The 113857-nt window shown below is 72.2% G+C and carries 109 protein-coding genes and 1 pseudogene (1 of these 110 cut by a window edge); 52 read left to right on the forward strand and 58 right to left on the reverse strand.

Annotated elements, in window-relative coordinates; all coding sequences use genetic code 11:
* Window positions 1–360, forward strand: partial view of an LLM class F420-dependent oxidoreductase gene (locus BN6_RS07820; RefSeq protein ID WP_041316302.1) — the 3' portion only. The gene continues 576 nt to the left of window position 1, outside the view; 360 of the gene's 936 nt are visible here — the last part of the coding sequence; the start codon falls outside the window, past its left edge; it ends in the stop codon at window positions 358–360.
* 59 nt (window positions 361–419) lie between these two features.
* Here BN6_RS07820 and BN6_RS07825 read toward each other — a convergent pair whose 3' ends face one another.
* The 7 genes from BN6_RS07825 to lpdA all read right to left on the reverse strand — a co-directional run bounded on the left by BN6_RS07825 (window position 420) and on the right by lpdA (window position 7798).
* Window positions 420–905 (reverse strand): ArsR/SmtB family transcription factor, encoded by a 486-nt coding sequence (locus tag BN6_RS07825; RefSeq protein ID WP_015099029.1) that lies wholly within the window; start codon window positions 903–905, stop codon window positions 420–422.
* Window position 906: 1 nt separating this feature from the next.
* Entirely contained in the window at window positions 907–1938 is a 1032-nt protein-coding gene (locus tag BN6_RS07830; protein WP_015099030.1) for a serine hydrolase, read from the reverse strand.
* Between the two features lie 62 nt (window positions 1939–2000).
* Window positions 2001–2744, reverse strand: a complete 744-nt coding sequence (gene lipB / locus BN6_RS07835; protein WP_015099031.1) for a lipoyl(octanoyl) transferase LipB — start codon at window positions 2742–2744, stop codon at window positions 2001–2003.
* Window positions 2741–3382, reverse strand: a complete 642-nt coding sequence (locus BN6_RS07840) for a phosphatase PAP2 family protein (RefSeq protein WP_015099032.1) — start codon at window positions 3380–3382, stop codon at window positions 2741–2743. Before BN6_RS07840 ends, lipB begins: the two co-directional genes overlap by 4 nt.
* Window positions 3379–4263: a TIGR01777 family oxidoreductase gene (locus BN6_RS07845; RefSeq protein ID WP_041312246.1), complete on the reverse strand. Its 885-nt coding sequence runs from the start codon at window positions 4261–4263 to the stop codon at window positions 3379–3381. The genes BN6_RS07840 and BN6_RS07845 overlap by 4 nt, the downstream gene beginning before the upstream one ends.
* A gap of 280 nt (window positions 4264–4543) precedes the next feature.
* Window positions 4544–6373 (reverse strand): 2-oxoglutarate dehydrogenase, E2 component, dihydrolipoamide succinyltransferase, encoded by a 1830-nt coding sequence (gene sucB / locus BN6_RS07850; RefSeq protein ID WP_015099034.1) that lies wholly within the window; start codon window positions 6371–6373, stop codon window positions 4544–4546.
* A gap of 54 nt (window positions 6374–6427) precedes the next feature.
* Window positions 6428–7798 carry a dihydrolipoyl dehydrogenase gene (gene lpdA, locus BN6_RS07855; RefSeq protein ID WP_015099035.1) on the reverse strand — a complete coding sequence of 457 codons (1371 nt, stop codon included), beginning with the start codon at window positions 7796–7798 and terminating at the stop codon, window positions 6428–6430.
* Between the two features lie 175 nt (window positions 7799–7973).
* On the opposite strand from lpdA, the gene BN6_RS07860 reads away from it, so the two are divergent.
* Complete coding sequence (locus tag BN6_RS07860; protein ID WP_015099036.1) at window positions 7974–8294, forward strand: hypothetical protein; 321 nt, start codon at window positions 7974–7976, stop codon at window positions 8292–8294.
* 326 nt (window positions 8295–8620) lie between these two features.
* Here the strand turns inward: BN6_RS07860 and BN6_RS07865 are convergent, their stop codons facing one another.
* A complete protein-coding gene (locus BN6_RS07865) occupies window positions 8621–10117 on the reverse strand; it encodes a leucyl aminopeptidase (protein ID WP_015099037.1) in 1497 nt (498 codons plus the stop codon).
* Between the two features lie 197 nt (window positions 10118–10314).
* On the opposite strand from BN6_RS07865, the gene BN6_RS07870 reads away from it, so the two are divergent.
* Together BN6_RS07870 and BN6_RS07875 are read left to right on the forward strand one after the other, a co-directional pair.
* Window positions 10315–11565: an APC family permease gene (locus BN6_RS07870; protein ID WP_015099038.1), complete on the forward strand. Its 1251-nt coding sequence runs from the start codon at window positions 10315–10317 to the stop codon at window positions 11563–11565.
* A 116-nt stretch (window positions 11566–11681) separates the two neighbouring features.
* Complete coding sequence (locus BN6_RS07875) at window positions 11682–12782, forward strand: branched-chain amino acid aminotransferase (protein ID WP_015099039.1); 1101 nt, start codon at window positions 11682–11684, stop codon at window positions 12780–12782.
* A gap of 130 nt (window positions 12783–12912) precedes the next feature.
* On the opposite strand, the gene cobS is transcribed toward BN6_RS07875, so the two are convergent.
* From cobS to cobU, 3 genes are read right to left on the reverse strand one after another with little or no spacing between them, the layout of a single operon-like run.
* Window positions 12913–13626 carry an adenosylcobinamide-GDP ribazoletransferase gene (cobS, locus tag BN6_RS07880; protein WP_015099040.1) on the reverse strand — a complete coding sequence of 238 codons (714 nt, stop codon included), beginning with the start codon at window positions 13624–13626 and terminating at the stop codon, window positions 12913–12915.
* Window positions 13627–13675: 49 nt separating this feature from the next.
* Window positions 13676–14713 (reverse strand): nicotinate-nucleotide--dimethylbenzimidazole phosphoribosyltransferase, encoded by a 1038-nt coding sequence (cobT, locus tag BN6_RS07885; RefSeq protein WP_015099041.1) that lies wholly within the window; start codon window positions 14711–14713, stop codon window positions 13676–13678.
* Window positions 14710–15267: a bifunctional adenosylcobinamide kinase/adenosylcobinamide-phosphate guanylyltransferase gene (gene cobU / locus BN6_RS07890; RefSeq protein ID WP_015099042.1), complete on the reverse strand. Its 558-nt coding sequence runs from the start codon at window positions 15265–15267 to the stop codon at window positions 14710–14712. Before cobU ends, cobT begins: the two co-directional genes overlap by 4 nt.
* A 139-nt stretch (window positions 15268–15406) precedes the next feature.
* Between cobU and BN6_RS07895 the strand changes: the two genes are divergently transcribed.
* Window positions 15407–15607 (forward strand): hypothetical protein, encoded by a 201-nt coding sequence (locus BN6_RS07895; protein WP_015099043.1) that lies wholly within the window; start codon window positions 15407–15409, stop codon window positions 15605–15607.
* Window positions 15608–15713: 106 nt separating this feature from the next.
* On the opposite strand, the gene BN6_RS07900 is transcribed toward BN6_RS07895, so the two are convergent.
* The 4 genes from BN6_RS07900 to BN6_RS07915 all read right to left on the reverse strand — a co-directional run bounded on the left by BN6_RS07900 (window position 15714) and on the right by BN6_RS07915 (window position 18853).
* Window positions 15714–16700 (reverse strand): aldo/keto reductase family protein, encoded by a 987-nt coding sequence (locus tag BN6_RS07900; RefSeq protein WP_015099044.1) that lies wholly within the window; start codon window positions 16698–16700, stop codon window positions 15714–15716.
* A 28-nt stretch (window positions 16701–16728) separates the two neighbouring features.
* Entirely contained in the window at window positions 16729–17142 is a 414-nt protein-coding gene (locus tag BN6_RS07905) for an Imm1 family immunity protein (RefSeq protein WP_015099045.1), read from the reverse strand.
* A complete protein-coding gene (locus BN6_RS07910; RefSeq protein ID WP_015099046.1) occupies window positions 17130–17876 on the reverse strand; it encodes a DddA-like double-stranded DNA deaminase toxin in 747 nt (248 codons plus the stop codon). Before BN6_RS07910 ends, BN6_RS07905 begins: the two co-directional genes overlap by 13 nt.
* A 347-nt stretch (window positions 17877–18223) precedes the next feature.
* A complete protein-coding gene (locus tag BN6_RS07915; RefSeq protein ID WP_015099047.1) occupies window positions 18224–18853 on the reverse strand; it encodes a DUF3043 domain-containing protein in 630 nt (209 codons plus the stop codon).
* A 51-nt stretch (window positions 18854–18904) separates the two neighbouring features.
* Here BN6_RS07915 and BN6_RS07920 point away from each other — a divergent pair, with 51 nt between their 5' ends.
* Together BN6_RS07920 and BN6_RS07925 are read left to right on the forward strand one after the other, a co-directional pair.
* Window positions 18905–19927 (forward strand): glycerate kinase family protein, encoded by a 1023-nt coding sequence (locus tag BN6_RS07920; protein WP_015099048.1) that lies wholly within the window; start codon window positions 18905–18907, stop codon window positions 19925–19927.
* Between the two features lie 90 nt (window positions 19928–20017).
* Window positions 20018–20398, forward strand: a complete 381-nt coding sequence (locus BN6_RS07925; protein WP_041312252.1) for a HesB/IscA family protein — start codon at window positions 20018–20020, stop codon at window positions 20396–20398.
* 135 nt (window positions 20399–20533) lie between these two features.
* Here BN6_RS07925 and BN6_RS46520 read toward each other — a convergent pair whose 3' ends face one another.
* Window positions 20534–20704, reverse strand: coding sequence for a hypothetical protein (locus BN6_RS46520; RefSeq protein ID WP_015099050.1), 171 nt, complete (start codon window positions 20702–20704; stop codon window positions 20534–20536).
* A 77-nt stretch (window positions 20705–20781) separates the two neighbouring features.
* Window positions 20782–21966, reverse strand: a complete 1185-nt coding sequence (locus BN6_RS07930; protein WP_148302769.1) for an MFS transporter — start codon at window positions 21964–21966, stop codon at window positions 20782–20784.
* 104 nt (window positions 21967–22070) lie between these two features.
* Between BN6_RS07930 and BN6_RS07935 the strand changes: the two genes are divergently transcribed.
* Complete coding sequence (locus BN6_RS07935) at window positions 22071–22508, forward strand: MerR family transcriptional regulator (protein ID WP_015099052.1); 438 nt, start codon at window positions 22071–22073, stop codon at window positions 22506–22508.
* Between the two features lie 40 nt (window positions 22509–22548).
* Here the strand turns inward: BN6_RS07935 and asnB are convergent, their stop codons facing one another.
* Window positions 22549–24477, reverse strand: a complete 1929-nt coding sequence (gene asnB / locus BN6_RS07940; protein ID WP_015099053.1) for an asparagine synthase (glutamine-hydrolyzing) — start codon at window positions 24475–24477, stop codon at window positions 22549–22551.
* 192 nt (window positions 24478–24669) lie between these two features.
* Between asnB and ctaC the strand changes: the two genes are divergently transcribed.
* Window positions 24670–25623, forward strand: a complete 954-nt coding sequence (ctaC, locus tag BN6_RS07945) for an aa3-type cytochrome oxidase subunit II (RefSeq protein WP_015099054.1) — start codon at window positions 24670–24672, stop codon at window positions 25621–25623.
* A 12-nt stretch (window positions 25624–25635) separates the two neighbouring features.
* The gene (locus BN6_RS07950) at window positions 25636–26052 is read left to right on the forward strand and encodes a cytochrome c oxidase subunit 4 (protein WP_015099055.1); all 417 of its coding nucleotides are present in this window, start codon (window positions 25636–25638) and stop codon (window positions 26050–26052) included.
* 86 nt (window positions 26053–26138) lie between these two features.
* Here the strand turns inward: BN6_RS07950 and BN6_RS07955 are convergent, their stop codons facing one another.
* The 5 genes from BN6_RS07955 to BN6_RS07975 all read right to left on the reverse strand — a co-directional run bounded on the left by BN6_RS07955 (window position 26139) and on the right by BN6_RS07975 (window position 29326).
* Window positions 26139–26813, reverse strand: a complete 675-nt coding sequence (locus BN6_RS07955; RefSeq protein ID WP_015099056.1) for a lysophospholipid acyltransferase family protein — start codon at window positions 26811–26813, stop codon at window positions 26139–26141.
* An 88-nt stretch (window positions 26814–26901) separates the two neighbouring features.
* Window positions 26902–27396 carry an NUDIX hydrolase gene (locus BN6_RS07960; protein WP_015099057.1) on the reverse strand — a complete coding sequence of 165 codons (495 nt, stop codon included), beginning with the start codon at window positions 27394–27396 and terminating at the stop codon, window positions 26902–26904.
* A gap of 4 nt (window positions 27397–27400) precedes the next feature.
* Entirely contained in the window at window positions 27401–28456 is a 1056-nt protein-coding gene (gene trpD, locus BN6_RS07965; protein ID WP_015099058.1) for an anthranilate phosphoribosyltransferase, read from the reverse strand.
* 5 nt (window positions 28457–28461) lie between these two features.
* A complete protein-coding gene (locus BN6_RS07970) occupies window positions 28462–28872 on the reverse strand; it encodes a hypothetical protein (RefSeq protein ID WP_015099059.1) in 411 nt (136 codons plus the stop codon).
* A 55-nt stretch (window positions 28873–28927) separates the two neighbouring features.
* Window positions 28928–29326 (reverse strand): hypothetical protein, encoded by a 399-nt coding sequence (locus BN6_RS07975; protein ID WP_015099060.1) that lies wholly within the window; start codon window positions 29324–29326, stop codon window positions 28928–28930.
* Window positions 29327–29409: 83 nt separating this feature from the next.
* On the opposite strand from BN6_RS07975, the gene ctaE reads away from it, so the two are divergent.
* From ctaE to qcrB, 4 genes are read left to right on the forward strand one after another with little or no spacing between them, the layout of a single operon-like run.
* Window positions 29410–30018 carry an aa3-type cytochrome oxidase subunit III gene (gene ctaE, locus BN6_RS07980; protein WP_015099061.1) on the forward strand — a complete coding sequence of 203 codons (609 nt, stop codon included), beginning with the start codon at window positions 29410–29412 and terminating at the stop codon, window positions 30016–30018.
* A 47-nt stretch (window positions 30019–30065) separates the two neighbouring features.
* Window positions 30066–30875: a cytochrome bc1 complex diheme cytochrome c subunit gene (gene qcrC / locus BN6_RS07985; protein WP_015099062.1), complete on the forward strand. Its 810-nt coding sequence runs from the start codon at window positions 30066–30068 to the stop codon at window positions 30873–30875.
* Window positions 30872–31996 carry a cytochrome bc1 complex Rieske iron-sulfur subunit gene (qcrA, locus tag BN6_RS07990; protein ID WP_015099063.1) on the forward strand — a complete coding sequence of 375 codons (1125 nt, stop codon included), beginning with the start codon at window positions 30872–30874 and terminating at the stop codon, window positions 31994–31996. The genes qcrC and qcrA overlap by 4 nt, the downstream gene beginning before the upstream one ends.
* Complete coding sequence (gene qcrB, locus BN6_RS07995) at window positions 31993–33663, forward strand: cytochrome bc1 complex cytochrome b subunit (protein WP_015099064.1); 1671 nt, start codon at window positions 31993–31995, stop codon at window positions 33661–33663. Before qcrA ends, qcrB begins: the two co-directional genes overlap by 4 nt.
* A 71-nt stretch (window positions 33664–33734) precedes the next feature.
* On the opposite strand, the gene BN6_RS08000 is transcribed toward qcrB, so the two are convergent.
* Both BN6_RS08000 and BN6_RS08005 read right to left on the reverse strand, forming a co-directional pair.
* Window positions 33735–34019 (reverse strand): Lrp/AsnC family transcriptional regulator, encoded by a 285-nt coding sequence (locus BN6_RS08000; protein WP_015099065.1) that lies wholly within the window; start codon window positions 34017–34019, stop codon window positions 33735–33737.
* A gap of 35 nt (window positions 34020–34054) precedes the next feature.
* Window positions 34055–35770, reverse strand: coding sequence for a DEDD exonuclease domain-containing protein (locus tag BN6_RS08005; RefSeq protein ID WP_015099066.1), 1716 nt, complete (start codon window positions 35768–35770; stop codon window positions 34055–34057).
* 88 nt (window positions 35771–35858) lie between these two features.
* Here BN6_RS08005 and BN6_RS08010 point away from each other — a divergent pair, with 88 nt between their 5' ends.
* The 4 genes from BN6_RS08010 (at window position 35859) to BN6_RS08025 (ending at window position 41026) form a co-directional block, all read left to right on the forward strand.
* Entirely contained in the window at window positions 35859–37217 is a 1359-nt protein-coding gene (locus BN6_RS08010; protein WP_162164599.1) for an NYN domain-containing protein, read from the forward strand.
* A gap of 304 nt (window positions 37218–37521) precedes the next feature.
* Window positions 37522–38550 (forward strand): C40 family peptidase, encoded by a 1029-nt coding sequence (locus tag BN6_RS08015; protein ID WP_015099068.1) that lies wholly within the window; start codon window positions 37522–37524, stop codon window positions 38548–38550.
* Between the two features lie 68 nt (window positions 38551–38618).
* Window positions 38619–39890, forward strand: coding sequence for a hypothetical protein (locus BN6_RS08020; protein WP_015099069.1), 1272 nt, complete (start codon window positions 38619–38621; stop codon window positions 39888–39890).
* A gap of 5 nt (window positions 39891–39895) precedes the next feature.
* On the forward strand, window positions 39896–41026 hold the full coding sequence (locus BN6_RS08025; RefSeq protein WP_015099070.1) for a glycosyltransferase family 4 protein: 1131 nt from the start codon (window positions 39896–39898) through the stop codon (window positions 41024–41026).
* Window positions 41027–41068: 42 nt separating this feature from the next.
* On the opposite strand, the gene BN6_RS08030 is transcribed toward BN6_RS08025, so the two are convergent.
* Together BN6_RS08030 and BN6_RS08035 are read right to left on the reverse strand one after the other, a co-directional pair.
* On the reverse strand, window positions 41069–44095 hold the full coding sequence (locus BN6_RS08030) for an AfsR/SARP family transcriptional regulator (RefSeq protein ID WP_015099071.1): 3027 nt from the start codon (window positions 44093–44095) through the stop codon (window positions 41069–41071).
* A 219-nt stretch (window positions 44096–44314) separates the two neighbouring features.
* Complete coding sequence (locus tag BN6_RS08035; RefSeq protein WP_015099072.1) at window positions 44315–46123, reverse strand: AMP-dependent synthetase/ligase; 1809 nt, start codon at window positions 46121–46123, stop codon at window positions 44315–44317.
* Between the two features lie 112 nt (window positions 46124–46235).
* On the opposite strand from BN6_RS08035, the gene BN6_RS08040 reads away from it, so the two are divergent.
* The 6 genes from BN6_RS08040 to BN6_RS08065 are packed head-to-tail and all read left to right on the forward strand — an operon-like array spanning window position 46236 to window position 50376.
* Entirely contained in the window at window positions 46236–46616 is a 381-nt protein-coding gene (locus BN6_RS08040) for a polyketide cyclase / dehydrase and lipid transport (protein WP_148302770.1), read from the forward strand.
* A 10-nt stretch (window positions 46617–46626) separates the two neighbouring features.
* Entirely contained in the window at window positions 46627–47415 is a 789-nt protein-coding gene (locus BN6_RS08045) for a metallophosphoesterase family protein (protein ID WP_015099074.1), read from the forward strand.
* Window positions 47416–47442: 27 nt separating this feature from the next.
* Entirely contained in the window at window positions 47443–47880 is a 438-nt protein-coding gene (locus BN6_RS08050) for an SRPBCC family protein (protein ID WP_015099075.1), read from the forward strand.
* Window positions 47877–49067 (forward strand): ArsA family ATPase, encoded by a 1191-nt coding sequence (locus BN6_RS08055; RefSeq protein WP_015099076.1) that lies wholly within the window; start codon window positions 47877–47879, stop codon window positions 49065–49067. Before BN6_RS08050 ends, BN6_RS08055 begins: the two co-directional genes overlap by 4 nt.
* 5 nt (window positions 49068–49072) lie before the next feature.
* Window positions 49073–49411, forward strand: coding sequence for a hypothetical protein (locus BN6_RS08060; protein WP_015099077.1), 339 nt, complete (start codon window positions 49073–49075; stop codon window positions 49409–49411).
* Complete coding sequence (locus BN6_RS08065) at window positions 49405–50376, forward strand: ROK family protein (RefSeq protein ID WP_015099078.1); 972 nt, start codon at window positions 49405–49407, stop codon at window positions 50374–50376. The genes BN6_RS08060 and BN6_RS08065 overlap by 7 nt, the downstream gene beginning before the upstream one ends.
* A gap of 203 nt (window positions 50377–50579) precedes the next feature.
* On the opposite strand, the gene BN6_RS08070 is transcribed toward BN6_RS08065, so the two are convergent.
* Window positions 50580–51083 carry a hypothetical protein gene (locus BN6_RS08070; RefSeq protein ID WP_015099079.1) on the reverse strand — a complete coding sequence of 168 codons (504 nt, stop codon included), beginning with the start codon at window positions 51081–51083 and terminating at the stop codon, window positions 50580–50582.
* Between the two features lie 201 nt (window positions 51084–51284).
* On the opposite strand from BN6_RS08070, the gene BN6_RS08075 reads away from it, so the two are divergent.
* From BN6_RS08075 to BN6_RS08090, 4 genes are all read left to right on the forward strand, one after another.
* Window positions 51285–52058 carry a lysophospholipid acyltransferase family protein gene (locus BN6_RS08075; protein ID WP_041312262.1) on the forward strand — a complete coding sequence of 258 codons (774 nt, stop codon included), beginning with the start codon at window positions 51285–51287 and terminating at the stop codon, window positions 52056–52058.
* 22 nt (window positions 52059–52080) lie between these two features.
* A complete protein-coding gene (locus tag BN6_RS08080; RefSeq protein WP_041316321.1) occupies window positions 52081–52593 on the forward strand; it encodes a polyadenylate-specific 3'-exoribonuclease AS in 513 nt (170 codons plus the stop codon).
* Window positions 52594–52672: 79 nt separating this feature from the next.
* Window positions 52673–53698: a 6-phosphofructokinase gene (locus BN6_RS08085; RefSeq protein ID WP_041312264.1), complete on the forward strand. Its 1026-nt coding sequence runs from the start codon at window positions 52673–52675 to the stop codon at window positions 53696–53698.
* A gap of 451 nt (window positions 53699–54149) precedes the next feature.
* Window positions 54150–55538, forward strand: coding sequence for a class II 3-deoxy-7-phosphoheptulonate synthase (locus BN6_RS08090; protein WP_015099083.1), 1389 nt, complete (start codon window positions 54150–54152; stop codon window positions 55536–55538).
* Between the two features lie 288 nt (window positions 55539–55826).
* Here BN6_RS08090 and BN6_RS48430 read toward each other — a convergent pair.
* Both BN6_RS48430 and BN6_RS08095 read right to left on the reverse strand, forming a co-directional pair.
* Window positions 55827–55994, reverse strand: a pseudogene (locus BN6_RS48430) (type I restriction endonuclease subunit M); the annotation flags it as partial.
* A gap of 96 nt (window positions 55995–56090) precedes the next feature.
* Entirely contained in the window at window positions 56091–58136 is a 2046-nt protein-coding gene (locus tag BN6_RS08095; protein WP_041312267.1) for a Stk1 family PASTA domain-containing Ser/Thr kinase, read from the reverse strand.
* Between the two features lie 185 nt (window positions 58137–58321).
* Between BN6_RS08095 and BN6_RS08100 the strand changes: the two genes are divergently transcribed.
* Window positions 58322–58687 carry an Rv2175c family DNA-binding protein gene (locus tag BN6_RS08100; protein ID WP_197540245.1) on the forward strand — a complete coding sequence of 122 codons (366 nt, stop codon included), beginning with the start codon at window positions 58322–58324 and terminating at the stop codon, window positions 58685–58687.
* Window positions 58688–58707: 20 nt separating this feature from the next.
* Here the strand turns inward: BN6_RS08100 and BN6_RS08105 are convergent, their stop codons facing one another.
* From BN6_RS08105 to BN6_RS08120, 4 genes are all read right to left on the reverse strand, one after another.
* Window positions 58708–59640, reverse strand: coding sequence for a phytoene/squalene synthase family protein (locus BN6_RS08105; RefSeq protein WP_015099086.1), 933 nt, complete (start codon window positions 59638–59640; stop codon window positions 58708–58710).
* Window positions 59637–61055, reverse strand: coding sequence for a polyprenol phosphomannose-dependent alpha 1,6 mannosyltransferase MptB (gene mptB / locus BN6_RS08110; protein ID WP_231905134.1), 1419 nt, complete (start codon window positions 61053–61055; stop codon window positions 59637–59639). The genes BN6_RS08105 and mptB overlap by 4 nt, the downstream gene beginning before the upstream one ends.
* A gap of 413 nt (window positions 61056–61468) precedes the next feature.
* On the reverse strand, window positions 61469–62962 hold the full coding sequence (gene crtI, locus BN6_RS08115; protein ID WP_015099088.1) for a phytoene desaturase family protein: 1494 nt from the start codon (window positions 62960–62962) through the stop codon (window positions 61469–61471).
* Window positions 62963–62964: 2 nt separating this feature from the next.
* Window positions 62965–64032 carry a polyprenyl synthetase family protein gene (locus BN6_RS08120; protein ID WP_015099089.1) on the reverse strand — a complete coding sequence of 356 codons (1068 nt, stop codon included), beginning with the start codon at window positions 64030–64032 and terminating at the stop codon, window positions 62965–62967.
* 105 nt (window positions 64033–64137) lie between these two features.
* Here BN6_RS08120 and BN6_RS08125 point away from each other — a divergent pair, with 105 nt between their 5' ends.
* Entirely contained in the window at window positions 64138–65022 is an 885-nt protein-coding gene (locus BN6_RS08125; RefSeq protein WP_015099090.1) for a methylenetetrahydrofolate reductase, read from the forward strand.
* A gap of 58 nt (window positions 65023–65080) precedes the next feature.
* Here BN6_RS08125 and BN6_RS08130 read toward each other — a convergent pair whose 3' ends face one another.
* Window positions 65081–65515, reverse strand: coding sequence for a carboxymuconolactone decarboxylase family protein (locus tag BN6_RS08130; RefSeq protein WP_015099091.1), 435 nt, complete (start codon window positions 65513–65515; stop codon window positions 65081–65083).
* 78 nt (window positions 65516–65593) lie between these two features.
* Window positions 65594–66244: an LppM family (lipo)protein gene (locus BN6_RS08135; RefSeq protein ID WP_015099092.1), complete on the reverse strand. Its 651-nt coding sequence runs from the start codon at window positions 66242–66244 to the stop codon at window positions 65594–65596.
* 105 nt (window positions 66245–66349) lie between these two features.
* Between BN6_RS08135 and BN6_RS08140 the strand changes: the two genes are divergently transcribed.
* Together BN6_RS08140 and BN6_RS08145 are read left to right on the forward strand one after the other, a co-directional pair.
* Window positions 66350–68029 (forward strand): DUF885 domain-containing protein, encoded by a 1680-nt coding sequence (locus BN6_RS08140; protein WP_015099093.1) that lies wholly within the window; start codon window positions 66350–66352, stop codon window positions 68027–68029.
* A gap of 99 nt (window positions 68030–68128) precedes the next feature.
* Window positions 68129–68758, forward strand: a complete 630-nt coding sequence (locus BN6_RS08145; protein ID WP_015099094.1) for a CHAP domain-containing protein — start codon at window positions 68129–68131, stop codon at window positions 68756–68758.
* A gap of 343 nt (window positions 68759–69101) precedes the next feature.
* Here BN6_RS08145 and BN6_RS08150 read toward each other — a convergent pair whose 3' ends face one another.
* Together BN6_RS08150 and BN6_RS08155 are read right to left on the reverse strand one after the other, a co-directional pair.
* A complete protein-coding gene (locus BN6_RS08150; RefSeq protein WP_015099095.1) occupies window positions 69102–69662 on the reverse strand; it encodes a GNAT family N-acetyltransferase in 561 nt (186 codons plus the stop codon).
* Window positions 69659–70159 carry a YbaK/EbsC family protein gene (locus BN6_RS08155; RefSeq protein ID WP_041312273.1) on the reverse strand — a complete coding sequence of 167 codons (501 nt, stop codon included), beginning with the start codon at window positions 70157–70159 and terminating at the stop codon, window positions 69659–69661. The genes BN6_RS08150 and BN6_RS08155 overlap by 4 nt, the downstream gene beginning before the upstream one ends.
* Before the next feature lie 181 nt (window positions 70160–70340).
* Between BN6_RS08155 and BN6_RS08160 the strand changes: the two genes are divergently transcribed.
* Together BN6_RS08160 and BN6_RS08165 are read left to right on the forward strand one after the other, a co-directional pair.
* On the forward strand, window positions 70341–70766 hold the full coding sequence (locus BN6_RS08160) for an SAV_6107 family HEPN domain-containing protein (RefSeq protein ID WP_015099097.1): 426 nt from the start codon (window positions 70341–70343) through the stop codon (window positions 70764–70766).
* Window positions 70763–71524, forward strand: a complete 762-nt coding sequence (locus BN6_RS08165; RefSeq protein ID WP_015099098.1) for a maleylpyruvate isomerase family mycothiol-dependent enzyme — start codon at window positions 70763–70765, stop codon at window positions 71522–71524. The genes BN6_RS08160 and BN6_RS08165 overlap by 4 nt, the downstream gene beginning before the upstream one ends.
* On the opposite strand, the gene BN6_RS08170 is transcribed toward BN6_RS08165, so the two are convergent.
* Window positions 71525–73102 carry an alkaline phosphatase D family protein gene (locus BN6_RS08170; RefSeq protein WP_015099099.1) on the reverse strand — a complete coding sequence of 526 codons (1578 nt, stop codon included), beginning with the start codon at window positions 73100–73102 and terminating at the stop codon, window positions 71525–71527.
* 24 nt (window positions 73103–73126) lie between these two features.
* On the opposite strand from BN6_RS08170, the gene BN6_RS08175 reads away from it, so the two are divergent.
* The gene (locus tag BN6_RS08175) at window positions 73127–73837 is read left to right on the forward strand and encodes a VOC family protein (protein WP_015099100.1); all 711 of its coding nucleotides are present in this window, start codon (window positions 73127–73129) and stop codon (window positions 73835–73837) included.
* Between the two features lie 94 nt (window positions 73838–73931).
* On the forward strand, window positions 73932–74399 hold the full coding sequence (locus BN6_RS46525) for a hypothetical protein (protein WP_015099101.1): 468 nt from the start codon (window positions 73932–73934) through the stop codon (window positions 74397–74399).
* Between the two features lie 88 nt (window positions 74400–74487).
* Here the strand turns inward: BN6_RS46525 and BN6_RS08185 are convergent, their stop codons facing one another.
* Together BN6_RS08185 and BN6_RS08190 are read right to left on the reverse strand one after the other, a co-directional pair.
* Window positions 74488–74973, reverse strand: coding sequence for a hypothetical protein (locus BN6_RS08185; protein ID WP_148302773.1), 486 nt, complete (start codon window positions 74971–74973; stop codon window positions 74488–74490).
* A 198-nt stretch (window positions 74974–75171) separates the two neighbouring features.
* The gene (locus BN6_RS08190; RefSeq protein WP_231905136.1) at window positions 75172–76233 is read right to left on the reverse strand and encodes a helix-turn-helix transcriptional regulator; all 1062 of its coding nucleotides are present in this window, start codon (window positions 76231–76233) and stop codon (window positions 75172–75174) included.
* Between the two features lie 147 nt (window positions 76234–76380).
* Between BN6_RS08190 and BN6_RS08195 the strand changes: the two genes are divergently transcribed.
* Window positions 76381–77019 carry a GntR family transcriptional regulator gene (locus BN6_RS08195; RefSeq protein WP_015099104.1) on the forward strand — a complete coding sequence of 213 codons (639 nt, stop codon included), beginning with the start codon at window positions 76381–76383 and terminating at the stop codon, window positions 77017–77019.
* A 2-nt stretch (window positions 77020–77021) separates the two neighbouring features.
* Window positions 77022–78017 (forward strand): 1-aminocyclopropane-1-carboxylate deaminase, encoded by a 996-nt coding sequence (locus BN6_RS08200; RefSeq protein ID WP_015099105.1) that lies wholly within the window; start codon window positions 77022–77024, stop codon window positions 78015–78017.
* 313 nt (window positions 78018–78330) lie between these two features.
* Here the strand turns inward: BN6_RS08200 and BN6_RS08205 are convergent, their stop codons facing one another.
* Window positions 78331–82890: an ATP-dependent helicase gene (locus BN6_RS08205; protein WP_015099106.1), complete on the reverse strand. Its 4560-nt coding sequence runs from the start codon at window positions 82888–82890 to the stop codon at window positions 78331–78333.
* Between the two features lie 256 nt (window positions 82891–83146).
* Between BN6_RS08205 and BN6_RS08210 the strand changes: the two genes are divergently transcribed.
* Window positions 83147–85090, forward strand: coding sequence for an Hsp70 family protein (locus BN6_RS08210; RefSeq protein WP_015099107.1), 1944 nt, complete (start codon window positions 83147–83149; stop codon window positions 85088–85090).
* Between the two features lie 49 nt (window positions 85091–85139).
* Window positions 85140–86381, forward strand: a complete 1242-nt coding sequence (locus tag BN6_RS08215) for an MFS transporter (RefSeq protein WP_231905138.1) — start codon at window positions 85140–85142, stop codon at window positions 86379–86381.
* A 120-nt stretch (window positions 86382–86501) separates the two neighbouring features.
* Here the strand turns inward: BN6_RS08215 and BN6_RS08220 are convergent, their stop codons facing one another.
* Entirely contained in the window at window positions 86502–87341 is an 840-nt protein-coding gene (locus BN6_RS08220) for a LysR family transcriptional regulator (RefSeq protein ID WP_015099110.1), read from the reverse strand.
* Between the two features lie 70 nt (window positions 87342–87411).
* Between BN6_RS08220 and BN6_RS08225 the strand changes: the two genes are divergently transcribed.
* The 5 genes from BN6_RS08225 to BN6_RS08245 all read left to right on the forward strand — a co-directional run bounded on the left by BN6_RS08225 (window position 87412) and on the right by BN6_RS08245 (window position 91503).
* Window positions 87412–87873: a cupin domain-containing protein gene (locus BN6_RS08225; RefSeq protein WP_015099111.1), complete on the forward strand. Its 462-nt coding sequence runs from the start codon at window positions 87412–87414 to the stop codon at window positions 87871–87873.
* Between the two features lie 10 nt (window positions 87874–87883).
* Window positions 87884–88078 (forward strand): DUF3046 domain-containing protein, encoded by a 195-nt coding sequence (locus tag BN6_RS08230; protein ID WP_015099112.1) that lies wholly within the window; start codon window positions 87884–87886, stop codon window positions 88076–88078.
* Window positions 88079–88250: 172 nt separating this feature from the next.
* Window positions 88251–89291: a recombinase RecA gene (gene recA, locus BN6_RS08235; protein WP_015099113.1), complete on the forward strand. Its 1041-nt coding sequence runs from the start codon at window positions 88251–88253 to the stop codon at window positions 89289–89291.
* A gap of 1016 nt (window positions 89292–90307) precedes the next feature.
* A complete protein-coding gene (locus BN6_RS08240) occupies window positions 90308–90808 on the forward strand; it encodes a regulatory protein RecX (protein WP_041312283.1) in 501 nt (166 codons plus the stop codon).
* Window positions 90809–90861: 53 nt separating this feature from the next.
* Window positions 90862–91503 (forward strand): HAD family hydrolase, encoded by a 642-nt coding sequence (locus tag BN6_RS08245; protein ID WP_231905140.1) that lies wholly within the window; start codon window positions 90862–90864, stop codon window positions 91501–91503.
* 54 nt (window positions 91504–91557) lie between these two features.
* On the opposite strand, the gene eda is transcribed toward BN6_RS08245, so the two are convergent.
* Together eda and edd are read right to left on the reverse strand one after the other, a co-directional pair.
* Complete coding sequence (gene eda, locus BN6_RS08250) at window positions 91558–92178, reverse strand: bifunctional 4-hydroxy-2-oxoglutarate aldolase/2-dehydro-3-deoxy-phosphogluconate aldolase (RefSeq protein ID WP_015099116.1); 621 nt, start codon at window positions 92176–92178, stop codon at window positions 91558–91560.
* The gene (gene edd / locus BN6_RS08255; protein WP_015099117.1) at window positions 92175–94040 is read right to left on the reverse strand and encodes a phosphogluconate dehydratase; all 1866 of its coding nucleotides are present in this window, start codon (window positions 94038–94040) and stop codon (window positions 92175–92177) included. The genes eda and edd overlap by 4 nt, the downstream gene beginning before the upstream one ends.
* Before the next feature lie 221 nt (window positions 94041–94261).
* Between edd and BN6_RS08260 the strand changes: the two genes are divergently transcribed.
* The 4 genes from BN6_RS08260 (at window position 94262) to BN6_RS08275 (ending at window position 98190) form a co-directional block, all read left to right on the forward strand.
* Complete coding sequence (locus BN6_RS08260) at window positions 94262–94552, forward strand: hypothetical protein (RefSeq protein WP_015099118.1); 291 nt, start codon at window positions 94262–94264, stop codon at window positions 94550–94552.
* A 177-nt stretch (window positions 94553–94729) separates the two neighbouring features.
* A complete protein-coding gene (locus tag BN6_RS08265) occupies window positions 94730–95491 on the forward strand; it encodes a hypothetical protein (protein ID WP_015099119.1) in 762 nt (253 codons plus the stop codon).
* Window positions 95492–95501: 10 nt separating this feature from the next.
* The gene (locus BN6_RS08270; RefSeq protein ID WP_015099120.1) at window positions 95502–97439 is read left to right on the forward strand and encodes a fumarate reductase/succinate dehydrogenase flavoprotein subunit; all 1938 of its coding nucleotides are present in this window, start codon (window positions 95502–95504) and stop codon (window positions 97437–97439) included.
* A 1-nt stretch (window position 97440) separates the two neighbouring features.
* Complete coding sequence (locus BN6_RS08275) at window positions 97441–98190, forward strand: succinate dehydrogenase/fumarate reductase iron-sulfur subunit (RefSeq protein ID WP_015099121.1); 750 nt, start codon at window positions 97441–97443, stop codon at window positions 98188–98190.
* A gap of 110 nt (window positions 98191–98300) precedes the next feature.
* On the opposite strand, the gene BN6_RS49485 is transcribed toward BN6_RS08275, so the two are convergent.
* From BN6_RS49485 to BN6_RS41675, 7 genes are all read right to left on the reverse strand, one after another.
* The gene (locus BN6_RS49485; RefSeq protein WP_269454326.1) at window positions 98301–98426 is read right to left on the reverse strand and encodes a hypothetical protein; all 126 of its coding nucleotides are present in this window, start codon (window positions 98424–98426) and stop codon (window positions 98301–98303) included.
* Window positions 98427–98614: 188 nt separating this feature from the next.
* The gene (locus BN6_RS08280; RefSeq protein WP_015099123.1) at window positions 98615–98824 is read right to left on the reverse strand and encodes a hypothetical protein; all 210 of its coding nucleotides are present in this window, start codon (window positions 98822–98824) and stop codon (window positions 98615–98617) included.
* Window positions 98825–99403: 579 nt separating this feature from the next.
* Complete coding sequence (locus tag BN6_RS08285; RefSeq protein ID WP_231905142.1) at window positions 99404–99832, reverse strand: cytotoxic translational repressor of toxin-antitoxin stability system; 429 nt, start codon at window positions 99830–99832, stop codon at window positions 99404–99406.
* Window positions 99829–100245, reverse strand: a complete 417-nt coding sequence (locus BN6_RS08290; protein ID WP_041312286.1) for a prevent-host-death protein — start codon at window positions 100243–100245, stop codon at window positions 99829–99831. The genes BN6_RS08285 and BN6_RS08290 overlap by 4 nt, the downstream gene beginning before the upstream one ends.
* 176 nt (window positions 100246–100421) lie before the next feature.
* On the reverse strand, window positions 100422–103244 hold the full coding sequence (locus BN6_RS08295; RefSeq protein WP_041312289.1) for a vitamin B12-dependent ribonucleotide reductase: 2823 nt from the start codon (window positions 103242–103244) through the stop codon (window positions 100422–100424).
* Between the two features lie 235 nt (window positions 103245–103479).
* Window positions 103480–103932 carry a transcriptional regulator NrdR gene (gene nrdR, locus BN6_RS08300; protein ID WP_015099128.1) on the reverse strand — a complete coding sequence of 151 codons (453 nt, stop codon included), beginning with the start codon at window positions 103930–103932 and terminating at the stop codon, window positions 103480–103482.
* A gap of 805 nt (window positions 103933–104737) precedes the next feature.
* Entirely contained in the window at window positions 104738–105241 is a 504-nt protein-coding gene (locus tag BN6_RS41675; protein WP_015099129.1) for a LysM peptidoglycan-binding domain-containing protein, read from the reverse strand.
* 218 nt (window positions 105242–105459) lie between these two features.
* Here BN6_RS41675 and lexA point away from each other — a divergent pair, with 218 nt between their 5' ends.
* Window positions 105460–106161, forward strand: coding sequence for a transcriptional repressor LexA (gene lexA, locus BN6_RS08310; RefSeq protein ID WP_015099130.1), 702 nt, complete (start codon window positions 105460–105462; stop codon window positions 106159–106161).
* Here lexA and BN6_RS08315 read toward each other — a convergent pair.
* From BN6_RS08315 to BN6_RS08325, 3 genes are read right to left on the reverse strand one after another with little or no spacing between them, the layout of a single operon-like run.
* The gene (locus BN6_RS08315) at window positions 106158–107177 is read right to left on the reverse strand and encodes an esterase-like activity of phytase family protein (RefSeq protein WP_015099131.1); all 1020 of its coding nucleotides are present in this window, start codon (window positions 107175–107177) and stop codon (window positions 106158–106160) included. The two genes, lexA and BN6_RS08315, sit on opposite strands and share 4 nt — an antisense overlap.
* A gap of 4 nt (window positions 107178–107181) precedes the next feature.
* Window positions 107182–108627: a GTPase HflX gene (hflX, locus tag BN6_RS08320; RefSeq protein WP_015099132.1), complete on the reverse strand. Its 1446-nt coding sequence runs from the start codon at window positions 108625–108627 to the stop codon at window positions 107182–107184.
* A gap of 42 nt (window positions 108628–108669) precedes the next feature.
* Window positions 108670–109155 carry an ArsR/SmtB family transcription factor gene (locus tag BN6_RS08325; RefSeq protein WP_015099133.1) on the reverse strand — a complete coding sequence of 162 codons (486 nt, stop codon included), beginning with the start codon at window positions 109153–109155 and terminating at the stop codon, window positions 108670–108672.
* Between the two features lie 55 nt (window positions 109156–109210).
* On the opposite strand from BN6_RS08325, the gene BN6_RS08330 reads away from it, so the two are divergent.
* Complete coding sequence (locus BN6_RS08330) at window positions 109211–110461, forward strand: MFS transporter (protein WP_015099134.1); 1251 nt, start codon at window positions 109211–109213, stop codon at window positions 110459–110461.
* An 11-nt stretch (window positions 110462–110472) separates the two neighbouring features.
* The gene (locus BN6_RS08335) at window positions 110473–111327 is read left to right on the forward strand and encodes an SMP-30/gluconolactonase/LRE family protein (protein WP_015099135.1); all 855 of its coding nucleotides are present in this window, start codon (window positions 110473–110475) and stop codon (window positions 111325–111327) included.
* Here the strand turns inward: BN6_RS08335 and dapF are convergent.
* Genes dapF through BN6_RS08350 form a run of 3 tightly spaced genes read right to left on the reverse strand, consistent with a single transcriptional unit; the run spans window position 111324 to window position 113722 of the window.
* A complete protein-coding gene (gene dapF / locus BN6_RS08340; RefSeq protein ID WP_015099136.1) occupies window positions 111324–112124 on the reverse strand; it encodes a diaminopimelate epimerase in 801 nt (266 codons plus the stop codon). The two genes, BN6_RS08335 and dapF, sit on opposite strands and share 4 nt — an antisense overlap.
* Window positions 112125–112134: 10 nt before the next feature.
* On the reverse strand, window positions 112135–113037 hold the full coding sequence (miaA, locus tag BN6_RS08345) for a tRNA (adenosine(37)-N6)-dimethylallyltransferase MiaA (protein WP_015099137.1): 903 nt from the start codon (window positions 113035–113037) through the stop codon (window positions 112135–112137).
* 4 nt (window positions 113038–113041) lie between these two features.
* Window positions 113042–113722, reverse strand: coding sequence for a class III extradiol ring-cleavage dioxygenase family protein (locus tag BN6_RS08350; RefSeq protein WP_015099138.1), 681 nt, complete (start codon window positions 113720–113722; stop codon window positions 113042–113044).
* Between the last annotated feature and the right edge of the window lie 135 nt (window positions 113723–113857).

Genomic DNA, 113857 nt, shown 5'->3' on the forward strand with positions numbered 1-113857 from the left:
ACCGAGTTCAACCTGCCGTTCGTGGACACCGCGTTCGCGGCCGAGCAGTTCGAGCGGGTCGACGCGGCCTGCCGGGAGATCGGCCGCGACCCGGCCACGATGACCCGGTCTGCCGGTCTGGTGCTGTGCGTGGGCCGGGACGACGCCGAGGTGGCCCGCCGGGCCGCGGCGATCGGCCGCGAGGTGGCCGAGCTCAAGGAGAACGGCCTGGCCGGCACGCCCGCCGAGGTCGTCGAGCGGTTGGGCACGTGGCACGCGGAGACCGGCATCAGCCGGGTGTACCTGCAGGTGCTGGACCTGGCCGACCTCGACCACCTGGAGCTGGTGGCGGCCGAGGTCGCGCCTCAGGTCCGGGTGTGATCCGGAGCCGGCCACAGGGCTGATCCGGAGGCCGGCCAGGGAGCTGGTCGGGGGACGGGTCAGGTGCCGAGCTGGCCCGCCACGTCGGACGCGGCGGCGAGCAGGACGAGCACGGGGATGGTGGCGGCGCTGCGCAGCCGGTAGCTCCCGCGCTTGTCCTGCTCGACCACGCCGGAGCCGGTGAGCGCCTTGAGGTGGTGGTAGAGCTGACCGGTCGAGCCGAGCCGGGCGGCCTCCTGGAGCGCCGCCGCCGGCTGCGGCCCCTGCGCCAGCAGGGACCGCACGATGTCCACCCGCACCGGGTGCGCCAACGCGGCCAGCACCTCGATCCGCGGCCGGTCGGCCAGGGCCAGCGCGCGCTCCGGCGTGACGTCGACCTGCCACGTCACCCGCCCGCCGCCCAGCGACACCCGCCCGCCGTAGCCGACCGCGCCGCCGCCGTCCTCGGTCTCGGGCAGCACCACGGTCTCGCGCTCGTCGCCCTCCAGGGCGGCCACGCGCTGCTCCAGCTCGGCAAGTCGCTGCACCAGGTCCACCGTGGTCATCCTACGAGAGGCTCACCTGGAATACCCCCAGCGCAGCGGGGTCCAGCAGGGCGTCGAGCACGAGGTCCACGAGTTCCGCCGCCCGCGCGTACCGGGCTTCGTCCACCTCCTCGACCAGCAGGGCCGCCGCGGCGACCCGACCGTCGTACCACCGGACGCGGCACCCGACGGTGAGCACGCCGGGCAGCGAACCACCCCGCACCGCGATCCCGGCCACGCCCGCCGGCGCGGTCCGGCCGCCTTCCCGGTGTCCCTGGTGTTCAAGGTGCTCCAGCGCGCGGGGGAACCGGTCCAGCGCGCGGTGCAGCCGGTGCAGGCCGGCGGCGGTGCCGCGCCACGTGGTGCGCGCGAACGGCCGTTGTCCCCCGTAGGTCCGGGGCACGTCCGGCAGCCGCCCGATCACCTCCAGTTGCAGGCGCGGGTCGGTCAGGTACCGCCGCACGTCGACCTCGCGGCCCAACACCTCCCGCAGCCGGTGGCCGAGCAGCGACGGGATCGGCGCGTCCGGCCACCCCGCCCGGATCGCGGCCGTGCGCAGGGTCGGCTCGCCCAGCCGGTGCCGCAGGTGGTCGGCCGCCGCGTCGTCGCCGTACCGGGCCGCGACCGCCGCCAGGTCGTCCAGGGCGACGGTGGCGTTGGGGTCGTCGGCGGTGACACCGTTGGAGGACTTCAGGTTCAGCGCCGCCAGCGCGCGCTGGTGCGCGCCGCCGTCGGAGGCGAGGCAGTACCGCTCCCAGTCGCCGAGGCGGACGCGTTCGCCCGGGTCGGCCGTGCCCCGCCGCACCGCGAGGTCGTAGCCGGCCAGGTGCACGGCGTGCACCGCCGACGCCAGCGGTTGCGGTTCGTGGGGCCGGTGGGCCAGCCGGCCGCCCCTGCCGTCGTCGAACACCGCGGCGACGTGACCGCGGTTCGCGCGTAACCACCCCAGCCAGTCGTCGGGGCCGGGGTCGGCCGCCGCGGGCAGGGCGGGCAGCAGCAGGGTGCCGCCCGCCACACCACAGGCGGAGAGCAGGTGCCGTCGAGTCAGGAGCACGACGAGATCTCCCCTCTGGTAGTCCGTAATTCCGGAATACTAGAGGGGGCGATTCGGGCTTGTCAGGGGGTTCGCACCGCGAACGTGACGCCGGCGGCGACCGGTTGTTCACGGATGAGCGTGCGCTCGGTCAACGGCAGGTCGCCGTTGAGCGCGTCGATCACCGCCTGGCGGGCCAGCGGGCGCACCTCGTCCACCGTGACGTCGCGGTCCAGCTCGCCGGACAGCGACGCGACGCCCGCGTCCCGGATGCCGCACGGGATGATCGCGCCGAACCCGGCCAGGTCCGCGTTGCAGTTGATCTCGAAGCCGTGCATGGTCACGCCGCGCTGCACCCGGATGCCGATCGCCGCGATCTTGCGCTCCACGCCCCGGTCGTCCGCCGCGATCCACACGCCGCTGCGGCCCTCGACCCGGCCGGTGCGCACGCCGAGCTGGTCGCACACGTGGATCAGCGCCTGCTCCAGGCGGCGCACGTACTGCACCACGTCCATCGGCTCGGCCAGCCCGATGATCGGGTAGCCGACCAGCTGGCCGGGGCCGTGCCAGGTGATCTTGCCGCCGCGGTCGACGTCGATCACCGGGATGTCGCCGCCGCGCGGGCGCTCCTCGTCCTCGGTGCGCCGACCGCAGGTGTAGACCTCGGGGTGCTCCAGCAGCAGCATCGTGTCGCCGATGTCGCCGTCCGCGCGGGCGTCGTTCAGCTCGCGCTGCAGGTCCCACGCGGCCAGGTAGTCGATGGTGCCCAGCTCGCGCACGTCGATCGGATCCGTCGAGGTGCGGCAGGAGAGTTCGGGACTGCTCACGGCTCGACCCTACGCCTGCCGGCGGGGCCCGCGGGGCGAGGGCCGCCGGGCCAGGGCAGCAGCCGGAGCACCAGGGCCGCGAGCAGCCCGACGCCCGTCGTGGCCAGCGCCGCGCCCACCGTGTCGGTGAACCAGTGCATCGTCAGCGCCACCCGGCTGGCCGCCGTGAGGACCACTGCGACGACCGCCAGCAGCACGGCTTTGCGCAGGTGGCGGCGGGCGAGGTGGGCGCACAGCACGACCCCGGTGAACGCCACCGCGGTCACCGCCGTCACGTGCCCGCTCGGGTAGGACGGCAGGTCGAACACGACCGGCCGCACCCGGTCGTACCCGAACCGGAGCAGGATCGTGCACCACGCGACGCCGAGCAAGACCGCGGCCTTGAACACCAGCAGCTCGCGGGCGAGGATCGCGCGCAACCCCAGCGACACCACCGTGATCACGGCCATGCCGGGGCTGAGCAGGAAGCTGACCACGTCCGCCGCCTGCACGAACAACGGCCCCAGCTCACGGGCCCGGTCGCGCAGCGCGACGTCCGGTCCCGCCGGGCCGCCGCGCACCGCGATCCCGAGCGCGACCGACGCCAGCACCAGGGCCACGCCGATCGCGCAGAGCACCGCGCGCGGGCTGCCGGTCATCCGGCGACGGCCGCCGCCACCGCCGCGCCCAACGCCGGGTGCAGGAAGTGGAAGCCGTGGCGCTCCAACGCCTTCGGCACCGCGCGCTGGCCCGCCAGGACGCCCTCCTCGGCGATCCCGCCGAGCACCGCCTTGAGCGCGAACCCGGGCACCACCCACGGCGTCGGCCGGCGCAGCGCGTGACCGACCGTGCGGGTGAACTCGGCGTTGGTCACCGGGCTCGGCGCGGTCAGGTTCACCGGGCCCTCGACGGTGTCGTGCTCCAGCACGAACTGGATCGCCGAGATCGCGTCGTCCAGCGAGATCCACGGCATGTACTGCCGGCCGTCGCCGAGCCGCCCGCCCAGGAAGAACTGGAACAGCGGTTTGACCTTGCCGAACAGCCCGCCGGCCGGGCTGATCACCAGGCCGGTGCGCAGCCGCACCACCCGCCGGGACGCCGCCGCCCCGGTGGCCGCCTCCCACTGCCGGCACATGTCGGCCAGGAACCCGGTGCCCGACGGCGTGGACTCGTCCACCACCTCGTCGCCGGTGTCGCCGTAGTAGCCGACCGCGCTCGCGTTCACCAGGGTCGGCACGCCGTGCTCGACCACCGCCGCCGCCAGCACCTCGGTGGGCACGGTTCGGGAGTCCAGCAGCACCTGCTTGCGGGCGTGGTCCCAGCGCTTGTCCGCCACCCCGGCGCCGCACAGGTTGACCACCGCGTCCGCGCCGTCGAGCGCGCCGGGGTCGAGGTGCCCGGCGGGCGGATCCCAGCCGCGCTCGTCGGGCGCGGTGGGGCGGCGGCGGACCAGCCGGACGACCTCGTGCTCCGCGCCGCGCAACGCGGCTACCAGACTGGTGCCGATGAAACCGGACGAACCCGCGACGACTACCCGCATGGGGATGATCGTCTCGCAGTGACCGGCCTGGTGCACAGTGGCCCCGGTGTAGCGCCCACCACTGCGGCCGGCGGCGTCCCTCGGCTGGTTCGCAACCGTGACGCGGACCGGCCGGTGCGGGGGCTTGAGGCGGGCGGAGCGTGGGCGTGGAACGGCCGGAGCTTGGGCGTGCGACGGGCGGAGTCAGGGCGTGCGACGGGGGAGCGTGGGCGTGGAATGGCCGAAGCCGCCCCTGGAGGTGGTCCCGGGGCGGCTTCGGCTTCGGCTTCGGTGGCGGGGGCTAGAGGCCGAGGTCGGCCTCGAACGAGCCCTCTTCGAGGCGGTTCTTGACCGTGGTGAGGAAGCGGCCCGCGTCCGCGCCGTCCACCAGGCGGTGGTCGTAGGTGAGGGCCAGGTAGGCCATCGAGCGGATCGCGATGGTGTCGTCACCGTTCTCGTCGGTGATCACCACCGCGCGCTTCTTGACCACGCCGACACCCAGGATGCCGACCTGCGGCTGCTGGATGATCGGGGTGTCGAACAGCGCGCCGTTGCTGCCCAGGTTGGTCAGCGAGAACGTGCCGCCGGTCAGCTCGTCCGGGGTCAGCTTGTTGCTGCGCGCCCGTGCGGCGAGGTCGCCGATCTTGTGCGACAGTCCGGCCAGGTTGAGGTCGCCCGCGTTCGCGATCACGGCGTTGAGCAGGCCGCGCTCGGTGTCGATCGCGATACCCAGGTGCTCGGCACCGTGGTACACGACCTCCTTCTTCTCCTCGTCGATCGACGCGTTGAGCACCGGGTGCTGCTTGAGCGCTTCGACGGCGGCCTTCGCGAAGAACGGCAGGAACGTGAGCTTGGTGCCCTCGCGCTGCTCGAACGCCGCCTTGGCGCGGTTGCGCAGCCGGGCGATCTTGGTGACGTCCACCTCGAACACCTGGGTGAGCTGCGCCGACACCTGGAGCGACTCGCGGGTCCGCTGCGCCACGATCTGCCGCAGGCGGGGCAGCTTCTGCACGGTGCCGCGCTTGCCGCTGGTGTCCGCGGGCGCGGTCGCGACCCGCTGCGCCGGGGCCGAGGGTGCCGCGGCGGCCGGCGCGGGAGCCGGGGCCTTGGCGGCCTCGACGGCGGCCAGCACGTCCTGCTTGCGGATCCGACCGCCGACGCCGGTGCCCTTGAGGGACCCCAGGTCGATGCCGTTCTCCGAGGCCAGCTTGCGGACCAGCGGCGTCACGTACGGCGCGCCGTTGGCGTCGTCCGACGCGGCGGGCTCGGCCTGGGCGGGCTCGGACTTCGCGGGCTCGGACTTCGCGGGCTCGGACTTGGCCGGCTGGGCCTGCGTCGGCTGCGGCTGGGTCTGCGCGGGCTGGGCCGGGGCCTGCTGCGCGGGCTTGGGGGCCTCCTCGGCGGGCGCGGACTGGGCCGGTGCCTGCTCGGCGGGCTTCGGGTCCTGCTGCGCGTGCTTCGGGGCGGCCGGCGCGGGGGAGCCCGAGCCGACGACCGCGAGCTGGCCGCCGACCTCGACGGTCTCGTCCTCGCCCGCGGTGATCTCCAGCAGGGTGCCGGCGACCGGCGACGGGATCTCGGTGTCGACCTTGTCGGTGGACACCTCCAGCAGCGGCTCGTCGACCTCGACCGGGTCGCCGACCTGCTTGAGCCAGCGGGTCACGGTGCCCTCGGTGACGCTCTCGCCGAGCGCCGGCATGGTCACCGGGGTGCCTTCGGCGGCACCGGACTCCTGCTGCCCGGACTGCTGGGGCGCGGATTCCTGCTGCCCCGACTGCTGGGGTGCGGACTGCTGGGCGGGTGCCTGCTCCTGCGCCGGGGCCTGCTCGGCCGGGGCCTCGGGCTCCGGGGCGGCCTGCGGCTCGGGTGCGGACTCCTGGGCCGGGGCCGCGTCGCCGTCGCCGATGACGGCGAGCTCCGCGCCGACCTCGACGGTCTCGTCCTCCTGGGCGACGATCTTCTGGAGCACACCCGCCGCCGGCGACGGGATCTCGGTGTCGACCTTGTCGGTGGACACCTCCAGCAACGGCTCGTCGACCTCGACGCGGTCACCCTCCTGCTTCAACCAGCGGGTGACCGTGCCCTCGGTGACGCTTTCGCCGAGTGCGGGCATTTGGACGGAGAAGGCCATCGTTCGCTGACTCCTCGTGCGTGGGTCGGGGATCGGCTGACTGGGGTGCGACGGTCAGCCGTGCACGTGCAGCGGCTTGCCGGCCAGGGCGAGGAAGGCCTCGCCGAGGGCTTCTGTCTGGGTCGGGTGGGCGTGGATCAGCGGAGCCACGTCCTCGGGGTAGGCCTCCCAGCTGTAGATCAGCTGGGCTTCACCGATCAGCTCGCCGACCCGCTCGCCGACCATGGTGACGCCGACCACCGGGCCGTCCGGCGCCTTGACCAGCTTGACGCCGCCGGCGGTCTTGAGGATCTGCGACTTGCCGTTGCCCGCGAGGTCGTAGACGAACGTCTCCACCGAACCGTACTTCTCCTTGGCCGCTGCCTCGGTCAGACCCACCGAGGCGACCTCGGGCTTGCAGTAGGTCACCCGCGGGATGCCGGCCTCGTCGATGACCTTCGGGTTCTGCCCGGCGATCTCCTCCGCGACGAAGATCCCCTGCTGGAAGCCGCGGTGCGCGAGCTGGAGGCCGGGCACGATGTCGCCGACGGCGTACACGTCGGGCAGGTTCGTGCGCAGCCGCTCGTCGGTGATGACGAAGCCGCGCTCGATCGTGACGCCGGCTTCCTCGTAGCCGTGGCCTGCGGTGTTCGGGCCGCGGCCGACGGCGACCAGCAGCACGTCGGCGTCGAGCACGTCGCCGGACTCCAGCTTCACCGACACGGTCGTGTCGGTCTGGGTCGCGCCGGTGAACCTGACGCCGGTCTTGAACTTGATGCCGCGCCGGCGGAACGCGCGTTCGAGCTGCTTGGAGGCGTACTCGTCCTCGGCGGGGACCAGGCGGGGCAGCGCCTCCACGATGGTCACGTCCGCGCCGAACGAGGCCCACACGCTGGCGAACTCCACGCCGATCACGCCGCCGCCGAGCACGACGACCTTCTCCGGCACGTAGTCCAGGTTCAGCGCCTGGTCGCTGGTGATGATCCGGCCGCCGATCTCCAGGCCGGGCAGGCTGCGCGCGTAGGAACCGGTGGCCAGCACGACGTTCTTGCCGGTGTACCGGTCGCCGCCCACCTCGACGGTGTTCGGGCCGACGAACGTGCCCGCGCCCTCCACGAGGGTGACCTTGTTCGCCTTCGCCAGGCCCTGAAGCCCCTTGTACAGGCGGCTGACCACACCGTCCTTGTAGGAGTTCACGCCGGCCATGTCGATGCCCTCCAGGGAGGACTTCACGCCGAACTGGTCGCCTTCGCGGGCGTTGTCCGCGACCTCCGCCGCGTGCAGCAGCGCCTTGGTCGGGATGCAGCCCCGGTGCAGGCAGGTGCCGCCCAGCTTGTCCTTCTCGACCAGGACGACGGACAGGCCGAGCTCGGCCGCGCGGAACGCGCAGGCGTAGCCGCCCGAGCCGCCACCGAGGATCACAAGGTCGGCGGAGGTGTCGGTCACGGGATCTCCCTGGAGGGCTTGTTGCCTTACATCGCGCGGGTGCGCGCGGGTGATTGCCATCTTGTCACTACTTCGCGGAGGACGGCGACGCGGTGTCCTCTTGGGAGGATTTGCCCACACCTTCACACGGACGCCGGCACCATGGTCCGCAGGAGTCCCGTCAGGAGGTGGCCCGGTGGGCCTGTTCGACCGTTTTCGCAGGAAGCAGCGCCCCGGCGTGCTGCGGTCGTCCACGTCCTCGGACACCGGGCACCTGGAGCAGTGGGCGGCCGAGCGGCGCGGGGTCGAGGCGTACGTCGAGCCCAAGACCACCGTGACGGAAACCACGGTAGTGCTGGTCGCGCACGACGGCGAGTGGACGCGGCGGCGCATCGACGGTGCCGACGGCGCGAAGAAGCTGGCGAAGAAGCTGGGCATCCCGATCTACGACGCGGGCATCGTGGGCTACCCGAAGCGGATGCGCGAGTACTCGCGGCGCAAGAACCAGAACGGCTGAGTCGGCCCGGCAGGTCGGACCGGAGTGCGTCGACGATTTTGTGCGGGTCGGCCGGCCACGTGGTTGACAAGCCCAGAAAAACGTCGTAGTGGCACGCGCCGCGGTGTCGGAGAAGTTCGTTGTGCGCGGCCGGCAGGGTCGGCTCGGAAAAGGCCGAAGCGGTGACCGGGAACGTTTCGGTGTAGATGCCGACGGCTGTTCGGGCGGCTTCCACGAGGTTTTCCCGGACGCCGGCCCCCTGCCGGCAGGGGGCCGGCGTGACGCAGAAGAGGGAAAGCACGAAGGGGCCCGCGGCGGGGGCCCCTTCGTGGTGGGAAAAAGGTGTATCAGCCGTTCGCGGCGATGTCCGCGAGGACGGCGGCGAGCGTGCGGACCGGAACGCCGGTGCCGCCCTTGGTGGTGTACCCGTGGGGCGCGCCGTTGTGGAACGACGGGCCCGCGATGTCGACGTGCGCCCACGGCACACCGTCGGCGACGAACTCGCGCAGGAAGATCCCGGCCACGAGCATCCCGCCGAACCGGTGCCCGGCGACGTTGGCCAGGTCCGCGACGCGGGAGTCGATGTCGCCGCGCAGCTCGTCCGGCAGCGGCATGGCCCAGGCGTTCTCGCCGACCGCACGGCCCAGCGCGGCCACCCGGTCGCGGAACTCGTCGGAGCCCATCACGCCGGCCGTCCGCTTGCCCAGCGACACGACCTGCGCGCCGGTCAGGGTGGAGGTCTCGATCAGGTAGTCCGGCCCGTCCTCGCACGCCCGCGCGATCGCGTCGGACAGCACCAGGCGGCCCTCGGCGTCGGTGTTGAGCACCTCGACGGTCTTGCCGCCGTACATGGTGAGCACGTCACCGGGGCGGTAGGCGGTGCCGGACGGCATGTTCTCCGCCAGCGGGGCCCACGCGGTGACCTCCAGCGGGTACTTGAGCTTCGCCGCCAGCACGACGGTCGCCACGACCGCCGCCGCGCCGCTCATGTCCGAGGTCATCTCGTCCATGCCCGCCGCGGGCTTGATGGAGATGCCGCCGGTGTCGAAGGTGATGCCCTTGCCGACCAGGGCGACCTTCTTGCCCGCCTTCGGGCCGCGGTAGGTCACCCGGACCAGGCGCGGCGGGCGCGACGAGCCGAGACCGACGCCGAGGATGCCGCCGAAGCCCTGCTTGCGCAGCGCCTTCTCGTCGAGGACCTCGACCTCCAGCCCGTCGATGCCCTGGGCCAGCGCGGTGGCCCGCTCGGCGAAGGACGCCGGGTACAGGTCGTTGGGCGGGGTGTTGATCAGGTCGCGGGTCGCGGCGACGGCCTCCGCGATCGCGGTGGACGCCTTCACGGTCGCGCGGTGCGCCTTGACCGTGCCCGTGGCGGGGGCGACCAGGTCGACGCGGACCACCGGGGCTTCACCGGCCGACGACTTGTAGGCGGTGAACTGGTACGCGCCGAGCAGCGTGCCCTCGACGGCCGCACCGAGGTGCAGCGCGGACAGCGTTGACGTGGCGCGCTTCTTGCCGGTGAGGGCACGGGCGGCGGCACCGGACGCGCGGCGCACCTGCTCCTCGCTCACGTCGTCACCGGTCGGCTTGCCCAGGCCCACGGCGATCACCAGGGGCGCGGCGAGCTTGCCGAACGTGGGGACGGCGACGACTTCTTCGGCCTTGCCGGTCGCGCCCAGGGTGGTGAGGACGTCCAGCAATCCGCCGTCGAACGCGGCGTTCACCGCCTCGGCGGCACCCGCGAGGGCGGGGCCGTCGGGTCCCTGGATGGTGCCCACCACCACCGCGTCCACGGCTGTGGTGCTCAGGTCACTGTCGGTGATGGCCAGTTTGGGCGCGGTCACTGCGGCTCCTTGACGGGGGTCCTCCCGGCACTTCCTGGTCGTGCGGCGGGAACGGGGGTGGATCGTGACGAATGCTAAAGGTCTTGTTCACAGCCGGGGCCGCCGCACCTTCCATAGCGGGGAGTAACAATTAACACGATCGTGGGTCAACTGGCCGGGCGTTAGTTGGCGCTCGGGCTCTGTGGGACCGTGTAGCGGTGACAGTCACGCCCCGTGCCGGGGCCGTGGTGCTCGCTCTCGGCGCGACCCTGGGTGCCGGAATCCTCGTCGGATTCGCCCCCGCCGCCGCCGTCGCGGGTCCCTGGTTCCTCCTCGCGCTCGTGCTCGCCGCGCTGACCGCGCTGTGCTGTGCCTACTCCACCGCCGACCAGCACCGGGCCTACCCGGACGCGGCCGGCGGCTACGCCTACATCCGCAACCAGCTCGGGCCGTGGCCGGGGCGGATCGGCGCGAGCGCTCACCTGATCGGGCGGGCCGGGCTGGCGGCGGCGGTGGCCGGGGCGTTCGGCGCGTACGCGTTCCCCTCCGATCGGGTGCTCGCGGGGCTGGGCGTGCTGGTGGTGACGGCGGTGGTCGGCAGGTACCTGGCCGGGTACGTCGCCTGGGCCGCCGTGCTGGTGGTGCTCGCCGTGCTGGCGGTCGTGGTGCTGGTGTGCTTCTCGGTGACGCCGGCGGTGAGCCCGGTCGGGGCGGCCGAGTCGGCTGGAGCGGTCGGGGCGGCTGGAGCGGTCGGGGCGGCTGGAGCGGTCGGGTCGCCCGGGTTCGACGGGATCATGGGCGCGGCCGGGCTGATGTTCGCCGCGTTCACCGGGTTCGAGCGGATCACCGCGCCGGGGCGGGGCGACCGGGTGTTCCCGGCATCGGTGTTGAAGGTGGCCGTGCCGGTGCTGGTCGGCGTGGTGTTCGTGGTCGTGGCGGGTGTCGGCGCGGCGGTCCTCCACCAGCTCGGGGCGGCGCGGGTGGCGTTGTCGCCGGCTCCGCTGCGGGACGCGTTGGTGGCGGCGGACGGGCGGGCGCTGGTGCCGGTGCTCGCGGTGGGGGCGGCGGTCGCGGCGGTGTCGGTGCTGGTGTTCGTGCTGGCCGGCGCGCGGCGCACGCTGGTGGGGTTGGTGGAGAACGGAGACCTGCCGAACATCCGCGCCCGGTGGCCGTTGGAGGTCGTCGCGGTCGGGTTGGCCCTGGTGGCGTTCCTGGCGTTGCCGACGTCCACGGCGTTCGCGGTCGGAGCGTGCGGCACGGCCTTCTATTACGGGTTCACGAACGCGTCGGCGCGAGTCCTGCTCCAAGAAGACCGGACGTGGCCGATGCGCACGGCGTGCCTGGGTTTGGGGCTGTCGGTGCTGTTGGCGATGAGCGCGCCGGCCGACGCGTTGGTGATCACCGGGGTCGGCTTGGTGGTCGGCACCGGGTTGTTGGGGTTGGGGCGGATTCGTCACTCGGTCGGGTGAGTGCCGGGAAGGGCGAACAGTGAGGTGGCCTCGTACGTGAGTGGCCACGGGAAGTCGGACGTCCGAGCGTCGGGACAGCGATTTTCCGAAGTCGCACCGGGAGCTAGTGTGCTGTCATGACGACCGCGTTGCCTTTCACCCGGACCCCCAACACCCAGCCGGCCACCCCGGAGCGGGTCGCGGAGGTACTCGCCAAGCCGGGCTTCGGGCAGCACTTCACCGACCACATGGTGACGATCCGCTGGAACCGCGAACAGGGCTGGCACGACGCCGCAGTCGAGCCCTACCACTCGCTGGAGCTGGACCCGGCGGCAATGGTGCTGCACTACGGCCAGGCCATCTTCGAAGGGCTCAAGGCGTACCGCCGGCCCGACGGATCGATCGCGTCCTTCCGCCCGGAGGCGAACGCCGAGCGCTTCCGCGCCTCCGCGCGTCGGATCGCCATGCCGGAGCTGCCGGACGAGCTGTTCCTCGACTCGGTCCGCGAGCTGCTCGCCGTGGACGGCCGGTGGGTGCCCTCGGCCGCCGAGGAGTCGCTGTACCTGCGGCCGTTCATGTACTCGTCGGAGAAGGGCCTCGGTGTGCGGCCCGCGTCCGAGTACGTCTACGTGCTCATCGCCTCGCCCGCCGGGTCGTACTTCGCGGGCGGCCTCAAGCCGGTGACGGTGTGGCTGTCCGCCGAGTACGTGCGCGCGTCGCCGGGCGGCACCGGCGCGGCCAAGTTCGCGGGCAACTACGCGGCGTCGCTGGTGGCCCAGGCCCAGGCCGCCGAGCAGGGCTGCGACCAGGTCGTGTGGCTCGACGCGGTGGAACGGCGGTGGGTCGAGGAGATGGGCGGGATGAACCTGTTCTTCGTCCTCGGCTCCGGTGCCGACGCGCGGGTCGTCACGCCCGAGCTGTCCGGCGCGCTGCTGCCCGGCATCACCCGGGACTCGCTGCTGCGGCTCGCCGCCGACTTCGGCTACGGGGTCGAGGAGCGGCGGATCTCCACCGAGGAGTGGGAGAAGAAGGCCGAGTCCGGCGAGCTGACCGAGGTCTTCGCCTGCGGCACGGCGGCGGTGATCACGCCGGTCGGGCACGTCAAGCACGCGGGCGGTGAGTTCAGCGTGTCGGGCGGGGCCACCGGTGAGGTGACGCTGAAGCTGCGGGAGCGGCTGACGGGGATCCAGCAGGGGCTGGTCGAGGACCCGCACGGGTGGATGACCCCGCTGGGCTGAGCTGGTCGACGGGCGTCGGGCGGGCCTGGGGATTCGGGCTCGCCCGGGTTCGGGTTTGGCTGGATTCGGGCTTGGTTGGGTTCGGGTTTGGCTGGGGTTTGGGTTTGGCTGGAGAGCCGAGCGAGGCAGGTCAAGCGAGGGAGCAGACGGCGAGCACGGTGAGGCTCGCCGTTTCGCATGCCGCGCCGAGAACGTCGCCGGTGATGCCGCCGAACCTGCGGCGGGTGTGCCGGACCAGCAGGAGGACGAGCGCGCCGGCGAGCACGACGGCTGCCGGGCCGTGCCACGGGTGCACGAAGTAGCCCGCTGCGGTGAGCACCAGCCACCACGTGATGGCGACTGCCCTCGACTGGGTGCCGGCCACCAGCGCGCCCAGCCCTTCGGGGCGTGCGGCGGGGACGCCTTGCAGGCAGCAGAGGACGAACGCGGCTCGGCCTGTGGTGAGGGCGAGTACCACCGCGGTCCACGAGACCGCGGGCAGAGCTGCCGCTTGACCGCCCAGGACGACGATCAGAGCGACCACCGCGAACGGGCCCGCGCCGCCCTGTCGCATGACTTCCAGAGCGCGTTCCGGAGGGCCGTAGCAGCCCAGGCCGTCGGCGGTGTCGGCCAGGCCGTCGAGGTGCATGCCGCGGGTCGCCAGCGCCAACCCGCCGACCACGAGGAAGCCGGCCAGCAGCGGTGGGGCGTTGGTGTGGGACAACCCGTAGAGCGCCGCAGCCGTGAACAGGCCCAGCAGCGTGCCGACGAGCGGTGCGGAAGTGATGGCGCGCCTGGCCGACCGCGCGTCCACGGTGGAGACGTGGACGGGGAGCACGGTCAGCCAGGACAGGGCCAGGCGCATCAGGCGGTCCCGGAAGGGTGTGGGGGTGAGGGGAGGGCGATGGTGGGTATCAGGCGGGTCCGGAGACGCCTGCGCCGTCGAAGGTCGCCATCTCGGCGAGCACCTTCGTCGCCATCGCGACCAGCGGGAACGCGGCGACCGCGCCGGACCCCTCGCCCAGGCGCAGGTCGAAGTCGAGCAGCGGCTCCAGGCTGAGGTGGTTGAGCGCCAAGGCGTGCGCGGGCTCGGCGGACTTGTGCCCGGCCACCCACCACTCGCGGGCACCGGGGGCCAGTTCCTCGGCGACGATCGCCGCGGCACCCACGACGACGCCGTCCAGGATCACCGGGGTGCGGCGGACGGCGGCCTGCGCGAGGAAGCCCGCCATCGCGGCGATGTCCGCGCCGGAGGAGGTGGCGAGCAGCTGCACGGGGTCGCTGATCACCGGGCGGGCCCGGCGCAGCGCGTCCCGGATGGCGGCGGTCTTGCGCATCCAGCCCCGGTCGTCCACGCCCGTGCCGCGGCCGACGACGGCCACCGGCTCGGACCCGGTGAGGGCGGCGATCAGCACGGCCGACGGGGTGGTGTTGCCGATCCCCATGTCGCCCGCGATCAGGACGTCCGCGCCGCCGTCGACCTCGTCGTCGACCAGCTTGCGGCCGAGTTCGATCGCCTGCTCGGCCTCCGCGCGGGTCAGCGCGTCCTCGCGGTCGATGGAACCCGAGCCGCGGCGGACCTTGGAGTCGCCGACGGAGGTGTCGGAGTCGACCGACACGTCGACCACCCGGACGGTCGCGCCGGCGACCGTGGCCAGCACGTTCACCGCCGCGCCGCCGGCCAGGAAGTTCGCCACCATCTGGCCGGTGACCTCGCTGGGGTACGCGGACACGCCGTGCTGGGCCACGCCGTGGTCGCCGGCGAAGACGATCACCCGGGGCCGGGTGAACGGGCGCGGCGGGCACACGCCCTGGCACGCGGCCACCCAGACGCCCAGCTCCTCCAGCTTGCCCAGCGACCCGGCGGGCTTGGTCAGCACCCCGTGCCGGGCCACGGCCTCGCGGCGGGCGTCCTCGTTCGGCGGCTCCACGGGCGGGAACTCGATGGTCACCGACTACCTCCGGCTTCGCGCAGTCGCAGTGGGATTCCGGCGACGACCAGCAGCACCTCGTCGCAGACCTCGGCCAGCCGCGCGTTGAGCGAACCGAGGTGATCGCGGAAGAGCCTGCCAGAATGCGTGCTCGGCACAACGCCCAGCCCGACTTCCGCCGACACCAGGATCAGCCGGGCCCGGGTCTGGGACACCGCGTCGACCAGCGCGCCGCACTGCCGCTCCACCTCGCCGATGCCGTGGCCCTCCCACGCGCCGGCGTCGTCCAGCGCGCCGGCCAGCCACGTGGCCACGTCGTCCACCAGGATCGGCGGGTCGCTCTCGGCGGTGGCGGTGAGCAGGGCGGTCAGGTCGTTCGGGGCGGGGGCCTCGACGGTGTGCCAGGTCGTGGGCCGGCGCGCCACGTGCTGGGCGATGCGCAGCTCCCAGTCCGCGTCGTCGGGGTAGCGGCGGGCGGTGGCCACGTACGTGACGACCTCGTCCGAGACCAGGCCCTCGGCGTGGGCCGACTTGCCTGATCGCGCGCCGCCCAGAACCAGTGTCCGACGCGTCACACCGCACTCCATCCGGGTTGGGAAGACATAGCCTGACCAGGCAACGTTACCTGGAATACATCATCTGGAAGGCGACGACGCCGACGACGTCGGTTCGGCGGACGAACGTCGCCTCCGAGGACATCGTGGGGAGGCCGTCGTGGAGTACCGCTGGCGGTACCAGGACGAGCAGGGCCGGGAGATCGACGGGCCCGCCGTGGCGTTCGCGGACCAGGGCGAGGCCGAGGAGTGGTTCAGCGCCTCGTGGGAGTCGCTGGCTTCGACGGGGATCGCCCAGGTGACCCTGCTGCGCAGCGAGTCCGAGGTGTACGGCCCGATGTCGCTGTCCCCTGCGGAGTGAGCCGGTAGGTGTTTCGCGAGGCTCGGGTGGTGCCGGTGAGGTGTTTCGCAGGGTGTTTGGCGAGGCTGAAGAAGGCCCCCGCGAGTGCGGGGGCCTTCGGGTCACGTCACGGGGTGACGGTGAGGCGTGGGTCGGTCTCCACGACGCCGTCGAGGACGTCGTCGATCTTCTGCAGGAGTTCGGCGTCGAGCTTCACGCCGGCGGCCTTGACGTTCTCGGTGACCTGCTCCGGGCGGGACGCGCCGATGATCGCGGACGCCACGTTCGGGTTCTGGAGCACCCACGCGACGGCGAGCTGGGCGAGGCTCAGGCCCGCCTCGTCGGCGATCGGCTTCAGCTTCTGGACCCTGGTGAGCACGTCGTCGTCGAGGAAGCGCGCGACGAACTTCGAGCCGTTCTCGTCGGTGGCGCGGGAGCCGGCCGGAACGGGCTGACCGGGCAGGTACTTGCCGGTGAGCACGCCCTGCGCGATCGGCGACCAGACGATCTGGGAGATGCCCTCTTGCTCCGAGGTCGGGACGACCTGGGACTCGATGATCCGCCACAGCATGGAGTACTGGGGCTGGTTCGAGATGAACGGGACGTTCAGCTCACGGGCGAGGGCGGCGCCCCGCGCGATCTGCTCGGCGTTCCACTCGGAGACGCCGATGTAGAGCGCCTTGCCCTGGCGCACGATGTCCGCGAACGCCTGCATGGTCTCTTCCAGCGGGACCGTGCGGTCGAAGCGGTGCGCCTGGTAGAGGTCGACGTAGTCGGTCTGGAGCCGCTGGAGGGAGCCGTTGATCGACTCGGCGATGTGCTTGCGACCCAGACCCTTGTCGTTGGGGCCACCGGGGCCGGTCGGCCAGAAGACCTTCGTGAAGATCTCCAGGGACTCGCGGCGCTCGCCCTTCAGCGCACGGCCGAGGACCGCTTCGGCCTTGGTGTTGGCGTAGACGTCGGCGGTGTCGTAGGTGGTGATGCCGGCGTCGAGCGCGGCGCGGACGCAGGCGGTGGCCTGGTCCTCCTCGACCTGCGAGCCGTGGGTGAGCCAGTTGCCGTACGAGATCTCACTGATGTTCAGGCCGCTGCGGCCGAGACGTCGGAACTCCATACCTTCAGCGTAGTACGGAGTCCTTCGTCTAGCTAAGGACGTGCAGGTCGGGGGAGTCCTCCGGGATGCGGGCGTCGTGGGCGAGGAACGCCGCGAGCACCCGGCGCACCACGTCCAGGGGCACCTCCTGACCAGCCGGTATGTCGACCCCGGTTCCCTGGTCGTCGTACACGATGGGGTCGGCGACCTCGGTGGTGGTCCCAGTGGCACGCATCGGCGTCGAGTTCTCCCGAACGAAGCCGCGTTCCTTCCCGATGCCGACTTCCAGGATGGCGTGACCCCAGGGGTTGTCGGCGTGGGAGATCTCGGCGACGGCAGGGCACTCCTGCGCAACCGCGAGCGTCCGCACCCGCTCCACAAAAGCGTCCAACTCGACCAGGGTGTGGATCAGGACCGGGCGCGCGCCGGTTTCTCGATCGAAGATCGCTTTCAGCGTCGCCACGGTGGCTTCTGCCCTCCTTTGAAGGTGCGCCGGTACCCGCCCGTGCCGTGGACCGTCAGCGAATAGCCGGCGGGGAGTACGACACCGATGAGATTCTCACAACCGAGTAGCTTGGCACAGGGTACGTTGTCGATCACCAGGGTTGCTTCGCGGATTCCATCGCGGCGCATCTGGCCGGCAATCTTCATCTCCACGTGGGTCGTGACGATCGGTGCTCCCGAGTGCGGGTAGCCCTCTTCACGCAGGGCGTCATGGACCATCCGTGCATCTGGCCCGTCCCCGCTGACCTGTGCCCTGACCGGTCCTCGCGCGGTGAACCACCGCCCGTTCGTCTTCGTCCCTGCGGCCGGTCGCCGTGGTTCGGGCAATTCCCGCCGGATCTCGGCGATTCGTTCTTCGTCGGTGAGGGGAGGTGACGTGGGGGTGCTACTCGGCGTCGGCTCCAAGAGGGGCTTGGCGGGGACGACTACCCCAAGGGACTTGATGATTCGGTAGACCGTCTGTAGCGCCGCATCCAAATCTCGGCCGACGGCCTGGTCCGCGTCGTATGCGACCTCTCGGAACGCTGCGGAGGTGATCAGCACGTCTGCCTGATTACTGCCGGCACCGGCGATCTCGATCATGTCGGCGGCTTCGGCGGCGAGGTCTGCGGCCTGCGAAAGCGATGCCTGTGCCCTGGTGGTCGTGTCTACGACCTGGTGGAGCGTCGCTCCGACCTCTCCCAGTGACGGCACGGCGCGCCCGTTCCTCGGTGTTCAGGCCGTGGCCACCGGACGCCAGGCGGTGGCCTGGTCCTCCTCGACCTGCGAGCCGTGGGTGAGCCAGTGGTGCGGGAAAGCTTGAAAAGCGTCCTCGCCGGACGGGCGAGCCGCCAAGGATGACGGCGGTGGTGCGGTGGGTGTCGTGTCATCCCCGTATGGCCCGGTCGGAGACAACCACCCTTGGGCAGTGAGGGCAAGCGAAGGGCGTGCTTGCCCTCACTGCCCAAGCGCGGTTCGCTGGCGCGCGGGCCATACGGGGATGACACGACGCGGCAGGTGGATGTGGGGGGTGCGGTTGGGTGGTGCGTGTGTGTGGGGCTTTAGACCTTTGCGCCGTAGGTCACTCGGGGCTTGGGGACGCGCAGGCGGCGTAGCTGGCTGGCTCGGATGAACGAGTACCAGCCGATCGAGAGGCCGCGGGTGGTGTTGTCCGGGAACTTGGCCCTGACGCGCTTGGCGACCATGCGGCCCAGGACCACGCCTTCCACGACCATGGCGAGGAGCATGAAGGTCGTGAGCAGGGTCGCGTACTGCTGCACCTGGGGCTGCGGGACCAGGAGGGCGACGAAGACGAGGATCGCCAGGGGCATGAACAGGCCCATGAGGTTGCGGCGGGAGTCGACGATGTCGCGGATGTACGCCTTGACCGGCCCGCGGTCGCGGGGGAGCAGGTACTTGTCCTCGCCGGCCATCATGCGCTGACGGCGTTCGACCGAGGCGGCTCGGCGTTCTTCCTTGCTCTGCTTGTTGCCGCGCATCCGCTTGAGCGCCTCGCGCTGCGTGCGGGGCGGCGGCGGGACCGGGCCGCGGCGCTTGCTCTCCGCCTCCCGGCGTTTGGGGGTCGGCTTGCCCTTCGCCGGAGTGCGCGCGGGGTCGACGGGCGTCACCTCCGCCGGGGTGTCTTCGGCGGTCGGGGCGGCTTCGTCGGCGTTGCGGCGCAGGAACCTCACCCGGCAAGAGTAGGAGATGGGCGTCGTGGGGGGTTACGTACCCTTCGCGAGGTGCGCGTTGTTGTTGCTCCGGACTGCTTCGGTGGGACCTTGACCGCTCGGGAAGCCGCCGAGGCGATCGGGCGCGGGTGGCGGTCGGCTGCTCCCGGTGACGAACTGCTGCTGCGGCCGTTGGCCGACGGCGGGCCTGGGTTCGTCGATGTCCTGCACGGTGCACTGGGCGGGGTGCTGCACTCGTCGGTGGTGTCCGGGCCACGGGGGGAAGCCGTCGAAGCCCGATGGCTCGTTGCCGACGACGGGACCGCCTACGTCGAGTCGGCGCAGGCCTGCGGGCTGCACCTGGTCCCGGTGAACGAGCGGGCCGCGTCCGTGGAGTCCGCCACCACCCGTGGGGTGGGGGAGTTGGTGGCGGCGGCGGACGGGCTTGGGTGTCACACGATCGTGGTGGGGTTGGGCGGATCGGCGACCACGGATGGTGGCGCTGGATTGCTGTCCGTGGTGTCGTCGGTGTCCGCTCGTGTGGTTGCGGCCTCTGATGTGGAGAACCCGTTGCTGGGGCCGCACGGGGCGGCGGCGACGTTCGGGCCGCAGAAGGGGGCGTCCGCGTGGGTGGTGGCGCGGTTGGAGGACCGGCTGGCGGCGATGGACGTGCTGGAGCCGGTGCGGGACCTGCCGGGGGCGGGGGCCGCCGGTGGGCTGGGTGCGGCGCTGCTGGCGCTGGGGGCCTCGGTGGTGTCGGGGGCCGGGCTGGTCCGGTCGCTGACCCGGCTGGACCCGGCGTTGGACGGTGCGGACCTCGCGGTGACGGGCGAAGGCAGTTTCGACTGGCAGTCGTTGCGCGGGAAGTTGATCACGGCGGTGGCCGGTGGGGCCGCCGAGCGCGGGATTCCCTGCGTTGTACTGGCTGGTCAGGTGAGTGTGGGACGCCGTGAGGCGGGTGCGGCCGGAGTGCAGGAGTCGTACTCGGTCACCGAGCACGCCGGGTCCGTGGAGAAGTCCATGGCCGACCCGGCCGGCACCTTGACGGCACTCGCCGCGGACGTGGCGAGGCAGTGGTCACACTCCCGTCCCTGACGACTGTGCGACCATGAGGTAAGGAACAAAGCGGGTGCCGCCCGTGTTTCCAGGGAACAGATGCCCGCAAAGGACCTCCGAGGGAGAGCTATGACGACCGCTCAGGACCAGGACGCAGTCACCCCGACTCCTGACGCACCGCCCACCCACGGCGTGACGCTGACCGACTCGGCGGCCGTGAAGGCAAAGGCGCTGCTCGACCAGGAGGGCCGCGACGACATGCACCTGCGCATCGCCGTCCAGCCCGGTGGTTGCGCGGGTCTGCGCTACCAGCTGTTCTTCGACGAGCGCACGCTCGACGGTGACGCGCTGCGCGACTTCGGCGGTCTCAAGGTCGCGGTGGACCGGATGAGCGCTCCGTACGTCGAGGGCGCGGTGATCGACTTCGTGGACACGATCGAGAAGCAGGGCTTCACGATCGACAACCCGAACGCGGGCGGTTCGTGCGCCTGCGGTGACTCCTTCCACTGAGTCGCGACGGACAGCTGCGGACTGTGTGATCGTCGGGTCCGTGACAGTGCTCGACATGCGAACGGCCCCCGCTTCGGTGGGGGCCGTTCGCATTGCTCGGGGTGGGGCTGGGCGGTTGCCGAGGTGGGCCGGGGGTCAGACGTAGGTGTCGAGACCGGCTACCTGGGCCACGCAGTCGTCGGTGACCTGCCACGGGGTGGCGGGGCGGGGCTCGGGGAGGGTGTCGGCCCGGCCGCGCAGTTCCGCCGGCATGGCGGTGCAGTCGTCGATCAGTTCGTCCAGCGTGTCCGCTTCAGTGTTCCTCACCCGGCCGACGTTAGGCGGACTTCGGCCGTGCGGACAGCCCTACCGGGCGGTAGCCGCCCGGTAGGGGTTGTCGCTGGTCACGCGTGTGCGTAGGTGGTTGCGTTCGGCTCGGTGGCGGGTGCGGCTCCCCGGCGCACCAGTCGGGAGATGACCAGGGCCACGAGCACGCCCAGGAGGGTCGGGACCGCGCCGACGGCGGCGATCCACTGGAAGCCGAAGCCGCCGGCGATGACGGCTCCGCCGATCATCGGGCCCAGCGCCGCCGCCACGTTGAACGCCGAGATGTTCACCGAGGCGACCAGGCCCGCCGCCGAACCCGCCTGGCCCATCAGGAACGTGTGCAGCAGCGGACCCGAGGCGAAGGCCGCCGCGCCGAGCACGAACACCGCGATCACGGCCGTCACCTTGGTCTCCAGCAGGAAGCCCTGGGCCAGCAGGAGCACGGTGAGGCCGATCAGCGGGATCGGCAGGACCTTGGCGATGGACCCCGGCCGGACGCGGCCGGCGATCGTGCTGCCGACCATCGTCCCCAGGCCGTAGACCAGCAGGACGCCGGTCACCCAGGCCGGGCTGAAGCCCGTGACGTCGCGCAGCGCGGGCGCCACGTAGGTGAACGCGGTGATCATGCCGGTGAACGACAGGATCGTCGTCAGCAGGCCCAGCAGGACGGTGCGCTTGCCGAACGCGAACAGGCTGGCGCGCACGCCCGCGTCCGGCTCGTGCTCGACCTTCGGGGCACCCAGGGCGACGCCGATCAGGCCGATCAGGGTCAGGGCTGCGACCAGGGCGAACGACGCCCGCCAGCCGTAGTTCTGGCCGACGAGCGTGCCGACCGGGATGCCGAGGATGGTGGACAGCGCCACGCCGTTGACCACCTTGGCGATGGCGGCGGTCTGCTTCTCCGGCGGCACGGCGGCCACCGCGACCTGGGAGGCGACCGCGAAGAACAGGCCCTGGGACAGCGCCGCGACCATGCGGGCGGCCATCAGGGTGGTGTAGTCGCCGGCCAGGGCGCAGGCCGAGGCGGCCAGCAGCGCGAGCACCATGACGGCGATCAGCAGGGACCGGCGCGGCAGGCGGCCGGTCAGGACGGTGAGGACTGGACCGCCGACCGCGACGGACACCGCGTAGGCGGTGACCAGCAGGCCCGCGGTGGGCAGGGTCACGTCGAGGTCCGCGGCGACCTCGGGCAGCACGCCGACGACGATGAACTCGGAGGTTCCGACGGCGAACGCGCACAACATCAGCACGAGTGCGATCACGGGACGACGGTAAAGTGTGACACTGACGTCAGGGTCAAGGATTGCGTGACCGAGGGCTCTTTTGCCCTGACGTGGGAATACGTCGATAAAACGGGTTGACGGGGGTGGCCGGGGTGCTGATCGGCGAGTTGAGCGAGCGGACCGGGGCGACTGTGCGGATGCTGCGCTACTACGACCAGCACGGGTTGTTGCAGCCCCAGCGCACGGAGTCCCGGTACCGCGTGTACGACGAGTCCGATGTGGAGCGTGTGCGCAGCGTGCGCTGCCTGATCGCGTCCGGCCTGAACGTGCGGTTGGTGCGGTTGGTGCTGGCGCACGCCTTCGGGCAGCAGATCGAACTGCCGGACGACGAGGCGGGCTGCGTGCCGTTGCTGGAGATGCTGAGCGACGAGCTCTCGGCGGTGGAGCAGCGGATCGAGTCGCTGGAGCGCAGCAAGACCCACCTGGCCCGGCTGGTGTCGGATGTCGGGCTGATCATGGAAGCCAGGCGTGCCGCGCATGACGGGCCGTGCGCGGAAGCCCGGGTTGCCGCCGGGGGGTGACGAGAGCCCCCGGGGTCGCCGGGGGCTCTCGGGGGTGTGACTAGAGCTTGACGGGGTAGTGCGGCTCGGGGACGACCGGGCGGATGCGGCCCTCGATGAAGATGCCGTGCCAGAGCATGAACACGATCAGGGCCCAGATCCGGCGGCTGTTGTCGGCCACGCCGGAGCGGTGCTCCTCGATGACGCGCAGCACCGCGGTCTTGTCGATGTACTGGTCGGTCTGCGACTGGCGGACGATGTCGACCGCCCAGTCGTGCATCTCGTCCTTCAGCCAGTGCCGGATCGGCACCGGGAAGCCCAGCTTGCGGCGGTTGAGGACGTGCGCGGGGACGATGTCGCGGATCGCCCGGCGCAGGGCGTGCTTGGTCGTCTCCTTGGTGAGCTTGAGCTCCGAGGGGATCTGGGAGGCGATCTTGAAGACCTCGGGGTCCAGGAACGGCACCCGCAGCTCCAGCGAGTTGGCCATCGTCATCTTGTCGGCCTTGACCAGGATGTCGCCGCGCAGCCAGGTGAACAGGTCGACGTGCTGCATCCGGGTCACCGGGTCCCACTGCTGGGACTCGCGGTACGGCTTCGCGGTCACGTCCTGGTGCGACACGTTCGGGTCGTAGGTGCGCAGGACCTGGCGCAGCTGGTCGTCCAGGAAGATCCGGGCGTTGCCGTAGTAGCGCTCCTCCAGGGTCAGCGCGCCCCGCCGCAGCAGGTCCTTGCCGCGCACGCCCTGCGGGATCTTGGTCGACACCCGGCCCATGGCCTTGCGCAGCGCGCCGGGCACCTTCTCGAACGGCGCCAGCGACAGCGGCTCGCGGTAGATCGTGTAGCCGCCGAACAGCTCGTCCGCGCCCTCGCCGGACAGCACGACCTTCACGTGCTCGCGTGCCTCGCGGGCGATGAACCACAGCGGCACCAGCGCCGGGTCGGCCACCGGGTCGTCCAGGTACCAGGTGATCAGCGGCAGCGCGTCCATCATCTCCTGCGCGGTCACCGCCCGGACCACGTGCTTGACCCCGATCGCGGCGGCGGACTCGGCCGCCACGTCGATCTCGGAGTAGCCGGAGCGCTCGAAACCGGTGGTGAAGGTGATCAGGTCCGGGTTGTGCTCCTTGGCCAGCGCCGCGACCACGGTCGAGTCGATGCCGCCGGACAGGAACGAGCCGACGGTGACGTCCGCCCGCATGTGCTTGGCGACCGAGTCGCGCAGCGCGGCGGTGATCTCGTCGTACAGGCGGTTCTCGTCCGCCGCGCCGTGCACCGCGCGCGGCCGGAAGGTGGCCGGGAAGTAGCGCTCCGCGACCACCTGGCCGCCGGGCTGGACGGTGAACGACGTGCCGGACTCGACCCGGTGGACCTGGCCGTGCAGCGACTCCGGCTCGGGCACGTACTGCAGGATCAGGTAGTGCTGGAGGGCCTTGCGGTCCAGCTCCGGGCGGATGCCGAGGGTGGGCGCGAGCTCCAGCACGGACTTCTTCTCGCTGGAGAACGCCACACCGCCGGGACCGGAGGCGAAGTACAGCGGCTTGATGCCGAACGGGTCGCGCGCGCCGAAGACGACCTTGTGCTCGGAGTCCCAGATGAGGAACGCGAACATCCCTCGCAGCTTGCCGACGGCGGCGGGCCCCCAGTAGTGGTAGGCCGCCACGATCGTCTCGGTGTCGCCGTCGGTGGCGAACACCGCGCCGAACTGCTTGGTCAGCTCGGCGCGCAGCTCCAGGTAGTTGTAGATCTCGCCGTTGAAGTTGATGGTGTACCGGCCGGGCAGTTCCGGCGGCCCCCAGTGCAACGGCTGGTGCGAGTGCTCGATGTCGATGATGGCCAGGCGGTTGAAGCCGAAGACGACCTCGCCGCCCTGCCAGGTGCCCGTCTCGTCAGGGCCGCGGTGGCGCTGGCAGCGCATGGCGGCCGCCACCGCCGCGCGCGAGTGGTGCGCTTCGTTCTCGCCAGGGCAAACCAGTCCAACCAGGCCGCACACGCCGTCGCACCTTTCGTGGGGTGTGGAGAAGTACCCAGTATGCCGGGACCCCTTTGTGTGACCGAAACTGCACCGTGCGGGTGCGGCCCCCGAGGGGTGCTCGCGTGGTGGCTGGGCTACGCTCCCGCATGATCCGGCGAGGACAGGAAGTCCGTCCTCGCCTGCGAGCTTTCAACGAGGAGGCGGCGAGCAGTGGGCCTGAAGGAGGGCACCAGGGCAGCGCGGCTGGCGAAGGTCGTCGGGCTGGTCGGCCTGGTCGGCGTCGGGGCCACGGGTTGCTCCACGGAAGAGGTGTTGCGCTTCGGCTGGCCCGTGGGCGTGACGGAGCAGGCTCACCGGATGCAGGAGCTGTGGACCTGGTCGGTCGTCGCCGCGCTCGCGGTCGGTGCGATCGTCTGGGGCCTGATCCTCTGGTCGGTCGCCTTCCACCGCAAGAAGAGCGAGGACCTGCCCCGCCAGGTGGCCTACAACCTGCCGCTGGAGCTCGTCCTCATCGTCGTGCCGACGATCATCGTCGCGGTCCTGTTCTACTTCACCGCGGTCACCCAGAACTTCGTCACGAAGAAGACCGGTGACGCGGACGTGACGGTCGACGTGGTCGCGTTCCAGTGGAACTGGGAGTTCAAGTACCCGGAGTTCAAGCTCCCGGGCGCGGAACCCGTGGACGGGAAAGAGCCCGTCGTGAGCACCATCGGCTCGTCCGGTGAAGTGCCGCTGATGGTGCTGCCCCAGGGCAAGCGGGTCCTGTTCAACCTGGAGTCCACGGACGTCATCCACTCGTTCTACGTGCCGGAGTTCCACTTCAAGCGGGACGTGTTCCCGATGCCGAAGAAGAACAACCAGGACAGCTCGTTCGAGATCAGCCCGATCGACCGGACGGGGTCGCTGGTCGGCCGGTGCGCCGAGCTGTGCGGCAGCTTCCACGCGGTGATGAACTTCGAGATCCGCGTGCTGGAGCCGGGCGACTTCGACCGGTACATGAAGCTGCGCCAGGAGAAGAACCCGAAGACGGGGCAGTTCCACACCGCGGCCGAGGCGCTGACCGAGATGAAGTGCGGCGAGCTGTGCACCCCCTACGCCGTCACGACCAAGCCCTTCGACACCGACCGGACCGCCCGCGAGGCGTCGTCCGGCGGCGGTCGGTAGGAGGGACCTGCGATGAAGATCGAAGCGCGCATTTTCGACCTGGTGATGGCGTTCTCGTTCCTGGTGGCCGTGGTGTACGGCTACTGGACCTGGGCCGACACCGGCCACGTGGAGCCGACCGGGACGGTGGCCCTGGCGCTGACCGGTGGGCTGGCGCTCATCGTGGGCACGTACTTCCGGTTCGTCGCCCGCCGGATCGAGGTCCGGCCGGAGGACAACGCCGAGGCCGAGGTGTCCGACGGTGCCGGTGAGCTGGGCTTCTTCAGCCCCGGGTCGTACTGGCCGATCGGACTGGCGGCGTCGGCGGCCCTGGCGGCCGTGGCGCTGGCGTTCTGGTACGTGTGGCTGTTGGTGATCGCCATCGTGGTGCTGCTGGTCATGGTGGGTGGACTGGTGTTCGAGTACCACACCGGGCCGAACCACGACTGAGGTTTCGTCGGGTTGTGCGGGGCCGCCTCTCCGGTCGGGGGAGGCGGCCTCTTCGGTGTTCGCGGGGTGTGCGGCGGCCGCCGGGGTCAGGCGGCCGCGTCGCCGGCGCCGGCCTGGTAGCGGTCCACGTAGTCCTGGCCGGACAGGTCCAGGATGCGGTAGACGATCTCGTCGGTGACCGAGCGCAGGACCGGCAGGGACTCGTGCATCCCGGCGTACCGGGAGAAGTCCAGCGGCGTGCCGAAGCGGATGGTCACCGGGCGGATGCGAGGCAGTTTCGCGTCCACCGGCTGGACCTTGTCGGTGCCGATCAGGCCCACCGGGATGACCGGGGCACCGGACTCGAGCGCCATCCTGGCCACGCCGGTGCGGCCGCGGTGCAGGTTGCCGTCCAGCGAGCGGGTGCCCTCGGGGTAGATCGCGAACGCGCCGCCGGAGGCCAGGATCCCGGCCGCGGTGTCCAGCGACGCCCTGGCGGCCCTCCCGATACCCCGGCGTACCGGAACGTGGCCCAGCGAGCCGAAGAAGTACCGGGACAGGGCTCCCTTGACGCCGGTGCCCTCGAAGTACTCGGCCTTCGCCAGGAACGACACCCGGCGGGGGACGACCATGGGGATCACGATGCTGTCGATGAACGACAGGTGGTTCGGGGCGAGGATCACCGGGCCGGTCGCCGGGATGTTCTCCAGGCCCTCGACCTTCGGCCGCCAGAGAAGTCTCGCGGTGGGGGCCACCACCCGCTTCATCACCGTGTAGAGCATGGGAACAGCATCCACCCTCGTCGTTACCGGGCAGTAAAAAGGTGGCTGAAACCTCAGCCGCGATCGGGGCGGACCGGGGGTTCGCCGGTCAGGGCCCGAGTGCGCGGGGGACGGCGGGCGGGCCATCGGCGATCAGTGCCGCCAGCGGTGTGGCCAGGTCGCGGGGCGAGAACAGGTCGTGGCCGCGGTAGCCGGCGATCTCCGGCAACGACCACCAGCGCAGGCCGTCGATGTGCTCGGCCGCCAACTCCTGGTCGGTCATCGCGCCACGCGGTGCGAACGACCGGACCCGCAGGAGGAAGTAGTCGTTGACCGCCCCGTCGTAGCCCGCCGCGTACCCCGGTCCCACGACCTGCTGACGCCACACCGGCAGCGGTTCGACGGCGGAGGCGACGGGCCCGACCTCCTCGTGCAGCTCGCGGCGCAGGGCCGCGAGCCGCGTCTCGCCGGGTTCGACGCCACCTCCGGGAGCGGCCCATACCACCGTCGCACCGGCCGGCCCGGGGATGGCGTGGCGGCAGAGGAGGACGCGATCGTCCTCGTCCAGGACGATCGCGCGGACCGAGTGGCGCAGCTTCGTCACCCGGTCAGCCCTCGGCCAGGTCTTCCTTCAGCTCGGTCGAGCGGGCGGCCCACCTGCGCAGCAGGTCGGCGGCCTGGCCGGAGTCGATCGCCTCGCCGGCTCGGCCCAGGGCCGCCGCGACGTCCGCGTGCAGGTCCTCGCTCAGGCCGGTGTGGGCCGCGATCGCTCCGGCGGCGTTGAGCAGCACGGCGTCGCGCACCGCTCCGGGCTTGCCGCCCACCAGGTCGCGGACGACCTCGGCGTTGAACGCCGCGTCGCCGCCGCGCAGGTCGTCGGGCAGCGCGGGAGCGATGCCCAGGGTGGCGGGGTCGAGGGTGGTCTCACGGACCTCGCCGTCCTGGGTCACCCAGACGGTCGTGGTGGTCGTGGTGGTGATCTCGTCCAAGCCGTCGTCACCGCGCACGACCAGCGCCGTGTTGCCCCGCCGGGCGAAGACGCCCGCGATCAGGGGGGCGGCGGCGGCGCGGGCGCAGCCGATCAGGCCCACCTCGGGCAGAGCCGGGTTGGTCAGGGGGCCCAGCAGGTTGAACGAGGTGGGGATGCCCAGCTCGCGGCGGGGGGCCAGGGTGTAGCGGAACGCCGGGTGGAAGACCGGGGCGAAGCAGAAGCCGATGCCCAGCTCCGCGACGGTCGCCTGGACGCCCACCGGCGGCAGGTCGATCGCCACGCCGAGCGCTTCGAGGACGTCCGCCGTGCCGCACTTGGAGCTGGCCGCGCGGTTGCCGTGCTTCACGATCGGGACACCCGCCGCCGCCGTGACGATGGCCGCCATGGTGGAGATGTTCACCGAGTGCGAGTTGTCGCCGCCGGTGCCGACGATGTCCGCCGCGCGCCCCTCGACGGTGAACCGGCGGGCGTGCTTGAGCATCGCGCTCGCCAGGCCGTCGACCTCCTCCGGCGTCTCGCCCTTCGCCCTCAGGGCGACGGCGAAGCCGCCCACCTGGGCGGGGGTGGCCGCGCCGGACATGATCTGGTCCATCGCCCACGACGTGTCGCCCTCGGACAGGTCGACGCGGTCGATGAGCTGGTTGAGCAGTAACGGCCAGGTGCGCTCCGTCATCGTGCTCACCCCCGCACTACGGGCACGGACGTCGAGCGCAGGACCTCGGCCACCGTCTCGGCGGCGGCCAGCGGGTCCAACGGGTGGACCAGCACGGCGTCCGCCTGCGACCACGTCGCCAGCCACCGGTCGTCCTTGCGGCGGACCGCCACCACGATCGGGGGACAGTCGGTGATCTCGTTCTTCAGCTGCCGGGACAGGCCCATGCCACCGGTGGGCTGCGCCTCGCCGTCGAGGATGGCCAGGTCGACGTTGCCGCCGTCCATCTCGTAGAGGACGTCGGCGATCGTGCCCAGCTCCAGGTACTCCACCCGGCCCAGGTCCGGGGCCGGCCTGCGGCCCACCGCAGTGATGATCGTCTCACGCACCTCGGGGCGGTGGCTGAACACCAGGATCCTGGTCGTCTGCGTGCTCATCTGCGTGATCCTCCGGCGGGTCGGGTGCCAGGTTGGGTGATGCTATCGGGCTCGCCTATGCGGACCCTTGCGGGACCTGGAGAGCGTCCCAGCCGATCCAGTCGCCGCCCAGCCGCTGGGCCAGGCTCGCCATCCGCGAACGCTCCTGAGCGCACGACAGGGTGGTCAGGACCTGGACCCGCAGGGCGTGGGCCGGGTCGCCGGCGGCGAGCGTCCAGCCGTCCGGCCCCAGCAGTTCCCGCGCGCGTTCTACCTGGTCAGGGGGCAGTGCCAGGTGGTGCCGCAGGACGGCGGGCGCGTCCTGGCGTAGTCTTGTTGATCTTGCGAGGACCGCCGAGTCGGCCTCGGCGAAGTCGAAGGCCTCGGCGACGACCACCAGGCCCGGCGTGTCGACCGCCAGGGGTGGTCCACCCCTCCGCCTCCGGCGATCGCGCAACCGGCGCAACAACCCCATGACCACCTCACCGCCTGTGTGACCAGGATGACCTGCCGGACAGCTCCGGACCCGATGGGCGGAGCGAAAACCTGCAAGCAATAATGCGTCGTGTGACAACGGCAGCGCCCTCCATCGGCCAGCGCGTGCACTCGCTGAACCGCCCGAACATGGTCAGCGTCGGCACGATCGTCTGGCTGTCCAGTGAGCTCATGTTCTTCGCGGGTCTCTTCGCCATGTTCTTCACGGTGAAGGCCCAGAACGAAGGGCCATGGCCCCCGGCACCGACGCACCTGAACGTGCCCTACGCACTGTTCTTCACGATCATCCTCGTGGCCTCGTCGTTCACGTGCCAGTGGGGCGTGTTCGCCGCGGAGCGAGGTGATGTCTTCGGTCTGCGTCGGTGGTACCTCGTGACGCTGATCATGGGCGCCATCTTCGTCGGCGGTCAGGCGGGCGAGTACGTGACCCTCGTCGAGGAGGGGACCTCGATCCCCGGCTCGGCGTACGGCACCGTCTTCTTCCTGACGACCGGTTTCCACGGTCTGCACGTGATCGGTGGTCTGATCGCGTTCGGCTACCTGCTGGTCCGCACGAAGCTGAGCAAGTTCACGCCGGCTCAGGCGACCTCGGCGATCGTCGTGTCGTACTACTGGCACTTCGTGGACGTCGTCTGGATCGGCTTGTTCGCCGTCATCTACATCGTGCCCTGACGGCCGGCACGAACCCCGAACTCACACCAGCAAGGGTTGCCGCACACATGACCACCAACACCACACGGGCCCGGAAGCGCAGCACCAAGTTGCGCAGGCGGATCTCGGGCCTCCTCGCGCTGGGCTTCGCGCTGCTGTCCGCGGGCTTCCTGTTCAGCGCGCTCGCGCCGCAGCCGCAGACCGCGCAGGCGCAGGACGACCCGGCCCAGGTGCGGCTGGGCGAGCAGCTCTACAACAACACGTGCATCTCCTGCCACGGCAAGAACCTCGACGGCGTCGAGGACCGCGGCCCGAGCCTGATCGGCGTGGGCGAGGCGGCCGTGTACTTCCAGGTCTCCTCCGGCCGGATGCCGATGGCCCGCCAGGAGGCCCAGGCCCTGCGCAAGCCCCCGGTGTTCACCGCGGCGGAGATCGACGCGCTCGGCGCGTTCATCCAGTCCCGCGGCGCGGGTCCGCAGACCCCCGAGGAGCGCGGTGAGGCGCTGCGCGGCGAGGACCCGGCCCGCGGTGGCGAGCTGTTCCGGCTCAACTGCGCGGCGTGCCACAACTTCACCGGTCGCGGCGGGGCGCTGTCGTCCGGCAAGTTCGCACCCGAGCTCGACGGCGTGACCGAGGAGCAGATCTACACGGCGATGCTCACCGGTCCGCAGAACATGCCGAAGTTCTCCGACCGGCAGCTCACGCCGGAGGAGAAGAAGGACATCATCGCGTACATCAAGTCGGTGACCGACGGGAACAACAACCCCGGCGGCGCCCCCCTCGGCGGCCTCGGGCCGGTATCGGAGGGTCTGATCGCGTTCATCGTGGGTATCGCCGCCCTGATCGGCGTGACCCTCTGGATCGGAGCCAAGGCATGAGCGGCGACAAGCCGAACAACGTGCCCGACGAGGCCGAACTCGCCGGGATGAGCCGGGACGAGCTGGTCAGGCTCGGTACCGACCTGGACGGCGTCGAGCTGGTCCACTACGAGGAGCGGTGGCCGGTCAAGGGCACCCGCGCGGAGCGGCGCGCGGAACGCGCCGTCGCGATGTGGTTCCTCATCGCCGCGCTCTCCGGTGTGGCGTTCCTCGCCGCGTTCCTGTTCTGGCCGTGGAAGTACCAGGACTCGAACTCCGCCGGGCACTTCGTCTACAGCCTGTACACGCCGATCATCGGCGCGACGCTGGGGCTGTCCATCCTGGCGCTGGGCGTGGGCGCGCTGGCCTACACCAAGAAGTTCATCCCGGAGGAGCTGGCCGTCCAGCAGCGCCACGACGGCGGCTCGACGGAGGTCGACAAGGCGACCGTGCTGGCGGAGCTGGCCGACGCCGGCGAGCGCTCGACCCTGGGCCGCCGGTCGCTGATCAAGCGGACCGCGGGCCTGGGCGCGGGCGTGTTCGGCCTGGGCGTGCTGGCCGTGCCGCTCGGCGGCCTGATCAAGAACCCGTGGGCCGACAGCGAGTCCAAGGACTCGCTCTGGCACACCGGCTGGAAGCCCGAGAACGGCGAGAAGATCTACCTGCGCCGCAGCACCGGCCGGATGCACGAGATCGCGCTGGTGCGCCCGGAGGACCTGGACGCCGGCGGTTTCGAAACGGTGTTCCCGTTCCGCGAGTCGGAGCGCGGCAACGAAGAAGCCCTGGTCGCGGCCATGAAGCGGGCCGACAACCCGGTCATGCTGATCCGGCTGCGCCCCGGCCAGCAGGTCATCAAGCGGGACGGCCAGGAGGACTTCAACTACGGCGACTTCTACGCCTACTCGAAGATCTGCACCCACCTGGGCTGCCCGACCTCGCTGTACGAGCAGCAGACCGGTCTCCTGCTCTGCCCGTGCCACCAGTCGCAGTTCGACGTCTTCCACTACGGCAAGCCGCGGTTCGGTCCGGCGACCCGCGCCCTTCCCCAACTACCGATCACGGTGGACGAAGAGGGATACTTGATTGCCCGCAGCGACTTCATCGAGGCTGTGGGTCCGGCGTTCTGGGAGCGTAAGTCATGAGCGGCATCACCACGCCGACCAAGCGGCGCAACGCCGCCGCCAGGGTGGCGGGCGGGGCCGCGAAGTGGGCTGACGACCGGTTCCACATGGCCGGTGGCATCCGCAGGCAGATCAACAAGGTCTTCCCGACCCACTGGTCGTTCCTGCTCGGCGAGATCGCGCTGTACAGCTTCATCATCCTGCTGCTGTCCGGCACGTACCTGGCGCTGTTCTTCGACCCCTCCATGGCGGAGGTCGTCTACCACGGCAGCGGCCCGAACATGAACAACATGGAGATGTCGCGGGCGTTCGAGTCGACGCTCCAGATCTCCTTCGACGTGCGCGGCGGCCTGTTCGTCCGCCAGGTCCACCACTGGGCCGCGCTGCTGTTCATGGCCGCGATCGTGATCCACATGTTCCGGATCTTCTTCACCGGCGCGTTCCGCCGGCCGCGGGAGATCAACTGGGTCATCGGCATCGTGCTGTTCATGCTGGGCGCGATCGAGGGCTTCCTCGGCTACTCGCTGCCCGACGACCTGCTCTCCGGCACCGGCCTGCGGGTGATGGCGGCCCTGCTGATCTCGTTCCCGGTGGTCGGCACCTGGATCAACTGGCTGGCCTTCGGCGGCGAGTTCCCCGGCACGGAGATCATCCCGCGCCTCTACACGCTGCACATCCTGGTCATCCCGGCCATCATCCTGGCGCTCATCGCGGTCCACCTGGGTCTGGTCTGGTACCAGAAGCACACCCAGTTCCCCGGTGTCGGGCGCAAGGAGACCAACGTCGTCGGCGTGCGCATCATGCCGGTGTTCGCGGCCAAGGGCGGCGGCTTCTTCGCGGTCGTGGTCGCGGTCACCGCGATCATGGGCGGCGTCTTCCAGATCAACCCGATCTGGAACATCGGCCCGTACAACCCGTCCCAGGTCTCGGCGGGCTCGCAGCCCGACTGGTACATGGGCTGGACCGACGGCCTGGTCCGGGTCTGGCCCGCCTGGGAGATGTACCTGGGCGACTACACGATCCCGGCGCCGTTCTGGCCGTTCCTGCTGGGCCTGCCGCTGCTGACCGGCATCGCGGCGGTCTACCCGTGGATCGAGCGCAAGCTGACCAAGGACTACGCGCACCACAACCTGCTCCAGCGCCCGCGTGACGTGCCGGTCCGGACGTCGCTCGGCGTCATGGCCATCTCGTACTTCATGGTCCTGCTGGTGATGGGCGCGAACGACATCTTCGCGTACAAGTTCGACATCTCGTTGAACGCGACGACGTGGATGGGCCGCATCGGCATGCTGGTCATCCCGCCGGTGGCGTACTTCCTCACCTACCGGATCTGCATCGGCCTGCAGCGGGCCGACCGCGAGGTGCTGGAGCACGGCGTGGAGACGGGCATCATCAAGCGCCTGCCGCACGGCGAGTTCATCGAGCTGCACCAGCCGCTCGGCCCGGTGGACGACCACGGCCACCCGCTGCCGCTGGCCTACCAGGGCGCTCCGGTGCCGAAGAAGATGAACAAGCTCGGGTCGGCGGGCCACCCCGTGCCCGGCAGCTTCCTGACGCCGGACGCCCCGGAGGAGACCGCGGCACTGGCGCGGGCGCGCCACGACGCCGGTCACCCGAAGACGGCGCTGACCGGCGAGAACAAGCCCTCGGACGAACTGGCGGGCAAGCCCGCCCAGCCCGAGGACTGACCGGCACGCGAAAGCGGCCCCCGTACCCGGAAGGGTGCGGGGGCCGTTCTCGCGCGCTCAGTCGGTGGTCGTCAGTTGTCGTCCAGGCCGACGGAGAAGGCGGCTTCGGTGTCGCGCTTGGAGTACGAGCGGAACGAGATGTGGGTGTCGGTGTTGAGCACGCCGGGCACCTTGGAGATGTGGCCGGGCACCAGCTCGGCCAGCTCCTCGTGCCGGGCCACCTTCACCAGGGCGATCAGGTCCACATCGCCCGCGCACGAGTAGACCTCGGTGACGCCTTCGATGTCGGCGATCGCCTGCGCCGCGTCCGGGATGGTTTCGGCGGCGGCCTGGATCAACACGATCGCGGTGATCACAGCGTCCTCCTCGTCAAGGTCGGGGTGCCCACATGCTAGTGGCCCGTGATCCGGTACTGGTCGCGGCCGGCCTCGGCGCGCTGCACCCAGCCCCGCCACGCCCCGGCCGACGCCGCGGGTGAGGTCCACGGCTGGTCGCAGTGCACCAGCCGGGTGCCCGGCCGGTCCAGCCAGCGCAGGACCACCGCCGTCTCCTCCGGCGGCGCGCCGCGCAGCGGGCCGTCGTCGGGCAGGACCGTTTCGGCGGCGGCGACCAGGTTCGCCACGACCGGCATCGGGGGCACGCCCCGGCGGGCCACCCCGGCCGACGCCAGCCGGCCGTGCCGGACCACGGCGAACTCCCAGCCGCGTTCGCCGTCGGGGCGGGCGGCGACGAGCTCGGGCAGCGCCGCGAGGCCGGCCAGGCGCTGGCCCCGGTCCAGCGCCCGGACCAGGCCGGAGAGCCGGTCGCGGTGGGTGGCGGCGTCCTCGAAGCGGTGTGCGCCGGACAGGTCCTCCAGATGGGCGGCCATGCCGCGGAACGGGGTGGCGTCGCGGCCGGCGACCAGGTCGCGCAGCGCCGTCACGGCGGGCCGGTACTCCTCGACGGACTGCCTGCCCGCGCACGGCGCCTTGCAGCGGCCGAGTTCGAACAGGGCGCACGGCGTGCCGGTCGGGTTGCGCGCCGGGATCCGTTGCGCGCACGCCCGCACCGGCACGGCGTCCTGCAGGGCGTCCTGGGCGGCCTCGGCCTGCCGCCGGGACCGGAACGGGCCGATGGCACCCGCGCGCGGCGTGCGGACCAGGGAGAGGCGCGGGAACGGCTCGTCGGTGAGGGTGAGCCACCACCAGCCGCCCTGGTTCTTGGAACGGCGGTTGTAGGCGGGTTTGTGCGCGGTGAGCAGCCGGAGCTCGCGGACCTCGGCCTCCAGCGGGTGCGCGCACTCGACCGCGTCCACCCGCACGGCCAGCGAGACCATCTCGCGCAGCCGCTTGCGCCCCTCCGACGCGGTGAAGTACTGCCGCACCCGCCTGCGGAGGTCCGAAGCGGTGCCCACGTACAGGACCTCCTCGGACGGGCCGCGGAACAGGTACACGCCCGGCGTGGACGGCAGGTGCGTGGCCAGTTCGCGCTTGCGGCGCTGCGCGGGCGTCACCTCGGGGAGGTAGGCCAGCAGCTCTTCGAGCGAGTGCACGCCGACCGACCCGACCCGCTCCAGCAGGTGGTGCAGCACCTCGACGGTGGCCTGCGCGTCGACCAGCGCCCGGTGGTTGGGGGTGGTGCCGATCCGGAACAGCTGGGCCAGCGCGGACAGCCGGCAGCTGGGGGCCTCGTCGCGGGTCAGCACCCGGCGGGCCAGCTTGACCGTGCACACGACGCTCGGCTTGGGCCAGTGGTAGCCGTGCCGCTCGCAGGCGGCCTTGACGAAGCCGACGTCGAAGCCGGAGTTGTGCGCGACCAGCACCGACCCGGCGGCGAACTCCAGGAACGCGGGCAGCACGGTCGCCAGCCGGGGCGCCCCGGTGACCATGAGCTGGGTGATCCCGGTCAGCGCGACGATCTGCGGCGGGATGCCGCGCTCGGGGTCGACCAGGGTGGAGAACGTGCCGAGCACCCGGCCGCCGCGCACCTTGACCGCGCCGATCTCGGTGATCGTGTCGGCGTTGGCGCTGCCGCCGGTGGTCTCCAGGTCGAACACGACGAACGTGGTGTCGCGCAACGGGGTGCCGAGCTCGTCGAAGGAGAGCTGGGCGGCAGGGGCGGTACTCATCGCGGAGCACGGTAACGACCAGGTACGACATTTCCGACGCGAATGGCGACGGAGGGGTGGTGCTGCGTACCTGCCGTAGCCTGTACGGGTGCAAGACCCGATAGCCGCCGCCCCTGATGACGCGCCCGTGACCGGAGAGCCGGACGCGCCGCCCGTCGAGTCCACTGTGGACTGGGGGGCGCTGCCGGAGCCGCTGCGCGCCCGGTTGGCGGAGCTGTCCGCCGACGCGTTGGGCGATCTGGCGAAAGTGGACGTGCCGCAGTCGTTGCGGGCTGTCGCGCGGTTCGCGCCGACCAAGCGGGCGCGGTTGGGCAGTGGGCCCTTGGTCGGGGGTTTGCGCACTTCGGCGACCTTCCGGGCGGCGGTGGTGGAGTGGCTCCAGCGCAACCGGCCCGGGTCGCTGGAGGTGACCTCGCCGGATCCGGTGGCGGCCGGTGCGGCGGCGATCCTCCAGGGCGAGGAGGTCGCGGCGCACCTGGTCGAGCTGGTGGCGCGGCGGGGCAGCGAGGCGGCGCTGCGGGTCGAGCGGGACTCGGCGGTGCACAAGGCGGACCGGCTGGAGCAGGAGCTGGAGCGGCTCAAGGCCGAGCGGGCCGAGTCGACCACGGTCACCGACAAGATCCGGCAGGAGGCCGAGGTCGAGCTGGAGCGGCTGCGCAAGCGGTTGCGCGAGCAGGGGGTGCGGCTGCGGGAGGCCAAGGACCGGGCCGAGGCGGCGCTGCTGGCGGCCGAGCGGACCCGGGCGGAGGCCGAGGCCGAGGTCCGGCGGATCACCGCCGAGCGGGACCGGGAGCGCGAGCGCGCCGAGACCGAGCGGGGCAAGGCGCAGCGCGCGGAGGCCGACGCCGAGGTGGCCCGGCAGTCCGCGAAGGAGGCCCGGCAGGCCGACGAGGTGCGGTTGGCGCTGCTGGTGGACACGTTGGACGGCGCGGTGAACGGGTTGCGCCGGGAACTCGCGCTCGGCGGTGCCGGGCCGCGGCCGGCGGACCTGGTCCGCGGTGCGAGCGCCGCGCAGACCGCGGTGGGCCGGGTCGAGGACCCGGCGGCGCTGGACCGGCTGCTGGCGCTGCCCGCCGTCCACCTGATCGTGGACGGCTACAACGTCACCAAGACGGGTTACCCGGAGCTGTCGCTGTCCGACCAGCGCGACCGGTTGGTGCACCAGCTCGCGGTGCTCGCCGCGCGGACCGGCGCGGAGGTGACGCTGGTGTTCGACGGCGCGGGCGTGGTGGCCGTGCCGACCAGCGCGCCGCGCGGGGTCCGCGTGCTGTTCAGCGACCCGGGCGTGCTGGCCGACGACGTGATCCGGGCGTTGGTGACGGCCGAGCCGGAGGGTCGTCCGGTGGTCGTGGTGACCTCCGATCGGGCGGTCGCGGACTCCGTCCGACGGCGGGGTGCGCACCCCGTGCCGTCCGCCGTGCTGCTCGCCCGGTTGGGGCGGGTGTGACACGCGTCGTGTTTTTCACAACACCTTCGGTGACAATTCGAGGTCACAGGTCGGCCGTTCGGGGATCGTTGTCAACCTGAAAGGTTTTCGGGGCGCTGCGGGTGGACTCCGGGCCTCACCTTTCGTAACCTGGCCGAGATCTCGCGGCGGGCAGCCGTCCATCCTGGACGGCGACGCGGGTTCACCGCCGAATCGGACTGTCGGGGTGCCGAGCCGGAGCTTGAGGAAGCCAGATCAGTCGGGCAGGTGCGGACACGCACGCCCGGCCGGCAGGCGGTTCATACGTTAGGAGTGACACGCGACTGTGGCGTCGCAACGACTCAAGCGCGGTGTGCGCGGGGCGATCGCGGCCACGGCGGTGGCCGCCGCGGCGGTGGGCGTCATGCCCGTTCCCGCCGGGGCTCAGCCGGACACGGCTTCGGACGCGCTGAAGAAGTACAACGAACTGGCCGAGCAGGCCACCAAGCTCAACGAGGAACTCCTCCGGGCCGAGGAGCAGCGCGACAACAACCAGAAGCTGCTCGACCAGGCCAACTCGGACCTCGCGCAGGCGTCCCAGGCGGGCGACCAGGCGAAGACCGACGAGGAGACCTTCCGGGTCCAGGTCGACAAGCTGACCGAGGCGTCGTTCGAGGGCGCCCGGTTCAACCAGCTCTCGGCGCTGCTGGTGAGCGACTCCCAGCAGGACTTCCTCAACCGGATGTCGGCGCTGGGCGTGCTCGCCGCGGACAACGGCGAGGCGCTGGACAAGCTGGCGGGCGCGGTCAACGCGGCCGAGTCGGCCAAGACGGCGGCCTCCGACGCGCAGGGCCGCGCGCAGCAGGCGACCGACGAGTCGGCCAAGATCGCCGACGACATCAAGAAGCGCCAGAACGACCTCAACGGCCAGATCGACGAGGTCAAGACCCAGCTCAACCGGCTCAGCACCCCCGAGCGGACCAAGCTGGCCGACCCCGGCGAAAAGCCGAACATCGCGGTGCCCTCCGGTGCCGCGGGCGCGGCGCTGGGGTTCGCCCTCGAGCAGATCGGTGACATGTACCGGTACGGCGCGACCGGGCCGGACCTGTGGGACTGCTCGGGTCTCACCTCGAAGGCGTACGCCTCGGCCGGGGTGACCATCCCGCGCACCAGCGGTGGACAGGCCGGTGCCGGGCGCGCGATCTCCCGCGGTGAGGTCGGTCCGGGCGACCTGATCATCTACAACGGCGGCAACCACGTCGGCATGGCGGTGGACAACGGCAGGGTCGTGCACGCCTCCACCGACGGCGTGCCGGTGAAGATCGTGTCGCTGGACGCACCCGGCTCGATCTACGCGATGCGCCGCATCGGGTAGTCGACCGCAGCACCTCGTCGGCAGGGCCGTCCCGCACGGGGCGGCCCTGCCGACTAGTTTGGGGACCCGTGAGCCGCTTCCGGGTCCTGCTGGCCGCCGTCGTGGCGGCCACGTTCCTGTGCGGGCTGGCGCTGGCCGTGCCGCCGACCGCCCCGCCGGTGTCCGGCGCGTCGGTCGACCACCCGCGCGAGCGCGCCGTGCACGACCTGCTGGACCGGCGGGCCCGCGCGGTGCTCGACCGCGACGAGGCCGCGTTCACCGCCGACCTCGACCCGGCCGCCGACCCGGCCTTCCGGCAGGCGCAGCACGACCTGTTCCGCAACCTCGCCGCCGTGCCGCTGGGCGACTGGGCCTACCGGCTGGAGGGCGAGACGAACCTGGCCGCCGTCGCGCTGCCCGCCGCCGACGAGGCGTGGGCCCCGGACGTGCGGCTGGCCTACCGGCTGCGCGGCGTGGACGCGGTGCCCAGCACCCAGGGCATGGCCTACCTGTTCACCCGGCGGGGTGATCGCTGGTACCTCAACTCGGACACCGCGCTGGAGCCGGTCGGCAAGCGCACCTGGCGCGGGCCGTGGGACTTCGGGCCGTGCCACGTGCTGACCGGCGCGGGCGGGTTCGTGGTCAGCCACCCCGGCGGCGAACCGCTGGCCGCGCGGGTGCTGGCCGAACTGGACGGCGCCGTGGCCGCGGTGACCGAGGTGTGGGGCCCGGCGTGGGCGCGCCAGGTGGCGGTGCTGGTCCCGGCCGACGCGCGCGAGCTCCAGGCGCTGGTCGGGCCGGGGTTCGGGGACGGCACCATCGCGGGCATCGCGGTGGCCGACCGGGTCGACCCGGTGACCCGGACCGCGCAGGGGCAGCGGGTGGTGCTGAGCCCGGCCGGCGCGGCCGCGTTGTCGCCGCTGGCGCTGCGGGTGCTGTTGCGGCACGAGATCACCCACATCGCCGCGCGCGGCGAGACCGTGGACGGCGCGCCGATGTGGCTGCTGGAGGGGTTCGCGGACTACGTGGGCTACCGGGGCAGCGACGTGGCGCCGCGCAAGGCCGCCCCCGCGCTGGCCGCTCAGGTGCGCACGGCGCTGCCGGCCGCGCTGCCCACCGACGCGCGGTTCCGGGGCGACGGGATGGAGCTGGCCTACCAGGAGTCGTGGTCGCTGAACCTGTACCTGGCGCAGCGGATCGGCGAGCCGGCGCTGGTGCGGGCCTACCGGCGGCTGGCCGGCGCGGGGCGGGTGGGCGACGAGCGGACGGCGGCCCTGGTGCTGGAGGCCACCGGGCTGGACCAGGCCGAGTTGGTGCGGGGTTGGCGGGAGTTCCTGAGGTCCGCGTTCGGCGTAACGTGATGCCGGTGCGTCGGACCCTGCTGGTGACCAATGACTTCCCGCCACGGCCCGGCGGGATCCAGCAGTACCTGCACGCGCTGGCCGTCCGGCTGCCCGACCTGGTGGTCTACGCGCCGTCGTGGGAGTCGCCGTCCGGTTCGCACCCCGAGTTCGACGCCGCCCAGCCGTTCGAGGTGGTCCGGCACCCCGGCACGCTGATGCTGCCCACCCCGGACGTGGCGCGGCGGGCGGCGGAGATCGTCCGGTCCCACCGGTGCGAGGCGGTGTGGTTCGGCGCGGCGGCCCCGCTGGCGCTGCTCACGGCCCGGCTGCGGGCCGCCGGCGCGCACCGGGTGGTGGCCTGCACGCACGGGCACGAGGTCGGCTGGTCGATGCTGCCGGGCGCGCGGCAGTCGTTGCGCGCCATCGGTTCCGCGGTCGACGTGGTGACGTTCGTGAGCCGCTACACCCGGTCCCGGTTCGCCGCCGCGTTCGGCCCGATGGCGGCGCTGGAGCACCTGCCGTCCGGAGTGGACACCGAGGTGTTCGCCCCCGACCCGGTGGGGCGGTCGCGGATCCGCGCGCGGTACCGGCTGGGCGACCGGCCGGTGGTGGTGTGCGTGTCGCGGCTGGTGCCGCGCAAGGGGCAGGACGTGCTGGTGCGGGCGCTGCCGGAGATCCGGCGGCAGGTGCCCGGCGCGGCGCTGCTGCTGGTCGGCGGCGGGCCTTACGCGGACGTGCTGACGCGGTTGGCGGCGTCGGTGGGCGTCGCGGAGCACGTGGTGCTGACCGGGTCCGTGCCGTGGTCGGAGCTGCCGGCCCACTACAACGCGGGTGACGTGTTCGCGATGCCGTGCCGGACGCGCGGGCGCGGGCTGGACGTGGAGGGGCTCGGGATCGTCTACCTGGAGGCGTCGGCGACCGGCCTGCCGGTGGTGGCCGGCCGCTCGGGCGGCGCGCCGGAGACCGTGCGCGACGGCGTGACCGGCACGGTGGTCGACGGCCGCGCGGTGGGCGAGGTGGCGACCGAGGTCGTCCGCCTGCTGGAGGACCGCGACCTGGCCGTGAAGATGGGCCTGGCGGGCCGGGAGTGGGTGGCCCGCGACTGGCGCTGGGACGATTTGGCGGCCCGCCTGGCGTGCCTGGTCGACGGCTAGCGGGATGAGGCCACGCCGGTGTGAAGCCTGGGTGGCGGGGCGTCATGGTGCGGTCGTCGGGCGGTGTCCGGTGCGGGTGTGCAGGGCCTGCGCGCGGGCGGACTCGGTGGTGGCCGCCGGGTGGTCGCCCAGCGCCAGGTGGGCGGCGGCCAGTTCGGCGCGGGCCGAGCCTTCCAGGATGCGCAGGCCGTGGGTGGTGGTCAGGGTGACGGCTTGGCCGGCGAGCGCGCGGGCCTCGGCCGGCTCGCCGCGCAGCCGGCGCACGGCCGCCAGGCCCACCAGGGCCTTGGCCTCGCCGAACCGGAACCCGATCCGGCGGCCCTTGGTGAGCGCCTGCTGGAACTGCTCGTCGGCGGCGGCCAGGTCGCCCAGGTCGCGGTTCGCCGCCGCCATCACCGCCAGCACGCTCGTGGTGACCCGCTGGTCGCCGTCCTCCCGCAGCTCGGCCAGCGCCTGGTCGGCCAGGGCCAGCGCGGTCAGCGGCTCGCCCAGGTCCAGCCGCACGGTCGCGGTCGCCTCCAGGGCGCGCGCGGTGGACGCCCGCAGGCCCGCCTCGCGGCTGAGCCGCAGCGCCTCGGCCAGGTGCTCCAGCGCCCGCTCCGGCTCGCCGAGCAGCTGCGCGGTCATCCCGAGCAGCACCCGGGCGTTGATCCGGCCGGTCCGCTGCCCGTTCGCGGTGCTCACCGCCAGCGCCTCGTCGAGCAGGTCCCGCGCCCGGGTCAGGTCGCCGGTGTCGATGGCCAGCAGGCCCAACCCGGTCAGCGCCCCGGTCTCGCCGGAGCGGGGCTCGCCGGACCCGCGCTTGAGCGCCAGGCACGTCTCCAGGTCCTCGCGCGCCCCGGCCAGGTCGCCCGCGTCCAGCCGGGCCAGGCCCAGCGCGCCGCGCACGCCCGCCTCGGCGGCCACGTCGCCCGCCGCCCGGTGCAGCTCGACGGCCCGCAGGTAGTGCGCGACCGACGCCTCGAAGTCGCCCATCCGCCAGTGCAGGGTGCCCAGGTTCTGCCGCATCGCCGCCTCGCCCACCCGGTCGCGCTGCTCGTGCGCGGCGTCCAGGCCGTACCGGGCGGTGGTCGCCCACTCGGCGACGTGCTTGCCGATCCACAGGTACCCGCGCAGGCCGTCCGCGAGCCGCCAGGAGACCTCCGCCGGGCCGTGCTCGGCGGCCGACCGGATCGCCGCGATGAGGTTCGGGCGTTCCGCGTCCAGCCACGACCTGGCCTGCGCGGCGGTCTCCACCCGCGGCGGGGCGACCGGGTCGGGGTCGGTCGCGGGCAGCCGCGTCATGTCCGGGTAGAGCAGCTCGGCGCAGTGGTCGACGGCCCGCACGGAGAACTTCAGCACCCGCAGCCGGGCCCGCGCGGTGTCCTCGCCGGACACCTCGGCCAGCTGTTCGGCGAACCGGGCCAGCTCGTCGTGGAACGAGTACCGCCCGCCCCGGCTCCGGAGCAGCCCCGCGCCCGCGATCCCGGCCAGCAGCGCCGCCGCCGTCGCCACCGGCAGGTCCGCCGCCGCGGCCGCCGCCTCGGCCGTGAAGTCCGCCCCCGGGATGACGCTGAGCAGCGCGAACAGCCGACGTGCGGCGGGGGTGAGGGCGGCGTGCGCGAGGTCCTGCGGCCGGCGGTCGCCCAGCCGCTCCAGGTAGCGCGGCACCGAGCCGCCGCCCACCGACGCGGCGGCGACGACCAGGGCCAGCGGCAGCCGGCCGCAGCGCCGCGCCAGCTCCTCGGCGGCCGGGCCGGAGCGGCCCAGCAGGGCCAGCGCCTCCGGCGTGGTCGGCACGTCCAGCCCGACCCGGCGCGCGCCGTCGACGGCGATCAGGCCGCGCAGGTCGTCCCGGCTGGTCACCAGCACCGGGCAGCCCGAGGTGCCGGGCAGCAGCGGGCGCACCTGGTCGGGCGCGGCGGCGTCGTCGAGCACCAGCAGCATCCGGCGGCCCGCGAGCAGCGAGCGGAACAGCGAGCCCTGCTCGTCCTGGTCGACCGGGATCTGCTCGGGCGGCACGCCCAGCGCCCGCAGGAAGCCGGTCAGCACCTCCTCCGCGCGCGGCGCCGGCCCCCGGCCGTGCCCGCGCAGGTCCGCGTAGAGCCGGCCGTCCGGGAAGCGGTGCCGCAGCCGGTGCGCGAGCCGCACCGCGAGCGCCGTCTTGCCCACCCCGGGCACGCCGGTGAGCACCACGACCGGCACCGCCGTGCCGGCCTCGCCGTCCGGCGCGACCAGCCGGGTGACCTGCTCCAGCACGGCGGTGCGCCCGACGAACCCCGGCACGTCCGGCGGCACCTGGTCGGGCACGTCCGGCTCGGCCCGCCCGGCGGGCGCGGCCAGCGCCGGGTCGCCGACCAGGATCGCCTGGTGCAGCCGGCGCAGCTCCGGGCCGGGCTCGACGCCCAGCTGCCCGGCCAGCACCCGGTCCACCCGGCGGAACGCCGCCAGCGCCTCGGCCTGCCGGCTGCCCCGGTACAGGGCGAGGATGAGCTGCGCCCAGAACTTCTCGCGCAGCGGGTGGTCGGCGGTCAGCCCGCGCAGCACCGGCACCAGCCGCTCGTGGTGGCCCAGGTCGAGCTCGACGTCGTTGTGCTCCTCGTGCACCACGAGCAGCCGCTCGGCCAGCCGGGGCACCTCGTCGTCGCGCAGCGCCTCGGACGGCACGTCCGCCAGCGCCGGCCCGCGCCACAGGCCCAGCGCCTCGGCGTAGAGCTCGGCGGCGTGCTCGGGGTCGCCCCGCCGCACGGCCTCGCGGGCCAGCCCGGCGGCCGCCGCGAACCGGTGCGCGTCGACCTGCTCGGGCCCGGCCACCAGCCGGTAGCCCTCCGGGGTGGTGTGGATCAGCCCGGGGTCGCCGAGGAGCTGGCGCAGGCGCATCACGTAGGTCTGCAAGGTGCCCCTGGTGCGGGCGGGCGGGTCGTCACCCCACAGGAACGCGACCAGCTCGTGCACCGGCACCACCCGGCCGGCGCGCAGCGCCAGCGCGGCCAGCAGCGCCCGGTGCTTGCCCGCCCGGACCGGCACCGGCCGGCCGTCCAGGCGCACCTCCAGCGGGCCGAGCAGACCGAACAGCGGCCCCGATCCCATCGTCGATCCCCTCGGCTGAACGTCCCGCGGGCACCAGCCTAGGGGTGCCGCTGACGGCCCGAGTCACCGCCGCGTCAGCGATACGACAGCGAGGTCCGGCAGTCTTCAGGACGTCCCGGTTGGGGGACCGGGACAACACAAGCTCCTCGAGTCCGCGACAGCGGATAACGATCACTGGGGGTCGGGTGGCCCGCACCTGCTGGGTGCGGGCCACTCGTCTTATTTCGCGTAGATCGCCTCGATGTCCTGCTTGTAGGTGGTCGCCACCACCGAGCGCTTCAGCTTCAGGCTGGGCGTCATCTCGCCGCCCGCCTCGGTGAAGTCCACCGGCAGGACGCGGAACCTCTTGATCGCCTCGGCCTTGGACACCGCGTGGTTGGCCTCGTCGACCGCGGCCTGGATGGTGCCCAGCAGCGTCTCGTCGGCGATCAGGTCGGCCACCGACGCCGACGCCGGCTTGCCGTTCTGCTCCTTCCACGCCGGGAAGAACTCCGGGTCGATGGTGATCAGCGCGCCGATGAACGGCTGCGCGTCGCCCACGACCATGCACTGGCTGATCAGCGGGTGCGACCGCAGCCGGTCCTCCAGCACGGCCGGCGAGACGTTCTTGCCGCCCGCCGTCACGATGATCTCCTTCTTGCGGCCGGTGATCCGCAGGAAGCCGTCGTCGTCCAGCTCGCCCAGGTCGCCGCTGTGGAACCAGCCGTCCTCCAGCGCCTCCGCGGTCGCCGTCGGGTTGTTCCAGTAGGACCGGAACACCACGTCGCCCTTGATCAGGATCTCGCCGTCCTCGGCGATGCGCACCGCGGTGCCCGCGATCGGCCGGCCGACCGTGCCCACCCGGAACGCGGTCTCGGTGTTCACGCACGCCGCCGCGCTGGTCTCGGTCAGGCCGTAGCCCTCCAGCACCGGCACGCCCACGCCGCGGAAGAAGTGCGCCAGCCGCGCGCCCAGCGGAGCGCCGCCGGACACCGCCGCGATGCACCGGCCGCCCAGCGCCGCCTGGAGCTTGGAGTAGACCAGCTTCGAGAACACCGCGTGCTTGACCTTGAGCCCGAGGCCCGCGCCGCCGCCGTCCAGCGCCTGGCTGTAGGCCACCGCGGTCGCCTCGGCGGCGTCGAAGATCTTGCCCTTGCCCGCCGCGTGCGCCTTCTGCTTCGCGCCGTTGTAGACCTTCTCGAACACCCTCGGCACGGCCACCACGAACGTCGGCCGGAACGACTGGAGGTCTTCCACCAGGTTGCGCACGTCGGGCGTGTGGCCCAGCGTGACCCGGGTGTAGACGCCGCACAGGGCGATCGCGCGGGCCAGGATGTGCGCCAGCGGCAGGAACACCAGCAGCGAGTTGCCCGCCTGCATCAGCTGCGGGAACGCCGCCACGTCCGAGCGCACCTCGGACAGCAGGTTGTAGTGCGTCAGCTCGCAGCCCTTGGGCCGGCCGGTGGTGCCCGAGGTGTAGACGATCGTCGCGGTGTCGTCCGCGCCGACCTCCTCGCGCCGGGCCCGCGCGTCGTCGTCGGACACGCCCGCGCCGAGCGCGGTCAGCTCGTCGATCGCGCCGGCCGCGTCCGCGCCCGGACCGTCGATCTGGAACACGCTGCGCAGCTCGGGCAGCTCCGACACGACGGTGTCCAGCGTGGCCTTGTGCTCGGCGGTCTCGATGAACACGGCCTTGGCCTGCGAGTCGGACAGGATCCACTCGACCTGCTCGGCCGCCGAGGTCTCGTAGATCGGCACCACGACGCCGCCCGCGTGCCAGATCGCGAAGTCGAGCAGGGTCCACTCGTAGCGGGTCTTGGACATCAGGCCGACCCGGTCGCCGGCGCGCAGGCCGGAGGCGATCAGGCCCTTGGCGACCGCGAGCACCTGGGCGGCGAAGTCGCGGGCCGTGACGTCGACCCAGGTGCCGTCGACGCGGCGGCGGAAGCTGACGGCGTTGCCGAAGCGCTCCGCGTTCGCCCGCACCATGTCGGTGAGGTTCTCCTCGGCAGCCACAGTGGCGGTGGCGGGGACGCTGAACTCGCGCACGTCAACCTCCGGACGATTGTTTGTTACCGGTGGGGAAACCTAGCCTGTGATTCCGGCAATACACCAGGCCGGTGGTCCGTTCCGTGACCGTGTCGTGGCACTCTTCCCACCCGTGCCGAGCGTGGACGTCGTCGACGAGACATTTCTCGCAGTCCCCCCCGAGGTGGTGGCCGCCGCTTTCGCCGCGCCCGAGTCGTGGGCGCGGTACTGGCCCGACCTCATCCTGGACGTCTACCTCGACCGGGGTGCGCAGGGCCTGCGCTGGACCGTGGGCGGGGCGCTGGTGGGCACCATGGAGGTGTGGCTGGAGCCGGTGCTCGACGGCACGCTGCTGCACTACTTCCTGCGCGCCGACCCGCGCGGCGAGACGACCCCCAAGCGGGTGCGGCAGGAGCTGCGCCGCCGCCAGCTGGCAGCCAAACAGGTGTCCCTGGGGCTGAAGACGACCTTGGAAGCCGGGCGCGAACCGGGCGTGCCGCCCGCCCTGCCGTAGATTCGCGGGGGTGCGGGTTCACGTCGTCTCGGATGTCCACGGCAACGCCGAGGCCCTCGCCCGCGCGGGCGACGGGGCCGACGCACTGGTGGTCCTGGGGGACTTGGTCGACTTCGTCGACTACTACGACCACGGCAAGGGCATCCTCGGTCGGGTGTTCGGCGCGGAGAAGGTCGAGGTGTTCGCCCGGCTGCGGCGCGAGCGGATGAGCGCGGAGACCGTGCGCTACATCCGGTCGCTGTGGGACAGCCTGGACGACGCGGCGGAGGTCGTCCGCGAAGCCGTGCTGGAGCAGTACACCGAGCTGTTCGCGGCGATGAGCGCGCCGACCTACGCGACGCCGGGCAACGTGGACAGCCCCGAGCTGTGGCCGCGGTTCGTGCGCGACGGGGTGCACGTGCTCGACGGCGAGTCGGCCGAGATCGGCGGCCTGAGGTTCGGCTTCGTCGGCGGGGCGCTGATCGCGCCCGGGTTCGTGCGGCGGCCGGGCGCGCCCTGGTACCCGTACCTGCGCACCGAGGACGAGTTCGACGCGGCGCTGGCCGGGCTGGGCCCGGTGGACGTGCTGTGCACCCACATCCCGCCGGCGGTGGCGGAGCTGACCTACGACGTGGTGGCGCGGCGGCCCGAGTGGGGGTCCGCGGCGCTGCTGGACACCATCCGCCGGGACCGGCCCCGGTGGTCGGTGTTCGGGCACGTGCACCAGCCGATGGCGCGGCGCGTCCGGGTGGGGTGGACCGAGTGCGTGAACGTGGGCCACTTCCAGCGCAGCGGCACGCCCCACGTGTTGCGATGGTGAGCCGAACCACCGGGTAGCCTCCCCGGCATGGCCGACGAGTCCACCCAGTCCATCGTCATCGACGCGGCTCCCGCCGAGATCGTCGCGGTGATCGCCGACTTCGCCGCGTACCCGCAATGGGCCAACGGGGTGAAGCGCACCGAGGTGCTGGAGACCGGTGCGGACGACTACGCGGCGCAGGTCAGGTTCAACATCGACCAGGGTCCGATCAAGGACGAGTACGTGCTCGCCTACGACGAGTGGTCGACCTCGCGGATCTCGTGGCACCTGGTCAAGGGGCAGATGCAGAAGTCCCAGGAGGGCAGCTACGCGTTCACCGAGCGCGGCGGCTCGACCGAGGTGACCTACACGCTGTCGGTGCAGCTCGTGGTGCCGATGATTGGCCTGTTCCGGCGCAAGGCCGAGAAGATGATCATGGACACCGCGCTCAAGGAGCTCAAGCGCCGGGTGGAAAACGCTGGATGAGCGCGCGTCTGCTGCTGTTCACCGGCAAGGGCGGGGTCGGCAAGACGACCCTCGCCGCCGCCACCTCCGCCGCGCTGGCCGCGGGCGGGCGCAAGGCCCTGGTCGTGTCCACCGATCCCGCGCACTCGCTGGGTGACGCGTTCGGCGTGCCGCTGGGCTCCGCGCCCACCGAGGTGGACGCCGGGCTGCACGCGGCCCAGGTCGACCCCCGGACGCTGGTCGACGGCACGTGGCGGGAGCTGCGCGGGCACCTGCGGACCGTGCTGGCGGGCGCGGGCGTGGACGAGCTCGACGCCGAGGAGCTGACCGTCCTGCCCGGCGTCGAGGAGCTGCTCGCGCTGGCCGAGGTCGCGCGGCTGACCCGCACCGGTCCGTGGGACGTGGTCGTGGTCGACTGCGGCCCGACCGCCGAGACGCTGCGGCTGCTCGCGCTGCCCGAGGCCGTCGCCGGCTACCTGGAACGGCTGTTCCCCACCCACCGCCGGGTGGTGCGCGGCCTGCTCGCCGGGCTGGCCGGCACCGCGGCCCCGGTGGAGCGGTGGGACGCCACCGCCGACGCGCTGGGCCGGCTCGCCGAGAACCTGGAGCAGCTGCGCGGCCTGCTGACCGCCGACACCACCGCCGTCCGGCTGGTGCTCACCCCCGAACGGGTGGTCGCCGCCGAGACCCGCCGCACGGTCACCGCGCTCGCGTTGCAGGGCATCCGGGTCGACGGCGTGATCGCCAACCGGCTCGTGCCGCACCCCGGTGCCGGCCGCGGCCCGGCCGCGACCTGGCTGCGCACCCGGCGCGCCGAGCAGGACGCCGTGCTGGCCTCGCTGGACCTGGGCCCGGTGCGCACCGTCGAGCACCACGCCCGCGAACCAGTCGGCCTGGCCGCGCTGCTGGAGGTCGCCGAGGCCCTCTACGCGGGAGCGGACCCGCTGGCCGGGTCCGGTGCGGCCGGGCCGCTGGTCGACGTGGTGCGGGTGGACGACGAGTACGAGCTGCGGCTGGCGCTGCGGGTCGGCGACTCGGAGCTGGAGCTGGCCCGCGTGGGCGACGACCTGGCGGTGACCGTGGACGGCCGGCGCAGGCTGATCGCCCTGCCGTCGCTGCTGCGGCGGTGCGTGGTGGTCGGCGCGGAACTGGACGACGACGGGGTGGCCGTGCGCTTCCGCCCCGACCCCGACCTCTGGATGCGGTGAGGCACGTGGACGCGAAACTCGCCGAGGAACTCCGGCTGCTGCTCGACGCCGCCGCCGAGCGCGCGCAGCCGTGGCTGAACAAGCTCGCCGACGGCGAGCACGGCGAGCACGGCGAGCGCACCTGTGGCTGGTGCCCGCTGTGCAACGCGGTGGCGCTGGTCCGCGGCGACCGCTCGGAACTGGCCACCCGGGCCGCCGAGCACGTCGCCGGGCTCATCGCGGTGCTGCGCGCGGCGCTCGCCGAGCCCGCTGCCGCCGGGCCCGCCGACCCTTCCGACGCCGAGGAGGAGCGCGAACCCCGCGTGCAGCACATCCCCGTGGTGCGGCGGCGGACGCAGTGCTGACCGTCGGCGTCGACGTCGGCGGCACCAGCGTGCGCGTCGGCGTGGTGGACGCCGACGGGGCCGTCCTGGACACCGCCCGCGCCGCCACCCCGTCCGGGGAGGGGGCGCTGGAGGAGGCGATCGGCGCGGCCGTGGCCGAGGTCGCCTCCCGGCACCGGGTGGCCGCGGTCGGCCTGGCCGTGGCCGGGTTCGTCGCGTCGGACCGGCGGACCGTCCTGTTCGCGCCGCACCTGGCGTGGCGGCAGGCCCCGGTCGCCGACCGGATCGCCGAGCGCGTCGGGCTGCCCGTGGTGCTGGAGCACGACGCCAACGCGGCGGCGCTGGCCGAGCACCGGTTCGGCGCGGCCCGTGGTGCCGGGATCGCGGTCCTGGTGGCGATCGGCACCGGGATAGGAGGCGCGCTGCTGATCGACGGCAAGGTGTTCCGCGGGGCGCACGGCGTCGCGCCGGAACTCGGCCACCTGCGGCTGGTGCCGGACGGGCGGCCGTGCCCGTGCGGCAAGAACGGCTGCTGGGAGCGGTACTGCAGCGGGACCGCGTTGACGACCACCGCGGTGGAACTGCTGGCCCGCCACCCCGGCGTGTCGACGTCACTGGCGCGCGAGGCGCTGGGCGACTCGCGGGCGGTGACCGGCCGCCGGATCGCCGCCGCGGCCCGCGACGGCGACCCGCTGGCCAAGCGCGCGATGATCGACCTGGCCCGGTGGCTGGGGGAGGGCCTGGCGCTGGTGGCCGACGTGTACGACCCGGAGGTCGTGGTGATCGGCGGCGGCGTGTCGGAGTCCGCGCCGCTGTTCCTGGACGAGGCCCGCGAGCGCTACGCGGCCGTCGTCACCGGCGCGGGCCACCGCCCACTGGCCCGCATCCGCACCGCGCAACTGGGCGACGACGCGGGCATCGTCGGCGTGGCCACCCTGGCCCGCGACCTGACCACCACCCGCCCAGCCCACAACGGTCGCCGCTAGCCGCAGTGACTGGTCGGGTTGTTGGCGGCGTGTCGGGTTGAAGACGGGTGGACCTCCGGCCCGGACCGGGCAACGACCACCGCCTGGCACCCTGCCCGGCTCGATCCACGATCACAACCACTACCGAGCTCACAGCGCCGTCGACGGCCGACCAACCACCCGACCGACCGCCTGGACCTCAACGACACCACGAGTCAGTACAACTAGAGGACCGCGCCGTCGTCCCAGCCGGAGTCCGGCGGTGGGCCGTTGCGGATGCGCAGGACCAGCCAGCCCGCGCCCGAGCACAGCACGACCAGCGCCACCGGGGTGCCGATCGTCGGGGTCAGCCCGAACAGGCTCGGGAACAGCAGCAGGACCACGCCGAGCAGGATCAGCAGCAGGGCCGCGACGGTGCCCGCGCGCAGGGCGGGCAGCGGGGGCGGGTCCGGCGGGACGAAGTGGTCGTCCGGGTCGTCGTCCGGCTCGTCGTCCGGGTCGGCGTCGGCGGTGGCCACGGCGGGCCGGCCCTCCGAGCGGGCGGGCTTCGCGGGCTCGGCTTCCTCGTCCGCGGCGTCGTCCGCTGCGTCGGCGGCGGCGTCGGCGGCGGCGTCGTCCGCATCGGGCCAGGTCCTGCCGACGCCTTCGCGTTCCAGGCCGGCCACGATCTCGGCGAAGGTCGCGTCCACGTCCTCCGGGCCGTCCGTCGAGTCGCGTCGGGAGTTCATCGGCGTGCCCCAACCCTCCGGTCGTGAAGGCGAATCCTCTGCCAGACTTCATCGTCCCACGAGGCCGTTGTGTTGCGGATTACGGCGGTCGGTGGGACTTGCGACCGTACCGGCCGCACCGGGCCGTTCGTTGTGCCTGGTGCGGTTGGCTCCGTAGGCTGGCCCGCGGGGACCAAGCACGTCGAGGAGGCGCTGCCGGCAGTGCTCTACTGGCTGATGAAACACATCCTGCTCGGGCCGCTCCTGAAGCTGTTCTTCCGCCCCAAGATCATCGAGGGCGCGGAGAACATCCCGAAGGAGGGCGGCGCGATCCTGGCGTCCAACCACCTCGCGGTCTCCGACTCGTTCTTCCTGCCGCTGAAGCTGTCCCGGCGGGTCACCTTCCCGGCGAAGATCGAGTACTTCACCGGCAAGGGCCTCAAGGGCGCGTTCCAGCGCTGGTTCTTCTCCGGCGTCGGCCAGGTGCCGATCGACCGGTCCTCGGCGTCGGCGGCGCAGGGCGCGCTGGACACCGGCGTGCGCATCGTCCGCGAGGGCAAGCTGCTCGGCATCTACCCGGAGGGCACCCGCTCGCCCGACGGGCGGCTCTACAAGGGCAAGGTCGGCGTCGCGTGGATCGCCCTGGAGTCCGGCGCGCCGGTCATCCCGATCGCCATGTTCGGCACCGACAAGGCGAACCCCATCGGCTCGAAGATGTGGCGGCCGCACCCGATCCGGATCAAGATCGGCAAGCCGCTGGACTTCTCCCGCTACGAGGGCCTGTCCGGCGACCGGTTCGTGCTGCGGTCGATCACCGACGAGATCATGTACGCCCTGATGGAGCTCTCCGGCCAGGAGTACGTCGACGTCTACGCGGCCAAGGCCAAGGAAGAGCCCCAGAAGAAGCCTGAGAAGGACTCCCGGAAGAAGCCCGAGGGACAGGGCTCCGGTGCTCCTGGGGACGCCGACCGGCTGCCCGGCACCAAGGCCGGGTGAACCGCACCTTAAGGTGGGCGCGGTGCGGTTCTTCTACGACTGTGAGTTCATCGAGGACGGGCTGACGATCGACCTCGTCTCCATCGGGGTGGTCGACGAGGAAGGCCGCGAGTTCTACGCCGTGTCGACCGAGTTCGACCCGGAGAAGGCCGGTCCGTGGGTGCGGGCGAACGTGCTCAACCAGCTCCCGTCCCCCGCCGACCAGGCCTGGCGCGGTCGCGAGCGGATCCGCCGCGACCTGCTGGAGTTCCTCGGCGGGGCCAAGACCAACCGGGACGACATCGAGCTGTGGGCGTGGTTCGCCGCCTACGACCACGTGGCGCTGGCGCAGCTGTGGGGCCCGATGCCCGCGCTGCCGCGCTGCCTGCCCCGGTTCACCCGCGACCTGCGGCAGCGCTGGGAGGACGTCGGCAAGCCCAAGCTGCCCGCGCCGCCCGCCGACGCGCACGACGCGCTCGCCGACGCCCGCCACAACCTGGCCCGCTGGCAGGTGATCGAGGCCGAGCGCCGCCGCCGCGGGTTCGCCGTCCGCTAGGTGGGACCCGGCCTTGCTGCACCGATCCAGCTCGTGACAGTCTTGGGTGACCCACGCCACGAAGAGATTGGCTAAGCAGATGCGTATTGGTGTGCTCACCGGCGGTGGTGACTGCCCCGGCCTCAACGCGGTCATCCGCGCCGTGGTCCGCAAGGGCGTCGAGGGCCACGGCTGGGAGATCGTGGGCTTCCGCAACGGCTGGCAGGGCCCGGTCGAAGGGCTCACCAAGCCGATCGGGCTCGGCGACGTCGAGGACATCCTCACCCGGGGCGGCACGATCCTGGGCTCGTCGCGCACCAACCCGTACAAGATCGAGGGCGGTGTCGACCGGATCCGCGAGGTGCTCGCCGCCGAGGGCGTCGACGCGCTGATCGCGATCGGCGGCGAGGACACCCTGGGTGTCGCGAAGCGGCTGACCGACGACGGCATCGGCGTGGTCGGCGTGCCGAAGACCATCGACAACGACCTGGGCGCGACGGACTACACGTTCGGCTTCGACACCGCCGTGCACATCGCCACCGAGTCCATCGACCGGCTGCGCACCACCGCCGAGTCCCACCACCGGGCGCTCGTGGTCGAGGTCATGGGCCGGCACGCGGGCTGGATCGCGCTGCACTCCGGCCTCGCGGGCGGCGCGAACGTGATCCTGGTGCCGGAGCGGCCGTTCAGCGTGGAGAAGGTCGTCGAGTGGGTGGAGCGGCGGTTCGAGCGGCAGTACGCGCCGATCATCGTCGTCGCCGAGGGCGCGGTGCCCGAGGGCGGCGCCGAGGTGCTGCACTCCGGTGAGAAGGACGCGTTCGGCCACGTCCGGCTGGGCGGGGTCGGCACCTGGCTGGCCGAGGAGATCGCCGAGCGCACCGGCCAGGAGTCCCGCGCGGTCGTGCTCGGGCACACCCAGCGCGGCGGCATCCCGACCGCGTACGACCGGGTGCTGGCGACCAGGTTCGGCCTGCACGCGGTGGACGCGGTCGCCGAGGGCGACTTCGGCGTGATGGTGGCGCTGCGCGGCACCGACATCGTGCGGGTGAAGCTCTCCGAGGCGACGGCCGAGCTCAAGACCGTGCCGCTGGAGCGCTACGCCGAGGCCGAGGTCTTCTTCGGCTAGGCAGCACGACCTTCGGGCGCTTCCGGACGGACCCTCGACCCGCCCGGAAGCGCCCGTTGCCGTCTTCCCGCCTGCTGCCGGCAGCCGGGCCGGGGAACGGCCGACCGCCCGTTCCCCGCGCGACCCGGCCGGGACGGGAGCCGTGCGGGGCCGCCGGTACGGGTTCCCGCAGCACCTTCCGGCGCGCGCCGGCCGGAGATCTCCCGAACCGCTTCGACGCCCCGCCGCGTCGGGTACGACCACGCCGGACCGGCCCGGACCGGTGCCCGCACGCGGTCGGACGAGCCTTGGCCACCGGGTGCGGCGCGCGCTGCGGGAACAGGTCCGCGACGGGCGTTGCGACCCCACGTCGCCCGGCGATTCGCCCCCCGGGCGGGTGGTGGGCATGACGCGCATCATGATGAGGCGATCCAGTGCCCGTCCCTCAGCGCGGACCGCCTACCCTTAACACGTGAACTGGACCGTGGACGTGCCCGTGGACACGCTTCCCGAGCTCCCGCCCCTCCCGCCCGAGCTCCGCAACCGACTGGACGAAGCGCTGAGCCGCCCCGCGGCCCAGCAGCCCGAATGGCCGGACGCGGAGCAGGTGCGCCGGGTGCGCGCGGTGCTGGAAAGCGTCCCGCCGATCACCGTGCCCGCCGAGATCGACCGGCTGCGCGGCAACCTCGCCGAGGTGGCCCGCGGTGAGGCGTTCCTGCTCCAGGGCGGTGACTGCGCCGAGACGTTCGCGGACAACACCGAGCCCCACATCCGCGCCAACGTGCGCACCCTGCTCCAGATGGCCGTGGTGCTGACCTACGGCGCGAGCCTGCCGGTGGTCAAGATCGGCCGCATCGCCGGCCAGTACGCCAAGCCGCGCTCGTCGAACATCGACGCGCTCGGCCTGCCGTCCTACCGGGGCGACATCGTCAACTCGCTGATCACCACGCCCGAGGCGCGCGTCCCGGACCCGTCGCGGATGATCCGCGCCTACGCCAACGCGGGCGCGGCGATGAACCTGCTGCGGGCGATGACCACGGCGGGCATGGCCGACCTGCACCGGCTGCACGAGTGGAACAAGGACTTCGTGCGCACCTCGCCGGCCGGCGAGCGGTACGAGGCGCTGGCCGCCGAGATCGACCGCGGCCTGCGGTTCATGTCGGCGTGCGGCGTGCAGGACAGCTCGCTGCACACCACGGAGATCTTCGCCTCGCACGAGGCGCTCCTGCTGGACTACGAGCGCGCGCTGCTGCGCCTGGACAGCAACAGCGACCAGCCCAAGCTGTACAACCTGTCCTCGCACTTCCTGTGGATCGGCGAGCGCACCCGCCAGCTCGACGGCGCGCACATCGCGTTCGCCGAGCTGCTGGCCAACCCGATCGGCCTCAAGATCGGCCCGTCGACCACGCCGGAGATGGCGGTCGAGTACGTCGAGCGGCTCGACCCGCGCAACGAGGCCGGCCGGCTGACCCTGATCAGCCGGATGGGCAACGGCAAGGTGCGCGACGTGCTGCCCGCGATCGTGGAGAAGGTCACCGCGTCGGGCCACCAGGTCATCTGGCAGTGCGACCCGATGCACGGCAACACCCACGAGTCGTCCACCGGCTACAAGACCCGGCACTTCGACCGGATCGTGGACGAGGTGCAGGGCTTCTTCGAGGTGCACCGCCGGCTGGGCACGCACCCCGGCGGCATCCACATCGAGCTGACCGGCGAGGACGTCACCGAGTGCCTGGGCGGCGCCCAGGAGATCTCGGACACCGACCTGGCGGGCCGCTACGAGACCGCCTGCGACCCGCGGCTGAACACCCAGCAGTCGCTGGAGCTGGCCTTCCTGGTCGCGGAGATGCTCCGCAGCTGACCTGATCGGACCCGACCCGCGCCCGGCGGCCCAGGACCCCACGTCCCGGACCGCCGGGCGCTGTCGTCTCCGGGGCCGCTGTCGTTCCGGGCGCTGTCGTCGCGGGCGTCGCCCTCGCGGCGGTGCGGTCGACCGCCGCGCTCGACCTCCGCGCGCCGGGCCGCCCAGAAGGCCGCGTCCCGCCCGCCGACGGCCACGCCGGTCCCGCCGTCGAGCTGTTCGCGCAGGTTGTCCGGCGTGCCGGTTGATCTCGGTGAGCCGGTGCGGCAGGACGTCGAACAGCGTCACGTCCGGGCGCGGCCACCACGGCACGTGACCAGGTGCGTCGAACGCGTCGACCGTCGCGGCCGAGTGCGCCCACACCCGCCGGTAGCGCTCCACGATCCCGGCGCGGGTCTCGTGCTCGGTCGCCCACAGGTCGGTGCCGCGCGCGGTCTCGTCGTCCCAGCGGGGCAGCGGCTCGGGGAACGGCCGGCCGAAGACCTCGCCCGAGGTAGCGGGCCTCCGACGTCGCCTCGTGCTCGACCAGGCCGAGCACGAGGCCGCCCGCCGTCAGACCGCGATGATCGTGATCTTGGTGCCCTTCGGCACCCGCTCGCCGGGCCGGATCGACTGGTTGATCACCGTCGCCCGCTCCCGGTTGTTGAACTGCACCTCGACCTGGAAGCCCGCCTTCTCCAAGGTCTCCTTGGCCTCCCTGAGCTTCTTGCCCTCGACGTTCGGCACGGTCACGCCCCGGTCCGCCGCGACGATCACGGTGACCCGCTTGTCCGCGCCGAGCGTGGTGCCCGCCACCGGGTTGGTCCGGACCACCCGGCCGCCGTCGACCTCGCCGGAGGGCTCCTCGGGGCCCTCCACGGGGTCGAACCCGGCCGCGGCCAGCTCCGCGAACGCCTCGTCCTTCGTCTTGCCCTTCACGTTCGGCACCGGCTTGGGCTGCACGCCCTTGCTCAGCACGACCGTCACGACGCTGCCGATCTCCACGGCCGTGCCGGGCGCGGGCTTGGTCGTCACGACCTTGCCCTTGGGCACGCGGTCGCTGAACGCGTCGTCGTTCGGGTCGAGCTTGGACTTCAGCCCGACCGCGGCGATCTCCCGCTCCGCGGCGGCCGGGTCGGAGCCCGCCGCCACCTGCGGCACGACCGGCTTGCCACGCGAGACCACCACCCGCACCAGGTCGCCGCGGGTGGCCTCGGCGCCGGGGGCCGGGTCGGTGCTGAGCACCTGGCCGCTGGGCACGGTGTTGCTGTTCTCGGTGGACACCGCGGACTTCAGGTTCGCGCTCTCCAGGATCGCGACCGCCGCGTCCTGCTCCTTGCCGACCACGTCGGGCACCGACTCGACCCGGCCGATGGACAGCCACCAGCTCACCAGGCCGACCACGACCGCCGCGACCGCGACGACGCTGATCCAGGTGATGAACTGCTTCTTGCTCTTGGCCCGCATCTCCTCGTAGAGCTGCTCGGGCGTCTTCTTCTTCGGAGGCCGCTTCGGTCGCACGGGCCGCGTGCGGGGCACCACGGCCGTCTGCTGCCCTCCCAGGGGCGCGGGAACGCCCATGGCGGGCGACGGGGTGGGGTCGAGCCCGCGCGGCAACGCCTGGGTGCCCTGCGGGCCGGGCGGCGGGAACCGGCGCACCGGCACGGTCGCCTCGGCGAAGGCCACGGCCCCGACGCCCACCGGCTGCACCCGCTCGGTCTTCGGCTCGGCCGACGCGGGGGTGTCGGCGGTCGCCGCCGTCACGGTCGGCACGTCCACGGCGGCCAGGCCGAGCGTCGCCCGCGCCGTCTCCACCTCGGACAGGAACGCCTCGGCGTCCGCCGGGCGCAGGAACGGCTCCTTGCGCGTCGACCGGCGGACCAGCTCCGCGACCTCGGCGGGCACGCCGGTCACCGGCGGCACCTCTTCGTTCACGTGCCGGTAGGCGACCGAGATGGCCGTGTCGCCGACGTAAGGCGGCGCGCCGGTCAGCATCTCGTAGAGCAGCACGCCCGCCGAGTACACGTCGCTGCGGGCGTCGGCGTTGCCGTTGGTGACCTGTTCGGGTGACAGGTACGCGACTGTGCCGAGGATCGTCGTGTCGCTCGTGATGGCCGGCGTGGACACGGCGCGCGCCAGGCCGAAGTCTGCGACCTTCACCACACCGGCGCGCCCGATGAGCACGTTCTCCGGCTTCACGTCCCGGTGCACGAGCCCGGCCCGGTGCGCGGCGGCCAGCGGCGAGAGCACCCGCTCCAGCACCGTCAGCGCCAGCGGCACGTCCAGCTTCCCCCGGGCGGTGATCAGGTCGCGCAGCGTGCCGCCCTCGACCAGCTCCATCACCAGGTAGACCCGGTCCTCGTCCACGCCCTGGTCGTGGACCGCGACGACACCGGGGTGGTGCAGCCCGGCCGCGGCGCGCGCTTCCCGCTCGAACCGCGCGACGAACTGCGGGTCCGAGGAGAACCGGGGGTCCATGACCTTGATCGCCACGGGGCGCTCCAAGCGCGTGTCGACGCCCCGGTACACGGTGGACATGCCCCCGCGTGCCACCAGGGTGCCCACTCGGTAGCGTTGTTCGAGCAGCCCGCCGATCACGTTCGTCGCCGACCTTTCCACAGCCGTGGATCGTACGGTGGGGTGGAGCCGACCGGAGCCGTGCGCTGGGAGCATCCCGACCGGCGTGTGGGATCCGTGTCAAAGCCCCCGGAAACAGGGGGTGTCCGGGAACCGACCCGGGGGTGTACCGCCACCACCCGGTTGGCGCAGGGCATTGCTCCCGGCGTTGTGGCATCGTGACGCACGTGAGTGCGATTCCTGCCGCTGCGGATGTGCTGGCTCCCGACCTGGAGGTCCTTGACCTGCCTGAGGTCGGCGAGCGTCTTGGCCTGCCGGTCACCCGTGTCCACCAGTTGCTGCGCGACGGCCAGTTGCTCGCGGAGCGCCGGAACGGTGTCCTCGTCGTCCCCTCCCAGTTCCTCGCCGCCGGAGGCGTGGTGAAGGGGCTGCCCGGCACCATCACGGTGCTGCGCGACTCCGGTTACTCGACCGATGAGATCCTTCGCTGGCTGTTCACCGAAGACGACACGCTGCCCGGCACGCCGATCGAGGCGTTGCGCGGCGACCGCGGCCGCGAGGTGAAGCGGCGGGCACAGTCCATGGGCTTCTGACTCGTGCGCCGACCAGACCACTAACTCCGACCAGGCGCGTCCGGGCGGTTCCAGCGGAGCCGTCCGGACGTCGCGCGGGCCGCCACCGACCGGGACAGCCCCGGCAGGGCGACCGAGAGCCGCCGTGCGTTCGACACCACCACGCGCTTGTCCAGCACGTGGTGGTCGGCGACGGCTATTCCGTCCAGGATCTCCCGGTAGAGCACCAGCGCCGTGCGCACGCACGGCCGTGCGACCGGGTGCAGCAGCGGCACGGCCGTCTCCGCCTCCCGGTACGCCGCGTACGCCACCGCGGTGAGGTGCCGCACCGCGCGCCTGATGCGTTCGTCCGGCTTGCCCGTGCGTCGCGACCACGCCAACAACTCCCGGTTCACGTCGTAGACGCGCAACACGTCCTGCGGCAGGTACACGCGACCGCGGTCGAGATCCTCTCCCACGTCCCGCAAGAAGTTCGTGAGCTGGAACGCGCGCCCCAACGCCGCCGCGCCCGGCTCGGCGTGCGACAGGGGCGCGATGGTGCCGAAGACCGGCAGCAGTTGCAGCCCGATCACCTCGGCCGACCCGCGCATGTACCGGTCCAGCTCGGCGAGCGTCGCGTACTCGGTGGTGTGCAGGTCCATCCGCATCGACGCCAGGAAGTCCGCGAACAGCGCGGGGTCGATCCGGTAGCGCCGCACGGTGTCCGCGAGCGCCGCCAGCACCGGGTGCCCGGTGGGGCGTCCCGCCAGTTCGTCGGCCAGCTGCCGCTCCAGCACGTCCAGCTCGCCCGCCGGGTCGGCGGAGGTGCCGCTGTCCACGATCTCGTCGGCCCACCGTGCGAAGCCGTACAGGGCGTGCACGGCGGGGCGTCGCACGGGCGGGAGCAGCCGGGTGGCGAGGAAGAACGTGCGGCCGTGGCGGGCGTTGAGCTCACGGCACCGGGCGTAGGCGTCGGCCAGGGCCGGCCCGGTCACGGGTACCTGCTGGACAGCTTCAGCGGGTCGGGCTTGACCAGGGAGACGCACGCCAGCGCCGAGACGGCGGCGATGAGCGCCAGGTAGCCCCACGAGTAGAGCGCGGTGTCACCGTCGGGGAAGGTCACCAGCAGCAGGAACGTGGAGAAGAACGCCGCCGCCTGCAACCCCTTGGTGCTCCAGGCCAGGCCGGCCGCCAGCACCAGCGCCCAGCTGAAGTACCAGGGCAGCGTGGCCGGCGAGAGCAGCGCCACGGCCAGCGACGTGATCGCCGCCCGGCGGATCGCCTCCGGCCCGCCGTCGGCGGCGGCCCGCCACTGCCGCCAGGCGATGAACAGCAGCAGCAGCGACCCGAGGCCGCGCGCGACGGTCAGGAACACGCCCGGCTCGACCCGCACCACCAGGTTCACGACGGTGTGGGCGAAGTCACCGACGGCGCTGGGCAGCGACAGCCAGTTGACGATGGTGGACGACGAGCTCAGCGCCGGGATCCAGCCCAGGTCGAGCCCGGACAGCAGGGTCGTCGCGGTGAACACCACGAGGAACGTGGCCAGCCCGCCCGCGATGGCCTTGACCAGCTGCACCGTCCGCGAGCCCGCCAGCCGTCGCGCCCACACCAGCACCAGGAACGGCAGCGCGACGACGGCGGTGGCCTTCACCGCGAACGCCAGGGTCACCACGGCGATCCCCAGCACGTGCCGGCCGTCGAGCACGAACAGGCAGCCGGCGGCCATCAGGCCGACCATCAGCAGGTCGTTGTGCGCGCCGCCGATGAGGTGCACGAGCATCAGCGGGTTCGCCGCGGCCAGCCACAGCGCGACCGCGGGCCGGCCGCCGAGGTGGCGGGCCAGGCCGGGCAGCGCCCAGCAGAGCAGCGCCAGGCCGATGGCCAGCACGAACCGCATCAGCACCACGCCGCCGATGACGCTCGCGTGGGTGGCCCACACGACGCTCATGGCGAGCACCAGGAACACCGGGCCGTACGGCGCGGGCGTGTTCTGCCAGACCCAGCTCACGTTGTCCGACAGCGGGCTCTGCAGCACCGCCGGGCCGACCTTGTACGGGTCCAGGCCGTTGAGCGCGATCTGGCCCTGGGCGAGGTAGCTGTAGATGTCCTTGCTGAACAGCGGCGGCGCGAACAGCAGCGGCAGCGTCCACACGACGATCGCGGTCAGCACGGCGCTGCTGCCGACGTGCCCGTTGCGGACCATGCGGCCGAGCCGGATCCACGACCAGATCACCAGGCCCAGGCCGAGGTAGAGCACGGCGGTGGCCAGGTCCTGGCCGTGGCCGTACCGGATCCAGCTCAGCGTGGTGTCGGCGAGCAGCGGGTCGCGCTTGAGGGTCGCCCCCGCGCCGGTGCCGCCCAGCGCGACGAGCATGACGCCCGCGACGCCGAGCAGGATGGTCCGCACGGGGATCCCGCCGGGGTCCGGAACCTGGGTAGCACCGGACCGCACCGGCTCGACAGGTGCGGCGCTCGATCGGGGTGGGGACGGGGTCGCGGCCATCGCGGCAACATCGTCGCACAACGCGAGCGCGCGTCGGCACGCTATGGCGGGCACGCGTGGCGGGCTCGTGGCACCTCGACGGATCCTCGCACGTGCGTCTCACCCGAGCGAGTGACCACATGGAGTATTCCGACGTGCGGGAACACCCGTTCGGGCGAGTTCCGCTGACGGCCTCCGGTCGTCCTTTCCGGTGTTGTTCGCACCGACCCCGCGTCTCGGTTCGACCCGGTCCGAGGGCGGTGTCCGGACGTCGGTCCGGAGTGCCCCCGATCACGCCACCGTCGGCGTCCGACGGCGCTCTGGTCCGCGACCACCGGTCACCGCGGGCTGTGCGCCCGCGTCCGCGCCGCCGGTCGCCGCCACGCCGCGCCGGTGGCCCCGGTGATCCGCTGGGCGGCCAGCCTCCCGGAGATCAGCACCGGCGGCACGCCCACGCCCGGCGTGGTGCCGCAGCCGGCCAGCACCGCGTTGTCCAGGACCAGGTTGCGCGGCCGGAACGGACCGGTCTGGGCGAACGTGTGCGCGGCCGAGAACGGCGTGCCCGCGGCCAGCCCCATGCCCGCCCAGTCCTTCGGCGTGACCAGGCGCTCGACCTCGATCGAGTCGCCGAACCCGGTCAGCCCGCGGGCCTGGAGGGTCTGCACCACCTCGTCCCGGTAGGCCGGGCCGACCCGCTCCCAGTCCACCGGGCCGACCCGCAGGTTCGGGACCGGCGCGAGCACGAACATGCCGCGCCCCGGCGGGCTGGTGACCAGCAGCGACGGGTCGCTCATCAGCGAGCCCCGGCGGGTCAGCTCGTCGAACGTGCGGTCCCACGCGCGGCCGAAGAACAACGTGTGGTGGGCCAGTTCCGGCCACGTCCGGTCGACGCCCGCGTGCAGCACGACCGCCGACGGCGACCACGTGATCGGCACCGGGCGGCGCGGGCGGTGGCCCAGCAGCCGGTAGGACATCGGCAGGTCCGGGGTGAGCACCACGGCGTCGCACGGGATGCGCTCGCCCTGCGTCGTGCGCACGGCGGTGACCCGCCCGCCGATCCGCTCCAGCCACGCGACCTTCGTCCGGTAGCGCAGGTCCGCACCCGCGTCACGGGCGGCGCCGGCCAACGCGTCGGGCAGCGCGCGCATCCCGCCACGCGGGTAGTAGACGCCCGCGATCGTGTCCATGTACGCGATCACGGCGTACGCGGCGAGCGCCTTGCGCGGCGGCACGCCCGCGTAGAGCGACTGGAACGAGAACACCCGCTGGAGCCGCTCGTCCTTGAGGAACCGCGCCACCGACGGGCCCAGCCGGGCGAAGCCGCGCAGCGCCGCCAGCCGCGCCAGCCGGGGCGTGAGCAGCCCGATCGGCGAGTCGAAGTTCGCGCCGATGAACGCGTCCTTCTCGACCCGGTAGAGCTCGGTCAGCCAGGACCGCAGCGCCCGGTAGCCGGCCGCCTCGGCGGGACCGGCGAACCGCCGCACCTCGGCCTCCATCGCGTCGCCGTCGGCGTGCACGTCCAGCACGTCGCCGTCGGCGAACCGCGCCCGGTAGGCGGGCTCGACGGGGGCCAGGTCCAGCCGGTCGGCCAGGCTCTCGCCGACCGCGTCCAGGGCCTCGTCCACCAGCTCCGGCATGGTCAGCACGGTCGGCCCGGTGTCGAACCGGTAGTCGCCCAGGTCCAGCCGCCCGGCCCGGCCGCCGGGCAGGTCGTCGCGCTCCACGACGGTGACCCGGCGGCCCGCGCCGAGCAGGTGCAGCGCCGCGGACAGGCCCGCCAAGCCCGCGCCGACCACGACGACGTGGTCGGTGCGGCCGGTGACCGTGCGCATGGTCAGTAGGTCCGTTTCGTGGCGCTGATCGCGAGTTCGGCCAGCCGGTCCCCGGCGGGGTCCGCGACCGGCGCGTCGGCCAGCGCGGCCAGCGCCGACTCGGTCAGCCGGGCGATCCGGTCCTCGACCGCGGCCACCGCGCCGACCTCGACCAGCCGGGCCCGCACCTCGTCCACCTCGGCCACGTCGAGGTCGGGCCGGCCCAGCGCGTCGTGCAGCACGTCCGCGCCGAACTCCATGCCCAGCGCGACCAGCAGGGTCCGCTTGCCCTCGCGCAGGTCGTCGCCCGCGGGCTTGCCGGTCACCGCCGGGTCGCCGAACACGCCCAGCAGGTCGTCGCGCAGCTGGAAGGCCACGCCGATGTCGGTGCCGAACGCCCGCAGCCCCGCCACGAGCTCCGGCGACGCGTCGCCGATCGCCGCGCCCATGTGCAGCGGGCGCTCCACGGTGTAGGCGGCGGTCTTGAGCCGGTCGATGCGCAGCGCGGCGTCGGGCGAGGCGTCGCCGCGCGCCTGGGTGAGCACGTCGAGGTACTGGCCCGCGAGCATCTCGGTGCGCATGTCCCGCCACGGCAGGCTCAGCCGCTGCAACGCGTCGTTGGGCAGCCCGGCGGCGAAGAGCATGTCGTCCGCCCAGGCCAGCGCCACGTCGCCGATCAGCACCGAGGCGGCCAGGCCGAACCGTTCGGGCTCGCCCAGCCAGCCCTCGGCGAGGTGCCGGCGGGCGAACCGGACGTGCACGGTCGGCATCCCGCGGCGGGTTTCCGAAGCGTCCATCAGGTCGTCGTGGATCAGCGCGCAGGCCTGGATCAGCTCCAGCGAGCTGACCGCGGTGAGCACCGGTGCGGCCAGCTCGCCGTCCGGGTCGCCACCCGCCGCCCGCCAGCCCCACCAGGCGAAAGTCGGTCGTATCCGCTTGCCGCCGCCGAGCACGAAGTCCGCCAGCGCGTCGACGGCACCGGTGAAGTTCTCCTCCATCCGCCCGCCCAGGGCGCGGCGGTCGGCGAGGTAGCCTGCGAGCGCCGCGTCGACGTGCTTGGGCAGTTCCAGGTCCAACGGGTGGGGCGACACCCTCCTATGGTCACCTCTGCCCCGCGGCGCCCACCAGCCGGGGGTCTGCTCCCATCCAGTGAACCGTTCCTCCCACGGGCCGGCACGGGCACTAGGCTGGTGGGCATGACGTCGGTCGTCGAACGCCTCAGCGGCGGCACCCCGGTGTTCTCGGTCGAGTTCTTCCCACCGCGGGACGACGCCGACGAACAGGTCCTCTGGCGTGCCATCCGCGAACTGGAGGGCCTGGACCCCGCCTTCGTGTCGATCACCTACGGCGCGGGCGGCTCGTCCCGCGACCGCACGATCCGCACCACCGGCCGGGTGGTCCAGGAGACGACCCTGGTGGCGATGGCGCACCTCACCGCCGTGAGCCACTCGGTGGCCGAGCTGCGCAACGTGATCGGCTGGTACGCGGCGGTCGGCGTGCGCAACATCCTCGCGGTGCGCGGCGACCCGCCCGGCGACCCCCACGGCGAGTGGGTGCCCCACCCGGACGGCCTGACCTACGCCGAGGAGCTCGTCCGGCTGTGCCGGGAACTGGGCGACTTCTGCGTGGGCGTGTCCGCGTTCCCGTACGGGCACCCGCGCTCGGGCGACCTGGACACCGACCTCAAGCACCTGATCAACAAGCTGCGCGCGGGCGCCGACTTCGCGATCGCGCAGCTGTTCCTGGAGCCGGAGCACTTCCTGCGGCTGCGCGACCGGATCGCCGCGCTCGGCCACGAGACGCACCTGCTGCCCGGCCTGATGCCGCTGACCACGCCGCGCACGCTGGCCAAGTGCGTGGAGCTGTCCGGCGCGCCGCTGCCGGTGTCGGTGGCCCGGCGGCTGGAGCCGCTGGCCGACGACCCGAAGGCGTTCCGGTCGGCCGGGGTCGACCTGGTCACCGAGATGGGGGAGCGGCTGCTCGCCGAAGGCGTGCCGGCGCTGCACTTCTACACGTTCAACCGCTCCAAGGCGACCCGCGAGGTGGTGGGCCGGCTGGGCCTGGTGCCCGCCCGGACCTGACCCCGGCCCGGTGCGGCCGGGGGTCAGGCGCGGCCGGAGGGCCGGCGCCAGCCGGGGGTCAGTGCAGCCGGCGCTCGGTGGCCGAGTCCAGCGGCACGGCGACCCGGTTGAACCCGTTGATCGCGATCAGCTGGGCCAGCAGCCCGGCGACCTGTGCCTGGTCGAACGTCGCGGTGACCTTCGCCCACAGCTCGTCGGGCACGCCGTGCTCGCCGAGCCGGGTCACCGCGTCGGTGAACTCCAGCGCGACCCGCTCGGTCTCGGTGAAGAACCGCGACTCGTGCCACACCGACACGGCGAACAGGCGCTGCGGGTTCTCCCCGGCCTTGATCGCGTCGGTGGAGTGCATGTCGACGCAGTACGCGCAGTTGTTGAGCATCGACGCCCGCAGCTTCACCAGCTCGATCAGACCGTGGTCGAGGTGCTGGTGGGCGTAGCCGTCGATCTGGAGCAGCGCCTGGTAGACCTCGGGCGCGACTTCGGCGAGATTCATCCTCATACCCGGTGGACGACGCGGCCCGCCGAGGTGTGACAGCGCCCGACGTACGCCCCGTCACACCGGGACCGGGTGCTAGGCGACCAGGCTCCGGCGGTGCGCGACGATCGCCAGGACCACCACGATCAGCGCCGCCGCGCCGGTCAGGCCGGCCACCAGCATGGTCCACCCGAAGTACGACGGCGAGTTCTCCCCGGCGTAGCGGAGGGTGGCGGTGAGCATCGACGCCTGGCCGGGCTTGGGCGACCACGCGATCGTCGTCGACTCCTCTTCCCGCCCGTTCGTGTCGACGACCTCACCCGGAAAGCTGATCTTGATCTGGATGTCCGCGCGGTCGGTCGGCACCTGGGTGAGGTCCACCGAGCCGGACAGCGTCACCAGGTCGCCGGAGCGCCGGAACCCCAGCTGGTACCGGCTGGACGACGCGCTGGTCGCCATCGACAGGGTCCGCACCTCCTCGAAGGTGAGGGCGCTGAAGAACAGCTGGGTCCCGGTGTAGTTGTCCACCTTGTACGGCTTGGTGGTCACCCGTCCGGCCAGCTCCTCGGGCACCCTGAGCTGCGGGCCCGGGTCGTTGTCCTGGGTGGGCGGGGTGGCGGCGACGATCTCGCCGGAGACGCGGTCGTCCGGCGACACCGCCATCGCGGCGTGCAGCCGGATGCACCCCGTCAGCGCGAACATCGCGAGCAGGATCACCGGCAGGAGGAGCGCTGAGGCCCGGGGCACGCGGGTCATCCTGCCGGCCGGGTCAAAAGTTGACCGTCCGGACACGGTCGTGAGCGTGGCTAATTACCTGTTGGAGGTACATGACCCACGGGTAACGTGCCGGACATGTCACCCTCTCCGGCCGGCGTGCACGGCATCAGCAACCAGTTCGTGGCCGATTACGCGGCGGCCGACCCGTTGACCGCGACGTTCATCGGCACGCCCGGCCACGACGACCGGCTGACCGACTACTCGCCCGAGGGCCACGCCGCCCGCGAAGAACTGGCCACCCGCGCCCTGGCCGACATCACCGCCGCCGAGCCCGCCGACGCCGGCGAGGCCGCCGCCAAGTCCGTCTTCCTGGAGCGGGTCGGGCTGGACGTGGAGATCCACCGGGCCGGCCTGTGGGAGGGCGAGCTCAACGTGCTGGCGGGTCCCGTGCAGAGCCTGCGCGAGGTGTTCGACCTGATGCCCACCTCGACCGCCGAGGACTGGGCGACGATCGCCAAGCGGCTCACCGCCATGCCGGAGGCGGTGGCGAACCTGCGCGCGGGCCTGGCCCACTCCGCCGACAAGGGCAAGGTCGCCGCGCTGCGGCAGGTCGCCAAGGTCGCCGAGCAGTGCGACACCTGGTCGGGCCGGTCCGGTGGCAAGTCGTACTTCGCGACGCTGATCGAGCAGGCCGACGTCGACACGTCCCTGCGCACCGACCTCGAAGCCGGCGCGAAGGCCGCCGCCGAGGCGTACGCGGACCTGGCCGCGTTCCTGCGCGGGGACCTCGCGCCCAAGGCGCCGAAGAAGGACGCCGTCGGCGAGGACGTCTACCGCCTGTGGTCGCGCTACTTCACCGGCGCGCGGCTGGACCTGGCCGAGGCCTACGAGTGGGGCTGGGCCGAGTTCACCCGCATCGAGACCGAGATGAAGCAGGTCGCGAACCGGATCAAGCCGGGCGCGACCCTCGCCGAGGCCGCCGCCGCGCTGGACGCGAACCCGCGCTACCTGGTCAGCGGCCAGGCCGGCCTCCAGTCGTGGATGCAGGACCTCTCCGACAAGGCCCTGCTCGACGTCCGCGACGTGCACTTCGAGCTGCCCGACGAGCTGATGAAGCTGGAGTGCCGGATCGCACCGCCCGGCGGCGGCGTCGGCGCGTACTACACCGGCCCCACCCCGGACTTCGCCCGCCCCGGCCGGATGTGGTGGTCGGTGCCCGCGGACAAGACCGAGTTCTCCACCTGGCGCGAGGTCACCACCGTCTACCACGAGGGCGTCCCCGGCCACCACCTGCAGGTCGCCACCGCCGTCTACCAGGCGGAGAAGCTGAACAACTTCCAGCGGATGATGTGCTGGGTGTCCGGCCACGGCGAGGGCTGGGCCCTCTACGCCGAGCGCCTGATGCGCGAGCTGGGTTACCTGGAGGACGACGGCGACCTGCTCGGCATGCTCGACGCGCACCTGTTCCGCGCCGCCCGGGTGATCATCGACATCGGCATGCACCTGGAGCTGGAGATCCCGAAGGGCGCGGGCTTCCACGACGGCGAGCGCTGGACCCCGGAGCTGGGCCTGGAGTTCATGCTCACCCGCACCATCACCGACCCGGCGCACGTGCACGACGAGATCGACCGCTACCTGGGCTGGCCCGGCCAGGCCCCGTCCTACAAGCTCGGCGAGCGGCTGTGGCTGGCGGCCCGGGACGACGCGCGCGCCCGGCACGGCGCGGCGTTCGACCTCAAGACCTTCCACAAGGACGCGCTGGAGATGGGTGCGATGGGGCTGGACACGCTGCGGGAGCGCCTCGCGGAACTGTGAACGGCCAAGCGGTGAACAGGCCCCGGTGAGTCCGCTTCACGGCGTCGTCACCGGGGTTTCTGTTGCATATGCTGCGGGCACGAGTGTGAGGGGGGACGGATGGCCAGACGTCTCAGGCGTTCGGCGACGGCGCTCGCCGCCGCGGGCGCGTTGGTGTTGGGCGCGGTGCTCGGCGCGGTACCGGCGCAGGCGCAGGAACACGCGCCCGACGAGTGGCGGATCCGGCTGGAGATCGTGGACTACGCGTTCAGCCAGATCGGCGCGAAGGAGAACGGCCCCAACGGGTACCCGCAGCGCTACCAGGACGTGGACCAGGACGTCCGGCGTCCCGTGGAGTGGTGCGGCGTGTTCGTGAACTGGGCGTGGACCAAGGCCGGTGTGCCACAACGCCCGTCGATGCGCCCCGCCGAAGGCGCGCCGGGCGTCGACCAGGGCCACTGGGCGACGTACTGGCAGAAGTGGGGCCAGCAGAACAGCCGCTGGAAGCCCCTGGCCGACCGTGACGTGGAGATGGGCGACGCCGTCGTGTACGGCAACTACCCGTCGATGGTCGCGCACGTCGGCATCGTCGTGGAGGTCAGCTACGACGCCACCGGCCAGAAGGCGACCCACGTCCGCACGGTCGAGGGCAACGTCAGCGACAAGGTCGTGTACTCGAAGTGGCGCAGGCTCTCGGACCTGAACGCCGGCCCCGGCCTCAAAGCCTCGGGCTTCGTCTCACCGTTCTAGCTCTCCCGCTCCACACGCCACGGGCGGCCGTCGACCACAACGGCCGCCCGTTGTCGATCCGCGCCCGCAAGGTGTCGGCTCGGTCGTCGGCAGGCTGCGGGATGTGGTGCGGCAGCAGGCTGTCGGTCCCGACGCGGCCAGGGCGCGGGAGTGCAGTGCGCGCACCGAGTCCGCGAACGTCGGCGGGTCCGCCACGACCGACGCCAACAGCTCCGGCAACAGGGATGCGGTCCGGTTCCTTCGCGGCGATCCACGTCGCGGTCCCCGGTGTGGCGGTGCGCGTGCTCGGTCGACGTCTTGCCGATCCGCCCGTCCCGGCGATCACCCGCACCACCGGCGGAGGTCAGTCCAACGGCAGGGTGCGGCCCAGCACGGCGAACGGTCGGGGGTCGCCGGTGAACTGGTAGTGCCGCAGCACGTCGGCGAAGCCCAGCCGGCGGTAGAGCCGCCATGCCTTGCTCGGCCCTTCCGGCGTGGACAGCAGCACGCGGGACGTCGGAACGCCCGCCAGCAGGTTGCGCAGCAGGCCCTCGCCGATGCCGCGGCCCTGCTCGGTCGGCAGGACGTGCAGTTCGGTCAGCTCGAAGTAGTCGCGCATCCACTCCTCGACCGAGTTCGGCCCGGAGACCAGGGTCAGGCCGTGCCGCACCTGCTCGTGCCACCACTGGCCCACCGAGCCGCGGTAGCCGTAGCCGATGCCGATCAGCTCGTCGTCCTCGCCGAGCGCCACCACGCACCGCCAGCCGTCGCGCAGCATGTGCGCCAACCACATCGGCGCGCGCTGCTCGGCCGTGCCCGGCGGGTAGTTCATCGCGTTGACGTAGAGCGCCAGCGCCTCGCCGAGCCGGGAGTTGAGCTCCCGGGCGGACAGCTCCACCAGCCGCTGCGACGGCGCGGCGGTCATCGCGCGACCTTCGCCGGGGTGCCACCGGTCAGGTCGACCAGACCCGCACAGGTCGTCGGGAACACCGCGTGCGGGTGCCCGGCGGCGGCCCACACCACCGCGTACTGCTCCAGGTCGACGTCGACGAACGTCTGGATGGGAGCCGGGTGGCCCAGGGGTGACACGCCGCCGATGACCTGGCTGGTGTGCTCCCGCACGAAGTCCGGCTTGGCGCGGTCGATCCGGTCCGCGCCCGCGAGTCCGGCCAGCAGGTCGGTGTCCGCCCGGTGCGCGCCGGAGGTGAGCACCAGCAGCGGGGCGACCTCGTCACCGCGCACGGCGGCGAACAGCAGGCTGTTGGCGATGGCGCCGACGGGCACGTCCACCGCCTGCGCGGCCTCGGCCGCGGTGCGGACGGCGTCGGCCAGGACGCGGATCCCGTCCGCCGCCTCGGGGTGGCCGGCCTCTGCCAAAGCCGCCGCCACCTTGCGGATGCCGGGGTGGTCAAGTGCGCTCACCTGTTCATGAGACCACGTGCGGCCGGGTTGAGGAGTGCCGGGTTCACGGGTTACGCTGAGCCTGCTCGAACATCTGTTCGAGCTATGCCTTGGTGGTGGGGCGGGGGAAGCGCCCCACCACCAAGTGCCGCCGTCTCCCCGCGGCGGTCGTCGCTGTCCCGACGCCGCGAGGAGGCCGCCGATGTCGACTTCCACCGACTTCCCCAGCACCCACCGGGTGCCGCTGCCGCTGCCTCCGGCGTCGGCCGTCAGCCTGCTCGCGCAGGCCCGTGACTGCGCCCGGGAAGCCGAGCGCGCGACCGAGCCCGCCGACCGGTTCGCCACCGCCTACCTGGGTGCGATGCGCGCCGCCGCGGCCGTGCTGGCCCTGCGCGGCCGACCGCACCGGGGCCGGGCGAGGCCGACCAGCGTGTGGGTGCTGCTGCCCGCGCTCGCGCCGGAACTGCGGGAGTGGGCCGCGTACTTCGCGTCCTGCTCCGCGACCCGCGCGGCCGTCCAGGCGGGCATCACCCGGCAGGTAGACCGACGGGGTGCCGACGACCTGGTGCGCCAAGCGGCGCAGTTCACCGAGCTGGTCGACGAGATCATGTACGAGGGCAGACTGTGAGCAGGGGACTGGTCGGCTACGGCCGGCTGATCGACGTGGTGGCGGCGGAGGCCGAGTTGCTGGCGGCGTCGGCGCAGGGGCAGCGACCGGAGCGCCAGGTGGCCGCGTGCCCGGGGTTGAACCTGGGCGAGACCACGCGGCACGTCGGCAGCATGTTCCGGATGGTCGCGGCGTGGGTCCGCGAAGGGCGGCAACCCGTTGCCTGGCAACAGGACCCGGCGCCGGGCCAGACGCTGTCGGACTACCTGAGGGACGGCGTCGGGCCGTTGGTGGACGCGTTGTCCGAACGCGCCGCCGACGACCCGTGCGAGACGTGGTGGCCCGCCGAGCGCACCTGCGGGTTCTGGGCGCGGCGGCTCGCGCACGAGGCGACCGTGCACCGGCTGGACGTCCAGTCGGCGGCCGGCCTGCCGCTGGACCCGGTGCCCGACGACGTCGCCGAGGACGGCGCGGACGAGGTGCTGTCGCTGTGGCTGGGCCACCGCCTGGACGTGCTGGGCGTGCGCGGCACCCGGGAGAGCACGGTCGCGATCCGCACCGGCCGCCGGGTGTGGATCGCCCGCACCGGGCCGGAGCCCGCGACCGCGTGGCAGGCCTCGCCGGAGGAGGCGGAATCGGCCGACGCGGACGTCACCGGCCCGCCCGCGCTGGTCTACCGCTGGCTGTGGGGCCGCATCCCGGACCGCGACGTGGAGACCACCGGCGACCACGACGCGATCGCGCAGCTCTGGGCGTTGCTGCGGTTGGCGACCAAGTGACTAGAGGGTGAGGTTCGCGGTCTCCACCAGGCCGTCGTCGGTGGCGGTCTCCAGGCGGTAGCGGGCGTTGCGGCCGATGATCTCCAGGACCGCCACCGAGTTGCCGAAGTGCGGTCCGCTGACCCGCTGCCACGAGACCGGGTCGGGCGACACGCCCGCCCGGTCCGCCCAGAACCGCAGCACCCGCGCCAGCGGCTTCGACCACGACAGCCGGAACACCACGCGGAAGATCTTCGGCGGGTCGTTGTGCACCGGCGAGCAGACCAGTTGCAGCACCTGGGACTTCGTCGGCTCGGCGAACTCGGCGCGCGCCGCGTAGCTGTGGTGGACGTCGCCGGAGAGCACGCAGATGGTGCCCGGCGCGTCCGCCGCGCCGCCCAGCCGGTGCAGCAGCCGCGCGAGCCGCTCGAACGACGCCCGGAACGCCGGCCAGTGCTCCAGGTCGCCCACCTGGCGGATCTTCTCGCCGAGCCGGCCACGCCAACCGGGACGGGCCGCCTGGCGTTCGTTGAGGGACTGGAAGTGGCTCAGCGCGTGCGGCATCAGCCACGGCAGCGACGAGCCGATCAGCAGGTGGTCGACGTCACCCTCGGCGTTGCGCTCGATCCAGTCGAACTCCTCGTCGCCCACCATCAGCCGCTCCGGTCCGTCCAGGATCCGGCCGCTGCGGGTGTCGATGACCAGCAACCGCACCCGGCCGAAGTCCCGCCGGTAGCTCCAGCGGGTCGACTTGCGGCCCTCCGCCTCGCGGTCGGCCTGCTCGGCGAAGTCCTCCAGCAGCTGCCGCACGTCCTCGCCGCCGGCCTCCCGCACGGCCGTGAACAGCTCGCTGTCGGCGAGTTCGGCGGGCCCCAGGTTGCCGATGTGCTGGTACACCCAGTACGAGGCCAGCCCGGCCCGGATCCGCTCCCGCCACCAGGGCTTGTCCGCCATCTCCGCGCGCCACGTCCCGGAGGTGTTCCAGTCGTCCCGGATGTCGTGGTCGTCGAAGATCATCGAGGTCGGCAGCACCGACATCAGCCAGCGGATCTCCGGGTCGGCCCACGACTCGTGGTAGAGCTCGGCGTACTCGCGGAACGACACCACCTCGCCCTCCGGCTCGGGCCGCCGCCGCGCCAGCCATTCCCGGACCTGCGGCGTCGGCTCGTCCGCGTACACCTGGTCGCCCAGCAGCAGCAGCGCCCCCGGCCAGCGGTCCTCGGGCCAGTCCTTCATCCGGGTGGCGAACGCGTCCAGCGCGTCCGGCCCCAGCCGGTCGGTCTCGGCGCCGCCCTTGGCCGCGCGGCACGACCCGAACACGATCCGCCGCACGCCCCCGGTGCGGATCCTCGGCGCGGGGAAGGCGTAGTCCGGCTCCGGCCAGACCACCCGGTCGTCCAGCCGCACGTCGTAGGGCGTGGACGTGCCGGGCGTGAGCCCTTCCACGACGACCAGCGCGAAGTGCTGTTCCGCCACCCGGAACGTCGCCGCGCGGTGCCCCGCCACGGTGACCTCGCAGGCCGCGTCGGTCTCCACCCAGATCGTGGCCGACGTCTCGTCGACGTGCCGCAGCACCGGACCGAGCACCAATTGCGCCATGGGCGCAGACGTTACCTTCGGACCATGACAACGAGGTTGACCGATGTCGTGGTGGACTCCGCCGACCCGGCCGAGTCGGCGGAGTTCTGGTCGGGGTTGCTGGAGCGCCCGGTGGTCGACCGGACCGCCGACGCGGTGGTGGTGGCGCTGGACGGGTCGGCGAACCTGGTGTTCGTGCCCGTCGCGGAGCCGAAGGTCGTGCCGAACCGGCTGCACCTGGACCTGGTGACGACGTCGCCGCAGCACCGGGAGCGGCTGCCGGCGCGGGCCCGTGAGCGGGGCGCGGTGCCGGTGGACATCGGGCAGGGGGCTGTGCCGTGGGAGGTGTTGGCGGACCCGGCGGGCAACGAGTTCTGCGTGCTGGAACCCCGGGACGAGTACCTCGGGATCGGGCCGGTCGCGGCGGTGGTGGTCAACGCGGCGGACCCCGTCGCGCTGGCCGGGTTCTGGTCGCACGCCACCGGGCTGCCGGTGACGCGGCAGGGCCCTGGGTTCGCGTCGCTGCGCCGGGAGGACGGGTTCTGGCTGGAGTTCGTCCAGGTCACCGAGCCGAAGGTCGTCAAGAACCGGCTGCACCTCGACGTCGCGCCGCCGCCGGACGGGGACCTGGTGCTGGAGGTGGCGCGGCTGGAGGCGTGCGGCGCGGTGCGGGCGGACGTCGGCCAGTCCGTCGTGCCGTGGGTGGTGCTGGCCGACCCGGAGGGCAACGAGTTCTGCGTCCTCACACCCCGTTGACCCGGCCCCGGAGTGTCCGGTCGCGGCGACTCGACCCCGAGGTTACCTTCGGTGCTCAGCCAAATGCTGAGAGTCACATCCTTGGGAGGAAACCGTGTCCGGACCGACTCGTCTCCGCACCGCCGCCCTGGCGCTGACCGCCCTCGTCGCCGCCACCCTCGCGACCACCGGCCTCACGGCCACCACCGGCCGAGCCGCCGCCGAAGGGGCGTCCACGCCCGACCAGGCGCAGGCCGCGACCCGGTGCGGCGAGCGGGACTTCTGCCTGTACGCACGCCCCCACCAGACCGGGAAGATCCTGTTCAAACGCACGGTGACCGTCGACGAGGAAACGGGCACGGTCGACACCGTCAACGAGGACCTCATCGCCGAGTCCATCCGACCCCGCTCCGCGAAGCTGCCCGGACTGCCCGAGGGGCTGTCCTGCATCGCCGACCTCTTCGACAAGCCCCACTACGACGGCGACAACCAGACCGTGGAGTACGGCTACCCGCTCCACGTCATCTCGCTGGCCGAGTTGAACGGGCAGCCCGTCAGGTCCATCAACACCGACTGCGGCTGACCGGCAACACCGACCGCCGCTGACCGGAGCCGCGGGGGCCGCTCGGCACGATCGCCGAGCGGCCCCCTGCTGCCCGTGGTCGAGCGGCTCACACGACCTCGGCGTGCACCTCCCGGTTGATGTGGCTCGCCTGCCCGGTGTAGTTCGCGTTGCGCCGGTCACCGTCGGAGAACAACAGCACCGTGTAGAACGCGAGGTTCCAGTGGTCGTTCCCGTCGGGGGACACCCGCACGGTCACCTGGCCGTTGCGCATGGACTCCCACGTCGCGCCGGCCAGGAGCGTCAGCGTGAACGGGCCGTCGACGTCGCCGTCGGGGAACTGGTCCGGGCAGAAGTCCTGGTCCAGGTGCCCGATCTGGCGCCCGGTGTTGTCCGTGACGTTCACGTCCAGGCACGTGTCGTGGTCCTTGTCGTCGTCCAACGTGTGGAACGTGATCCGCACCTTCGTGAGGGCCGCGTCCTGCCCGGAGACCTTCGCCTCGCCGACCCCCGCCGACGCGATCCCGCCGCCGGACACCGTCAGCCCCAGCGCCAGGAGACTCCCCAACACCGGCTTCCACAGTTTCCTGCCCACCTCGTACCCCCTGATGAACGTCCAGTACCAGCACGGGCGACGGGCGCGGACCTCCGGATCGACTCCCCTGACCCGGCCGCTCCCGTCACCCGTCCACGATCGCGAGCGGCGAGCCCACCCGACATCCCCGGATTTGGGGATGGCCCCCACCGGTCGGTCCTGCTCGGCCGGTCGGTCTTGCTCAGCTGTCGGTCCTGCTCAGCCGGACAGCGCGGTGACGAGTTCGTGGCGGCCGTCGGCGTCGGTCTTGCGGAAGATCGACTTGAAGTGGTCGTTGACGGTGTGCACCGAGACGTCGAGGCGGCGGGCGATCTGCTTGGGCACCGCCCCGTCGAGGAGTTCGGTGACGACCTGGCGTTCCCGGGCGGTCAGGCCGTACCAGTCGGAGAAGACCGGGAGCAGGCGCGTGCCGGAGGCCGCTTGGAGGACCACCGCGACGTCGCCCGAGCCCTCCGGCCCGATGGGCTGCGCGTGGAAGGCGACCCACCGGCCGAAGGTGGCGGCGGGCCCGTGCACCAGGGCGGCCGGCGTGCGGGGGTCGCGGGCGTGCCGGCGCGCCTGGGCCGCGAGCGCGGCGAAGAAGACCTCCGCGACCCACTTCTGCCGGTGCCCGTCACCGCGCGGCTGCCACCGGCGGGCGTCGGGCGTGGCCGCGCGCACCTTGTCGTCGGGGCCGACCAGGACCACAGCCGGTGGCTGCGCCGGTCCGGGCGAGGTCAGCGGGCCGCCGGTGACGTAGCGGCGCAGCGCGGCGATCAACGCCGGCCCCACGTCCGCCGCCCGGCGCACGTCGTCGGCGTCGAACGCCCTGCTGCCCCGTACCCGCAGCAGGCTCAGCGCTCCCCACACGCCGTGCGCGTCGCGCAGGAGCAGCCGCAACTCGGAGCCGACCCCGTGCTCGGCGAACAGCCGCCGCGCGGACCGGTCGAGTACCGGACCCCCGCCCGCGCCGATCACCCCCGCGCCGATCACCCCCACCGGAACCTGCTGCCGCGCCAACACCGCCCAGCGCAACGGATCGTGCCCCTCGACGCAGCGCATCGCCCACGCCCGCGCGAAATCGGCCTCGTACCCGTGCTGGAACCCGAGGGGCACGGTGCCCTCCGCCGCCGAAGGCGCGGTGCCGTCGAGCCGCACCCCGTCGTGGGCCACCACCGGGGCGACGGCCCGCGAGACCTCCTCGCCCAACTCCTCCACGCTCACCCGCTGCCCCGCCACCAAGGCCAGTTCACGCAGCAGCCGATCCCCCGACCGAGTCACATGACCGAGTCTGGCCCGCTGCCCGCCGCCCACACCAGAAGACCACTCGCTCGGGGTACGACACGCCCTTGCGGCAGCTGGCGGTGACTTGAGGCAGGAGCGGCCGTGGGGCTGGTGCAGGTGGGCGGAACCGCGCTAGGGTCCGGTATGCAATATATTAGTCGGGCGCTGTACCGGGACCAGGCGTTGAGCGCGATCCGCGCGGCGATCCTGGACGGTGACCTCGCGCCCGGCGCGCCCGTCAAGGACGTCGAACTCGCCGAACGGCTCGGCCTGTCGCGGACGCCGGTACGGGAAGCGCTGGCGCGGCTGACCGACGAAGGCCTGGTCGAGTCGAAGCCGCACAGCTACACGCGCGTCACCCCGCTCGACACCGCGCCGGTCCGCGACGCGCACGCCGTCATCCAGGCCATGCACGCCCTCGCCGCGCGGCTCGCCGTGCCGAAGATGGGTGCGGCGGACCTCACGGCGATGCGTGCGGCCAACGGCCGGTTCGCGACCGCGCTGGCCGCCGGTGACGTCGCCGCCGCGCTCGCCGCGGACGACGAGTTCCACGACGTGGCGGTGCGGGGGAGCGGGAACTTCGCCGTCATCGCCACGATCGAGCGTTACACCCCGCTGGTGCGGCGGCTGGAGCGGCTGCGGTTCGCCGCGCCGCCCGGACGGCACTCGGTGGCGATGCACGACGAGATCATCGCCGCGTGCGCGGCCGGGGACGCCGAGGGCGCGGCGCGGCTGGTCGAGCGGAACTGGGCGACGCTGGCCGAACTGCTGGAGGAGCACTGACCATGGCACTGGGTGATTTCGCGCGGTATCCGCTGACCTTCGGCCCGTCTCCGGTGCACCCGCTGGAACGCCTCACCCAGCACCTCGGCGGTGCCGCGGTGTGGGCGAAGCGGGAGGACTGCAACTCCGGGTTGGCCTACGGCGGCAACAAGACCCGCAAGCTGGAGTACCTCGTGGCGGACGCGCTGGCCACCGGCTGCGACACGCTGGTGTCGATCGGCGGCGTGCAGTCCAACCACACCCGCCAGGTCGCCGCGGCGGCGGCGCGGGCCGGGCTGAAGTGCGTGCTGGTGCAGGAGAGCTGGGTGGACTGGCCGGACGCGGTGTACGACCGGGTCGGCAACATCCTGCTCAGCCGGCTCATGGGCGCCGACGTCCGGTTGGTGCGGGAGGGCTTCGGCATCGGCGTGAAACCCGCGTGGGAACAGGCGATCGAGGACGTTCGGGCGGCGGGCGGGACCCCGTACCCGATCCCGGCGGGAGCGTCGGACCACCCGCTGGGCGGCCTGGGTTTCGCGGGCTGGGCGGCGGAGGTGCGACGGCAGGAAGTCGAGCTGGGCGTGCGGTTCGACACCGTCGTGGTGTGCTCGGTGACCGGCAGCACCCAGGCCGGGATGGTCGCCGGGTTCGCGGGCGGCGACCGGCGGATCGTCGGCATCGACGCGTCGGCCGAGCCGGACGACACCCGCGCGCAGATCACCCGCATCGCCAAGGCGACCGGGAAGCTGCTCGACGTCGAGGTGCGGAACGAGGACGTGCTGCTGGACGAACGCTTCCACGAAGGCATCTACGGCGTGCCGGGCGAGTCCACAGTGGAGGCGATGAAGCTCGGAGCCCGCCTGGAAGGCATGATCACCGACCCGGTGTACGAGGGGAAGTCGTTGGCGGGCCTGGTGGAACTGGTCTCGACGGGCGAAATCCCCCGCGACTCCACGGTCCTCTACGCCCACCTGGGCGGCCAACCCGCCCTCAACGCCTACAGCACCCTCTTCCACTGACCTACGATCCGCCCCTCGCCCCGTGGCCGCACCGGCACTTGCCCCGCCACCGGCACCCGCCGCCGTGCTGGCGGCCGCACCGGCACGCGCTCGCCCCGCCCCCGGGGCGCCCCGGCACCCGCCGCCGTGCTCGCGGTCGCATCGGCACCTGAATCCCCGGTACTTGCGGCCGAGCAGTGCCCGAGGTCGCGGTGGTAGCGGCGGACCCGGAATCTGTCGGTCGTGGGTCGGCCGTGCGGCTGTCGGCGCGGGATCGTGCGGTGCGGGGTGTGCGGTGGTTGGCCGTGCGGTGGTAGCGGCGGGGGTTGTGGGATCAGGCTCGTAGGCGCAGGCCTTTCGGGGTGGCGCGGAAGCCTGCTTCCTGGAGGATGCCGGCCAGCCGGGAGCCCAGTGCCACCTCCCCGTCGGCTCGTTGCACCGCGAGCTGGCCCAGCCAGCCATCGCGCACCGCTCGGCTCAGCGCCTGCGCGGCGGCGCGCAGGACGGCTTCCTCCTCGGTGAACGACAGCAGCGAACGCCCACCGCGCTCCACGTACAGCGTGGCCGCGCCGTCCACCAGCACGGTCAGCGCGCCGGACTTGCGGCCCGGCCGGTGCTTGGCACCGCCCGGCTGGTCCGGCCACGGCAGCGCCGCGCCGTAGGGCTGGGCCGGGTCGGCGGCGGCCAGGACGACCGCCTGCGGGGTGCCCTCGTGGTCCTGACCGGGTGGTCGGGACAGGGCGCGCAGGCGGTCCACCGCACCCTTCGCCGCGAACTGGGCCGCACCCAGGCCCTCGACCACGTAGCCGCGCACCACCTGGCCCGACTCCTCCATCGCCCGCAGCACCCGGTACACGCCGCTGAACCCGCCGGTCACCCGTTCGGTGTCCAGCGCGCCCCTGGTGAGCACGCCGTGGCGCTCCAGGAACGCCTCGGCCCGCGCGTGGGCGCGCCTGGTCGGCTCGGTGGCGGGCACCACGGCCAGCGACCAGCGCCCGGCGACGGTGGGCGGGCCGGTGCGGCTGGGCAGGTCCGGCCGGCCCGCGCGCATCCGGGCGTAGCGGCCCCTCGGGGCTGTTCGGCGCGGCTTGTGCGCGGTGCCGCCGCCCGCGACCAGCGCCCGCAGCGGCGACAGGGTGTCGTTGGTGACCACGCCCGCCCACACCAGGTCCCACAGCGCGCCGACCACCTCGCCGTCGGTCGTCGGCCCCTGCAACGACACCCGGTCGACCACCTGGCGGAAGAACAGCGCGCCGCCGGCCAGCGCCTCGACCACGGCCGTGTGCAGGGACGACTCCGGGATCGCCTCGGGCACCAGGTCCGGCAGCAGCAGGTCGGCCACGTCCGTCGGGGCCAGGGCGATCCAGCCGTCACCGCCCGCCAGCGCGCCGCAGCCGGTCCACGTCACCTCGCCGGACGCGGTCAGCTCGTCCAGCAGCGCCGGCGAGTAGCCGGGCAGCCGGGCGGGCAGCAGCAGCGACTCCACCGCGCTCGCGGGCAGCGGCGCGCCCGCCAACTGCTCCACCACCGAGTACACGTCGTCCACGGTCGGCGCGGCCCGCAGCCGCCGGCCCACGCCGTGCCAGCTCGGCAGGAACCGGCCCAGCGCGGCCGGTTCCACCGGCTCGACCTCGGCGCGCAACCGGGCCAGCGACGCCCGCCGCAGCCTGCGCAGCACCTCCGCGTCGCAGTACTCGGTGTGGGTGCCGCCGGGGCGCAGCTCGCCGCGCACCAGCCGCCCCGCGCCCGCCATCCGCTCCAGCACCCCGGTGACCACCGCGACGCCCAGCCCGAACCGCTCCGCGGCCTCCGCCGCCGGGAACGGCCCGTGCGTTCGCGCGTACCGGGACAGCAGGTCGCCCAGCGGGTCCGCCACCGGCTCGGTGAACGCCTCCGGCACGCCCACCGGCAGCGCCACGCCCAGCGCGTCGCGCACCCGGCCCGCGTCCTCGATCGCGATCACCCGCTCGTCGCCCGCGATCCGCACCCGCAGCGCCCGCCGCTGCGCCACCAGCTCGGCCAGCCACTCCGGCCGGATACCGCGCTCCAGCGCCTCCGCCTCGGACAGGTCGCCCAGGAACCGCAGCAGGTCGGCCGCGCCCTCGGCGTCGCGCGCGTGCCGGTCCAGGACGAGGCGTTGCAGGGTGCGCTCGACCTCCTCGACCACCTCCGGGTCGAGCAGCTCCCGGATCGCCTCCGACCCCAGCAGCTCCGCGAGCAGCGCCGAGTCCAGCGAGAGGGCCGCCGCGCGCCGTTCCGCCAGCGGCGCGTCCATGTCGTAGAGGAACATCCCGACGTACCCGAACAGCAGGCTGCGCGCGAACGGCGACGGCGAGGGCGTCTCCACCTCCACCACGCGCACCCGCCGGGCCCGCACGTCGGTCATCAGCTCGCGCAGGCCGGGCACGTCGTACACGTCTTGGAGGACCTCGCGCATCGCCTCCAACACCACCGGGAAGCTCTCGTACTTCGCCGCCACCGACAGCAGCTGCGCCGAGCGCTGCCGCTGCTGCCACAACGGGGTCCGCCGCCTCGGGTCACGCCGCGGCAGCAGCAGCGACCGGGCCGCGCACTCCCGGAACCGGGCCGCGAACAGCGCCGAGCCGCCCACCTCGGCGACCACGATCTGGTCGACCTCCTCCGGGTCCAGCAGCACGTCGTCCGCGCCCGCCACGACCTGCGCGCCGTCCAGGTCGACGGCGTCCGGCAGCCGCACCACGATCCCGTCGTCGGAGTGCGCCGCCTGCGCCTCGATCCCGCGCCGCTCGCGCAGCCGGGCCGTGATGGCCAGCGCCCACGGCGCGTTCACCTGCGCCCCGAACGGCGAGTGCACCACCAGCCGCCAGTCGCCCAGCTCGTCGCGGAACCGCTCCACCAGCACGGTCCGGTCGTCGGGCACGTGCCGGGTGGCCTCGCGCTGCTCACCCAGGTACGCCAGCAGGTTCGACGTCGCCCACCCGTCCAGCCCCGCGCCGGCCGCCCGCTCCGCCGCACTCGCCGGGTCCATCGTGGACACCTCGCGCAGGAACTTCCCCAGCGCCCGCCCCAGCTCCAGCGGACGCCCCGGCGCGTCGCCCTTCCAGAACGGCATCCGCGCCGGCTGACCGGGCGCGGGCACCACGATCACCCGGTCGTGGGTGATGTCCTGGACCCGCCACGACGAGGTGCCCAGCAGGAACGTGTCGCCCACCCGCGACTCGTAGACCATCTCCTCGTCCAGCTCGCCCACCCGCGAGCCGGGGCCGTTCTCCGCCGCCGGGGTCATCACGGTGAACAGCCCGCGGTCGGGGATCGTGCCGCCGGAGGTCACCGCCAGCCGCTGCGACCCCGGCCGGCCGCGCAGCTCGCCGTTCACCCGGTCCCACGTGATGCGGGGCCGCAGCTCGCCGAAGTCCTCGCTCGGGTACCGGCCGGCCAGCATGTCCAGCACCGCCCGCAGCGCCGACTCGGGCAGCGCCGCGAACGGCGCGGCCCGCCGCACCAGCCCGGCCAGCTCCTCCACCGGCCACGGCTCCATCGCCACCATCGCCACGACGTGCTGCGCCAGCACGTCCAGCGGGTTGCGCGGGTACCGCACAGCCTCGATCGCGCCGTCCCGCATCCGCTCGGCGACCACCGCGCACGACACCAGGTCGCCCCGGAACTTCGGGAACATCACCCCGCGCGACACCGCGCCCACCTGGTGCCCGGCCCGGCCGACGCGCTGCAACCCGGACGCGACCGTCGGCGGTGCCTCCACCTGCACCACCAGGTCGACCGCGCCCATGTCGATGCCCAGTTCGAGCGACGAGGTCGCCACCACGCACGGCAGCCGCCCGGACTTCAGCTCCTCCTCCACCACCGTCCGCTGCTCGCGCGACATCGAGCCGTGGTGCGCGCGGGCGATCACCGGCGTGGCCTGGGTGGTGAAACCGGACTGGCCGATCGCCTCGGCCGGGAACCGGTCGGGATCCGGCGCGGCCTCCTGCGCGGCCTCCTCCGCCAGCTCGTTGAGCTTGGCGGTGAGCCGTTCGGCCAGCCGGCGCGAGTTGGCGAACACGATCGTGGACCGGTGCGCGCGGACCAGCTCCAGCACCCGCTGCTCCACCGCCGGCCAGATCGACGCCCGCTGCTCGGCACCCGACGCCGACCCGCTGACCTCGCCGGTCGGCTCGCCGAGCGCGGACATGTCCTCGACCGGCACCTCCACCCGGACCTCGATCGTCTTCGCGCTCGCGGGCTGCACGACCTCCACCGGACGCCCGCCGGCCAGGAACGCGCCCACCTCCTCGACCGGGCGGACCGTCGCGGACAGGCCGATCCGCTGGGCCGGCCGCTCCAGCAGCGCGTCCAGCCGCTCCAACGACAGCGCCAGGTGCGCGCCGCGCTTGGTGCCCGCCACCGCGTGCACCTCGTCCACGATCACCGTCCGCACGCCGCGCAGCGACTCGCGCGCCGACGACGTGAGGATGAGGAACAGCGACTCCGGCGTCGTGACCAGCACGTCCGGCGGTTTGCGGAGGAACGCGCGGCGCTCGTCGGCCGGGGTGTCACCGGTGCGCATCCCGACCGAGATCGACGGTTCCGGCAGCCCCAGCCGGTGCGATGCCTGCCTGATCCCGGCCAGGGGAGCGCGCAGGTTGCGCTCCACGTCCACTGCCAGGGCCTTCAGCGGCGACACGTAGAGGACCCGGCAGCGGTGCCGCGGCTCTTCCGGCGGCGGCTCCGACGCCAGCCGGTCCAGCGCCCAGAGGAACGCGGCCAGCGTCTTGCCCGACCCGGTCGGCGCGATGACCAGCGCGTGCTCCCCGGCGGCAGCCGCCTCCCACGCGCCCGCCTGCGCCGCCGTCGGCGCGGCGAAAGCCCCGGCGAACCACTGCCGGGTCGCGGGAGAGAAAGCTGCCAGTGCATCCATGCCGACCAGTGTGAACCGGAGGTACGACAGTGTGGGATTTGAGCCGCCTTCGGCGGCTCGGGCTCGGCCGCCTGGAAGTCGCGGCCTCGCGCGGTGGCTGAGTTGGGTGGAGGGGTTGAGGGGTTGAGGGGGAGCAAGAGACAGGGGAGCGGGGAGCGGGGGTGAGGGGAGAAATTAGTCACGAACTACTGACGCGGCCTCGGGTGGTGGGGGCTTGTGACAGGATCTCCCCGGTTCGTACGTGTAAGGGGTGACTGTGCGCGTCCTGTCCGTTGACCTGGGCACTTCCAACACCGTTGCGGTGCTCGCCGCGCACGGGCGCCCGCCCAGGGTCGTCGAGGTGGACGGGTCCGCCACCATGCCCTCGGCCGTGTACTGCGAAGAGGACGGCTCGCTGGTCGTCGGGCGGGACGCCGAGCGGCGGGCGCGGCTGGACCCGTCGCGGTTCGAGCCCAACCCCAAGCGCCGGGTGGACGACGGGACGCTGCTGCTCGGCGACAACGTCGTCCCGGTCGCCGACGCGCTGGCCGCCGTGCTGCGCCGCGTGCTGGAGGAGACCACCCGCCAGCTCGGCGGCGAGTCGCTGGACGAGATCCGGCTGACCCACCCCGCCCAGTGGGGGCCGACCAGGCGCAACGTGCTGGTGACGGCGGCCCGGCTGGCGGGCGTGACCAAGGACGTCGTGCTCGTGCCCGAGCCGGTCGCGGCGGCGTCGCACTACGCCTCGTTGTCGGTCGGTCAGGCGTTGGCCGTGTACGACCTGGGCGCGGGCACGTTCGACGTGGCGATCGTCGGCGCCACCCAGAACGGGTTCACCGTCCTCGCCGAGGACGGTCTGCCGGACCTCGGTGGTCTGGACGTGGACCAGGCGCTGCTGGAGCACGTGGGACGTCAGGTGTCGCACCGCGACCCGGCGGTCTGGCAGCGGCTGCTGCGCCCCGAGTCGACCGCGGACCGCCGTGCGCGGCGTGCGTTGCAGGAGGACGTCAAGGCGGCCAAGGAGTCGTTGTCGCGGCACGCGCACACCGAGGTCCCGATGCCGGAGCCGTTCGAGGACGTCCTGGTCAACCGGTCCGACCTGGAGGCGCTGGTCCGGCCGAGCATGCTGCGCAGCGCGGAGCTGCTGGCCTCGACGATCCGGTCCACCGGGATGGCGCCCAACCAGCTCGCGGGCATCTACCTGGTGGGCGGTTCCAGCCGGATCCCGCTGGTGGCGACCATGATCGCGGAGCAGGTGCGGGTCGTGCCGACCAGCCTGGACCAGCCGGAGACGGCGGTCGCGCTGGGCGCGCACCACGTGCCCAAGGACGGCGTGACGCCGCGTACGGACCAGCGCCCGGTCAAGATGACCAACGAGCCGGCCACCGTGGTCACCAAGCCGGTGACCGGCCCGAACCCGGTGGCGACCGCGCCGTACCCGCCGAACCCGACCGCCAGCGGCCCCTACCCGGTGAACCCGGCGATCAGCGGTGCCTACCCGGTGAACCCGGCGGTGAGCGGCCCTTACCAGGTCAACCCGGCGATGAGCGGCCCCTACCAGGTCAATCCCGCGGTCAGCGGCCCGTACCAGGTGAACTACCCGCAGACGGGGCCGCAGCAGTTCAACTTCCCGAGCGTCACGCGCGCGCAGCCGCCGCCGAAGAAGAAGCCCAACAAGAACGTGCTCATCGCGGCCGGGGCGGCCGTGGTGGTGGTGCTGGCCGTCGTGGGCGGCTTGTTCGCGTTCAGCGGCTCGGGCGTGCCCACCGCGCAGGAGTGCAAGACGGAGATGGACAAGGACCCGCAGGGCTTCACGCAGTGCCTGCGGCAGCTTGCGGGCAAGGTGCCGGACACGAGCACGTGCAAGGCGGGCGGCGCGGCCGGCGTGTCGGGCATCAGCGCCATCAAGGGCACCGTGGTGAGCTGCGCGATCCAGGACGACTACTCGGTCCAGTACATCCTCACCGAGACCGTCACGGGCGCGCAGCAGGGCGCGGACGCCGTGGTCCGCTCGTTGAAGACGGACATGGTCGAAGCGGAGTGGGCGGGCAACGGCCTCAAGGGCAAGTACCGGGCCGCCGCCGACGGTGGCGTGGGGCTGCTCGCGTTCACGGCCGACGACCGGCCGTTGCTCGGCATCGTGACCAAGAGCGGTGGCGGCGACCTGACGGCGGACACCGTCGCGACCTTCTTCGAGAACACCGTCCAGCCGGGCACCTGACCCTTGCGGAGGCTGTGCCTGCGCCATTCGGCCTGGCACGATGATGATCATGACCGCTGTCGAGGTGGTGCAACGCCGGGTTCTCCGGGTCCTGGGGGTCACCCAGGTGCTCGGCGCGGCGGGCGTCACCATCGGTCTGGCGGTGTCCACGCTGATCGCCGCCGTGCTGTCCGGTTCGGACGCGGTGGGCGGCCTGGCGCAGACCGCGGCGGCCCTCGGCGCGGCTTTGTTCGCCCTGCCCGCCGCACGTCTCGCCGCACGCCGCGGTCGTCGTCCGGCGCTCATCCTCGGCTACGGCGCGGGCGCGATCGGAGCGGTGGTCGCGGCCTGCGCGGTGGTGCTCGGCTCGTGGCAGGTGCTGGTCGCCGCGCTGGTCCTGTTCGGGGCCGCGAGCAGCGCGAACCTGGCCGCCCGGTACGCCGGGACGGACCTGGCGCACCCGCAGCGGCGGGCCCGTTCGCTGGCGATCGTGGTGTGGGCGGCGACGCTCGGCGCGGTCGCCGGGCCCAACCTGGCCGACCCGGCGGGGCAGTTCGCCGCACGGCTCAGCCTGCCGGTCGGGGCGGGGCCGTACCTGGCGGCGGCGGTGCTGTTCGGAGCGGCGGCGCTGGTCGTGCTGCGGTTCCTGCGGCCCGATCCGCTGACCCTGGCCCAGTCCGCGGCACCCGTGACGCCCGCGCATTGCGCCGGGGGAGTGGGTGACACACGCGGGTCCGCTGCGGTGTGGCGCGCGCTGCCCGCCACCGGGAAGCTCGCGCTGGGCGGCATCACGCTGTGCCACACGGCGATGGTGGGGCTCATGTCGATGACCCCGGTGCACATGGACCACGCCGGAGCGTCGCTGCGGGTCGTGGGCGTGGTGATCAGCCTGCACGTGGCGGCGATGTACGCGGCCAGTCCGCTGTTCGGGTGGATGGCCGACCGGTTGGGCCGGGTGCCCGTGCTGGCCATCGGCTCGGCGCTGGTGGTGGCCGCGTCCGGTGTCGCGGGCATGGCCCCGGCGCACGACGCGCCGCAGCTCGCGGCCGGTCTGACGCTGCTCGGCTTCGGCTGGTCGGCGGGGCTGGTGGCGGGGTCCGCGCTGCTCACCGAGTCGGTGTCGCCGACCGACCGGCCGGCCGCGCAGGGCCTGTCCGACCTGTCCATGAACATCGGCGGCGCGGTCGGCGGTGTCGCCGCGGGGATCGTGGTGACGGCGTGGTCTTACGCCGCGTTGGGGCTGCTCGTGGGCTTCACGGCACTGCCGCTGCTGGTGGCGTGCCTGTTCACGTCGTTGCAGCGGTCCCGCTGATCACTTCCGGCGGTTGTAGTACCACCACGCGCGCACGCCGACCACGATCGCGGAGACCAGGCAGGCGATGACCACGATCTGGTACAGCCAGGAGGCCGTGGAGTCGTCCATGGTCCGAGGTTAGCGGGCCGCGGCGGCGAACTCGCGCACACGGCTCGTCTCGCCCGCCGTGCGCCAGACCATCCCCCACTCCAGATGAGGCGCGCCTTCCAGCGGCAGGAACGCGATCTTGGGGCGCGCGAAGTACCCGGCCGCGTGAGCGCCCATCGGGCACACGCCTTCGCCGTTCGCGATGACCGTCATGAGTTCCTGGAACGTCGTAAGGGCGCGTCCGCGTGCGATAGGAAGGCCCGACGGTGTCGTGTCGCGCCAGAAGGCCGCGCGGAACACCGTGTCGCGGGCCAGGTCCTCCACCGTGACCCGGGACTGCCTGGTGAACGGGTGTGTGTCGGCCACCGCCAGCACCACCGGCTCGCGGTGGACCACGGGGCCGGTCGTCAGGTCGGGTTCATCGACCGGGAACAACGTCACCAGCACGTCCACCTCGTCGTCCCGGAGCAGCGTGAACGGGTCCGCGAACGGCGCTTCACGGACCCGGACCTCGCTGCCGGGGTGCCCGGCGCGGTAGCGGGCCAGGACGTCCGGGATGAGGTCGGCCAGGGCTGGGGCCTCGAAGCCCACCCGCAGCAGGCCGGTGCCGCGACCTGCGGCGATGGCGCGTTCCACGCCTTCCACGATCCGCTGGTACGCGGGCCCGACGTCGTCCCGCAGCCGGCGGCCGATGGGGGTCAGCGCGACCCGCCTGCTGGTGCGTTCGAACAGCGGTGCGCCGATGCGGCGTTCCAGTTGCTTCACGGTCTGGCTGACGCGGGCCTGGGACACGTGCAGGCGGGCGGCCGTGCGGCTGAAGTGCAGCTCCTCGGCCAGGGTCAGGAAAATCTCGATATCCCGCCGTTCCATAATGCCCAGGTTATCGTTCGTTGCGGTCCCGGTCGTTGTTGGGCCTGGCGGACCGGGAGATCGTTGCCACATGGAGAACACGCTGCTTGTCCGGGCCGACCAGGCCGAGAAGCTCACCGCCGACCCCGCCGCCGTCGTCACCCTGCTCGCCGACCGGGAAGGGCTGACCAGCAACCGCTCCACGTTCCGGGACGGCGCGAACGGCGCGCCGCCGCACTTCCACACCCGCGCGTCGGAGCTGTTCTTCGTGCTCGACGGCACCCTCCAGGTGCTGCTCGACCAGGACGTGATCACGCTGGAGCGGGGCGACTTCCTCGTCGTGCCGCCGACCACGCCACACGCGTTCGGCGCGGCCAAGGGCGCGGACGCCGACGTGCTGTTCGTCTTCACGCCCGGCATGGGCCGGTTCGACTACTACCGCCTGCTGGACCGCGTGCAGCGCGGCCAGGCCGACCCCGCCGAGATCCGGGCGTCGCAGGACCTCTACGACAACCACTACGTCGACAGTCCGGCCTGGCAGGCGGCGCGCTAGCCTGGACGCGATGCGCAATACGGTGTTCCGCAAGCTGATGTCCGACGAGTTCGGCCAGGTCAGGGCGGAGATGGTGGCCAGGGACCACGTGCTGTCCGCTCTCGGCGGGCGCACCCCCGACCAGGCGCTGGAGGCGGGCCTGCCGCCCAAGGCGATCTGGCTGGCCGTGTGCGAGGCGTTCGACGTGCCGGAACACCGGCGGTGACCGGGCGTGTCGGCCAGGCGGTCGAACACCTGTTCGGCTATAGTCCGCAGCACGTCCGGGTGACACGACCCCGCTGGTGACCCGGTCCCCGCCGAGAAATGTCGTACCCCGCCCGTAACGTCGGCCCCGACATCGCTCAGCGACCCAGAAGACAAACCGAGGTGGACTCCAGATGGCACAGGCACCCGACCGGGACAAGGCCCTCGAACTGGCCCTGGCCCAGATCGACAAGCAGTTCGGCAAGGGCTCGGTCATGCGGCTCGGCGAGGACGGCCGCGCTCCGATCGAGGTGATCCCGACCGGCGCGATCGCGCTCGACGTCGCGCTCGGCATCGGCGGGCTGCCGCGTGGCCGCGTGGTGGAGATCTACGGCCCGGAATCGTCCGGTAAGACGACCGTCGCGCTGCACGCCGTGGCCAACGCCCAGCGCAACGGCGGCATCGCCGCGTTCATCGACGCGGAGCACGCGCTCGACCCGGACTACGCCCGCAAGCTCGGCGTCGACACCGACGCGCTGCTGGTGTCCCAGCCGGACACCGGCGAGCAGGCGCTGGAGATCGCGGACATGCTGATCCGCTCCGGCGCGCTGGACATCCTGGTGATCGACTCGGTGGCCGCGCTGGTGCCCCGGGCCGAGATCGAGGGCGAGATGGGCGACAACCACGTCGGCCTCCAGGCGCGACTGATGAGCCAGGCGCTGCGCAAGATCACCGGCGCGCTGAGCTCGTCCGGCACCACCGCGATCTTCATCAACCAGCTGCGCGAGAAGATCGGCGTGATGTTCGGCTCCCCGGAGACCACGACCGGCGGCAAGGCGCTGAAGTTCTACGCCTCGGTGCGCCTGGACGTGCGCCGCATCGAGACGCTGAAGGACGGCGGCGAGCCGGTCGGCAACCGGACCCGCGTCAAGGTCGTGAAGAACAAGGTCGCCCCGCCGTTCAAGCAGGCCGAGTTCGACATCCTCTACGGCCTGGGCATCAGCCGTGAGGGCTCGCTCATCGACATGGGTGTCGACCAGGCGATCCTGCGCAAGTCCGGTGCCTGGTACACCTACGAGGGCGACCAGCTCGGGCAGGGCAAGGAGAACGCCCGCAAGTTCCTGCGCGACAACCCGGACGTGGCGAACGAGATCGAGAAGCGGATCAAGGACAAGCTCGGCATCGGCGCGACCCTCGACGCCGACGACAGCGCGCCGGCGCCGGTCGACTTCTAGCGGTGGCGGGGCAAGGCGGCCGTGGTCGCGGGACCTCTCGCGACCTCTCGGCCGACTCGTCTCCGACCCCGCTCGGCTCGACGGCTCCCGGCCCGACGGCTCCGGGCTCGACGGCTCCGGGTCCTGCGGTGACTCCCGGTTCCGCGGTTCCCGATCCGGTGGTGGCTTCCGGCTCGGCTGTTCCTGGTCCGGGGGTTCTTGGTTCGACGTCCGCCGATCCGTTTGGGGCGGCGAAGGGTGGTGTGGCGCCGGTGGCTTCGGCCGGTGCCGGGAACGGTGTGGCGGGGCCGGCGGTGTCGGCTGGTGCCCGGGGTGATGCGGAGGTGCCGCCTGTGTCGGCGGATGCGTGGGCCGATGCGGCGCAGCCGGTGGGATCGGGCGATGCCTGGAACGACGCGAAACGACTCGCGGTGCCGAGCGGCGGCGGGGTGCCGGCTTCGAGCGATGCCTGGGACGACGTGGTGAGTTCGGAGTCGGTGCGTGCCGATGCCGTGCGAGCCGATGCCATGCGAGCCGATGGGGTGAGCGCCGGGTCGGGCGAGGTCGAGTCGGGACATGTCGATCCGTTCGACGCGTGGGGGCAGCGTCGGGGTGCGTCCGGCGAAGCTGTGCCGTTCGCGCCTCCGGGCGGGGCGGTCGAAGACTCGGATGACCCGTTCGAGGAGTTGGGGCGGCGGCGGAACGCGTCGGGGGAAGCCTTGCGCGCACCGGCGGGAGCCGTGCGGGTCGAGCGTCCGGCTGACGATCCGTTCGACGCGCCTGCGCGCACGCGCGAAACTCCCGCGCGGGAACGTCCTGGGAGTGCGGCTTCGGCCGGGCCCGGTGCCTTCGAGCCCGGTGCCTTCGCGGGTGGAGCCGAGGATGACGGCGCGGCCGAGTCCGCGAGCGCGTTCGGGGCCGCGTCGAAGAGGGCTTCCGGTGGCGGTTCCCGGGGGCGGTCCGGTCGTGGGCGGACGTCGGGGCGTCGAGGGGCGAAAGAAGTCGACCCGGACGCGGAGGCCGCGCCGGTCGACCCGGTGAAGGAGCAGCGCAAGGCCACCGACATCTGCTACGCGCTGTTGACGGCTCGGGCCCGTACTCGGGTGGAACTCAAGGAAGCCTTGCTGCGCAAGGGCATCCGCGAGGAGACCGCCGAGGTGGTGCTCGGCAAGTTCGACCGCGCGGGCCTGATCGACGACGCGGCGTTCGCCGAGGTCTGGGTCCGGTCCCGGCACGCCTACCAGGGGCTGGGGCGTCGGGCGCTGGCCCGGGAGTTGCGGCAGAAGGGCGTGGCCGACGAGGTGGCCGCCGAAGCCGTGGCGGCCGTGGACGACGAGGCCGAGCAGGAGCGGGCGCGGGAGTTGGTGCGCAAGAAGCTCCGGTCGATGTCCGGGGTGGACGACCAGGCCAAGATCCGACGGCTGGTGGGTGCGTTGGCGCGCAAGGGGTATGCCGAGGGCATGGCGTACCGGGTGGTGCGCGAGGAACTGCGGGCGGCGGAAGTCGAGTCGCCGCTGGACGACTTCCTGCCGGACTAGCGCGGCTCCCGGTAGAGCGCCGGCTATCTTGTCCGGGAACGGAGGGGGTGCCGGTGACGAACGCCGTGAAGCACGTGGTCTGGGACTGGAACGGCACGCTGCTGGACGACGCGCACGCCATGCTCGGCGCGGTGAACCGGGTGTGCCTGCACTACGGCCGGGCCGCCGTGGAACTGGACGAGTGGCGGGCGATGTTCAGCCGGCCGCTGCCCGCCTGCTACGAGCGCCTGCTGGGGCGGGCGCTGTCGGTGGACGACTGGGCGCACATCGACCTGCTCTACCACGACGAGTACCGCACCCTGCTGGACACGTGCGGCCTGGCAACCGGCGTCCCGGACCTGCTGCGCGGGTGGGCGGGTACGCAGTCGCTGCTGTCCATGTGGTTCCACGACGAACTCGTCCCGCTGGTCGCCGAGCACGGGCTGACCGGGCTGTTCACCCGGGTCGACGGTCTGCTCCGGGACACCGGCGGCGGGTCGAAGGCCGGGCACCTGGCCGACCACCTCGCCCGGCTGGCACTCGACCCGGCCGACGTCGTGCTGATCGGTGACGTGGTGGACGACGCGGAAGCGGCCCGGCACGTCGGCGCGCGGGCCGTCCTGGTCACCACGGGCATGGGCGACCGCCCACGGCTGGAGGCGACCGGTGTCCCGGTGGTCGACTCGATCCCGGAAGCCCTGGCCCTGCTCGCCTGACCACCCCTGAGCCGGGTCCTGGCGCGAGGCGCGCCTCGCGCCAGGACGCGGGGGTCAGAGTGCGGACGCGGCCTTGGCGAGGGCTTCGATCCGGTCGAAGTCGCCGGCGGCCAGCGCGTCCTTCGGCGTCAGCCACGACCCGCCGACGCAGCCCACGTTCGGCAGCGCCAGGTAGCGGGGCGCGCTGTCCACCGTGATGCCGCCGGTCGGGCAGAAGCGCAGGCCGGGCAGCGGACCGCCGACCGACTTCAGGTGGTCCACGCCGCCCGCCGCCTCGGCCGGGAAGAACTTCAGCGCCGTCAGGCCGCGTTCGGCCAGCCGCATCGCCTCGGACACCGTCGCCGCGCCCGGCAGGAACGGCAGCCCGGTGTCCTCGACCGCGTTCAGCACCCGGTCCGTCGACCCGGGCGTGACCAGGAACGACGCACCGGCCTTGGCGGCCTGCTCGGCGTGCTCCGGCGCGGTCACGGTGCCCGCGCCCAGCACGATCTCGGGCACCTCGGCGGCGATCCGCTCGATCGCGGCCAAGGCGGCCGGCGTGCGCAGGGTCAACTCGATGACGCGGATGCCCCCGCGCAGCAGCGCCCGCGCCAGCGGCACGGCCTGCTCGGCGTCGTCCAGCACGACGACCGGGACGACGGGGGACAGGTCCAGCAGATCCGCGCTGGTGGTCACCGGGTTACCTCCTGGTTCGCGCGGCCCGCGAAGTGCGAGGCCGCGATGGGGCCGAACACGCTCGCGCCTCGGTCGGCCGGTCCGACCGAGCGGCGCAGCGCGCCGAACAGCTCACGTCCGGTGCCGGTCCACGCCTGCGCGTCCGGTGGGAAGTCCACCAGGTCGCGGTCGGCCAGCACGGCCGGGTCCACCAGCGCCTCCAGCGTGCCGGTCTCCGCGTCGACGCGCAGCACGTCACCGTCGCGCACGCGGGCCAGCGGACCGCCGACGGCGGCCTCGGGCGTGACCTGGATGGCGGCCGGGATCTTGCCCGACGCGCCGGACATCCGGCCGTCGGTGACCAGCGCGACCCGGAAGCCCCGGTCCATCAGCACGCCCAGCGCGGGGATCAGCTTGTGCAGCTCGGGCATCCCGTTGGCCTGCGGGCCCTGCTGCCGCACCACGACCACGACGTCGTGCTCCAGCTCGCCCGCCTGGAACGCGGCGCTGAACGCCTCCTGCGAGGTGAACACCCGCGCCGGGGCCTCGACCACCCGGTGCTCGGGCTTGACCGCGGACACCTTGAGCACCGCGCGACCCAGGTTGCCGCTGAGCATCCGCAGCCCGCCGTCGGCCGCGAACGGCTCGGACGCGGGCCGCAGCACGTCGAGGTCCAGCGACCGGCCGGGGCCGTTCCGCCAGGTCAGCACGCCCTCGACCAGGACGGGCTCCTGCCGGTAGCGGTCCAGCCCGGGGCCCGCGACGGTGCGCACGTCGGCGTGCAGGAGGCCGGCGTCGAGCAGCGTGCCGACCAGGAACCCGACGCCGCCGGCGGCCTGGAAGTGGTTGATGTCGGCGCTGCCGTTCGGGTAGACCCGGGTCAGCAGCGGCACGACCGCCGACAGGTCGGCGAAGTCGTCCCAGCCCAGTTCGATGCCGGCGGCGGACGCGATGGCCACCAGGTGCATGGTGTGGTTGGTCGAGCCGCCGGTGGCCAGCAGCGCGATCACGCCGTTGACCACGGACTTCTCGTCCACCACGTGCCCGATCGGGGTGTAGTCCTCGCCGCGGCTGATCTCGACGGCCCGGCGCGCGGCCTCCTCGGTCAGCGCGCGCCGCAGCTTGGTGCCCGGCGGCACGAAGCTCGCGCCGGGCAGGTGCAGGCCCATCACCTCGACCACGAGCTGGTTGGAGTTGGCGGTGCCGTAGAACGTGCAGGTGCCGGGGCTGTGGTACGAGGCCGCTTCGGCTTCCAGCAGGTTCTCCCGGGACGCCTTGCCCTCGGCGAACAGCTGCCGCACGCGGGCCTTCTCCGAGTTCGGCAGGCCCGAGTGCATCGGGCCCGCGGGCACCAGGATGGCCGGCAGGTGCCCGAAGGACAGGGCCCCGATGAGCAGGCCGGGCACGATCTTGTCGCACACGCCGAGCAGCAGCGTCGAGTCGAACATATCGTGCGACAGGGCGACCGCGGTCGACATCGCGATCACGTCCCGGCTGAACAGCGACAGCTCCATGCCCGCGCGGCCCTGGGTGATGCCGTCGCACATCGCGGGCACGCCGCCCGCGAACTGCGCCACGCCGCCGACCGCGCGGGCCGCGTCCTTGATCCACGCCGGGTACTCGTCCATCGGCTGGTGGGCGGACAGCATGTCGTTGTACGCGGACACGATCGCCACGTTCGGGCGACGGAGGGCGCGCAGCGCCTCCTTGTCACCGCCGGTGATCCCGGCGAAGCCGTGCGCGAAGTTGCTGCACGCGAGGTCCCGGCGGACCGGTCCCTCGGAGTGGGATTCGGTGAGTCGTTGCAGGTAGGCGGACCGGCTGGCGGCGCTGCGGGCGGCGATGCGAGCCGTCACCTCGGTGACGACGGGATGCACGCTCATGGTTCGCTGTCTCCGGTGGTGATCACGGGCCGTGGTGGGCCCGGTGGGACGACAGCGCTGGCGTCGCACGGACGGACGTGACAGCACCCACACTATGTCACGACGCCTGATCGCCACAAAAACGATTCAGACACTGAGACACGACGCGGTGACCTGTGGTGCTTGTCACAGGGCCTCCGAACGGGCAGAGTCGGCACCCGGACCCCAAGGGAGGTGCTGCCATGACGTCCTCGGAGATCGTGGAGCTGCGTCGGGCCCTCGGCCAGCTTCGCCATTGCGTCGGCTCCCTGCGCACGCGCTACGGCGACGTGGCCGCGGTGCAACGGCTGGCGAACGACGTCGAGCGGATGGACATCGACGCGACCGAGCTCATCGACCTGGACAGCACACCCCGACAACGCGAGGCGCCCAGGGTGGAGCGTGAAGTGGTCGTCGTGCCCGACACGCCCTACGACCCGAAGCTCTGGCACGACGCCGACGACGAGGGTCTCGGCGGATACCGCCACACCTGAACGACCGCAGGCCGGCCCCCGCGACACCACGCGGGGGCCGGTTTCGGTTTTCCGGAGCCCCGTCCCCCGGGAGGGGCTCCACCGATTCGACCCGAGCTCCACCGGATCGGTCCGACCCGAGCTCGACCGGACCGGTCCGACCGTCCCCACCACAACGAAGTGGAACCGAGGTGAGGTATGAGGGCGCAGATCGCCCAGCGCACGTTGCGCACTGACCGGTGGTGGCTACCGCCCCTGGTCACCGTCGCGGGTCTGCTGCTGATCTCGATCTACGCGGCGGTGCGCACCTTCATGGGCGACTACTACTGGGTCGACGAGTACCGGTACCTGACGCCCATGTACTCGCCCTGCCTGAGCCAGGAGTGCGTGGAAGCGGCGGCGCACTTCGGACGCCCGCTGCCGGAGCTGCCGGGGTTCCTGACACCCCCGGTGGTGATCATCCCGTTCCTGCTGGGCTTCCGGGTGACCTGCTACTACTACCGCAAGGCGTACTACCGCGCGGCGTGGCTGTCCCCGCCCGCGTGCGCGGTCGCCGAGCCGCACGCCAAGTACACCGGTGAGACCCGGTTCCCGTTGATCGCGCAGAACCTGCACCGCTACTTCTTCTACGCGGCGTCGATCCTGCTGCTGATCAACATCTACGACGCGATCTACTCGCTGACCACCGGTCTCGGCCTGGGCAACATCGTGTTGCTGGTGAACGTCGGCCTGCTCGGCGCGTACACCCTGTCCTGCCACTCGTGCCGGCACATCGCCGGCGGGCGGCTCAAGCACTTCTCGAAGCACCCCGTGCGGTACTGGATGTGGACGCGGATCTCCAAGCTGAACGCCCGCCACATGCAGTTGGCGTGGGCGTCGCTGATCTTCGTCTGCGTCACCGACTTCTACGTCGCGCTGGTCTCCTCCGGGACGATCGCCGACCTCCGGATCATCAACTGAGGAGCTGGTTTTGCCCGAGGTGGAACGGCATTCGTTCGACGTGCTGGTGATCGGCGCCGGTGGCGCGGGCCTGCGTGCGGCGATCGAGGCCAGGGAACACGGGATGCGCACGGCGGTGCTGTGCAAGTCGTTGTTCGGCAAGGCGCACACGGTGATGGCCGAGGGCGGTATCGCCGCGGCCATGGGCAACGTCAACTCCAACGACAACTGGCAGGTGCACTTCCGCGACACCATGCGCGGCGGGAAGTTCCTGAACAACTGGCGGATGGCGGAGTTGCACGCGCGCGAGGCCCCGGACCGGGTGTGGGAGCTGGAGACCTACGGCGCGCTGTTCGACCGCACCAAGGACGGTCGGATCAGCCAGCGCAACTTCGGCGGCCACGAGTACCCGAGGCTGGCGCACGTCGGCGACCGCACCGGTCTGGAGCTGATCCGCTCGTTGCAGCAGAAAGTCGTTTCGCTGCAACAGGACGACCACGCGGCGACCGGGGACTACGAGTCGCGGCTCAAGGTCTTCCAGGAGTTCACCGTCACCGACCTGGTGCAGGAGAACGGGAAGATCGCCGGCGCGTTCGGCTACTGGCGCGAGTCCGGGCGGTTCGTGCTGTTCGAGGCGCCCGCGGTGGTGCTGGCGACCGGCGGTATCGGCAAGTCGTTCAAGGTGACCTCGAACTCCTGGGAGTACACCGGCGACGGGCACGCGCTCGCCCTGCGGGCCGGCGCGTCGCTGATCAACATGGAGTTCATCCAGTTCCACCCGACCGGCATGGTGTGGCCGCCGTCGGTGAAGGGGATCCTGGTCACCGAGTCGGTGCGCGGCGACGGCGGCGTGCTGCGCAACTCGGACGGCAAGCGGTTCATGTTCGACTACATCCCCGAGGTGTTCAAGGACAAGTACGCCGACAACGAGGACGAGGCGGACCGCTGGTACGCCGACCCGGACAACAACCGCCGCCCACCGGAGCTGCTGCCGCGCGACGAGGTGGCGCGCGCCATCAACTCGGAGGTCAAGGCGGGCCGGGGCTCCGAGCACGGCGGCGTGTTCCTCGACGTGTCGACCCGGCTGCCCGCCGAGGAGATCACCCGGCGGCTGCCGTCGATGCACCACCAGTTCAAGGAACTGGCCGACGTCGACATCACCGCGCAGCCCATGGAGGTCGGGCCGACCTGCCACTACGTGATGGGCGGGGTGCAGGTCGAACCAGACACCGGCGCGTCGTCCGTGCCGGGCCTGTTCGCGGCGGGCGAGGTGTCCGGCGGGATGCACGGCTCCAACCGGCTCGGCGGCAACTCGCTGTCCGACCTGCTGGTGTTCGGCCGCCGCGCGGGCGAGGGCGCGGCGACCTACGTGTCCGGGCTGACCGAGCGCCCGGTGTGCTCCGACGACGCCATCGCCGAGGCGCAACGCGTCGCCGTGGAACCGTTCTCGCGTGACGGCGGGGAGAACCCGTACACGCTGCACATGGAGTTGCAGCAGGCGATGAACGACCTGGTCGGCATCATCCGGAAGGCCGAGGAGATGGACCAGGCGTTGAAGCGCCTGGACGACCTGAAGGAACGCGCGCTCGCGCTGACGGTGGAAGGCCACCGCCAGTTCAACCCCGGTTGGCACCTGGCGCTGGACCTGCGCAACATGTTGCTGGTCAGCGAATGCGTGGCACGGGCGGCGCTGCTGCGTACCGAGTCGCGCGGCGGCCACACCCGCGACGACTACCCGGGGATGGATCCGGACTGGCGGCGGAAGCTGTTGGTGTGCCGGGTTTCGGGCCCTGGATCCGGCTCTGGATCCGGCTCTGGATCGGGTCTCGGTTCGGGATCTGGTTCGGGCTCGGGCTCGGAGGTGACGGTCGTGGAGGAGGCGCAGATCCCGATCCGACCGGACCTGCTGGCGCTGTTCGAGGCCGGCGAGCTGCAGAAGTACCTGACCGCCGACGAACTGGAGGGCTGACATGGGGTACCAGGGGCACTTCAGGGTGTGGCGCGGCGATGCGGACGGAGGCGGCCTGCACGACTTCACGGTGGAGGTCAACGAGGGCGAGGTCGTTCTCGACGTCATCCACCGGTTGCAGGCCACCCAGGCGGCGGACCTGGCCGTGCGGTGGAACTGCAAGGCCGGCAAGTGCGGCTCGTGCTCGGCGGAGATCAACGGCAAGCCGCGGCTGCTGTGCATGACCCGGATGTCGGTGTTCGCCGAGGACGAGACGGTCACGGTGACGCCGATGCGCACGTTCCCGGTGATCCGGGACCTGGTGACCGACGTGTCGTACAACTACACGAAGGCGCGCGAGGTCCCGGCGTTCCGGCCGCCCAAGGGCGTCGCACCGGGCGACTACCGGATGTCGCAGATCGATGTCGAGCGGTCCCAGGAGTTCCGCAAGTGCATCGAGTGCTTCCTGTGCCAGAACACGTGCCACGTGATCCGCGACCACGAGGAGAACAAGGAATCGTTCTCCGGGCCGAGGTTCCTGATGCGCGTGGCGGAACTGGAGATGCACCCGCTGGACGAAGCGGACCGCGTGCAGGAAGCGCAGTCCGAGCACGGCCTGGGGCTGTGCAACATCACGAAGTGCTGCACGGAGGTCTGCCCGGAGCACATCAAGATCACCGACAACGCCCTGATCCCGATGAAGGAACGCGTCGCGGACCGCCGCTACGACCCGATCGTCTGGCTGGGCGACAAGTTGTTCCGCAGGTCTTGACGGCGGGGCCTGAGGGTCGGTCTTGAGGGTTGGATTCGAGGGTTGGTCTTGAAGGCGGGGCCGGGTGGGTGTGGTTGCCTGCTCGGCCCCGTTCAGGTTCGAGGGTCGGGTCAGTCCCAGAGGCGGTCGAAGCGGGCCAGGGCGTCGTCCAGGTCCGGGAGCAGGCCCACGGGGGCGCGCATGTTGGCGCCGCAGCCCTTGGACGACGGGCCCGTCGCTTGGAGCCACGCGCGCATGTCGCTACTTTTCCACCGTGCAGTCGAGCACGTATCCGTTGTGCCGGGTTTAGCGTCCAAGGCGATGAGTTGGCCGGACCGGTGTCGTAGTCGCGGTGGACTACGAAAGCGTTGCCGGGCAACAGCCCTGGTGAACTCGACACGCCTGATCCGGTTGCCCGCCTGGTCGGGCAGGCCGTCGCGCCGGCTCACCAGAACGGTCGCGTGGTGGTGGGGACCGTGGTGGTGGGCCGGCCCGTGGCGAGGTCGACGATCGTGATCCGACTGGCCGGTTCCAGGTGCCCGTAGGGCGGCTGGACGTTCGTGTAGGCGGTGCGCTCGTCGGCCTCGGTCGACCAGCAGTCCAAGGCGATGTTTCCCGAGGCGGTCAGGATCCGCCCGTCGGTCAGCGCGTGCACCGCCCAGACCTTGCGACGTGGTGTCCGGAAGGCGATCGTGGTGAGTGCCGGGGTGGAGGTCGGAACGTCGTCGGTGGGGGAGCCGGTGACCTCGATCGACCGTGGACGGACCGTGGTCCAGTCGCGGACGACGTGGCGCGGTAGCGGGAGTCGTCCGGCAGAGCGGAGACGACAAGACCTGACTCCGTGGTCACCAACAGCAGTTTGCCCTCGTGCATGTACCCACCGTTATACGACCCGGTGCCCGCAGCGACCAGCGGCAGCGTCGGGTGGAACGCGAGGCAGTGCACCGGCCAGTGGCTCTGCACCAGGTGCAGACAGGTGTGATCGTCGGCGCGGTAGACGCCGATCTGACTGTGGTGGACGCGCACGTCCCAGGCGTTCCACTGCGCCGGACCGAGATCACCTGCCACGGCGATCGTGGTGGCGGACGCGGCGGCGACAGGGGGCCGGCCGACCTCACCGAACGGACCCGCACCAAGCACCCGCGTGGTGCGCACGACGTTCATCGGCTGATCGTGACACGGCGGGGGAGTGCACATGTTCGTACCGTGCTCTATCCAGCCGGCCGTTACTTCGTCAGCTGCCCTCGGTCCAATAGCGCTGGAGCCTGGCGACCGCCTCGTTCTTGCTCATTCCGGCTATCTCGGACTCGTCCAGGCCGACGCGTGAGATCAGCAAGTGCACGAGGTCGACAGGCAGCGCCTCCGCCGGCGGCTCGGGTGTCCCGCGAGCGGGCCTGACTCTGTCCAGCACGCATGACCAGAACGTCGGTTCGTCCACGTCGAGTTGGTCGCGGAGGATGTGCTTCCAGCTGCTCGGTCCGTAGCCGGTGCGATCCACCGGATGCGAAACGCGGGTGCGCAGAATCCTGCCGTCTACAAGATCGAGTTCGTAGGTGACGTGATGCGTTCCGCTTCGCCCGCGGACGTCGCGCACCCGGCGCCATTCCTCGACCTGGCAGAACTTCTCGTGATCCTTGCGGGTCGGCTGCGGCAAGGAAGTCACCGCGCGGCACCGACAAGCCAGTCGCGCAGCTGCTCGTCGTCGCTGAGGCTGATCAACTGCACCAACCCCCAGTTGTCGCGGTGGTTGGGAGCGTTGAGCAGGCGCTCCTGCCAGTCTTCCGCGTACTCCCGCAGGGCATCGATCATCTCGGTGATCGCTTCGTCGAACGACGCGCCATCAGCGGACACCGGCAGTCCCGCGATGAACACCGACCAGCCGCCGGCCTCGGGGACGACTTGGGCGCGCGACGGGACGATCGACGCGAGGAAGTGGCGCAGCCGCTTGACGTCCACGACAGCTGTCGTCGCCGAGTCACGTCGAACCGTGGCGACTCGCCCCTGCTCCGCAGCGTCCAGCAAGTCTTTCAGGTGAGCGCGTGCCTCGGTGTAGCTGTCGTAGTGAACGGCGGACATGCCGGCCTCCCAGGGGTCGGCGCCAGCCTGCCTCGGGAGCGTAAGTACTTCAAGTACGTGACGTACTTGGCTGGAAGGGTGAGCGTAGGGCCACTTCGGGCGGGCATGGGAGAGCCGGGGCGACATTTGTCGCCCCGGCTCGGGCAGGCTGGTTCACCTGCGGAAACGCCTTGAGATCAGCTGCAACCGGAGGTGGAGCCGCAGCCCTCGCAGAGGTAGCACGAGCCGGCGGGGCGCATCTTGGTGCCGCAGGTCATGCAGAGCGGGGCGTCGGCGGTCGTGCCCAGGTGCAGTTCGAGCAGTTCGGTGGAGCTGCCGACCTGGATGTCCTGCGGCTTCTTCTTCTCCTCGACGGCGGCCTTGGGGGTCGAGTCGACGGAGGTGCGCAGACCTTCGAGGTCCACGTCGCCACTGCCGTAGTTCTCGTTGACCTGGGCCGTGCGCTCGTCGGCGGTGAAGATGCCGAGCTGCGAGCGCTTCTCGAACGGCAGGTAGTCCAGCGCGAGGCGGCGGAACAGGTAGTCCAGCACGCTGGTCGCGATCCGGACGTCCGGGTCGTCGGTCATGCCGGCCGGCTCGAAGCGCAGGTTCTGGAACTTCGAGACGTAGAACTCCAGCGGGATGCCGTACTGGAGACCGACCGAGATGGACATGGAGAAGGCGTCCATCACGCCGGCCAGCGTCGAACCCTGCTTGCCGAGCTTGACGAAGATCTCGCCGAGACCGTCGTCCGGGTACGAACCGGCGTGCAGGTAGCCCTCGGCACCGCCGACCGTGAACGAGACGGTCTGCGACGGGCGCTTCTTGGGCAGCCGCTTGCGGACCGGGCGGTACTCCACGACCGTCTCGGTCTTCGTCTCGGAGGACGACTTCGCGGACTTACCCGCCGACAGCGGCTGGCCGACCTTGCAGTTGTCGCGGTAGATCGCCAGCGCCTTCAGGCCCAGCTTCCAGCCCTGGTAGTAGATCTCCTCGACCTCTTCGACGGTCGCCGTCTCCGGCATGTTGACCGTCTTGGAGATCGCGCCGGAGATGAACGGCTGCACCGCGGCCATCATCCGGACGTGGCCCATCGGCGCGATGGAGCGGTCGCCCATGGCGCAGTCGAACACCTCGTAGTGCTCCAGCTTGAGGCCGGGGGCGTCCACGACGTGGCCGTGCTCGCCGATGAACTCGACGATGGCCTCGACCTGCTCGTCCTGGTAGCCCAGGGACTTCAGGGCGCGCGGCACGGTCTGGTTGACGATCTGCATGGAGCCGCCGCCGACCAGCTTCTTGAACTTGACCAGGGCGAGGTCGGGCTCGATGCCGGTGGTGTCGCAGTCCATCATCAGGCCGATGGTGCCGGTGGGCGCGAGGACGGACGCCTGCGCGTTGCGCCAGCCGTTCTTCGCGCCGACCTGGATGCCCTCCTGCCACGCCCGCGTCGCGACCTTGTGCACCGCGACGTCGTTCGCGTGGTAGGTGCGGATCAGGTCGTTCGCCGCGGCGTGCTTGCGGATGACGCGCTGGTGCGCCTCGGCGTTGCGGGCGTAACCCTCGTACGGGCCGACGATCCCGGCCAGCTCCGCGGACCGCTTGTACGCCACGGCCTGCATCAGCGAGGTGATGGCGGCGGCGAGCGCCCGGCCACCCTCGGAGTCGTAGGCGTGACCGGTGGCCATCAGCAGCGCGCCCAGGTTGGCGTAGCCGATGCCCAGCTGGCGGAACTTGCGGGTGGTCTCCGCGATCGGCTCGGTCGGGAAGTCCGCGAAGCTGATGGAGATCTCCATCGCGGTGATGACCAGCTCGACCGACTTGGCGAACAGGTCGGCGTTGAACTGGCCGTCGTCCTGGAGGAACTTCATCAGGTTCAGCGACGCCAGGTTGCAGCTGGAGTTGTCCAGGTGCATGTACTCCGAGCACGGGTTCGAGGCGGTGATCCGGCCCGACTCCGGCGTGGTGTGCCAGTCGTTGATCGTGCCGTCGTACTGGATGCCCGGGTCGGCGCACTCCCACGCCGCCTTGGCCAGCTTGCGGAACAGGCCCTTGGCGTCGATCTGCTCGATCACCTCGCCGGTCTGGCGGGCGCGCAGGCCGAACCGGCCGCCGTTCTCGTACGAGTGCATGAACTCGTCGGAGACCCGGATCGAGTTGTTCGCGTTCTGGTACTGCACGGACACGATGTCCCGGCCGCCCAGGTCCATGTCGAACCCGGCGTCGCGCAGCGCGCGGACCTTGTCCTCTTCACGGGCCTTGGTCTCGATGAACTCCTCGACGTCGGGGTGGTCCACGTCGAGCACGACCATCTTCGCCGCCCGGCGGGTCGCGCCACCGGACTTGATCGTGCCCGCGGACGCGTCCGCGCCGCGCATGAACGAGACCGGGCCGCTCGCGGTGCCGCCGGAGGAGAGCAGCTCCTTGGAGGACCGGATCCGGGACAGGTTCAGGCCCGCGCCGGAACCGCCCTTGAAGATCAGCCCCTCCTCGCGGTACCAGTTGAGGATCGACTCCATGGTGTCGTCCACGGCGAGGATGAAGCAGGCGCTGACCTGCTGCGGCGAGCTGGTGCCGACGTTGAACCACACCGGCGAGTTGAAGCTGAACACCTGGTGCAGCAGCATCCAGGTCAGCTCGTGCTCGAAGACCGCGGCGTCCTGGTCGGTGCTGAAGTAGCCGTGCTTGACGCCGGCCTCGGTGTAGGTCTTGACGACGCGGTCGATCAACTGGCGCAGGCTGTGCTCGCGCTGCGGCGTGCCCACCGCGCCGCGGAAGTACTTGCTGGTCACGATGTTCGTCGCGTTGACCGACCAGAAGTCGGGGAACTCGACGCCGCGCTGCTCGAAGTTGATCGAGCCGTCGCGCCAGTTCGTCATGACGACGTCGCGGCGCTCCCACGTCACCTCGTCGTACGGGTGCACGCCCTCGGTGGTGTAGACGCGCTGCACCGCGAGGCGCTTGTCCCCCGCACCGTTGCGGGTGGCGGTCTTCTTGCTGGAGCCGCCAACGGTCTCCGTCATTCCCCGGTCCTCTTTCCGCGCGTCGTCGAAATCGTTGATGCGACCAACGTCCGGGCTCCCGTCCGAGGCGGTCGCGGGCATGTTCGTATGCCACTGGGTCTTGCGTGGTGTGCCTGTGGGTCTTGGATGGTGTGCTTGTGGCTCTTGCGTGCCGGCCGGCTGGCACGGTGGTGGGGCTGTATGGCTGTGGGGCTCAGTAAGGCTGTGGGGCTGGGTAAGGCTGTGGGGCTGGGCGTCAGTCCTGTTGTGCGGTTCGCAGGTCGGCGATTTCCTTCTCGAAGTCCTCTACGGAGGAGAACGAGCGGTAAACGCTGGCGAACCGCAGGTAAGCGACTTCGTCCAGGTCTCTGAGCGGGCCCAGGATGGCCAGGCCCACCTCGTGGCTGGGGATCTCGGCGCAGCCGGTCGCGCGGATGGATTCCTCGACGCTCTGCGCCAGCAGGTGGAACGCGTCCTCGTCCACGGGCCTCCCCTGGCACGCGCGGCGGACGCCGGTGACTACCTTGTCCCTGCTGAACGGCTCGGTCACACCGGACCGCTTCACCACGGCGAGGATCGCCTCCTCGACGGTGGTGAACCGGCGGCCACAGCTGGAGCACGACCTGCGGCGGCGGATCACCTGACCCTCGTCCACTTCGCGCGAGTCGACCACGCGGGAGTCCGAGTTCCGGCAGAACGGACAGCGCACGACTGGTCACCCCTCCCCTGCGCAGCACTCATCGCGTTAGCTCTGCCGGCGGGGAATAACCCAACCTGTGGACTAACTACGACGGTGTAACCACTAGATGTAGGGGTAAACCTATGCCTGTGGCCCACGCGGTGCAAGTTGGTGGACGGCGTGTCGCGGGAGACACGGTCGGGTGAAACTCGCTGCGATGGGGTGGCTACCGGGTGGCTACCGAGTGGCTGCGAGGTGGTGGCGCGGGGCGCTGCCTGGGGCTGCTTGGGGGCTGACGGCGTGGCTTGAGGCGCTGGGCTTGAGGGGCTGGGCTTGAGGCGCTGGGGGTGAGGCGTCGGGTTGGTGGGCGGCGCGTGGGGGTGCCTGAGGGCGCGTTGGGATCCGGGGGCGTGGTGGTTGCTGCGGCTCCGGATCGTGGGGAGCGGCCGGAGAGGCACGCGGGAGGTGTGGCTGAGCGGCTCGGCCCCGTGCCGACTCCTGGGATCGCTGGATTGTCGGTGGGGCGTGGGACAATGGTGATCGGGGGGCGGCGGCCGCGCCTGGTTTGCGCGAAGGTGCGTTGACCTGCGGAAACGAGCTAAAAGAGTCCTCGCCGGACGGGCGAGCCGCCAAGGATGACTAAGGCGGTGGGCGTCGTGTCATCCCCGTATGGCCCGGTCGGAGACAACCACCCTTGGGCAGTGAGGGCAAGCGAAGGGCGTGCTTGCCCTCACTGCCCAAGCGCGGTTCGCTGGCGCGCGGGCCATACGGGGATGACACGACGCGGTGGGTGGAGTGCGCGCTGCGCGCGCCGGGCGTGGTGGTTGCGCCTGGGTTAAGTCGTGGTGGTGGTGCGGCCGTCTGGGACTACCAGCGGTTGGCCGGGGGTGATGGTCGTGGTGTCCGTGAGGTTGTTCAGGGACTTGATGCGGTCCACGACGGCTTCCGGGTTGCTGTTCGGGGCCGAGCGCTCGGCGACGTCCCAGAGGGTTTCACCCACCTGGACGTGTACGACGCTGGTGCGTTCGGGGACTGTCGTCGCGCCCGAGCCGTACAGGTAGAGCAGGCTCAGGGTCACGGCCGCCGCGATCGCCACGGCCGCGTAGATCGCGAACTGGACGGCCGGGTGCCGGGTGTTCTCGCGGACCTCGCACGCCGCCGGGTCCGGGGTCGTGCTCGCCGCGACCTGGCGTCGGCGGGGGGTGGTGGGGCGGCGGGTGTCCTCGAAGGTGCGCAGGACCCTCGGGCCGGGGTGTAGTTGTTCGCCGCGACGCACTTCTTCGGCCGTGGTTCCGTCCACGAGGTCGAAGCCCTTCCGCGTGCCAATCACCACCGCCATGACGCCCTCCAACGCAGGTCATCCGATCATGATCGAACCTGTGTTCGATCGAACGTCCGTGCGAATGTCTACCACTTCGACCGTCGGAACGGGAAGGACACGCCGACACTTACTTCGAACAGGTGTTTGATCTGGACCTCTCGTGCGACTACCTTCGACAACTGAAGATCGACGCACAGCCGGCCTGGGCAATCGGGACCGGTGAGGAGGGAAGCACTGTGGCTCGCAAGACCAACGACGACCTGCGCACCGCCGCCGATGTGCCCTCCGCTCCCGAACCCGCCGACATCGCGGGCAACGCCGGGCTCACGTTGCGGCAGCGCAAGGTGCTCGACGTCATCCGGGACTGGTTGGACCGGTTCGGCTACCCGCCCAGCGTCCGGGAGATCGGCGAGGCGGTCGGGCTCACGTCCACCTCGTCCGTCGCGCACCAGCTGCGCGCTCTGGAGCGCAAGGGCTTCCTGCGGCGTGACCCGAACCGGCCGCGCGCGGTGGGTGTGCTGCCGACCGAGATCGTGACCGGGGTCGACCCCGCCGCCCGTCCCACGCCGGCCTACGTGCCGATGTTGGGCCGGATCGCGGCCGGTGGGCCGATCCTGGCCGAGGAGGCCATCGAGGACGTCTTCCCGCTGCCGCGCGAGATCGTGGGCGAGGGGGAGGTGTTCCTGCTGCGGGTCGTGGGTGACTCGATGGTGGACGCCGCCATCACCGACGGTGACTGGGTGGTGGTCCGCCAGCAGCCGGTCGCCGAGAACGGTGACGTGGTCGCGGCCATGATCGACGGCGAGGCGACGGTGAAGACGTTCAAGCGGCGTGACGGGCACGTGTGGCTGTTGCCGCACAACTCCGCCTACCAGCCGATCCTCGGGGACGAGGCGTCGATCCTGGGCAAGGTGGTGGCGGTCTTGCGGCGGCTCTAGGGGGAGCGTCGGCGGCGGGAGCGGCGTAGGGCCAGGGCTATCAAGGCCAGGGCTGCTGCTCCTGCGCCTAGTGCGGGCCACAGGGGGCGGTCTTCGGGGGTGGCGGGGTGGTCGCTCGCTGTGGCCGTGTCGGCTTGTGGTGGTGGCGGTGTGGTGGTGGTTGGGGCGGCCAGGGTTGTGGCTTGGGGGACTGCTCGGATGGTCGAGCGGGTTGCGCCCTGGGTGCCGAACTCCGACGCTGACAGCAGGGTGTCGTCCGGGTCGAAGGTGATCGATTCGCCCTGTGGTTCGTTGGGCAGGGGGATGCGGACCGGGTCGATTTCCAGGGCCTTGGCCAGGTCGCCGTCCGGGACGGGGAACAGGTAGGCGTCGGTGTACGTGCGGAGCGCGGCCACCTTGCCGTCCTTCGACATCGCGGCACCGGTGACGACCCTGGTCATGACCGAGCTCTGGAGCGGGCCGCCCGGCGTGTCGGTGCCGCTGATGGAGACCCTGGCGACCTGTTCGAGGGGTGTGGGGGCGGTGTCGCTCAGCGCTGTCGTGGGGCGGTAGACCAAGGCCGAGCCCAACGGCTCCTTGGTGACGATGTACGGGGTGCCGTTCCCGTCCAGCAGCAGCGCTTCGGCGTCGTGCTTGCCGTCCGGGTAGGTCAGGCGGTGGATCCGCGTGGAGCCGTCCTGGCCCACGGCGTGCAGGGCGACGGTCTCGCGGCTCTTGTTGTTGTCGCCCGTGTCGGCCAGCCAGAGGGTGCCGTCGGAGGCCAGTGCGAGGTCTTCGACGTCGTACGGGTTGGTCGCCGCGGTGATCGTGTCGGTGATCTCGCAGGTGCGGTCCAGGACGTGGACCTCGATGGCGCCGTTGTCGCTGTCGTTGACGGCGAACCACCGGTCGCCGTCCGAGGCGAGGCCGGAGAGCTCTTCCAGGCGCTGGTCGGTGATCTCGCAGACGTCGCCGACGGCCGGCTGCGCTGTCGCGAAGCCGGCCGTCAGGGCGATGGTCAGGAGGGCGTTGAGCAACGGGTCAGGCGCGGCTTCCGTTCACGGCGAACTGCTCCAGCACGCCGGCCAGGTCCGGGCGGACCCGGGCGCTGAGCTCGGTGCCCTCCTCGGTGTGCCGCTCCTTGAGGATCTCGCCCTCGCGGTGGATCCGGGCGACCAGTTCGCCGCGCGCGTACGGCACCATCGCCTCCACCACGACCTCGGGTCGCGGGATGAGGGTCGCGATGCGCTCCCGCAGCTCCTGGATGCCCTCGCCGGTGTGCGCGGACACCAGGACGGCGGTGGGGAACAGGTGGCGCAGGCGGGCCAGGCCCAGCTCGCCGACCGCGTCGACCTTGTTGACCACCAGCAGTTCGGCCGGCATCGGGTCGTCACGGCGCTCGCTGATCTCGGAGATCACCTCGCGCACGGCCGTGACCTGCTTCTCCGGCATCGCGTCCGAGCCGTCGACGACGTGCACCAGCAGGTCGGCGTCCGCGACCTCCTCCAGCGTCGACCGGAACGCCTCCACCAGCTGGTGCGGCAGGTGCCGGACGAAGCCGACCGTGTCGGTCAGCGTGTACGGCAGGCCCTCCGGGGTCTGGCTGCGCCTGGTGGTCGGGTCGAGGGTGGCGAACAGCGCGTCCTCCACCAGCACCCCCGCCCCGGTCAGGGCGTTGAGCAGGCTGGACTTGCCCGCGTTGGTGTAGCCGGCGATGGCCACGTTGGGCACCGCGTTGGCGATCCGGGCACCGCGCTTGGTGTCCCGGATGACGCTCATGCCCGCGATCTGCCGGCGCAGCTTCGAGATCTTGGCGCGGATGCGCCGGCGGTCGGTTTCGAGCTTGGTCTCACCGGGGCCGCGCAGGCCCACGCCGCCGTTGCCGCCACCGGCCCGGCCACCGGCCTGCCGGGACAGCGACTCGCCCCAGCCGCGCAGGCGCGGCAGCAGGTACTGCAGCTGCGCGAGCTCGACCTGCGCCTTGCCCTCCTTGGACGAGGCGTGCTGGGCGAAGATGTCGAGGATCAGCGCCGTGCGGTCGACGACCTTGACCTTGAGCTTCTCCTCCAGCTGCCGGAGCTGGCCGGGGGAGAGCTCGCCGTCGCAGATCACCGTGTCCGCGCCGGTCGAGATCACGACGTCGCGCAGCTCGGAGACCTTGCCGGAGCCGATGTAGGTCGCCGGGTCGGGTCGGTCGCGCCGCTGGACGAGCCCTTCGAGCACCTCGGAGCCCGCCGTCTCGGCGAGCAGCGCCAGCTCGGCCAGCGAGGCCTCGGAGTCGGCTGCGGTGCCCTCGGTCCACACGCCGACCAGCACGACGCGCTCCAGGCGGAGCTGCCGGTACTCGACCTCGGTGACGTCCTGGAGCTCGGTGGACAGGCCCGAGACGCGGCGCAGCGCGGCTCGGTCGGCGAGGGCGAGCTCGCCGGTGGACAGCTCGGCGTCGTGGTCGAGCCAGTCGTTGCTGTTGTGCGTGTTTTCCGTCATTTGCCTCTCATCGTCGCATGTCCGGCCGTGGCCGCCGAGTGGTTAATCACCCGGGTAGACCGCGAGGTAGAGCGCCACGCGTTCGCCCGAGGGGTCGTCCGGCTCGGCTTCCAGCTCATCCAACAACGTACGGAGGCGCCGGTTTAGTTCCGCCGGGTCCACCCGGACCACGAGGCGGGTCTGGTCGAGCCGGTCGGGCGGCAGTTCGGCGACCTCGGCCAGGTACGCCTCCAGCATCGCCCGGCCGGTGTCCGGGTGCGGGCCGCCGGCGAGCTTCCAGGACAGGCCGGTGGACCGGTAGGGGATCTCCCGCGCGCCCCGGTTGCCGGTCCGGGCCGGCTGCGCCTCCAAGAACCCCGTGGCGACGAGTTTGCGCACGTGGTGGAGGGTGGTCGCGGGGTCCTTACCGAGCCGGTGGGCGATCTCCTTGTTGGTCAGCGCGCGGTCGTAGGTCAGCCGGATGATGCGCAGCCGCACGGCGGAGGAGAGTGCGGCGGCCTCCGCCTCGGTGGCCGGACGTCGGTGCATGCGCCCCAGCGTAAGTGATTGACACTTTCCAATCACTTCGGCGACACTGCCCGCCGTGTCCCTCTGGCATCACCGCGACTTCCGCCTGCTGTGGGTGGGCGACACCATCAGCCAGTTCGGCTCGACCATCGGCCGGACCGTCCTGCCGCTGCTCGCGGCCGGCGCGCTGGCCGCCACCCCGTTCGAGATGGGCCTGCTGACCGCGGCCAACACCGCCGCGTTCCTGCTCATCGGCCTGCCGGCCGGGGTGTGGGTGGACCGGATGCGCCGCCGCCCGGTGATGCTCACCGCGGACTTCGTGCGGGCGGCGCTGATGCTGTCCATCCCGGTCGCCTGGTGGCTGGGCACGTTGGGCTTCGTCCACCTCGTGGTGGTCGCCCTGCTGGTCGGCGCGGCCACGGTGATGTTCGACATCGCCTACCAGTCCTACCTGCCCGCGCTGGTCGGGCGGGACCAGCTGGTGGAGGGCAACTCGAAGCTCACCGCCAGCCAGTCCGTGGCCGAGGTGTCCGGACCGGCCGTCGCGGGCGGCGTGGCGCAGGTCCTCGGCGCGGCCAACGGGATCCTCGCCACCGGGGTGGGCTACCTGTGCTCGGCGCTGTTCCTGCGGCGGATCCGCACCGAGGAGCCCGCTCCGCGCGTCCCGGACCGGCCGGGCCTGGTCCACGAGGTCGCCGAGGGCCTGCGGTTCGTGTTCGGCAACCGGTCGTTGCGCGCGGTCGTCGGCACGACCGGCACCGCGAACTTCTTCGACGGCGTGGCGATGGCCGTGCTCGTGCTGTTCCTGGCCCGCGGGCTGGGCCTGTCCGACGGTGTGATCGGGCTGCTGCTCAGCTCGGCGGGCGCGGGCGGGGTGCTCGGCGCGCTGACCGCGAACCGGTGGAACAAGCGGTTCGGCCAGCTGCGGGTGATCTGGCTGTCGATGCTGGTCACCCAGCCGTTCGGGCTGCTGCTGCCGCTGGCCGAAGCGGACTGGCGGCTGGTGTTCGTGCTGGTCGCGGACCTGCTGCTGGCCTACGGGGCGATCGTCTACAACATCGCCCAGGTCAGCTACCGGCAGGCGATCTGCCCGGACCACCTGCTCGGCCGGATGAACGCCTCGATCCGGTTCGTGGTGTGGGGCGCGCTGCCGCTGGGCGGCCTGGTCGGCGGTGTGCTGGGGTCGCAGATCGGGATCGTGGCCACGTTGTGGGTCGCCGTGGTCGGGCGCGCGCTGTCACCCGCATGGGTCGTGTTCTCGCCGTTGCGCACCGCACAGGACACCGTCACCGCTGCGGCCGATGCGGGACGCACGGGTGATCACTAGCCTCGCTGCCCATGGTTGACACAACCGTGGTGCGCGACGGCCTGCGTTTCGGCGAGGGACCCCGGCACGGACCGGACGGCCGGCTCTACTACTCCGACTTCTACGACCACGAGGTGCGGGCACTCGACCTCGACACGGGCGCCGAGCAGGTGGTCTGCACGGTCCCCGGCCAGCCGTCGGGGCTGGGCTGGCTGCCTGACGGACGCCTGCTCGTGGTGTCCATGAAGGAACGCACGGTCCGCCGGCTCGACGGTGACGACCTGGTCGTGCACGCCGACCTGAACGACATCGCCACGTTCCACGCCAACGACATGCTGGTCGACGCCCACGGCCGCGCGTACGTGGGCAACTTCGGGTTCGACCTGCACGCGGCGATCGCGGCGGGCGGCGAAGCCCCGCTGCTCGAACCCGACTGGGTCGCGCCCGGGACGCCGTTGGCGCTGGTCCAGCCCGACGGGACGGTCTCGGTCGCGGCCGACGACCTGAAGTTCCCCAACGGCATGGGCCTGCTGGACGGCAGCCTGATCGTGGCCGAGACGTTGGCGTTCGGGTTGACGGCGTTCGACGTGGCGTCGGACGGCACGTTGTCCAACCGGCGCGTGTGGGCCGCGCTGCGGGAGCACTTCATCGCACCGGACGGCATCGCGGTCGACGGCAAGGGCGGCGTGTGGGTGGCGCCCGCGTTGCAGCCTTACGCGTTCCGTGTGGTGGAGGGCGGCGAGATCACCCACCGCGTCGAGACCAGCCAGATCTGCTTCGCCGTCGCGGTGGTGGGCGACCGGCTCGTGTGCTGCACCGCCCCCACCTCGCAGCCCGAGGTGGTCAGCGCCGACCGGCTGGGCAGGCTGGAGGTCTTCGACCTCTAGAGGGCGTCCCACCAGGCCTGGTCGAGCTCGCCGCGGGCGAGCAGCACGGCCGGGCCGGTCAGGGTGGACGACTCCTCCTCGACCACGACCGTCACCTGTCCACCGAGGACGTCCACAGTGGCCTTGCCGGTGCGCTGACCGGTGCTGTGCAGCCACGCCGCCACGGTCGCGACCGTGCCCGTGCCGCACGACCTGGTCTCGCCGACCCCGCGCTCGTGGACGCGCATCCGCAGCGCCCCGTCGCCCAGCACGTTGACGAACTCCACGTTCACGCCCTGCGGGAACACCGCGGGGTCGTGGGCGGGCTGGTCGCGCAGGTCCAGCGACGCGACGGGCGTCTCGGTCAGGCAGGCCAGGTGCGGGTTGCCGACGTTGACCGCGACCCCGGCGAACTCCACGCCGCCGACCCGCGCCGACGACGTCCCGGTGACCCGCGCGGGACCCATGTCCGCGGTCACCGTGCCGTCCTCGTGCGCGGTGATCCCGCGCTGACCGGCCCGGGTGCCCACGGCGAACTCGCCGAGCGGCACCAGACCGGCCTCGACCAGGTAGCGGGCGAACACGCGCACGCCGTTGCCGCACATCTCGGCGATGGACCCGTCCGCGTTGCGGTAGTCCATGAACCAAGGGCCGAAGTCCGGCCGCACGACCCGCAGCACCCCGTCCGCGCCCAGCCCGCGCTGCCGGTCGCACAGCGCCCGCACGCGCGACTCGGTCAGGTCCAGCAGGCCGTCCGGGTCGGGCAGCAGCACGAAGTCGTTCTCGGTGCCGTGACCCTTCAGAAACTCGACTCCCACGCCGACCAGGCTACTTCGCGACCAGCGCGAGCACGTCGGCGACCAGCTCTTCGGAGCCGGCGTCGAACCAGGTGACCCGGCGGTCGCGGCGGAACCAGGACCGCTGCCGGCGGACGTACCGGCGGGTGGCCTGCGCGGTCTCGGCGGCGGCGGTGGCCAGGTCGTGCTCGCCGTCGAACGCGGCCAGCACCTGCTGGTAGCCCAGCGCGCGGGAGGCCGTGCGGCCCTCGCGCAGCCCGACCGACTCCAGCGCGCGCACCTCCTCGACCAGGCCGTCGGCGAACATCCGGTCCACCCGCCGGTCGACCCGCTCGTCCAGCTCGGTGACCTCGCGGTCGAGCCCCACCAGCACGGTGCCGTAGCGGGCCGGGCCGGGCTTGGGCAGGGTCGCCGAGAACGGCTGCCCGGTCAGCTCGATGACCTCCAGCGCCCGCACCACGCGCCGGCCGTTGGTGGGCAGGATGGCCAGCGCGGCGGCCGGGTCGAGCTGGGCGAGCCTGCCGTGCAGGGTCTCCGCGCCGAACACCGCCAGCTCGTTCTCCAGCTGCCCCCGGATCCGGTCGTCGGTGCCGGGGAACACCAGGTCGTCCAGCACCGCCTGCACGTACAGGCCGGAGCCCCCGACCAGCACCGGGACCTTCCCGGCGGCGAGCAGCGACTCGACCACCGCGCGGGCTTCGCGCTGGTAGACGGCCACCGAGGCGGGCTCGGTGACCTCCAGCACGTCGAGCAGGTGGTGCGGCACGCCCTGCCGCTGTTCGGCGGTCACCTTCGCGGTGCCGATGTCCATGCCCCGGTAGAACTGCATCGAGTCGGCGTTGACCACCTCGCCGCCCAGTTCGACGGCGAGCCGGACGGCCAGGTCCGACTTGCCGGTGGCGGTGGGGCCGACGACGGCGACAGGGGCGTTCACGGCGTCAAGCCTCCCAGACGGCCACGTGGTAGCCGACGCCGAAGGGGGCCAGGAACTCCGACCGGGTGCACCGCCACGGGCCGGGCACGCCCGCCAGCACCTGCCACGCCGCCCGCCCCGACGCGCCCAGCTCGTCCGCCAGGCCCGCGTCGAGGGCTTTGAGCGCCGCCACGTCGGCCGCGGCGAGCGCCGCGCGCACGTCCTCGTCGAACGGCCCGGCGCGGTCGTCCGGGCGGCCCACGGCCCGTTCGCCGTGCCGGTGGGACCCGTCGCCGAGCACGAGCAGCGCGTTGCCCGTCAACTGTGACCCGAATGAGATGCAATCGGCCAAGGGCAGGTCCGGCGGCACGAGGTGCACGCGCACCGAGCGCGCGCCGGCGTGTTCCCGCAGCCATCCCGCGACCAGGGCGGGCAGCGGCAGCGAGGGATCCACAGAGGACGGCCGCGCGGACAGCGAGACCGGCACGTCCACGCCGAATCCCCGGAACGATCCGGCGCTGTCGGTCAAGGTCCGGGGCCCGGACGGGTCGACCGCGACCGCCGTCCAGTCCCGGTCGCGGTCGGCGAGATCCCGTGCCGCGGCAAGGCTCGCGGCCCGCACGGAGGCGGTTTCGGGGACGGCTCCGGCGACCAGTTCCGGCACGAGGAGGGGAGGGTGCGGCACCACGGCGACACGCGAGATCATGGCAACCCACGCTACTCATCGGCCACCACCAGTACCGATGTGAGCCTTGACCTGTTTGAATGCGCGCGGGGTACTGGGCACTGCCTGAACAGTCGCGGTACCCGGGTGCTGGGCCCCGCCATCGGCGGGGCGCCC

Source organism: Saccharothrix espanaensis DSM 44229, assembly GCF_000328705.1.
GTDB lineage: Bacteria > Actinomycetota > Actinomycetes > Mycobacteriales > Pseudonocardiaceae > Actinosynnema > Actinosynnema espanaense.

Bases quoted from the DNA above. Each gene is read 5' to 3' on its own strand.
- qcrA (WP_015099063.1), top strand. From the start codon at position 30,872: ATGAGCGGCGACAAGCCGAACAACGTGCCCGACGAGGCCGAACTCGCC.
- BN6_RS08230 (WP_015099112.1), top strand. From the start codon at position 87,884: ATGCGCAATACGGTGTTCCGCAAGCTGATGTCCGACGAGTTCGGCCAG.
- BN6_RS08160 (WP_015099097.1), top strand. From the start codon at position 70,341: ATGTCGACTTCCACCGACTTCCCCAGCACCCACCGGGTGCCGCTGCCG.
- BN6_RS08205 (WP_015099106.1), bottom strand. From the start codon at position 82,890: ATGGATGCACTGGCAGCTTTCTCTCCCGCGACCCGGCAGTGGTTCGCC.
- BN6_RS08140 (WP_015099093.1), top strand. From the start codon at position 66,350: ATGTCACCCTCTCCGGCCGGCGTGCACGGCATCAGCAACCAGTTCGTG.
- BN6_RS08260 (WP_015099118.1), top strand. From the start codon at position 94,262: ATGACGTCCTCGGAGATCGTGGAGCTGCGTCGGGCCCTCGGCCAGCTT.
- BN6_RS08005 (WP_015099066.1), bottom strand. From the start codon at position 35,770: ATGAGTACCGCCCCTGCCGCCCAGCTCTCCTTCGACGAGCTCGGCACC.
- BN6_RS08275 (WP_015099121.1), top strand. From the start codon at position 97,441: ATGGGGTACCAGGGGCACTTCAGGGTGTGGCGCGGCGATGCGGACGGA.
- BN6_RS07840 (WP_015099032.1), bottom strand. From the start codon at position 3,382: ATGACCGGCAGCCCGCGCGCGGTGCTCTGCGCGATCGGCGTGGCCCTG.
- BN6_RS08220 (WP_015099110.1), bottom strand. From the start codon at position 87,341: ATGGAACGGCGGGATATCGAGATTTTCCTGACCCTGGCCGAGGAGCTG.
- BN6_RS08070 (WP_015099079.1), bottom strand. From the start codon at position 51,083: ATGAACTCCCGACGCGACTCGACGGACGGCCCGGAGGACGTGGACGCG.
- BN6_RS08150 (WP_015099095.1), bottom strand. From the start codon at position 69,662: ATGACCGCCGCGCCGTCGCAGCGGCTGGTGGAGCTGTCCGCCCGGGAG.
- BN6_RS08085 (WP_041312264.1), top strand. From the start codon at position 52,673: ATGCGTATTGGTGTGCTCACCGGCGGTGGTGACTGCCCCGGCCTCAAC.
- BN6_RS08225 (WP_015099111.1), top strand. From the start codon at position 87,412: ATGGAGAACACGCTGCTTGTCCGGGCCGACCAGGCCGAGAAGCTCACC.
- BN6_RS07925 (WP_041312252.1), top strand. From the start codon at position 20,018: ATGACGACCGCTCAGGACCAGGACGCAGTCACCCCGACTCCTGACGCA.
- recA (WP_015099113.1), top strand. From the start codon at position 88,251: ATGGCACAGGCACCCGACCGGGACAAGGCCCTCGAACTGGCCCTGGCC.
- BN6_RS07900 (WP_015099044.1), bottom strand. From the start codon at position 16,700: ATGGAGTTCCGACGTCTCGGCCGCAGCGGCCTGAACATCAGTGAGATC.
- BN6_RS08200 (WP_015099105.1), top strand. From the start codon at position 77,022: ATGGCACTGGGTGATTTCGCGCGGTATCCGCTGACCTTCGGCCCGTCT.
- ctaE (WP_015099061.1), top strand. From the start codon at position 29,410: ATGCGTCGTGTGACAACGGCAGCGCCCTCCATCGGCCAGCGCGTGCAC.
- BN6_RS08350 (WP_015099138.1), bottom strand. From the start codon at position 113,722: ATGATCTCGCGTGTCGCCGTGGTGCCGCACCCTCCCCTCCTCGTGCCG.
- BN6_RS08170 (WP_015099099.1), bottom strand. From the start codon at position 73,102: ATGGCGCAATTGGTGCTCGGTCCGGTGCTGCGGCACGTCGACGAGACG.
- BN6_RS08325 (WP_015099133.1), bottom strand. From the start codon at position 109,155: ATGCACCGACGTCCGGCCACCGAGGCGGAGGCCGCCGCACTCTCCTCC.
- BN6_RS08050 (WP_015099075.1), top strand. From the start codon at position 47,443: ATGGCCGACGAGTCCACCCAGTCCATCGTCATCGACGCGGCTCCCGCC.
- sucB (WP_015099034.1), bottom strand. From the start codon at position 6,373: ATGGCCTTCTCCGTCCAAATGCCCGCACTCGGCGAAAGCGTCACCGAG.
- BN6_RS08130 (WP_015099091.1), bottom strand. From the start codon at position 65,515: ATGAATCTCGCCGAAGTCGCGCCCGAGGTCTACCAGGCGCTGCTCCAG.
- BN6_RS41675 (WP_015099129.1), bottom strand. From the start codon at position 105,241: ATGGCGGTGGTGATTGGCACGCGGAAGGGCTTCGACCTCGTGGACGGA.
- cobS (WP_015099040.1), bottom strand. From the start codon at position 13,626: ATGCGCCTGGCCCTGTCCTGGCTGACCGTGCTCCCCGTCCACGTCTCC.
- BN6_RS08215 (WP_231905138.1), top strand. From the start codon at position 85,140: ATGACCGCTGTCGAGGTGGTGCAACGCCGGGTTCTCCGGGTCCTGGGG.
- BN6_RS08055 (WP_015099076.1), top strand. From the start codon at position 47,877: ATGAGCGCGCGTCTGCTGCTGTTCACCGGCAAGGGCGGGGTCGGCAAG.
- BN6_RS07975 (WP_015099060.1), bottom strand. From the start codon at position 29,326: ATGGGGTTGTTGCGCCGGTTGCGCGATCGCCGGAGGCGGAGGGGTGGA.
- BN6_RS08145 (WP_015099094.1), top strand. From the start codon at position 68,129: ATGGCCAGACGTCTCAGGCGTTCGGCGACGGCGCTCGCCGCCGCGGGC.
- BN6_RS49485 (WP_269454326.1), bottom strand. From the start codon at position 98,426: ATGCGCGCGTGGCTCCAAGCGACGGGCCCGTCGTCCAAGGGCTGCGGC.
- BN6_RS08265 (WP_015099119.1), top strand. From the start codon at position 94,730: ATGAGGGCGCAGATCGCCCAGCGCACGTTGCGCACTGACCGGTGGTGG.
- BN6_RS08335 (WP_015099135.1), top strand. From the start codon at position 110,473: ATGGTTGACACAACCGTGGTGCGCGACGGCCTGCGTTTCGGCGAGGGA.
- BN6_RS08195 (WP_015099104.1), top strand. From the start codon at position 76,381: ATGCAATATATTAGTCGGGCGCTGTACCGGGACCAGGCGTTGAGCGCG.
- BN6_RS07825 (WP_015099029.1), bottom strand. From the start codon at position 905: ATGACCACGGTGGACCTGGTGCAGCGACTTGCCGAGCTGGAGCAGCGC.
- BN6_RS07970 (WP_015099059.1), bottom strand. From the start codon at position 28,872: ATGAGCACGCAGACGACCAGGATCCTGGTGTTCAGCCACCGCCCCGAG.
- crtI (WP_015099088.1), bottom strand. From the start codon at position 62,962: ATGCGCACGGTCACCGGCCGCACCGACCACGTCGTCGTGGTCGGCGCG.
- BN6_RS08030 (WP_015099071.1), bottom strand. From the start codon at position 44,095: ATGGGATCGGGGCCGCTGTTCGGTCTGCTCGGCCCGCTGGAGGTGCGC.
- BN6_RS08125 (WP_015099090.1), top strand. From the start codon at position 64,138: ATGACGTCGGTCGTCGAACGCCTCAGCGGCGGCACCCCGGTGTTCTCG.
- qcrC (WP_015099062.1), top strand. From the start codon at position 30,066: ATGACCACCAACACCACACGGGCCCGGAAGCGCAGCACCAAGTTGCGC.
- hflX (WP_015099132.1), bottom strand. From the start codon at position 108,627: ATGACGGAAAACACGCACAACAGCAACGACTGGCTCGACCACGACGCC.
- BN6_RS07950 (WP_015099055.1), top strand. From the start codon at position 25,636: ATGAAGATCGAAGCGCGCATTTTCGACCTGGTGATGGCGTTCTCGTTC.
- BN6_RS07845 (WP_041312246.1), bottom strand. From the start codon at position 4,263: ATGCGGGTAGTCGTCGCGGGTTCGTCCGGTTTCATCGGCACCAGTCTG.
- BN6_RS08295 (WP_041312289.1), bottom strand. From the start codon at position 103,244: ATGACGGAGACCGTTGGCGGCTCCAGCAAGAAGACCGCCACCCGCAAC.
- BN6_RS08175 (WP_015099100.1), top strand. From the start codon at position 73,127: ATGACAACGAGGTTGACCGATGTCGTGGTGGACTCCGCCGACCCGGCC.
- BN6_RS07875 (WP_015099039.1), top strand. From the start codon at position 11,682: ATGACGACCGCGTTGCCTTTCACCCGGACCCCCAACACCCAGCCGGCC.
- trpD (WP_015099058.1), bottom strand. From the start codon at position 28,456: ATGACGGAGCGCACCTGGCCGTTACTGCTCAACCAGCTCATCGACCGC.
- qcrB (WP_015099064.1), top strand. From the start codon at position 31,993: ATGAGCGGCATCACCACGCCGACCAAGCGGCGCAACGCCGCCGCCAGG.
- edd (WP_015099117.1), bottom strand. From the start codon at position 94,040: ATGAGCGTGCATCCCGTCGTCACCGAGGTGACGGCTCGCATCGCCGCC.
- BN6_RS07955 (WP_015099056.1), bottom strand. From the start codon at position 26,813: ATGCTCTACACGGTGATGAAGCGGGTGGTGGCCCCCACCGCGAGACTT.
- BN6_RS08290 (WP_041312286.1), bottom strand. From the start codon at position 100,245: ATGTCCGCCGTTCACTACGACAGCTACACCGAGGCACGCGCTCACCTG.